The sequence below is a fragment of the Maribacter huludaoensis genome, assembly GCF_029350945.1.
Classification (GTDB): Bacteria; Bacteroidota; Bacteroidia; order Flavobacteriales; family Flavobacteriaceae; genus Maribacter; species Maribacter huludaoensis.
Window position 1 is genome coordinate 589,443 of the sequence record NZ_JARKMS010000002.1, and the last position, 111,833, is coordinate 701,275.

Below are 111,833 nucleotides of genomic sequence, written 5' to 3' on the forward strand. Positions count from 1 at the left end.
TAGCCCAATAACGGAAAATCCTTTTTCTTGTAAATACAGACTATGGCTACCGGCACCACAACCTATATCAAGTACTTCGCCTTTGCACAATTGTAATGCCTTTTGCTCCAATTCCGGCATTTCTTCAAATGTCCTGAACATATAGGGCAGTGGCAAAACATCTTCTTCTTGAAGCGATGAATGTGTGGTAATATCTTCGGTGTAGTTACCGTTTTGATAATCTAAAAGTGCCGTTCCTAAAATGTCCTTGTCCAAAATTCTAGTATTTCTGTCTGCAAAAGTCTCGATTTTTGGTACTACTTTCCTAGTTTTGAAGAATTAATTTGATACATGGAAGAGGTTTTACGTCAATTGCCCAAAAAGGCAAGGGAAAAACATAATGAAAATAAAAAGTTCTTTGCCAAACTAGGGAAAAAACCGCCAAAAGATTTGGACTATACCATGCAAGAACTGCATGAGGCGGAATTTGATCGTACCGATTGCCTAACCTGTGCCAATTGCTGTAAAACTACGGGGCCATTGTTTACCAATACGGATGTGGAACGAATTTCAAAATCTTTCCGAATGAAACCACAGAAGTTCATTGAAAGCTATTTGCGTATAGATGAGGAGAACGATTATGTGTTACAGCAATTACCCTGTACTTTTTTGGGAGCGGATAATTACTGTTCTATCTATGATGTACGTCCCAAGGCATGTCGAGAATTTCCGCATACGGATAGAAAGAAGTTTCAGCAAATTAGTAATCTTACCTTAAAAAATGTGGCTATTTGTCCTGCTGCTTATAATATTGTAGAGGAGATGAAGAAGTTGATGAAGTAAGTAGAATTTTCAAAATAAATTAAGATTGCTGGTTGATATAATTAATCCAAGAGTAAAATGTTACCAATGCATGAGACCTTCAAGTACCTGTATTTGTGAACATATTAGTGCCATAAAAACAAAAACACGTTTTATTATATTAATGCACCCTAAGGAGTATAAAAAGGAAAGGAACGGTACAGGCTACATGACGAATCTTCAACTTGAAAATTCTGAAATAATAGTGGGCGTAGATTTTAGTGATAATACTCGTGTAAATGAATTACTGGACAGTAATGAAAATTCATTTTTACTTTACCCGGGTAAAAACAGTTTTAACCTATCTCAAAGAAGTAGTGCTGAAATGCATAATTTTATCGGATATGGTGCAAATATCTTCATTCTTGATGGTACCTGGCCCTGTGCTAGAAAGATGCTTAAATTGAGTAAGAACCTGCATAAGTTAAATAGGGTTAGTTTTGATAATAGCATAGCATCAAAATTCATCATCAAACAACAACCAGAAGCACTTTGTCTTAGTACCATAGAATCGGTCTACACCGTTTTAAACTTGTTGAATAAAGGAACGATTGAACAATGTGATACGGCGGACTTCCTAGTCCCGTTTGAAAAAATGATCGAACATCAACTTGATTATATGCTAAACCCAAGTAATAAAAATTATCGCTACGGTGCTAGTTTAGAGATTGCTCCCAAAATCAGGTATAAGACAAATACCGAAAGAAATGTTGTTTTTGAATTAGATTAGCTAATAGTTTTTTATCTACCCCAGATATACTATTCAACCAAAACTTTATTGATGAAACGTACCCTTTATTTTTCTTTATTGATGATTTCCTTATTGGTAACCTATACTTCCGTTGCGCAAGAAGATTTTAGAAACACTGAGGTTGTAAATACTGTTTTTAATGCCCTGAAAACTCAGAGTGAAAAGGAATTTTTAAAAATTTTACCTACTAAAAACGAAGTGGAGTATTTGATTCCAATGGTCAAAAATGCTCAGCCTAATGAAAATATTCCGTCTGTAGATGTTATAATCTTAAACTTTGAAAATAAAGCTATTGAAAACTTTAGAAAAATAAGTGAAAGAGGTAGCTCTTTTGGGGTGTTGTGGAAAGATATCATTTTAGAAAAAGTAAGTTTTAAGAGTAATCCTGAAAATAATTTGCCTATTGAAAGGGGAAGTATAACCTTAGCGTGTTCAAATAAGGACAAGAACTTTCTGATTGTTTTGAAAAAAGTATATAAAATACAAGATACCTGGAGGGTGATGGATTCAATAAAATTTACCCTTTTGTAATATTTTATGCTTTTTGCGTAATTGACTGATTATTTCTTAAAATCAAATTTTACAATTTAAAATCAACAAAAGTTTATTATATTGGGTGGTTAGTTGCGAATTTATCATAATTCATATTTTTTATTGACGATACAATAATTGTGTGTTAGAAAGTTTATTTGTGGCTCATAACTTAAACGACTCACTCATTTCATGGAACAGATTATAACATATTTTGAATCAATCCCTGCAGCGCACAGATCACTTATTTTGGTTGGTGGAATTACATTTTTTTGGATACTAGAGGGCATAGTACCACTATTTAACGGTAGCTATAACAAATGGAAACACTCGGTTCCTAATTTCTTTTTTACACTTACTACGATAGTTATCAATTTCCCATTAGCGTTTTTGTTGCTAAAAACATCAGATTGGGCAGTTGCCAATGAATTCGGTATCATTAATTGGTTACCGGAAATGCCTTTATGGGCTTATGTATTTTTAGGTGTTGCCTTGCTTGACCTTATAGGGGCATATTTGGCGCACTTGGTAGAGCACCGTGTAAAACCGTTGTGGATGGTTCATTTGGTGCACCATACGGATCATAATGTTGATACTACCACAGCAAATAGACATCATCCTTTAGAGAGTTTAATTCGTTATATTTTTACTTTGGTGGGTGTATTTGTAGTTGGTGCTCCTGTAGGCATAATTATGTTGTACCAAAGTCTTTCGGTAGTATTATCACAGTTCAATCATGCCAATATTAAATTGCCAAAAAGTGTGGACAAAGCTATTAGTTGGGTGTTGATTTCTCCAGATATGCATAAAGTACATCATCACTACGTGTTACCATATACAGATTCTAATTACGGTAATATCTTTTCTTGGTGGGATCGTTTGTTCGGTACCTACATGCATTTAGATCGAGAGAAAATTATCTACGGCGTAGACACTTTCCCAGATGAGGTGGCCAACGGTCAAATTAGCTCATTGTTGAAATATCCATTTGTGGGGTATAGGAAACCTACTACAGATGGTAGTAACCTAGCGGATGTGGTTAATGAACAGCCTTTAGTAAAGTAGATACTTTGTCCTTATTTTTTTAAACTTTTCAATGTCTTTTTGCCAAGTTGCTTTAATTTCGGCATTAGTGGCACCAGCTTCAATTTGTTTTTGAAGTCTATTATTGCCTGCGTGTTTGGTAAATCCGCTCGTTAAAAAGAATTTACTTTTGTCCAAGGTATTGGTATAGGCGTCAATAATAAAATCCATTGTTACTTCGTTCATTCGTTCGGTTCTCGATAAATCTTTGCCGTAACAAAGTTTCCCCTCTTCCTTTGGGTATTTAGAACCAAAATTTGGTTTGGGAGTATAGGTGAAATCATACACTTTTGAATCTAAAAATGACGCTCCATAACGTTGAAACTGAAACTCCGTTCCACGCCCGGCATTGATATTGGTGCCTTCTAACATTCCTAAACTCGGGTATAGGGTAATTGAAGTATCGTTAGGCAAGTTTGGCGAAGGTCTAATGGGTAAACTGTAGAACATGTCATGCGTCCAGTTTTCTAGCGGAATTACTGTAAGATTTACTTTTTTATTTCCTTCAAGCCACATTTCTTCATTGATCATATTTGCATATTCACCAATGGTCATACCATACACTAAAGGTATTTGGGTCATGCCAAGAAAAGAAGTGTGTTCTGCCTCCATCGTTGGCCCATCTACATAATGTGCGTTCGGGTTTGGTCTATCCAATACCAAAACGGGAATACCTTTTTCTGCACAAGCCTCCATCACTAATTGCATGGTAGAAATATAGGTGTAAAAACGAACGCCCACATCTTGTATATCGAACAGTACTAAGTCTAATCCCTCTAATTGATCCTGGTTTGGTTTTCTGTTTTTACCGTGTAAGGATATCAGTTCTAGCCCTGTCTTTATGTCTTTGCTATTGTTTACGTGTTCGCCTGCATCAAAATTCCCCCTAAATCCGTGTTCTGGGGCAAAAACGTGTTTAATGTCCACACCTAAAGATAGTAGGCTATCAACCAAATGGGTGTGACCTTCTGGTTTAAAAATGACACTGGTCTGGTTGGCGACAACGGCTATTTTTTTTCCTTTTAAAATTGGTAGATAGGCTTCCGTACGGTTAGCGGATACAACTATTTCTTTTTTCTCTTGTACTATTTGTGGCTCGGTTTGGCTTTGCGTGCGCTCGGCTACATTTTCGGAATCGTTTCCGCAAGTAGCCAATACCAAAAACCATAATAAAACTGTACTTTTGAAATTGGATAAAAATAACATCATTTGAATCTAGAATATTTTATCGCCAAACGGCTTATAAAGGGTAAGGAGCATAAAATTAGTATATCCGCACCAATAATAAAAATAGCTATTGCCGCAATTGCTATTGGGGTGGTTATGATGTTGATCGCTATTGCTACGGGGTTGGGTTTAAAAGAAAAAATCCGTGAAAAAGTGACCGCTTTTAACGGTCACGTACAAATCTACAATTACGACAATAATAATTCTGAAGTATCTGTGGTACCTGTGAGTACGGAACAGGAGTTCTATCCGGATTTTAAAATGGTAGATGGGGTGCAACATATTCAGGCGGTGGCCACCAAGGCGGGTATTATAAGAACGGAAGATACTTTTGAAGGTATTATTGCCAAAGGTGTTGGTAAAGATTACAATTGGAAACCGTTTGAAGAGTTTTTGATTGAGGGTGTTCTACCTGATTATTCCGGAGAGTTAAATTCAGATGTGCTGATTTCCAGGATAATGGCAAACCGACTCAATTTTAAAGTGGGCGACTCGTTTTTCACCTTTTTTTTACGAGATGATGCAGCGGATAAAATACCCAATCAACGGAAGTTCACCATTACCGGTATTTTTGATAGCGGATTTGAAGAGATTGACGGACTCTATATTTTTACCGACATAAGGCATATTCAACGCATGAATAAGTGGGAAGATACCGAAGTTGGTAATTTTGAGATATTCTTGAACAGTTTTGATGATATTGATCAAAAAGCAAATGAGATTTACGGAAAAACGGTTGCTAGTTTAGATACCAAGACCATAAAAGATAAGTACTATAAAATCTTTGAATGGATCGGACTTTTTGATTTTAATATTGCCCTGATCATAGGCATTATGATCATAGTTGGCGGTATTAATATGATTACTGCATTGTTGGTACTTATTTTAGAACGAACGCCCATGATCGGTATATTAAAGGCATTAGGTACCACAAATTGGAGTATTAGAAAGGTCTTTTTATATAATGCAGCTTATTTGATTGCGGTAGGTTTGTTTTGGGGCAACCTTATTGGTTTGGGTATTATCTTTATTCAGGATCAGTTTAGGGTATTTAAATTTCCAAACCCAAAGGAGTATTATATTGAGTACATACCCGTAAGTATAGATCTGTGGACTATTCTTCTTTTAAATGCGGGTGTCTTGTTGTTATGTTTGTTGATGTTACTGATTCCATCATATATAATAACCAGAATTACGCCGGTAAAAGCGATCCGATTTGAGTAGTAGAAGTTTGAATTATAGATGTTCTACAAAGTTCATTCGTTTTCCTAGAACTCTTACCACAAAGATTTCGTTCTTGTTTTCAAATTGGTAAAATATAACATGAGCTTTGAAATTATAGAACTTTAATCCATTTGCAATTGGTGATGCATTTTTGGCTAAGCTAGGTCTGTCAGATAATTCCAATAGAAAATTTTCTAACTCCTGTAGGTAAATTGTTGCTGGCGATTGTCCAAAAAATTTAATACCATATTTATAAATAGCAATTAAATCTTGTTGTGCTTTTGTAGATAAATTATAGTTTGCCATTATCTACTTGCTCAATAATATCAGTGATTTTTAACGAGCTTCTTCCGCTCTGTAAACCTTCATCAATGGCATTTTTTAATTCTGCCAATTTCATATTTTCTTGTTGGTCTTTTCTAACCAAATCACGTATATATTCACTGTCATTAGTGTAATCGCCACTCTCTACTTTTAACTTTATCCAATTATCTTGCTGATCAGTAAAGGTTATAGATTTTCGTATTGTTGCCATAAAAAAGAGATTATGGTGCAATATAGTAATTATTTGCACCACATTATGCATGGGTCTAAACTTAACACAGTTAGTGGTTTATTCTAGCATTAACTTGAGCGTTTTTGGTAAATTTGGTGTAAAACAGACCACATGCATCAAAAGTTACTTTTTACACTAGTTACATTGTTGTTAGTGACCACTAGCAATGCGCAAAAGCTTTCTAAGAACGAAAAGAAGGTTGTAAAAACCATCGAAAAAAATAATGCCCAGGCAATTTCATTCTTGGAGAAAGTCGTCAATATCAATAGCGGAACTTTAAACCTTAAAGGGGTAGAAATGGTAGGAAAAGAGTTTGCTACTGCTTTTACTGAAATTGGTTTTGAAAGTAAGTGGATTCCTATGCCTAAAGAAATGAATAGAGCAGGACATTTATTTGCGGAGATCAAAGGGACCAAAGGAAAGAAATTATTATTAATAGGTCATTTAGATACGGTTTTTGAAGAAGATAGTCCGTTTCAAACATTTAAAATGGTGAACGATTCTATTGCCCATGCGCCGGGAGGTAATGATATGAAAGGTGGCGATGTCATTGTGCTTTATGCATTAAAAGCATTACGGGAAAACGGATTGCTAGATAATGCCCAGATTATAGTCGCTTTTACCGGAGATGAAGAAAGTACTGGTAATCCATTGGAAAAAAGTAGGCAAGATTTAATTGAAGCAGCAAAAAGAAGTGATATTGGTCTGGGTTTTGAAACTTCTACAGGGTTCAATTATGCTACCGTTGCCCGTAGAGGATCATCTGGTTGGAAAGTTGAAGTGGAGGGTAAAAGAGCGCATTCATCGGGTATTTTTAGTGAAGACACGGGTGCAGGTGCCATTTTTGAAATGTCAAGAATATTGAACGGTTTTTATACCGATGTTAAGGGAGAAGATTTATTGACCTTTAACCCTGGAACTTTAGTGGGAGGAACGTTTGTTGAATTTGATGAAATGACCAGTAAGGGTAGTGTGTTCGGTAAGACTAATGTAGTAGCCCAAAAAGCAGAGGTGCGTGGCGGATTGCGTTTTATATCCGAAGAACAAAAAGAACGTGCCCGTGACAATATGAGAGCGGTTGTTGCCAACAATTTACCACATACATCGGCAAAGGTGACTTTCAAAGATAGTTATCCGGCAATGCAACCTACAGAAGGAAATAAGGCTTTGTTGGCAAAGCTAAATCAAGTAAGCCTTGATTTGAAACAAGGTGAGGTAATTGCATATGATCCCGGTAAAAGAGGTGCGGCAGATACTTCTTTTGTAGCGGAATATGTAGATTGTTTGGACGGGTTGGGTACCATGGGAAATGCTGCCCATACTCCTGAGGAAACCGTGAACTTGAATACGATAGAAGCATTAACAAAAAGAACGGCATTATTAATTTATAGATTGATAAATGAGTAATATAACAACATTAAAAGTAGGAGAACATCAGGTTAAAATTGAAGCTGGAGAATTGGTAGGCTACCAAGTTTCTGGTCATGAGTTTATGCATCAAAAAGGGAACCCTGGTTGGCGAAGTGTAGATACTGAAATGTTTCCGTTGATCGGCCCTACCAATGAAGCGGACTTTAAGGTAAATACTCCAAAAGGATTTGCTACCCAAGATCAACATGGACTATTGCGTGAAATGGAATATGTACTTACGGATAGCACCGATAGTAAAGCCGTATTTTCTAAAAAATATAGCGCGAATACGGAGATTTTAAACTCTAAATATCCAGCAAAATCAACTGCAGAAAAGTTGAGTTGGCCTTATGATTTTGAGTTCGTAAAAACACTTGAATTGGTGAACAATACTTTAGAAGTTACGTTTTCTATTTCTGGAGAAGAAGGTATGCCTTTTATGTTGGGTTATCATCCGGCATTTATGCTACATTCAGAAAATGCCGTAATCTCAACGGGCAATCAAGATATTACTATTCCAGAAGTAATGGCGGTGGGTAGTAGGGCACTACAAGTGCCTAAAACGGATACCATTATCTTAAAAGATGAGAAATCCATTCAAATAACATCTGAAGGATTTAGCCATTTTATGCTTTGGACAGAGGTGCCAAATATGGTTTGTATAGAGCCGATTACCTTTTATCCGTATGCTGTGGCACAACAGAATTTAGCGGAAGGATTTATGGTGCTAAAAGATGAGCCTGCCATTTTTAAGGTAAGTTTAAAACCATTGTAGTCAAAAATTACCGTTAAGTACAGATGTATGTGTTATGATGTAAAAACCAGTTTGGAAGCGCAGCTAAAAAGGGCGAAACGTAATCAAGATTTAAAGGCAATTGAAGAAATTGTTGAAAAATTAGGGCCGTTGACCGATCTACCGCTTCATCATGCATCGGGGTTTTCACATCCAGAAGTATTGATTTACACTAATCAAGATCGTTTTTATCCCATAGTAGCTACTTGGGGTTTAATTCCGCACTGGGTAAATAACGTTGAACAACAAAAGAAAATTTGGAACAGCACCTTGAATGCTAGGGTAGAAACCATTTTTGATAAACCCGCCTTTAGGGATGCAGCCAATGAGAAACGTTGTATACTTTACGTGGACGGGTTTTATGAGCATCATCATTTTAAAAATAACACTTATCCATTTTTCATCCACCGAAAAAATAATGAACCATTAGCTTTGGCTGCATTATGGTCTGAATGGATACACCCTGAACATGGTGGTACTATCCATTCTTTTTCAATTGTAACCACTGTTGGTAATGACATAATGGCTAAAATTCATAATAACCCAAAATTAAAAGAACCCCGCATGCCATTAATACTATCCGATGATTTGGAAGAGCAATGGCTTTCCTCACATTCGGATTTTGAAAAGGAGTTGAAAGAATTATTGAACAGAAATGACAAGGTGGAATTAGAGGCGCATACCGTGGGTAAGCTTCGAGGTAAAAATTATGTAGGCAATACCGCTTCAATTGCCGATGAGGTAAAATACATGGAACTTGAAACTAACGGATTGGACTTTTAGAAAATGGCATACAGTGATTATTTGGCAGATAGGGTAAGACCAAGATTAAAGGGAAAAGGGTTTGTAGAGGAGAAGAAAATGATGGGCGTGCTCGTTTTTATGGTCATTGGGAAAATGTGCATTGGTATTATGTTAGATTAAAAAACCGAAGAAGACAAGTTAATGGTACGAGTGGGAAAACTCAATTATGAAGAATTGCTAAATAAACCGGGTAGTAGCCCAATGGATTTTACGGGTAAGCCTTCACGTGGTTTTTTGTTTGTTGGACCTGATGGGTTCGATAATGAAAGTGACCTGGATTTTTGGGTGGCGAAAGCTTTGGAGTTTAATACACTTTTAAATACATGATCTTGGCTGTCAAATAGGCTTTCATGCTCTATGAAATGATTAAATTTACAGAGTGAAAAACATATTCCCTTTTTTGGAATGGGTTTCAACCTATAAAAAAGCTTACTTCATAAAAGATTTGTTGGCTGGTCTTACCGTGGGTATCGTATTGGTGCCACAAGGTATGGCATATGCAATGATAGCTGGTTTGCCACCCGTACATGGTCTTTATGCTTCTTTATTTCCTGTCCTTGTTTATGCACTTTTAGGCACCTCAAGAAAAATAGCGGTTGGTCCTGTGGCCATGGATTCGCTTTTGGTGGCTGTAGGATTGGGTACCTTGGCTATAACCGGGGTAGAAAACTATATAAAAATGGTGGTGGTACTTGCTTTAATGGTAGGTGTTATTCAGTTTTTGTTGGGGGTTTTGCGCATGGGCTTCTTGGTCAATTTTCTTTCAAAACCGGTAATTAGTGGTTTTACATCTGCCGCGGCTATTATTATTGTTTTTAGCCAAATGAAACATTTGTTGGGTATTTCCGTAGTAGGCAGTAACAGAATCTACAAGACCGTAATCAATATTTTTTATAAGCTAGGAGAAATAAATTATGTGGATTTCTCAATCGGTCTGGTTGGTATAGCCTTATTGCTAGGGTTTAAAAAGTGGGCCAAAAATATTCCCGGTATATTAATTATCGTAGTGTTGGGGATTGTGGCGGTTTACCTTTTTCAGCTAGAAACTTACGGAATTAAATTGGTAGGAAACGTACCTAGTGGATTGCCATCTTTTATAATGCCTACATTGAATATTGAAGATATTAAGCAACTGGCGCCAATTGCTATAGCATTGGCATTGGTGGGCTATTTAGAAGCTATTTCTATAGGTAAGGCCATTGAAGATAAAACAGGGGAAGATACCATAAAGGCAAATCAAGAGTTAATTGCTTTAGGATCATCGAATATTGTGGGTTCTTTTTTTCAAGGGTATCCAGTGACAGCAAGTTTTTCTAGATCGGCAATTAGTTTTGATGCTGGTACTAAAACCAATTTAAGTGCTGTTTTCAGTGTTATTTTGGTGGTGTTGACCTTACTTTTTTTAACACCTTTGTTTAAGTTTTTGCCGAATGCTATTTTGGCAAGTATCATTATGGTATCCGTAGTAAAACTTATAGATATTAAGTACTTTAAATATTTATGGTCAAACAGAAAAGATGAATTTTTTGTGATGCTGGTGACTTTTTTGATCACTTTGTTCATCGGTATTACACAAGGTATATTAATAGGTGTTCTATGTTCTTTATTGCTAATGGTCTATAGGACTTCTAAACCCCATTTTGTAGAGATTGGTAATATTGGCAATTCCGACTATTATAAAAATGTTATTCGTTTTGCCGATGAAGTGGTGGTGCGTAATGATTTGTTAATCGTTAGGTTCGATTCTCAGTTGTATTTTGGTAATTCAGTTTATTTTAAAAAACAATTGCTTAAGCATATAAAGGCAAAAGGTCCGGCACTCAAAGGAATTATTTTGAATGCAGAATCCATAAATTACATTGATGCCACCGCTGCGGATATGTTGACTAAATTAATACATGATATTAGGGAACGTGAACTGCAATTTTACATTGCAGGCGCCATTGGACCAACAAGGGATATTATTTTTAGTACAGGTATTATCAAGGAATTACAGCGAGAATTTTTGTTCGTAAAAACAAAAGAAGCTGTCGATTTCTTTGATGATCCCAATGAGATTTCCTTATTGGCAGCGAAAGTAGCCTATGAAAATAGTAGAATGGCCAAGACCAAAAGAAATATAAATTAAAAAAATCTTGTACCTTAAAGGTGAAGTGATTGTTATAATATAAAGTAGTTTAGTATGAATATAGAACAGATATATACAGGTTGTTTGGCTCAAGGAGCATATTATATTGAGAGTGATGGGGAAGTTGCCATTATTGATCCGTTACGTGAGGTAACGCCTTATATTCAAAGGGCTGAAAATGACAATGCCAAGATCAAGTATATATTTGAAACCCATTTTCATGCAGATTTTGTCAGCGGGCACGTAACGCTTTCAAAAGAAACAGGAGCTCCAATTATTTACGGTCCCACCGCTAACCCTACTTTTGACGCTATCATTGCCGAAGACGGTCAAGAATTTAAGTTGGGCAAACTTACTTTTAAAGTGCTTCACACACCGGGGCATACTATGGAAAGTACTACTTATTTGTTGCGTGATGAAAATGGTAAAGATCATGCAATTTTCTCTGGTGACACCTTGTTCTTAGGTGATGTGGGTAGACCTGATCTAGCTCAGAAATCTGCTGATATGACCCAAGAACAATTGGCAGGCACCTTGTTTGATAGTTTGCGTACTAAAATAATACCTTTGGCTGATGATGTTACCGTATATCCTGCACATGGTGCCGGTTCTGCATGTGGTAAGAACATGATGAAAGAAACGGTAGATACCTTGGGTAATCAGAAAAAAATGAATTATGCTCTTAGAGCGGATATGACCAAGGAAGAATTCATTAAAGAAGTAACCGATGGTCTATTGCCTCCGCCTAAATATTTTCCTTTAAACGTAAAAATGAATAAGGAGGGGTATGAAGATATAGACGATGTGCTTGATCGTGGTAATGTTGAATTATCGCCGGATGCATTTGAAAAAGCAGCTAATGATACCGAGGCTTTGGTGTTAGATGTTAGACACCAAGATGAATTTGTAAAAGGTCATATACCAAGGTCCATATTTATAGGATTGAACGGTGATTTTGCTCCTTGGGTGGGCGATTTAATTGCCGATACCAAACAGCCTTTACTATTGGTAATTCCTGAAGGTAAAGAAGAAGAGGCTATTACTAGATTGTCCCGAGTAGGATTTGATGCTGCCATCGGATATTTAAAAGGTGGAATAGAAGCTTGGAAAGCGGCAGGGAAGGAAGTGGATCAAATAACTTCTATTACGGCACCTGAAGCAAAAGCTTTAGTAGATGAAGGTAATGCCGTTTTTGATGTGCGTAAAGATGGCGAGTATTTAAGCGAGCATTTGGTAGGTGCAGTTCATACTCCCTTAAGTGAATTGAATAAACATTTGTCCAAATTTCCTGAAAAGGGAGAATTTTTGGTGCATTGTGCAGGTGGTTACCGTTCTGTTATAGCATCTTCTATTTTAAAAAGTCGTGGTATTCATAATCTGATCGATGTTAAAGGAGGTTATGGAGCACTTAAAAATGAAGATTTAGAGAAGACAGATTACGTTTGTCCAACAACACTATAATCGCTTAGGTTATAATGCAAATACAGCTGTAGGATTTTTTCTTAGATAGCTTTCAACAATACGCTGGGTTTCTAGCGTATTTTTTTGTGGTGTAATGAACATCTCTAAGTCCGCCATATCTTCAATGGCTACTTCGGCAGGAGCAAATCCGTAACCGGCATAATTGTTCTCTCTAATAACCACAAATCCGTTTTCATCTAAAGTTCTGCCATTGGTTTTTATAATCATAGTAGTGGCAACGTCTTTTATACTTTGTAAAGCTTCTTGAACCCTTTGGTTGTATGCTGCTACCATTTCTAGGTCGGAACAAATACCAAGGCATTGTTTTATTTTGTAGTGAGAACATACGTCCACATTTTCTTGAAGATGGCAATACTTAGGGCAAAGCTCAAAAGTGCTGCACAGGGTTTCTAAGTATTGTCTGGCTTCTGTAGGGCTATAGCAAATAGCTATAGGATTTGGTGTCATTTTAATCTTGTTGAATGCAAGATGTATAATACCGTTTCGGTCTTCGTAAGTGAAGATGCCATATTGTTGAATAAATCTTTTTTGTGCACTATTGTATTTAGGGTAGTGATGTTTAATTTCAGCTGATTCTTTCAATAAAGCAATAAGTTCATTACCAGTTTCTTCAAAATCTAGAGATGCCGTTTCGGCACAAAGAGTGATTTCTTTGGTTTTTTTGTCGTAAAAGTGTCCAAGAACTCGTTTCTTAATATTCTTGGCTTTTCCCACGTAGATAATTTTTCCTTTCTGATCTTTAAAATAATAGACCCCAGCGGTGGTCGGTAGTTTTAGATATTCTTCTTTTGGTAATCCCGGAGGTAAAGTAGCTTCTTGTGATTTTGAATTTAAGAATTGCTTAAAAACAGTTTCTGCATTTTCAGCCCTTAATAATTTATGAAATAATAGAACGGTGGCATGAGCATCACCTCTTGCGCGGTGCCGATCCGTTAAGGGTATACCTAATGCAGCGGTCAATTTCCCAAGGCTATAGGAGTTATAGCCCGGTAATAATTTTCTTGATAAACGAACCGTACATAATTTCTTTCTAGAGAAATCATGACCTAATAATTTAAATTCATTTTTTATGACATTATAATCAAAATTTACGCTGTGCGCTACAAAAATGGTGTCTTTGGTGATGTCAATAATCTGTGGAATAATATCCTCTAACAGCGGAGCATTTCGTACCATGTCATTATCAATGCCTGTAAGACCGGTGATAAAAGCAGGTATTTCACATTCCGGATTCACTAAAGATGTAAACTCATCTATAACTTCATGACCGTCATATTTGAATACGGAAATTTCTGTAATGCGATTACCCTTTATACCGTTTCCGGTAGTTTCTATGTCAATTATCGTGTACAAAAAGAGAAGAATGTATTTAGTACTGCAAAGTTAGTAGAAAATGCAATAATAAAATGGTATTATTCTTAGGTTTAGAATTGAAACAGCGTACAATGTTATACAGACATTGCGTTCAAATAAATTTAATTAGTGGAAATGAGAGTTATTACTATTTTACTTCTTGAGTAAAAGAATTACTTGTTGTAGATGGATTTTGAAAATCGCTATAATACAATAGCGTTTAGCGATTTATAGAAATCGGCAAATATAATTTATTAAAAAAAATATAAAAGTTTTATTTCTTGTCAGAAAAACTTAGCTCATTACTAATGGTAACACTGTAATTAGGATTTTCAGTATTATTGCTTGTAATTACTTTTTCTGCATTATCTCTTACTACGTACTCTGAAACAAGATCATAGTCTTTCCCACAAGAGGATAAACTTAAAAGAAATACAATGGCTGCTACAGGGACGAAAAAGGCTTTGTTAGGGTAAAATTTCATGTAGTTGGTGGTAAAAATTATCTCGCTATTTTATTAACGCGTTTCGAAAATATTTAAACTTTATTCATTAACGACGAAAAGTTCATTTTATTCGATGAAATGCACGTAAATGTTATTAACACCCTATGTTAATAACAAATTTACGTGTATTTATTAATGAATTTGCTTATATATTATGGTAGCTTAGATGTTTTTTATTAGAAAAATAAAAAACCAAGCCCTTCATTTTCGTTGCTTTTCTAGTTCCCCCGATTTCGATAGGCAATTTCCATGAAGGGCTTGGTCTAAAATATATTCAAGGTTTTAGTAAAATCTAATTCTTTCCGATTTTTATATTTATAATGTAGTTTAATGATTGTTAAAAGCTCAGTTTCTGTTAATTCGTAGCTATTCTTTAACGATTTTATTTTTCGTTTTCCTATTCTGGCCAATATTTGAAGTTCTTCTTTTTGTCTTTGCATTTCACTTAGGTTAAATCCGTCCTCTTGTGGGGAGAACGGATTTTTACAACTAACAACTACCCTCTTTTAAATCTGATTGATTACTGGGTAAAACTATCGGAAGTTAGGTGCCTGAACAATACCCAGTTATAGGTATTTTTTTCATTTTTAAAGTTTTAATATTAAGAATTAAACTAAACAAGATGTACAAAATGATTAACGAAATATGAATTACCGTAGCGGTGTTGTGGTTTTGAGTTTATTTTAAAGAGGTTGGTTGTTCATTTATTTCCATTGTAGGTTACACCAGTGTAAAACGAATTTAAAGTTTACTTGATGTTTAGTTAAACTTATTCCTAATAAATGAATGCATCTTTGCAGCGAGTTTAGAATAAGTTTGAGTTAGTTGAAAAACCGATGCATCCTCATAGTGTATCGGTTTTTTTTGTTGAAAAAAGTTAAAGTAAGGATTCGCCAGTAAAGGGCTATAAGGTTACTTTTATGTCTTTGATTTTAAAAACCTGAACTCTTAACAAGTTCTGAAAAATAAGTACAATTTTTTCTTGATTTTTTTCAGGTATACGCCCTCCTATAATCCAGTTTTTCTTTACGAATTTGGTGCTTTCCAAATTAAACTCTGACTTTAATAATTGTAAAGCTTCTTCGCGGGTTTCGTCGTTCATTTTACTGAACATTTGTCTAATATTTTCGGTCATTGGTGGTTTGGTAGATTTCAAAAATAAATAAAAATGTGGATCAACCACCTTTTTTCTCAAAATAGATATGAGTGGGTTAATAACATCGATATTCACATTTGTTTACAATCAATAAAAAGTGACAACTTCAGGTATATTTATTTCTGATACAGATATTATATATAGACGTAAAGAACATCATTTGTTCAAATAGTGATATTCGCTAAATATTTGTCTTAGGTCTTAAATTGTTTTTAGTTTTTTAAAAATTATATAGTTTTTAATGATAAAATATGTCCTTTAGATAAAAAAGGTTTTGTATTAATTAATTATCTTAAACAGATTAGCTTTTTTTATTAAAATTTTGTAAGTTTTATCTTATTAAAATAAATGTAATTAAAGAATTAGAAAGTTTCCCTAAAAATAATTGCTATGAAAATAGACACCGTTTGTATTATAGATGACGACCCAATATGTGTATATGGCACCAAAATTCTTTTAAATCACAATAATTTTGTTAGTGAAAATATTATGGTTTTTGAAGATGGTTATGAAGCATTGACCAATTTAACATCCTATTTAAAAAATGGTCAACCAATGCCAGATATTATTTTATTGGATTTAAATATGCCTGTAATGAACGGATGGGAGTTTCTAGATAAGTTTCAAGAAATGATTTTTGAAAAAAAGCCTAAGGTATTTATCGTTAGTTCTCATTTTGATCAAGCAGAAATTGATAAAGGAAAAAGTTATGAATTAGTTTGTGACTTTATTTCCAAGCCATTAATTGCCAAAAACCTAACCGATATTATTGCTATGAGTAAGGTAAAGGTCTAATTTATACTGCCAAATATAAATAAGGCATATAGAAAATTATTTAGAGGCTACTTGTAATACAAAAAGGTTGTCTTACCATATATTGATATTTACCGTTCCGTAAATTCATTTGACACTCCTAAAACAACATCTAATAAATTTTAAAAAAAAAGCCCGATCAAGTAAACTTGTCGGACTAATTATGTGCTAAAGCGCAAACCTTTTGCGCTTAATTGTGGAGCCGGAGGGATTCGAACCCTCGTCCAAACAAGCAATTAAAATGCTTTCTACATGCTTAGAATCTGATTAATTTTCGATGTGCACCTGACCAGAAACCGCCCAATACACACTTATCTTCTTAAGATTTTGGTGGTGTCGCCAAAGCGAGCGAACACCCTTATGTTGACTTTTCTGGTGCTCCTATAAGAATCGCCATCAACAAGGGCTATTCAGGAACATCTCGCTTCCCTACCTTGTAGGGACGAGGCTAATCTTACTATAATTCAGATTAAGCGGCAAGAGCGTAATTATTTTCGCCAATTAAAAGTGTGAAAAATGAGATTAACGAGCTGTTTCCCAGCGCTCGACATGCTTACATTCCAACTGGTCTCGCTGTCAAAACCGGTCGGCCCCAATATGTAAATGAACTTTAGTATTAAATTGTAGCTTTACATTAAAAGCTAATAATTAACGGGCAGCAAAGCTAACAAAACTTTAGCAACCACTATAATTTTTATTTGGACACTAAGCCAAGTGTTACTAATTGCATAATTTAGTGCAATATTTATACCAAACCCATATGAAGTTCGGAATCATAAGAGAACGTAAGAATCCACCAGACAAGCGTGTTGTTCTATCGCCTAAAGCATGTCAAAAAGTCCTGTCTACCCATCCTAAAGCTGAAATTATAGTGGAGCCTTCTCCAATTAGGGCTTATATGGATGCAGATTATCAAGATTTAGGTATTACAGTTGCAGATAAAATGAATGATTGCGATGTGTTACTGGGTGTTAAAGAGGTGCCTATTGAGTCTTTGATACCAGGTAAAAAATATTTTTTCTTTTCTCATACCATAAAAAAGCAACCTTATAACAGAGAATTGCTTCGTGCTATCTTAGAGAAGAATATAGAAATGTATGATCATGAGGTCATAACTAACAAACAAGAACAGCGCGTTGTTGCCTTTGGTAGGTATGCCGGTATTGTTGGAGCCTATAACGGGTTTCGTACGTACGGTTTCAAATACGACATTTTTCAATTACCAAAAGCAAATGAGCTACCAGATCAACAAACTTTAATAGCCGAGCTTAAAAAACTTAAGCTACCTAATATTAAAGTATTGCTTACCGGTAGAGGTAGAGTTGGTAATGGTTCTAGAGAAATGTTGGACGGCATGGGTATGCGTAGGGTCAATGTTAGCGAATATTTAGAGCAAACATTTAATGAACCAGTATATTGCCAAATAGATGCGGGAGAATATAATAAGCGTAAGGACGGCGTACGTGGCAATAAAGCTAATTTTTTTGCCCATCCAGAAGAATACAAGTCCAACTTTTTTAGGTTTGCCAAAGTGACCGATTTCTATATTGCAGGTCATTTTTATGGTCAAGGTGCTCCTTATTTGTTTACCAGAGAAGATGCCAAGGATAAAGATTTTAAAATTAAAGTGGTTGCAGATATAAGCTGTGATATTGACGGACCGGTAGCTTCTACCATTAAACCATCAACTATTGCCGATCCCATTTATGGTTATGACCCTACAACGGAGTCTGAAACAGATTTTACCAATGCAGATGCCATTGCGGTAATGGCGGTAGATAATTTACCGTGCGAGTTGCCTAGAGATGCCAGCGAAGGTTTTGGTGAGGCTTTCATAAAAAATGTGATTCCTGCTTTCTTCAACGAAGATAAAGACGGCGTTTTAGAGCGTGCACGTATGACCCAAAATGGAAAGCTGACCAAACGTTATGCATACTTGCAGGATTATGTAGATGGTAAGGAATAGATGTTAATTTATTTTTAAAACTTGGTATTGGTTACTACGTGAAAAATGTATTTTAAAAGGATTGGAAAAATATATAATTTGCTATCTTTTTTGTTTAAATATTTATGTGTGAATTGATAAAATAAGCTATATTAAAAATACTTAGTTAATCAAGGAAACCCCAATACCAAAAGTAGTTTGCCTATGGTTATAATCAATTAGGGTTTCACCATAACCATCAAACAATTGAAAATGGCCGTTGAAATTCTCGAAAATAGGAAAAGACCAGTTCAGCTGTATACTACCGCGACTTTTATCTCCTAGATTTAAAGAATGTCTTGCAATGGCTCTAAAGCGTTGTCTGCCCCAGTCATAACTTATGTCAGCTTCACCACGACCAATAAAATCAGATATGTTTTCGTTATCATCGATTTTACTTCCAATGCGTATCCATGGCTTTAGCATTACCTGCCAGTTTCTTTTTTCAAAGGCGGCATGAAAAGCAATACGGTTCCAACTTCTGGAAATTGGATCTGATTGGCCGTTAGATTCATGAATAATGGCCGCGCCTATCATTTTTGTTTCAAAACCCAATATTGGAAACTTAACGGGAAAGTTGGCTATGATTTCTGGCTTATAATTTAATTCACGAAAAGGTCTTGAACGTTCAGAATTATATATCTGCCAGTATGCGGTCTGGGAATAGCCCATCCATAAATCCATACGCCCATCGAACATACCGTGAAAGATTTTGGTTTTAAGGCTGATCTGAAATTTTGATTCTACGGCATTAAGACTACTAGGTTCATCTAACACCTTATCTGAATTTTCTGCCTGAGGAAACTCATTAGGATTGGTAGAAAATTTAGCCGCGGTTATGTATATGGGTTTATATGAAGTTAGAATAAAAGTTCCTCGTTGATGCTCGTCATCTAATTCCCATAGTTCACTTAAACTTTTACTATTGTTAAAATACCAATTGTGATCATGATCGTCTTGAGCGCTAACCAGATTGGATGTTAGAAAAAAAGTTGTGTATAAAATTCCGAGAATGAATAATTGCCTGCCCATGTGATCTACTTTAAATAACAAAAATAGGCATTAAGCAATACAACTAATAAATTTATCCTCTACCTCTTAAGTATGGTTTCAGGACCCAAAAAGATATCCAGATGAAAGCTCCAAACCCAATAATCCATAGCCACGCGTTCCATAGTAAGAGCGATTTTAACATACATTGCATAAGTAGCTGAGGTCTGGCAACAATATCCCAGGAATTGAATCTTAGAAAACGACCTAGAAAAATTCCGAACCCACTTAAAAGGGAAACGCCCAGTAACATCATATTAGCAAGAAAAGGATGGTTGTGTTTGCGTAAATAAGAAAATACGTCCATCATAGATAAAACGCCTAACAATAAACCGCTAAGAGCAAAAATGAAAAGCATAAGCATATCTAACCAAATGGTAGCTGCCGAGTTGTCTAAGTGAATGAGGTCTGTGATGATATACGGACTATTTGGTAAAAACAATACCCAAAGAAAGAATAGGCAATATCGCAATATTTTAGATTGTCCCAAACGCACATTTGCCATTAACTGCCTAGATACAAAAAGGGGAATTGCTGCCAAGAATAAATTCCAGAACATAAAGAGAAAATCTGTGGTACCGGAAACGTAAATTCTATAGGCTAATAATACTGCGGCCAAAGACGTAAGCTGAATAATTCTATTTTGAAATATAGAACTTCTTGTTGCAATTAAATTCATGATAATGAGCGATTTGGGATCTATTCAATAACGATGTATAAATCTAGTTATTGTAGGAAAAAACCTATTTTTTTGTTAATGAAAGACCTTTTGGCAGTTTACGGTAAATGATGCTTTTATTTGTATTTTTAAGCTTATGAAACCAGCAGAAGATTATATATTCAATCAACCGGAACCATACAGGGCAATTTTAATGCATTTGCAAATGATGATTGAAACCACATTACCTGAGGTTGAGCTTAAATTTAAATGGAATATTCCCTGTTTTTATATTGGTAAATCACCAATTTGTTATTTGAATGCATCGCACAAAAAGAAGTTTGTAGATATCGCTTTTTGGAATTCTGCTCACCTTACCAAGCATTTGAACGTACTAGTTTCTGAAAATAGAAAAGTAGTACGTTCATTGCGATATAGTACCCTTGAAGATATTGATAACGATATTCTGGTAGATGTTTTACTGGATGCCTATGCTGTTCGTAAAAATGGATTTTATAAGCAAAAGGATATTTCGTAGCTAAAAAAAATAGCAGCTATGTTTTATTAATTAGATATAATCTTTTCTGAGCAAAGGTCAAATTTATATTTTCCGTCCAAAAATTTTATAACACAGTTCTTGTTGCTTAAAAATGTTTTGTTAGTGATTAAATTTTCAGTTTCCGATTTCCAAACAGTATCAATCCTTTTATTTAAAATTCCACCTAATTTTCTTTTATCTAAATTATATTTTGCTTCTTGAGCTGAGCCAGCCCAACACTCGGCGTAACCGTAAGAAATTTTGTACTCACCTATTTCCCAGGTCGTTGAAATTTTATCATCGCATTTGAAATAGGATAAAAATATTAGATTAAATCCAATGACTGTCGTTACAGCTAATAGTCCAACAATTACTAGAATTTTTTGCCAATTCTTTTTCGGTAATGTCCCAATTAATATTATAACAATTAGAGCAAAAAAGCCATTAAACCACGGAATAAGATTTTGATTAGTTAAGTCCCAATCCGACATATATATTCCAAGCGCAACTATAATTACGATTAATAATATGATTAAGATTATAGTTTTTAATTGTTTCAAAGTTAATCGCTACTATCTAAAACTCATTAACAACAGCTCTTAACGCAACTAAATCCGTCAATAACTTTTTCATTAATCCTAAGTCTAACATATTGGCACCATCACTCTTGGCATTGGCACAGTCAAAATGCGTTTCAATGAATAGTCCGTCTACGCCTGCAGCAACACCTGCACGTGCCATAGTGCCGATCAAAGCTGGTCTGCCACCAGTTACACCAGAAGATTGATTTGGTTGTTGTAAAGAATGGGTTACATCTAATACCACGGGAGCAAATTGCTTCATGGTTGGTACGCCCCTAAAATCTACGATCATATCTTGGTAACCGAACATGGTGCCACGATCAGTAATAATAGCTTGCTCGTTACCCGTTTCGGTAACTTTGTTTACGGCATGCTTCATACTTTCAGGACTCATAAATTGCCCCTTCTTTATGTTGACCGTTTTACCTGTTTTTGCGGCGGCAACTACTAAATCAGTCTGGCGGGCAAGAAATGCCGGTATCTGCAATACATCTACATATTCTGCAGCCATGGCAGCATCTTGTTCCGTATGTATATCAGTAACCGTAGGTACTTTGAATGTCTCAGAAACTTTACGTAGAATCTTCAATGCCTTTTCATCTCCAATACCCGTAAATGAATCTAATCTACTTCGGTTAGCTTTTTTGAAACTTCCTTTAAATACATAAGGAATTTTAAGCTCGTCGGTTATAGTAACAATATGCTCTGCAATACGCATTGCCATGTCTTCACCTTCAATGGCGCAGGGTCCAGATAGTAGAAAAAAGTTATTACTGTCCGTATGTTTTATTTGGGGTATAAGAGATAGGTTCATTCGTCGAATATTTTTGAACAAAGATACTATTTTAAGAAGCTTACTGTTCTATTAGGATAAGATTGTCGAAATCCCAAATCGAAATGAAAATCAAACAGTTTTTTATAGCAACAATATTTCTCGTTTTTGCTGCTAATGCACATGCTCAGTTCGGTAAAAATTGTGAGTTACGACAAGTTAAGATCAATCTACTTAACCCTGGTCTTGAATATGAAATGGCTTTGGGCACCAATACAACTTTTGATATTAAAGCGGGTATACAAGTAGCGTTAGATCCATTGTTGCCAGATGTATATAGTGAATTTGGCGTTTTTCCTGCAGTTGCCGCTCAATACCGCTATTACTATAATTTTGAAAAGCGTCAGCGTAAAAGAAAACAGATTTATGGTAATTCTGCCAATTATGTGGCTCCTGCGGTCGCCGTTTTCTTTCCGGGTTCAAGAACCATTGCCAATGAAAACGTAGAAGGCGCTTTTGGTTATGCCGGTTTGGTAACAGGTATACAACGTAGTTTTGATTCGGGTTTTAACTTTTCTGTAGATGTAGGTGCTGCATATTATGACGGGCAATTTGAGGGCGACATTTATCCGGTAGCAAACTTAAGCATTGGATTTATCATCAGTGAAAAGCGATGGTGTGTAGGTCGTTAATCTCGTAAGTGTTTTCTTAATATTTCTATAAATCAGGTGGTTACTTTTTTTTAATCATGTAGTTTTAGTTGCAACATCAATCTAATTACATGAAAAAAATTACACTGATTCTTCTATTCTTATCTATTACAACGGCACATTCCCAAATCAGGGATTTTTCTGAAAAAGGCAACGGACTCATAAATCTAGAGCGACACCAATTTACAATTAACTTATTGGGACCGGGAATTAGGTATGAGCTAGGTCTTTTTAAAAACGTAAGTGCATCTACCAGTTTTACACCGGCTTTTGCTAGGTATCAAGAGGGTTATGCTTTGGGTTTTGCTTGGCATACCAGAATTAGATATTACCATAATTTTCAAGAGCGTTTAGATGTAAATAAGAATATCATAGGTAACTCAGCCAACTACATTGGGCCTGCACGTAGCATTTTCTGGGAGCCATTACAGTTTACAGATAATATCTCTGACGGAAATAGTGATTATGCCTTTGCATTCTATGGTGGAGTATACGGTGTTCAGCGAACCAACAGAAAAGGTTTCAATATAAATGCAGAAGTGGGTTATGGCTATTTTGATTCAAAAACTTTAGATAGTGGTCATGGCTTTTTGCTTCATGTTACCTTTGGGTGGGTGGCTACAAAAAGAAAATCTAGGAAGCCCACTTTTGATTAATGTGGTCTGGTATTTGATGCATATCCGGAATAAAACCAAACCAGATTATAATATGAAAAAGATTATTTTTTTATCCGCTATGCTGTTAACCTCTTTTTACGTTAAGGCACAATCAGGGAAATTAGTGGAAGACAAACTCTTTAAAGTTAATGCCTTAGCACCAGGGATATCTTATGAACTGGGGGTCGCTGATAAAACTACCTTGAATTTAGAGGCGTTCTTAGGTTTAGCACTGAATGGAGGGTCAGATAGGTCAACTAATTTTGGACTGTATCCAGGTTTAGAGGCAGATGTAAGGCAATACGTAAATTTTAATAGAAGATTAAATAAAGGAAAGAATATATCTGGCAACTCTGGTAATTATGTTGCATTTTTAAATCAACTTCAATTGGGCAAGCCAATAATCGGTAATTTAGAATACGCCTCGGATTATTTTTATAACGGTGCTTTAGTATATGGTATTCAGCGTACTTATAAAAAAGGATTCTATTGGGGCTTGGCTTTTGGTCCGGGTATTTTTGTCGATGATTTTTATACAGATGCGGGTATTTTAATAGACCTTAGACTTGGTTGGGTTGTAAGTGGTAGGAAAAAGTAGGTAACCCATTAGGGAACTACCTCAAAATCAATAAGATAAAAATAACATAAGTTTAAGTGTAGCTATAAATATTTAAAGTATCTTTGCACGCTTAAATAAGACCTTTTATGTCCACTACAACAAAGAATATTGCGATCATTGCGCACGTTGACCACGGTAAAACGACCTTGGTAGACAAAATAATGTACCACTGTAGCCTTTTTCGTGAAAACGAGAATACAGGCGATTTAATTTTGGATAATAACGACTTGGAAAGAGAACGTGGTATTACCATTACTTCTAAGAACGTTTCCGTTATTTATAAGGATACTAAAATAAATATTATCGATACTCCCGGTCACGCCGATTTTGGTGGTGAAGTTGAGCGTGTATTGAATATGGCAGATGGTGTTTTGTTGTTGGTAGATGCTTTTGAGGGTCCTATGCCACAAACACGTTTTGTACTTCAAAAAGCGATCGACCTTGGTTTAAAGCCTTGTTTGGTAATCAACAAAGTAGACAAAGAAAACTGTACTCCAGAAGAAGTGCATGAAAAAGTTTTTGATTTGATGTTCGAGCTGGGTGCAGAAGAGTGGCAGTTAGATTTCCCTACTGTATATGGTTCTGCTAAGAACAACTGGATGAGTACCGATTGGCAAAATGAAACGGAAAACATTGAGCCTTTATTGGATATGGTAATTGAGCATATTCCTACTTTTGAGCCAAAAGAAGGAAATACTCAAATGTTGATCACTTCTTTAGATTTCTCTTCATTTACAGGTAGAATCGCTATCGGTAGATTACAAAGAGGAACTTTAAAGGAAAATCAGCAAATTTCTTTGGTAAAACGCGATGGTTCTATCGTAAAATCAAAAATCAAAGAATTGTACGTTTTTGAAGGTCTAGGTCGTAAGAAAGTAGAAGAGGTTGAAACTGGTGATATTTGTGCCTTGGTTGGTGTTGAAGGTTTTGAAATTGGTGATACCGTTGCCGATATTGAAAACCCAGAAGCTTTGAAGACCATTGCAATAGATGAACCTACCATGAGTATGTTGTTTACCATTAACGATAGTCCGTTCTTTGGTAAGGATGGTAAATTCGTTACTTCTCGTCATATTAATGATAGACTTCAAAAAGAATTGGAAAAGAACTTGGCGTTACGTGTAAACGAAACAGATAGTGCAGATAAATTCTTGGTATTCGGCCGTGGGGTATTGCACCTTTCAGTTTTAATTGAAACAATGCGTCGTGAAGGTTACGAATTACAAATTGGTCAGCCACAAGTTATCATCAAAGAGATCGATGGTGTTAAATGCGAGCCGGTTGAAGCATTGACTATAGATTTACCAGAAGCTGTTTCTGGAAAAGCTGTTGAGATGGTTTCTATGCGTAAAGGTGAAATGACCAGTATGGAAGCTAAAGGTGAGCGTATGATCTGTGAGTTTATAATTCCTTCTAGAGGTATTATAGGTCTACGTAACCAATTATTGACCGCTACCGCTGGTGAGGCTATAATGGCGCACCGTTTCTTGGAATACCAACCAATGAAAGGAGATATTCCACAAAGACAAAATGGTTCTTTGGTTTCTATGGAAACTGGAAAAGCAATTCCTTACTCCATTGATAAATTACAAGATCGTGGTAAGTTCTTTGTTGATCCGGGTGAAGATATTTATGAAGGTCAGGTAATTGGTGAAAACTCTCGTGGAGATGATATGACCGTGAACATTACAAAGACTAAAAAATTATCTAACGTTCGTTCTTCTGGAGCTGATGATAAAGCAAAAATTGTTCCTGCAATTAAGTTTTCTCTAGAAGAAGCATTGGAATATATTCAAAAAGATGAGTATGTTGAGGTTACTCCTAAGTTTTTACGTCTACGTAAAATCTACTTGACCGAAAATGAGCGTAAGCGAAATAAAATTGCATAAATAAAAAAGCTCCTTGATAAAGGAGCTTTTTTTAGCTCTTAATCTATAGAAACCACCTACTTAGGTGGTTTTTTGTTTATAGTGCACTTCATCTTGTTTTAAGATAAGCCTTATGGTGCATTTATTGGTTAGGTATAACCTCAATTAGTAGCGTTGTACTACGAAAAACGCAAAAAATTAAGATAGATTTTCCTACTTTCTTAATAATAAGTCCATCCTGCATTTTTCTTCGTTTCTGCATAGAATTTTATCTAATTTAAAGTGGTATTAAATTCAACTCAAACAATTAATAATATGCAACTAACAGGTAAAAATGTGCTCATTACCGGAGGAACCCGGGGTATTGGTAAATGTATGGTTCAACATTTAATTAAGAATGGTGTTACCAATATTGCGGTCATTGCCCGCGACAAACAGAACCTAAAGAATCTATCATTAGAATACCCAACGGTAAATTTCATTCGCATTGCCGGTGATATTGCCAATATTCAGATATTACGAGATGCTGCGGCACGTATAGAAGATAAATGGGGGCATCTTGATATATTGATCAATAATGCGGGTATAGTTGCTGCAGGTCCTTTAGAGGATATTCAAGATGAAGACTTGTACGATCAGGTTGCCGTTAACTTGACTGCGGTCATGTTGTTGACCAAATACTGTATTCCGTTATTGAAGTTTTCTGAAGATGCCTACATCTTGAATATTTCATCAGGATTAGGATTGATAGGTATGCCTTTCTATGCGGTCTACGGAAGTACCAAAGCTGCAATTCGCCAGTTTTCAGATTCTATGAGAAGAGAATTGGCGCCTTTTAAAGTGTCCGTAACCTGTGCTTTTCCTACCGCTACGGATACGGAAATGATGCAGAAGTTTAAAGGTAGAAAGATGGATGCACCGGAGTACGTTGCAGAGCGTTCGCTTGAAGGATTATTTAATAAAGAAATTCAAGTAATTTTTGGTGGGGAAGAACGACTCAAAGAAAATACCTTGAACTTTGAAGCACCTGAAGAATTGGATAAAAAGGTTGCCGAGAATTACGAGGAACGAAAAATGGCCAGTTTAGATCATAAAGCCGTATAATCTACACCGGGAAATCAACAAACGGCGAACAATTATGAAATTACTTTACAAACTATCCCTATTATTAGTACTTGCAGTTATCGTGTCCTGTAAAGAAACACCTAAAAATACAACTGAAACCGCTAAGGAAGTGGTTACTGAAAATGATGTCATTACTTACCCTGATACTTGGGTGGCTTCAAGGGTTTCTAAGGCTAAAGAAAGATTAAATGGCACGGAGGCAGGAAAAGTTATTTGGAATGCTATGGAGGCGCATGGTGGATTGGATACTTGGTTTGCCAATGGTCCACTTACATTTCGTTTTAATTACCAACCTTTAGATGGTAAAACGGCCAGAGACAGTTACCAAACAGTAGATACTTGGAGCAACCGGGCAGTACACACAAGTGCTACGGATAGTACGGCTAAATTTGGTTGGACAGGTAAAAAGGCATGGGTGATGGCAAAAGATAGTACTGCATTTGCCTATGATACTAAATTTTGGGCATTGACACCTTTATGGTTTGTTGGTCATCCGTTTGTATTAAGTGGCGAGGGCGTGAACTTAGAGCTATTGCAACCTACTACATTTAAGGATAAAGACTACAATGTTGTAAAAGTAACTTTTGATGCAGGCACGGGCGATGCACCGGATGACTACTATATTCTATATGTAAATAAAGAAAGTAACAAGATTGCGGTTATGAGATATATTGTTTCTTATCCGGAATATTTTAAGGACGGTGGCCACGCTCCAGAAAAATTCACGGAGTTTATTGGTGAGCAAACCGTAGACGGAATTACCATGCCAGGAGGATTTAAGACGTACTGGACTGTGAAGAACGATCAGCCGGGAGAATACATAACTAAAATTGATTTTACAGATGTGTCTTTTGAATCTGATTTGCCTAAAGACTTTTTTGATGCCCCGGAAGGTGCAAAAATTTTAGAGTAATATCTTTTAAAATTCAAGTTTTTTTCAACTAAAAAAAGCGTGTATCTAAAATACTTTTTAGATACACGCTTTATATTTACTATGCTTAAAATTTACTCGGAAGCGCAAGCATCATATGCTTGACTGTAAGCTAAAAGACCTTCTTTGGAGTTCTTGTATTCGTTGGCCATAATTTTAGCTTTAACGGCTTCACATTCCGTACTTAAAGCTGCTAGTTTCTTGTTGAAGCCAAAAACAAAATCTTTGCTCATTGTAGAGACACCTTTTTCAGTGTTGCTATATTTTAGAACATATTCTTTGCCCATATGTTCGTATAAGGATATTTTGTCTCCTTGGTAAATTGCTTTTGCAAATTTTGGAGCATTGGTTTTATCGCTCGCAACTGATGATGTAAAGTTTATCACCTCGTAAATATCGCCAGTAGTCAATACAATTTGTTTACTGTCCGTAGCGGCAACTTCTTTAGCTGTGTTATTTTCGTCTAGCATCTGTATGGCTGCGCTCGCCTTTGTCAATTCTTCCACAGCTACTGTTGTTTGTAAGGTGTCGTTGGTTGCTGTTATTAAAAACGCTACAGCTTTTTCAGATTCTTCCGCCGGATCATCGGCATATACAATTTCTACATCTGGCTCGTTGGAAAGGTCTTCGGTAACAACCTCAAAATGCCTTGTGGAAATTTCGTTTATAGTAAAGTCCTTTATTAATTCTTCTGCATTTCTATTCAATCGCTTACCATCTTTTTTGTCGTAATCGTTGGTAATAATTAGGTCTGCATATTTTTTAACCTTTTCAGGTAAATCTAAGTTTAAATAAATTTTTGCAATATTATAATAACTGGCATAACGTACTTTTTTATGCTGTTTGTCATCTTCATTATATCTAGTTGCTACATCATTGAAATAATCTATCCATGGTTGTGCTTCAGTATATAGTTCGTCAACAGGTAAATCATACTGCATTTTTGAAAATATCGCTTTTAAAGATTCAGAAGCCTCTTGGTGATTGGCAAATTCTGGATGTTTTTTGGTTGCAATTATCCAAAAGTGTTGTGCTTGGTTAGAGGTTACAGGAACATAACCGTATCTATAATTGATTTTGCTGTTTGTTTGGTTGATCATGCTATTGCGATGCTTATTACGATATTTATCTCTAATGCTGTAGCGATTATTATTGTAGAAAGCACTGGCCTTAGAATAGGTCTTATGGCCTGTGCTGGCATAATTGTCGTCTTCAGTTAGGGTAAAAGAAGAATTTTCTCCAGAATCTGAGTTGCTGATCGAAACTGTTGCCGAAGAAGAATAACTACAAATTACGTCATACGTATATGTAGTTTTAAGAACATTTCCTTCTTTGTCTTTATCCTCGTGTTTATTTTTTTTGATATCAACTTCGCCTATTTCGGTTCCATGAAAATTGAATCTAAAATCAAGCGTACCATTTTTTGCCACTCTAGAAAATCCTTCTAAAAAAATATTACGGCTACTAGAGGTAAATGTTCTTTTTGAATCATCTACGATAGGTATTTTAGGGAGGTCTACATAGGAAGTCTTAAAGTATTCGCGATCTAAATTTGCTCTCTGAGCCAAGATTTTGGTGGCGGTAAGGCAGCAGATAATTACAAGTAAACTAAGTGTTTTTTTCATTTTGGTTGTTTTGGTTGGTTTAAGTAATATATTGAACAACAAATAGTACACTTTGTTTTAAAGCGTACTAAAAGTGCAATCTATGAATGCGTAAATTCTATTTATGATCAAGTGATTTGTATTGCGTAGCCACTGCCGCGCCAATAATACCTGCGTGATTTTGAAGCTTTGCTGGTATTACTTTGGTATCGATCTTAATTTTGGATTTAAACTCATCAAAATCTTTTGAAGCGCCGCCACCAAGAATAATCAAGTCTGGTGAAACGATCAATTCTACATATTCTAAGAACGTATTGAATCTTTTCCCCCATTTTTTATAGGACAACTTTTCGCGGTCTTTTGCTGATCCCGCTGCCCATTTCTCAATTTTGCTATATTTTTTATAAGGAATTTGTCCTAACTCAAAATTAGGGATCAATCTTCCGTCCAAAAATGCGCCACTTCCTAAACCGGTACCTATGGTAATCATAACAACAAAACCTTTTTTCCCTTTACCGGTACCAAAGTTCATAGTAGCGTAACCAGCGGCATCTGCATCGTTGATTACGGTGAAATCCAATCCGGTTTTTTTCTCCAATAATTTTTCAACATTGACACCTAGCCAGCTTTTGTCCAAATTTCCTGTAGCTTTACAGACTCCGTTTTTAATAATGGTTGGGAAACCGCAGCCCACTTTGCCTTTGTAGTCAAAATGTGATACAATTTCGGCAATTACATCGGTCATTGCTTCTGGTGTTCTAGGTATGGGAGTGGGTATTCTAAAACGTTCAGAGATCATTTCTCCGGTTTCAGAATTAACTAACGCTCCTTTAATTCCAGAACCACCTACATCAATACCTAGTAAAGTCATTTTATATTTTGTTATGAATTACAAAGAAACGAAAAAGTTTCGGCTCTTTGAAGTGAGATTATTTGGGGCAATTTTAGTGTTATACAATTGAAAGATAATAACATAAAAAAAGGACCTTTTAAGAGGTCCTTTTAATTTTTTGTTATTCGGGCATAAGCAGTCCCGTAATTGTACTTACTTGAATTTCTTCGTCGTCTTCGTCTAATTCAGAATCTACCGTAAAGGTAATAGAGAACTGTTTGCCCACTAATTTTTGACTCTTTAAATCATACTTGGATGTTACTTCGTCTACTACGTTTGTAAACTCTGTACTGTAACCTTCGCCATCTGTAAATACATAAACGCCATCAATATAGCCTTCATAAGTACCGTTCATGGTACTGGTTTCTTGACCAAATGTCGTTAAAGAAGAAACTGCAACGAACAATACAATTAAAAGTGATTTCATTTTTCTTTTGTTAAGTTAATTATAGATTTTTTTTGTTCCGTTTTCAGCACTTTTTTAAGGTGATAAAAGTTGATACAAATGAAATCTAATTAGTTGAATAACGAATAATTTTATCATTTTATTATGATAGTTTTTTTTATTCCTAAAGAACTGTAGGTCAGTGGGCTATTTTTATAATCTGGAGTATTAAATAATTGTACTTTAGAGTATATAATAGAAAAATTACATACTACCTTTACTCTGTTAATCAATACTGCTACATTGAAGAATTATAACTTGCAAAAAATAGGTATACTTGTTGTTCTACTGTTTTTCACGACGTTGAATTTTGGCTTTTCACAAGAGAAAATAGCCTTTGAAGCTATTCAAAACAATATTGAAAAGTATAAAAATGATCTTCGTGGTCCTTATAAGGATATTCGTTGGTTCTGTACGGACGGTAGTGTTAGACAACCAAAAGATCCCTGCCTGGATAATATTGGTCCTGGGGTGCAACATGCCCGTTACAAAGATGAAGTGGTCTCCTTGGGTAAGACCAATCATATCTATTTAGGTCAAATTTTGGCATATACGGATATTGATGAGTTGTGGGATGCCGGTCATAACCACTCCCGCTTAAAACAATATCAATTGGATAAGTATTTGCGTTTGGTAGATAATGGCTGGATCAATCAAAAAGGACAGTACTATAGAGGATCGGTACAGGTAGAAGACGAAGAAGCCTGGGGAATCGATTTTTACAAAACTATTTTGGCAGATGATAAAGTTCTGCTCCATAACTTTTATCTCATACGCCAATCTTTAAAAGATATCCCCCATAACGGTGATGATAATATTGCACAATTAATGCGAAGCCAATCTAAGGTAATCTCGGATATGTACACACCGTTTATGGACCTTAGAACCAAGATCCATAGTCAGCCGGAAAAAGCCGATATTCAAAAAGTAACTGATTTTAAAACGAAACATCAAAAAACATTGACAACCGATCTAAATAAAAAATTAGACGGATTGTTAACTACAATGAATACGTTTTTTAAACCGGTTGATGTTCAGGCATTGCTAAACACTTCTAATCTGGTTAAAGGAACTTTATTGGGAGATAAAGTACAATCTTTTATAAATGCAAAGGCAGATAATGACAATCCACCGTATGTAGTAAATGAAACGGCTCAATTACTTTTAGATATCAGGGAAGATCTGTTAACCGAAAAACGGTCTTTGGCACGTTTGCAGTTATTGGATATTTCTTTGAAGTTAGAAGAGTTGCTATTTCAAAGCGCGCCTAATTGGGAGCCCGATACGGTTAGTGGTCAGTTAGAAAAAATATGTGCATTGACCACGGCATCTGTGGGTGCCGGCTATCTGGAATTGTGGGAGTGGGAGCAGATTTCTGGTACGCTCAGTAAATTTGGTGAAAGTAAATTGACATTGGCAGAATTGACACAAGTGCTAGAAACGGCAAGATCTGCCGTGGAGTGGAGCGCGGCGACAGTTAAAGCCAATTATCAAGAAGTAGTAAATACGTACACGGCTTTTGAGCCTAAATCATATGCATTTATAGATGATAGAATAAGGGGTTCCGTTGCTTTGCATTTAGGGCAAAGTGTGGGGCAGTTGGGCGATTTTATATCTAAAGAATCCGCTTTGACCAATAAGGTTATGGATATTTCCAATCAAAGTACCTTCAGGGGGTTGAACCCTGGTTATGCCTTTGGTGAATTGGTGGTAGTAGATGGTTCATCTGAAGATATTGAGGTATCGGCAGATAAAATTTATATTTTTCAGCGCTCTCCGTCAGACCTAAAACCTGTGGCAGGTATAGCCACTGTGGCTGAAGGTAATATGGTATCGCACGTACAATTATTGGCGCGTAATTTAGGTATACCCAATGCCGCCCTATCTGATCAGAATCTTCAGAGTTTAAAGAAGTATGATGGTGACCGTGTATTTTATGCGGTTTCAAATAAAGGAAACGTGATCTTAAAACCAGAAGCGCAAATGACAGATCAAGAACGCGGACTGTTCCTAAAGAAAGAACGAAATACGGATAAGATAGAAGTGCCAGTTGAGAAAATTCAATTAGGTACTACAGATGTGCTGAACATGCGAGATGTTGATGCAAGTGATTCTGGAGCCTTATGCGGACCAAAAGCTGCTAACCTTGGTCAGTTGAAAAAGATGTTTCCAGAGCAAGTGGTAGAAGGGTTGGTAATACCTTTCGGGATTTTTAAAGATCATATGGATCAAACCATGCCTGGCGAAAACACTTCGTATTGGGAGTTCTTAAATAGCATGTTTAAAGAGGCTGAACGCATGAGAGGTGCAGATGTGCCTGAACCCGAAGTTGAAAATTATCAATTACGACAATTGGAGACGCTAAGAACGGCAATAAAAAAAATGCCTTTAAAAGAAGATTTTAAAGATCAATTGGAGACTAAATTTAAATCGGTTCTTGGTGCTGAATTTGGTAAGGTTCCTGTATTCTTGCGTAGTGATACCAATATGGAAGATTTAAAGGAGTTCACCGGTGCCGGACTAAACTTGACTTTATTCAACGTGTTGGACAAAGAAAAGATTATTGAGGGTATTAAAGATGTTTGGGCATCGCCATATACAGAGCGAAGTTTTAAATGGCGCCAAGTGTATTTGTTGAATCCAGAGAATGTATTTCCTTCTATTTTGGTGATCCCAAGTGTAGATGTAGACTACTCGGGCGTATTGATTACAAAGGGGATTGATTCAGGTAATGAAAAAGACTTGACCGTTGCATTCAGTAGAGGTGCGGGCGGTGCTGTTGATGGGCAGTCAGCGGAAACATATACTATTTATAGTGATAACGGATATAGCTTATTGGCGCCTGCGCGTGAACCCCTATATAATACCCTTCCCGCCACAGGTGGTACGGGCAAAAAAATAGCCACTTTTGAGCACAGGGTTTTGAATGAAAAGAACATGGCAGATATTAAAAGCTTGGCAAAGACCATTAGAGAAACAATGCCAAAAGAAACAAATTCGGATTATGAGGGTGCTTATGATGTGGAATTAGGTTTTAAGGAAGACGAATTATGGTTGTTTCAAATAAGACCGTTTGTTGAAAATAAAAAAGCGTTGAGTTCTGGGTATCTGGAATCCATCACTCCAAAAATTAATACGGCAAAAGAAATTTTGCTGAGTACAAAAATATGATATGAACAGAAATTGGTTTTATTTGTTAGCCATGTGTTTTCTTGTTTTTATGGGTTGTAATTCAGATGTTACATACAACAGTTATTAAAAGTTGGTTTAAATATGAGTATGAAGAAAATTATAGTTTTATTAGTTGTTGTTTTAAGTGCATCCGCATTTACAACATACAAATATTACCCAATTGATGGTTACGAGCGCACAGGCATTAAACGCTTAAAACGGTTGGAGCTGATCAAGAGCGGAGAGATTAAAGATGCATCGGCTTTACCTGTTGGTGCCATGAAATCGTACAACGATATTCAATTGAACTTGCTGTCAAGAAAGAATGATAGCGCAATGGGTCTAATGCAGGTAGATGCAGATTTTCAAAATGAGATCAGTGCCTTGTTTCGTGGTTTGGATAAAAGTTATTCGTTATCGGTTTTGGATATATCGGACCCTGAAAATGTTCGCTACGCAGAACGAAATGAGACTGCAGGCTATCAGCCAGGTTCTGTAGGTAAGTTGGCTGTGTTATTGGGCTTATTCACACAGTTGGAAAAAATTTACCCAGATTCATTTGAAAAAAGAACGGAGCTACTAAAGAATAAATCTGTTAAAGCCGGAGTTTGGGGCTTAACGGATGAACATACCATTCCTATCTATAATATTGAAAAGAATACCTTGGTAAAACGTCAAGTAATTGCCAGCGATGTATTCTCTTTATATGAATGGGCAGATCACATGTTGTCTGTGAGCAACAACGGTGCGGCAAGTATAGTATGGAGAGAGGCGCTGTTAATGGCAGCATTTGGTGAAAAGTATCCTGAGCTGACACAAGAAGAGGCGGATACTTACTTTAAAGAAACTCCTAAAAAAGAGCTGACAGATTTGAGTAATGATGTGGTTAATTTGCCATTACGTGAACTGGGCATTACATCAGATGAATGGCGGTTGGGTAGTTTCTTCACTAGAGGTGCAAATACCTATGTGGGCGATAAAGGCGGTAGCATAGGTTCGCCACAGGGTCTAATGAAATTCTTGGTTCAACTGGAACAAGGTAAGGTGGTAGATGAAGCATCAAGCTTAGAAATGAAACGATTAATGTATATGACCGATCGTAGAATTCGCTACGCACAGTCACCGGCATTGAAAGAAGCCGCTGTATATTTTAAGTCGGGCTCTTTGTACAAATGCGATAGAAGTAATGGGGAGGCATGCGGAAAATACATGGGCAACGTTACCAATTTCATGAACTCGGTCATCATTGTTGAGCATCCGGATAATTGTAGGTATATGGTGGTGTTAATGACAAACGTACTTCGTAAAAACTCTGCCAGTGACCATATGTATTTAGCGGGTAATATTGATAAAATTATTAGAAAATAGATTTACGATCAATCAGTTTTCTAATACATATTAAGATTTAAACTTGGTATGTAGTTCCTCTACAATTGTGGCTACTTTTTTGTTTTTATCAATTCTATCTAGAACTATTGCAGAATTTTGACGCTCCTTACAGTTTTTAATGGCGCAGCGCTCACAAGTAACGCCAACTTGCTGCGTTTTAATACTTGGATCGCTTAAAAACTTCACTTTTTTAGCAAGTTGTTTGTTCATTAAAAGTCCAATGCTGATACTTCTGTATTGATTGTCCTTAAATGGATCTTTTGTTGCAGATGATAATACAATGTACTGGTTGCCCTCGCCTTGGTAATTAGATATTTGAATATCGAATTCATGCTTTTTTTGACTCGTTTTAATATCGTTCAAGACCTTTAACGATACCCAACGACGACAATAATGTTCATTGGTTTCATTTGCTCTGGGCGAATGTTGATGAGAAAGATGAAGTTCTTTTTTTAGATGGTATTTTTTGCTGCCCAATCTATGGGTAAACCTTAAAAAGAAGAGATTTTGTATCGCAAAAAAATTAGGTAGAATATTGGTTAATCGCTGGTAAAAAGATTCTGGCGATGCATTATAATTGTCAATTATAGACAAGAACTTATCCGCATTAAAATTTCCTTCTTTAAATACCTCTTCTAATTGTGGAGTCACCTGTGTTTTGGGTATTAATAGGGCGCCGGCAAAATAAGAAGCGTAAAAATTATTCAGTACTTGGTCAAAATTTTCAAATTTTATCCAAGGAAAAGAATAAAGTCTATCTGTATATGCTAAAAAGTTATAACCTATTTCTTTGGCATAAATAAAAGCACGTTGAGCTTCATTAATATCCGCAGAGAGCAGTAAAGTTTTAGTTTCCGGAACAAAAAGAGATCTTAGGTTTTCCAAAGCCTCGTATTTTTCTAATTCTCCATTGTTAATACTATATCCATATTCTTCTATTAGTATTTCTTCTAAGTCTTTTGAAGAAAGTTTTTTTGATAAATCTAAATGATACGCTTTTGCAAATTTGAGAACCTCTTGCTCTAAATTTTCGAAATAGTTGTTGTTCGCCTCTTGGTAAGAACGCAAAGATGCTAGGAAAAAACTCTCTCTACTAAAACTATAATGTTGTGCAATTTCTATTATGGTACTTATAAATGCATTGACTTTTGCCGGGGCGTTAGCAACAATATCAATTAAGTCACTTTCTTTAATGCCAAACAGGTCAAGTGGTATTTCTTTTAAAATTTTAGACTGTAATAAATCACCGATAGGGGCAAGATTTTTATCTAGCTTTAAAGAAACCATTTGATCGTAGGGTACCTCTAATTTTTCAGAAAGTAAGATGATCTTATCAGGTTTGGGATATTTTTTTCCTTTCTCGATCTCATTAAGATAAGATTTAGAAAGTCCGCAAATTTTAGATAAGCCAAATAATGACAAATCCTTTTCTGTTCGTATCTGCTTAAGTTTTAAGCCGAAAATGAGTTTTATATATTCTTGTTCCATATTGAGGTTTTAAAGATACTATATTTTGCGTACATCAGAAATACAGTGAATTTTATCTATTTAGCGAACGTTCGCTTGTTTTGTAAAATATTTTATTTTATCATTGTGTCAACAAAAACTTTTAATAATGGAAAACACGATTTTAAAACATCCAAAAATTCAGTTCGCGAATCAGGTTCAGCATTACTATCCTGAGATTTTAACAGACAACGCTTTGGCGTTTCTTACGGCACTCCATGAAAACTTTAATGAGAAGAGATTACAGTTGCTTAAAAAACGTGAAGTCCAGCAAAAAGTCTTTGATAGTGGTAAGTTTCCACAGTTTCCAAAAGAGACGAAAACTATTCGTGAGGGAGTTTGGACTGCAGGAAGTATACCAGAAGATTTACAGGATAGAAGAGTAGAAATTACCGGTCCTGTTGATCGTAAGATGATTATTAATGCTCTAAATTCCGGAGCTAAAACCTTTATGGCAGATTTGGAGGATAGTAATTCTCCTAGTTGGAAAAACAGTATTGAAGGGCAGCAGAATTTGATGGACGCCAATACAAAGACCATTAGTTTAACAGATACAAAGAGGGGGAAATCATACCGATTAAATGAGGAAACGGCTGTGCTTTTAGTGAGACCAAGAGGTTTGCACTTAAATGAAAGACACTTGTTGATTAATGAAGAAGAGGCTTCTGGTAGTTTGGTAGATTTTGGGTTGTACGTTTTTCATAACACCAAGACCATGATGGAAAAAGGAACGGCACCTTATTTCTACCTTCCAAAATTAGAGCACTATACAGAAGCTCGTTGGTGGAATGAGGTTTTTGAATATGCCCAAGAGTATCTAAACGTGCCAAAAGGAACATTTAAAGCAACTGTTTTGGTAGAGACCATTACTGCTAGTTTTCAATTGGACGAAATCATTTTTGAATTAAAAGATCATATCGTAGGGTTGAATTGTGGTCGTTGGGATTATATTTTCTCCTACATTAAAAAGTTTAGAAACCACGCTGGTTTTGTGGTGCCCAATAGAGATCAGGTTACTATGACTACCCCGTTTATGGATGCCTATGCAAAGTTGGTCGTTCAAAGATGTCATAAGCGTGGCATACTTGCTATTGGCGGTATGGCGGCTCAAATTCCTATCAAGAACAATGATAAAGCCAATGCGGAAGCTTTGGAGAAAGTGCGAAAAGATAAGGAGCGCGAAGTACAAAATGGTCATGATGGTACATGGGTAGCACACCCTGCACTGGTAGAGGTTGCTATGAGCGAATTTAATAAGCACATGCCTACACCAAACCAAATGCATGTTTTACGTGAAGATGTAAATGTGACGGAGGAGGATTTGGTTGAGATCCCAAGAGGCACTATTACGGAAGCCGGAATAAGGAAAAATATAAACGTAGGTATTTTGTATACCGAAGCTTGGTTAAGGGGGCATGGTGCAGTGGCACTATATAATTTAATGGAAGATGCCGCAACGGCAGAAATTTCTAGAACTCAAGTATGGCAATGGTTGAAGAATGAAGTTATTCTTGAAGATGGGCGCCAATTAAATACTGATTTATTTACAACGATATTCGATGATGAGGTTGAAAAGCTTGTTACCGAGGTTGGTGAAAATAATATGAAGAACACCAAATTTGAGTTGGCTATAGAATTATTTGATCAGCTGGTGGTTTCAGATGATTTCGAGGAATTCTTGACCTTACCTGCCTATAAATTCATTTAAAAAAAAACGATCCTGCCATTGCGGCAACAATGTACAGGATCTCATTATTAATAATAACGTAATTCAAAATTATGAAAAATTTAGAACAAAGCATGTACAGTTCGGCATTGGAGACTGTAAGAAACCTAAAGCAAAAGTACGGGGATACTTGGAATGACATTAACCCTGAAAATGCCGCTAGAATGGTCGCTCAAAACCGTTTTAAAACCGGTTTGGATATTGCAAAATATACAGCTGGTATTATGAGAAAAGACATGGCGGATTATGATGCAGATTCATCTAACTATACACAATCTTTAGGTTGCTGGCATGGTTTTGTGGCTCAGCAAAAAATGATTGCCGTAAAGAAACATCATAAAACAACGAGTAAAAGATACTTATACCTTTCTGGATGGATGGTGGCGGCCTTGCGTTCAGAATTTGGTCCATTACCAGATCAATCTATGCACGAGAAGACTGCAGTTTCTGGTCTAATTGCGGAAATCTATGATTTTTTACGTCAGGCAGATGCTATTGAATTGAACGATTTGTTTAGAAGATTGGAGAATGGGGAAGACGTTCAAGATGAAATCGATAATTATGAAACCCATATCGTACCGATCATTGCAGATATAGATGCCGGTTTTGGTAATGAAGAGGCTACTTATTTATTGGCTAAAAAAATGATACAAGCGGGTGCATGTGCCATTCAAATAGAAAATCAGGTGTCAGATGCCAAACAATGTGGGCATCAAGATGGTAAGGTAACCGTTCCTCATGAAGATTTCGTAGCAAAACTAAATGCAGTACGATATGCTTTTATTGAATTGGGAATTGACGATGGGGTGATCGTAGCAAGAACGGATTCTGAAGGTGCGGGACTTACCCAGAAATTGCCGGTAAGCCAAGAGCCTGGGGATTTAGCTTCAAAATATTTAGCTTTTGTAGAGGCAGAGGAAATTGCGATTTCAGAGGCTCGTGAAGATGATGTGCTATTAAAAAGAGACGGCAAATTGGTAAGACCGGTTCGCTTACCAAACGGATTATATAAATTTAGAGATGATACTAATATAGATAGGGTAGTTTTAGATTGTATTACCAGTTTGCAAAATGGTGCAGATTTACTGTGGATAGAGACACCAACACCTAATGTAAAACAGATTGCCCATATGGTAAACAGGATTAGAGCTGTAGTACCTAATGCAAAATTGGTTTACAATAATTCTCCATCATTCAACTGGACATTGAATTTCCGTAATCAAGCGTATGATGAAATGCTTGCCGAAGGTAAGAACATGACCGAATATGAAAGAAATAATTTAATGGCAGAGGAGTATGATGATACAGAGCTGTCTTACAGGGCAGATCGTAAAATTAAAAGCTTTCAGGTAGATGGGGCTAGAGATGCCGGTATTTTTCACCACCTAATTACACTACCAACATATCATACTACGGCTTTACATATGAGTGATCTTACCAAGGGTTATTTTGGTGAAGAAAGTATGCTGGCATATGTGAAGGGAGTGCAAAGGCAAGAAATTCGTAAAGGTGTTTCTTGTGTAAAACATCAAAGAATGGCTGGGTCTGATCTTGGTGACGATCACAAATCTTTCTTTGCGGGCGATAAAGCTTTGAAAGCAGGTGGCGAAAAGAATACGTCTAACCAGTTCGATGCCGGTGCCAAAAGTAAAAAGAGAGAAAAAGAAGTAGGCGTTTTGTCTTAATATATGTGGTTTTGCTTACTTTCCTTAAATGGGTCAACCTACGGGTTGGCTCATTTTTTTTTTTTTTTTTAAATTATCAAAGTACTAAAACCAAGTTAAATATTTTTTTATAACAAAGCACTTGCTTAGCTTTGTAATGTAATTAGAATTAATGGCACGTAAAAAACAATATAACGAAGCTGAGGTCATAGAAAAGGCTATGCGTCTGTTCTGGCGTAATGGCTATGAAAGCACTTCCGTTCGTATGTTGGAGAAAGAAATGGGAATTAATCAGTTTTCCATTTATGCCAGTTTTAAGAATAAAGAGGGTGTTTTTTTAGAGAGCATTAAACTGTATAATGCAAAAATCAAGTCCATAACAAATATCTTGGAAAACTCTACTAATGGGGTAGAGGGTATTAAAGATTATTTTTTGGATTTTCTAGATTTCTCAAGGGAAGGAGCCATTTTTAAAGGTTGCTTGGTAACCAATACGGTAAATGAGATCAAAGAAGATACTAATCCGGTAATCATGGCCGCATTAAAACGGTTTTCATTAAATATTAGAAAATTGTTTGTAAGGAATCTAAAACAAGACGACCAAAGGGATGTAAAAGAAATAGAAGCGCAAGCAGACTATTTAATGAATGCTCTTTTAGGTTTGTCAATTTCATCTAAAGTATTTAGTGAGGAGGAATTAAAGGGCATTATTAATATTACGTTTTTACACTTGTAGCATTTTTTTTTGAACAATAACTAAGCGGTTGCTTAGATTTAACATAACTATAATAAATATTAAAATTAGAAAGAGTATGACAACTTTAAAAGTACACAACATTGAATCTGCACCAGAAGGTAGTAAGTCATTATTGGAGAATTCACAAAAGGCTTATGGAATGATTCCTGGTTTGCATGGAGTATTGGCGGCTTCACCAAAAATTTTGGAAGCATACCAAACGCTACACCAATTATTTACTGAAACTTCTTTCAATGAAGAAGAATTGACCGTGGTTTGGCAAACGATAAACGTAGAGCATGCATGTCACTACTGTGTACCGGCACATACTGGTATTGCCAAAATGATGAAAGTTGATGATGCCATTACAGAAGCATTACGTAACGAAACACCTTTGGCCGATGCAAAATTAGAGGCCTTAAGAACAATGACTTTGACCATTGTACGCAACCGTGGTAATGTAACACAAGAGGATTTAGATACTTTTTACGCAGCAGGTTATGGTGAGCAACAAGTGTTGGAAATTATCTTGGGACTATCACAAAAGGTAATCAGTAATTACACAAACCACATTGCACATACTCCGGTAGACGATGCTTTCAAGAAATTTGAATGGTCTAAATAATTTGGTTTCAAGTTCCCCGAAACCATTTGTTGATTGATTGTGGATAGCCTTCTGTCTTAAGGCAGAGGGCTATTTAATTTTAATAAACTAAATACATGAAAATGAAAAAAATAGCAATAAACGGAATGGGGCGTATAGGTCGCGCTTCTTTAAAAGTAATTTTGGATACTCCAGAGTTAGACTTGGTAGCGGTAAATGACATCGTATCCATAGAAAACATAGCTTATTTATTAAAGTATGATTCGGTTTATGGAATTTATGAAAAAGAGGTTTCGCATGATGAGAGCAACTTGATCATTGATGGAAAAAAAATTCAATATAATTCACAACGCAATCCTGAAGATTTGCCTTGGGCAGAACACGAAATTGATGTTGTAATAGAAAGTACCGGTTTCTTTACCAAGAGTGAAGATGCCAAAAAACATATTAAAGCTGGTGCTAAATCCGTAATTATATCTGCACCAACTAAAAGTGAAGATATACCAACGGTTGTACACGGTGTAAATACAGATGCAGGTGAAACCAATATTTTCTCTTGTGCCAGTTGTACCACCAATAACATTAGCCCGGTTGTAGAAATCTTGGGGCGTAGAGTGGGTATTAAAAAAGCCATAATGACTACCGTGCATGCCTATACTGCCTCTCAAGGTATTGTAGATGCACCTTCACAGAAGAATTTGAGAATGGGGCGTGCAGGTGCAGCTAATATTGTACCTACATCTACAGGTGCGGCAATTGCAACGACAAAGGCATTACCGGAATTTGCTGGTAAGTTTGATGGTGTTGCCCTACGTGTGCCAATTCCTGTTGGGTCAATGTCAGACTTAACTTTTGTTACCGAACGTGAAGTAACCCCTGAAGAAGTAAATGCTATTTTTAAGGAAGAAGCGGCTACCGATAGGTATAAGGATATTTTGGATACTACAGATCGGCCTTTGGTTTCTTCTGATATTGTAAAGAATCCGCATGCATCTACCGTAGATTTGGGGATGACCAGAGTAGTAGATGGCGATTTGTTGAAAGTGATGACCTGGTACGATAACGAATGGGGATTCACCAATCAAATGACACGTCAAATTTTGGCAGAAAACTGAATTAATTAGGTAGCTAATCTTGACATAAAAGATTGGCTATCTTTAGTTATTAACTTAAATAACAAACAACATGATAAAAGTATCCGTTATGTATCCAAATAGCGAAGGCGTAAAGTTTGATACGGAATATTATAAGAACACACACTTGCCAATGGTTCAAAAATTAGTGGGCAGTGCATTGAAAGAATTGGAATTGGATTTGGGTGTTGGTGGTAGAGCACCAGGTAAAGCTGCGCCGTATGTAGCCATTGCACATTTAAGTTTGACGATGTGGCTTCTTTTCAAGCAGCCTTTGGTCCGCATGCGGCAACATTTGCAGCGGATGTCAAGAACTATAGTAATGTGCAAGGTGAAATTCAAATTAGTAATTTGATTACATTTTAAGTGATGAAAGAGAAATTGAAAATAGATATTGTATCTGATGTAGTTTGCCCTTGGTGTGCCATTGGGTATAAACGTTTAGAGAAAGCAATTGAAGAACTGGGAATTGAAGACCAAGTAAAAATTGAATGGCAACCGTTTGAACTGAATCCGGGTATGCCGCCAGAAGGTCAAGATCTGACCGAACATATTACCGAAAAGTATGGTTCTACCTTAGAACAGCAACAGCAATCGCGTGAAAACATGACCGATATAGGAGAAGAACTAGGATTTAAATTCGACTATTTTGAAGGTATGCGTATGGCAAACACTTTTGATGCTCATGTGCTATTGGAATATGCCAAAGAGTTTGACAAACAGACCGAACTGAAATTGCGATTAATGAATTCGTTTTTTGGTGAGCGAAAAGATGTATCTGATAAAGATGTTTTAAAGCAAGCGTTACTAGATGTTGGTTTAAATGCAGATGAAGCATTGGCCAGGTTAGGTAATGAAGAAGCTAGATACGAGGTAAGAAATAAACAAGGGCAATGGAAGAATATGGGTGTAAATTCTGTACCTACAATAGTCTTTAATATGAAAAGTGCCGTAATGGGTGCGCAACCTGTCGCTACTTTTAAGCAAATACTTGGAGAACTTATTTCCGAATAAACCAAATAAACTTTTAAATTATGAACAGGTCAAATAAAATTATTTATTACGTTGCCACAGGTATATTTACATTGGTAATGTTATTTTCCGCAGGTATGTATTTTTTTAATCATGAATATGTAAAAGCGGCTTTTACCAGTTTGGGCTACCCAACCTATTTAATATATCCGTACGCTACGGCTAAGCTGTTAGGGTTGTTCGCTATTTGGAATCCTAAATTTTATCTAATAAAAGAATGGGCATATTCCGCATTTTTCTTTGCGGTTACCTTGGCATTTTTTGCGCACATAATGGTAGGTGATGGTGAACAGATGGCAGCTGTTATTGCCTGGGTGTCATTGGTAGTTTCTTATGTCTTTAGCAAAAAGATTAAAACAGAATAACGAGCATTTTAATATGGGTACTTCTATTGTAAACAAAAATATACGACCAAAAGTATTGTTCTTTGATGTCAACGAAACGCTTTTAAATCTTACAAAAGTTCAAAAGAAAGTAGGGGAGGTTTTAGGTGGAAGAGAAGATTTGGTTACTCTTTGGTTTACGACCATGTTACAGTATTCATTAGTGACTTCTGCAAGTGGTCAATACAAACCCTTTGGACATATTGGTGCCGCTGCATTACAAATGGTGGCGGCAAATGTTGATATTCCCCTACCGGAAGAAGAGGCACGCAAAACTATTTCTGAGGAGATGGGTAGTTTACCTGCCCATCCAGAAGTTAAAGAAGCACTTACACAATTGAAAACTGCCGGATACAAATTGGTAGCCTTCACCAATTCATCTAAAGACGGATTAAAAAAGCAATTTGAATATGCCGGTTTGACCGAGTATTTTGATGACATGCTAAGCGTTGAACCAACAGGAAAGTTCAAGCCTTTTACCGATACCTATGCGTGGGGAGCAAAACAAATGTGTGTAGAATTAAAGGAGTGTATGCTTGTAGCGGCCCACGGATGGGATGTTGCCGGTGCACTTTGGGCAGGGTGGCGCGCAGCGTTTATCAGTAGACCTGGGCAACAAGAATATCCGTTAGCTCCAAAAACAGAAATTATAGCGTCAGATTTAAAAAAGGCAGCAGATATTTTAGTGACCTACAGCTAGATAATTTGACTATTTCATTTTCAAATAAAATGCATCTTAGAATATGTATCTTTGCAGTACCATTAACTAAAGAAAGTATTACATGTTTAAAAGAACACTATTTGTTGCCCTAATTGCCCTTACCTTAACTTCTTGTTGGAAAGATAAAAGTCCGGAAGACCTTATTCGTTTAAAGGATAAATTTAAGTCTCAGGTAGACGATTTTGAAAGTAAAAAGGAAACCGCCAATAAAAATGTGAACAAAGGTCTAGAATCTTTAAATGCATTAAAAAGTGCGTTAGAAGATACCAAGAATGAAGATAAGGAATTTGCCAAGGTATATGGAGATTGGGAGAAAGTGGATCGTCGTGTCAATAACTTGAATAAGGAGTACGAAGATTTAAAGGAAAAGGCTTCCAATCTATTTACGGCGATGGAAACACAGACCAATAGTCTTAGTGATGAAAGGAGTAAGAAAACGCTTTTGGGAGCTATTGAAAAAGCTAGGACCAAGTATAACGCTACATTGGCAAACACTTCGCAAGCGATCGACAAATTAAGATTGTTACATGGAGATGCCGTTGAGGTCGTAAAAGCCTTAGAAGTAGCTGCTGCCCTAAATTCTTTCGATAATATCAATGATCAAATGAAAAGTATAGAAGGTCGTGTAGACGGTATTATGCAAGAATTGAACGTTGCCGTTGTAGAAAGTAAAAAACTGTACGAAAAGAAAATTACCGAGTTAGGGGAAGAGTAGCATTACACTTCTTTTAAAATAAAAAAGCCAGTATTTTTAAAATACTGGCTTTTTTTATTGGTTAGGTACCGAACAACTAACTTTTTAATAATGCTGCTTAATTAACAATTTTATTTGTTGTATTCTATACAATATTTCTGCTATGATTAATTTGATAAACGAAACCATGTTTTTCTTTTTGTAATTATAATATTACAAATTTTGATTGCTTTTCGTATATTTCTCGGAATGATTCGATATCATTCTTTTAATGAAATAATTCTATTAAATAAAAAAGGAATAATAGTTATGAAAAAACTTCAACTTTTAAGCATTCTAACTCTTTCGTTGATTTCAAGTGCATTTGGTCAATTAGATAGCAAAGAATTAGTATCTGAAAACCAGAAACTCAAAGCAGATATAACTCTTCAGAATAAAACTATCTCTAAGCTTAAAGGTGAAGTAGATTATTTGAAAGAAACTTTGAGTTTAATCCATTCAAAAATATCTAAAGATGAAAAGGATGTTTCCTTTAAAATTAATCATGTAGAAGGTGATTTAGATACAGGGAAAATTATTATTGAGGGGATTTTGATAAATAATGGAGTTTTGAGGTCGATTCAAGGTCAAAAAGCTAATGCTTTTGACCCAAAAGGAAATGGTATTAATTCTTATAAAGTTATGTTCGGTAATGTTGTAAGAATTTCTAAATTACTTAAAGATGTTCCAGTAAAGTTCAATATTGAACTCGAGCCAATATCTGATGCACCTCCAGTCCTTAAAGCTCTAACAGTGAATTTTTATTCAAATGTTGGCTACAAAAAAGACCCGATAAATGTTGTGTTTAAAAACTTAAATATAATTTGGAATTAAATTAATTATTAGTGTAATAAAATAAATGTATGAAAAAGATTACTACCATCTTATTGTTGGCTTTTATTTTGACTTCTTGCAAATCGGAAAATAGAAAAAACGAAATAGCACCTGACAAAACTATAACTGAAAAAATGGCTGATGAGGCAGGAAAAATCATTTCAGAAGATGTGTATGAAATTAATAAAGGAGAAAAAGGTGGGAAGATCTTTATTATTGAGGGAACTAAACTTTACGCTGTTGGAAAAAATGATTCTAAAGATTTGTTTTTAGAAAAAAGAGGAGATAAAGTATACGATTTTAGCAAAGGAGAAAATGGCTCTAATGCTGTTTTTATTTATGAGGGTGATAAATATTGGGAGATTAATAAAAAAACCGGTGAAAAAGGAAATCTTGTTTTTGAGAGGAAGGGAGATTTTATTTATCAAAAAGGAAAAAATGGTATGGAAAAAGTGTTTATAGTAGATTGAAAAATCACGGAGGACCATTTACATGTAGCATTGTTAACATAGGTTTTTCTGCAGATTTGAACCCATTCGTAAATACTGACATATTTTTATATTTAGATATTGGTAAAACAAAGAAATTTTAAAAATTTGGTTCTGTGTTAATCCGTAAAGTTAGTGTCTTTTTACACGCTATATTTCATACACAAGTCCGTTGTGTTTAATTATAAAAAAGTTTGATAGAACAAGAAATATTTCGAGAAAAACGAGAACAAAGGAGAATTGGACTCCAAATCTTTTTTACGAATCTTCAAAATAATCACTACGATTTTGTTTCTAATAACTTAATCAAAGAACTCGAAAAAAAGGTAGTTGAGCTAAAATCTCAAATTGAGATTGACATAAAAGTACCTGGCTACATGAAACACATGAAGGTTTACTTTCTGGACAAAGAACTTTATGCGGTTTCAGAAATGAAAATACTTTATGGTTACAAACATTTTGAAACTCATTTGAAGTGGTTGTTGAAGGCTTCCTACTCATCCGAAATCAATGAAAGGCAATTATTTCGTTGGGAAAATGTTGAAGATTTTTTAACATCTAAAAAAATAAGTCCAAAGGAATTATCAAATTATTTAGAACTGCGGGACCTAAGAAATCTCAACAATGCGATAAAACATTCAATGAATATTCTGGATAATAAAACGAAAAATATAAAAGAGTTTCAAAACAAAAAGAACTTGAATTACAGAGATCTCTTAAGTTTCTATTCTAGAGTTGAGGATAGCTCTATGAAATTTATACAATCATTATCTGAGCGAATTGAAAAGGACTTGTATGAATTTGACAACGAACGGATAGAAAATATTAGCGATAAAATCGTAACGCGAATGGACACTAAAACCGTTGACAAATTGATTAAAAAATTGGAGGCGAAGAAAAATAACTAAACACAACACAACCTATAAATAATATGGGCTTCGGGCTTTGCCAGTGGGTTTGTGTATTTTGCGACGACCGCTAAATCTTATGGATTTAGCTTTAGATAAGAAAAAATATTTTAAAATAATAAGTTTTAACTACGTCAGAAATCGGAAACAAAAAGTTTCTTTGCCTCACTACACGTAGCCGTACCACAAAAAACAAATTTTCAAATAATATAATCTTTAAGCTTAAAAGAGGTTAATATATACTAATAAAACCACTACAAATCATTTCATCAAAAATTGAATCAGTTTAAAAATTAGAAGCTCCATTTACGGAAGAAGACTTGAAAATTATTCCCTCTAAGAGCAAAAAATCTAATGTGGCATGGTTTATTGCTAATATAATTTTAGGTGTTATTGCTATAGGGTTATTAAAACAACCAGGCTTTGGATTTATTGAATTTTTAGCTTGTTTCTTTTTTGCTATTTCATTTATTCCATACTTACGTTTCTTTTATAAAAGCCCAACTGAGAAAGATTTAGATGCGAAAATTAAATTTCCTACCGAGCTAAAAGTAAAATACAAAAGAAGAGATTTGGATAACTTCTATCATTATGAAATAGAATTTGAACAGAACCCGGATATTGATAAATATGGTCTGTTGAAAAAAGATTTTGAAAAAGTAAATGTGGGTGATGTAATTTATATAGAGTTCTCTAAATATGGTCGTTGGATTTTAAAAATTGAATGTAATGACGAAGACATTGAAAATCCTAATAATGTGTAATTGGGCGGTGTTTAAATTCAGGAAAAAACAACTAACAATCTTATGTTAAATTAATAGCAAAAGTTCTTTGCCAACTCTGGCTATTAATACCTTTACTGTTCATATCAAGTAAACTTAAATCATGAAAAGCTTAAAAGAACAAACCGATGCTAAAATTGCTTCTGGCAGATTGGCAAAACCTGAATTCATGAAGGGTGTAGATGAAGTAATAGCGGAAGCAAAATCCTTTGAAAAAGGCGCTAATGCGGTAAAGATTGGGCAAAAAGCCCCTGATTTTGAGCTGCCCAATGCTGTGGGAGAAACAATATCTTTGAGCGATTTAAGAAAACAAGGCGCGGTAGTGGTTACATTTTATCGCGGAGATTGGTGTCCATATTGCAATTTGCAATTGAGGGCGCTACAGGCTAGATTGACCGAAATACAAGCTTTAAGTGCTACGTTGGTAGCTATAAGTCCGCAAGTACCAGATGGCTCCTTGACAAAAAGTGAAATCAATGAAATGGATTTTATAGTATTGTCCGATCAAAATGCAAAAGTAGCTGCCGAATACGGGGTAGCTTGGGATGTACCTGAGTTTTTGTTGGATCATATGCGGATAGATCGTAGGTTAGATCTAGAAACCATAAATAATGGTAATGGAAATATTCTGCCCATACCGGCTACATTTATTTTAGGAAAAGATGGTCTTGTTAAATGGAGTTATGTTAATGTGGATTATAGAACACGTTCAGAGCCAGAAGAGATTATAGCGGAATTAAAGAAGCTGTCTTAGGTAGTGAAAAGGTAATAGGATCATTTTGTATGCATTAAATACAAATGCAATCTACAATATTTGCTGATGTTCAGTATTTCAAATACTTAAGAACCTAGAGGTAATTTACTTCAATGGATGAAACGCCTAAATACGAAAAGCGCCTGCATACACTTTCATACATACTTGAATGCTAGATGTTGAATCAGCGGTATTTTCCACTTACTACAGGATATACGTTTACATTTTAAAAAAAATGGTAAGACCGCTGCTAGCTTGGTACTTAAAGGCGAATTACTAAATTTTAATAGTCTAAATGATAACCGGTACTATCTTTCACTGAGTTTAAAACGAACGAACTGTGTATAGTTGAAATTCCGTCGATGATTGATAGTTTTTCATTAATAAATTCATGGAACGCCGCTATATCATCTAACGCAATTTTCAATAAGTAATCAAAGTTACCTGATACTTGATGACATTCCATTATATCGGGGAGCAGCAATATTTGTTCTTTAAAGCTGTCCGCTAATTTCTTCTGTTGTTTGGACAAGGTTACTTGGCAGTAGGCTATTAATTTCTTTTCTATTTTGGTTCTATCCAATAGCGCAACATAGGCCTTAATAATTTGTTGCTGTTCCAGTTTTCTTATTCTTTCATAAGTAGGGGTAACACTTAACCCTACTTTAGAAGCAATTTCTTTGGTGTTTTGCTTTGCATTTTCTTGAAGCTGCATTAATATTTTACCATCTATAGTATCCATGCCAGTTTATTTTTCTAGTATTCAAATTCTTTTTGGTGAATTTAGTTATTTTAAACTGTTATTTTAATAAAAATAGTTTCATATTCCGCATTTGTTTTATATGTAGTAATATTTTATTAGTAATTGTAATTTTACAGTATTATAATACGAATAGAAATTTAACGACCATGAATAACGAACAACAGATAGATGAGCTGTTAACCAAATTAATTCAAGAGAAAGATAGAGTTATAGGTTACCCGGTAGCAAAGGATTTTGATTATTCAAGATTGTACGAATTTTTAAAACACCCCATTAATAATGTAGGTGATCCTTATGAGGATAATACCTATAAGGTTCAAACTCATGAAATGGAACGGGAAGTGGTTGATTTCTTTGCAAAATTGTATAGAGCGGATCCAAACGATTTTTGGGGCTATGTAACCAATGGTGGTTCTGAAAGTAATCTATACGGTCTTTATTTGGCCAGGGAATCCCATCCAAAGGCAATGGTCTATTTTTCAGAATCTACGCACTACAGTGTTAAAAAGAACATTCATTTGTTGAACTTGCCCAGTATTACCATTAGAGCGCAAGAGAATGGAGAGTTAGATTATGAGGATTTGGAGAATACCCTTCAATTAAATAGAGATAAGCCAGCTATTATATTGACCACCTTTGGAACTACAATGACAGAGGCAAAGGATGATGTTTCTGAGGTAAAAAGAATATTGAAGAAGTTGGCGATTCAAAATCACTACATACATTGCGATGCCGCTTTAGCCGGGTCTTATGGTCAATTTATTGAGCCGCGTATTCCTTTTGATTTTCAAGATGGCGCCGATAGTATCTCCATCAGTGGCCACAAGTTTATAGGTTCGCCATTCCCATCTGGTGTCATTATAGCCAAGCGATCGTTAAGGGACCGTATAGCTCGGGGAATATCTTATATTGGTTCATTGGATACAACGATTACCGGATCAAGAAATGGCCACAGTCCTCTGTTTTTATGGTATGCCATCAAGAAAATGGGAGTTAAAGGCTTAGAGGCCCGTTACCGTCATAGTTTGGAGACCGCAAAGTATTGCAAGCAAGAATTGATAAAAATAGGAATCAACGCTTGGATGAACGAAGGGGCGATTACCGTAGTATTACCAAAAGTATCAGATGCTATTAAAAAGAAGTGGCAATTGGCTACGGATGATATTACGCATGTGATCTGTATGCCCAATGTTACCAAAGAGCAAATAGATGAGTTTATAAAAGATATTGTAAGTGAACAGCAAAAGTCGAAGATCAATGATGGCCATTATTTGGCACTACATGACTAGTAGAAATTTTTAAGTAAAAGTTAGGTTCCATTTCGTTACAATTCGAGGTGGGACCTTTTTTTTGATACGTCGGATTTGGACATTAAAAAAATTGGAACTTAAATTTCTGCAAATGTTAACTTTAAAAAGTATTCTGGAATATTTCTTTACTTTAAACAATATGTTGAACATAAAATGAGGTATATTCAATCCTTGAAATTTTAAGGATCGGTAAAACTTATTTAACCTGTTGCTGTAAATGAAAAGTCTTTTTTTTAGTCGGATCATGATCAAGATAAAATTGCTTATAGGTTCTGCAAAAACCTATGTAATTCTTTTGATTCTGGCTATGGCCTTATTACTTTATACCGTTAGTGTGGGTTACAAGCAGGTAAATAGACTCCATAAAACGGGTGACCTGGTTTCGCATACACTTGAAGTTCAGCGTGCTATTGTAGAGGTTTCCGCCAAATTTTTAGAGGTAGAAACTATTCAGCTTAAAAAACTTTTTGAACAGGAAGAAAGTAATCTTTCTGCCATTACCGTTACGGAAATGGGGCAGTCATTGCTTAGGTTAAAAAATCTTACCCAAGATAATGATGCTCAGCAAGAACGTGTAAAGGCTTTACAATTGTTGCATGATAAAATAAAGATTGAAATAGATACAACAATTAGCGTTGATAGTATTGGTGCAATAGATAGCTTGGTGCCAAAGGATAGTGTTGTAATCAATTTTTCAAAACAGCCCTACAAACGAAACCAGCGTATTTCTAGAATAGTGGCAGAATCTCAAGTAATAAAGGATAGGATGCTGGCCGAAGAGAATTATTTAATGGTGGCCCGTAAAGAAGAGTATACCTCACAATCATTTTTAACACCAATGTCATCATTATTGGTAGCGCTAACGGCCTTTGGTATATTCTTGATCGGTTTTGTAAGTATCTACAAGCAAAAAGGTGAAATTCAGGAAGTAAATAACCAGGTTCATCTTCAGAACAAGAAATTACAAGAAACAGAAGAGTTTTTAAAGGGTGTGTATAAAAGCTCTAATAATGTCATCAGTCATTTTGAACCGGTTAAAGATGTCAATAATAATATAATCGATTTTCAATTTAGATATACTTCAAATGCCATTGAAAAAGTAACGGGTTCAGAGCAAGATGATATCATAGGGGGCTCACTTTTAGAGATGTACCCAATGGTTTTGGATAACGGACTTTTTGCTTTAATGAAAAAGTGTTACATAAGCGGTGATAACCAAGAACATGAGAGCATCTATACTTTTGAAGGGCAAAAAAAATACATATACAACACCATAGTTAAATCTGCTAACGGTATAACGAACACAGCTTGGGATACTACCAAGGTTAAAGAAGCAGAAAAGAACCTTCAAAAACTCAATGAAGATCTAAGCCTTCAGAATACAATTTTCAAGGAAGCTGAAAATGTAGCGGGTGTAGGTAGTTTTATTTGGTATTTAGATGACGGTAGCGCTACCGTTTCCGATAATTTCTATAGAATATTAGGGGTTGAGCCCAACAGTTTTGACGTTACCTTTAATGCGTATAAAAAATACGTACATCCAGATGATGAGGCCATATTTGAATCTTTAAGCATTAATGATATAGAAAAAGGTGCGTCTACGGTTTTTACCTATCGGGTATTTACTACAACCAATGCGGTAAAGTATTTAGATTTAAAAGGGAAGTATGTTGAAATTGATAATAGGCCCGTATCTGTAGGTATTGTTCAGGATATTACCGGCCGTGTAGAAAAGGATCGGGCGTTAATTGAAAGTTACGAAAAATTAAAGTTGAGCAACGAGGAGCTGGAATCCTTTAATAGGGTCGCTAGTCACGATCTGCAAGAGCCTTTGCGTAAAATTCAAATGTTTATATCACGTATAGAAGATGAAGCCGAGGCCGAAAATACTTTGCCAAATGGTGTTCATGGATATTTCAATAAAATTAAGGCTGCCACTTTTAGAATGCGTGAATTAATACAAAACTTACTTTCGTATTCAAGAATTGATAAGGTCAATTCAAAATTCGAAAAAATTTCTTTGGGCGATGCTATTGCTAAAGTTGAAGAAGAATTGTCTCAACTTATTAAAGATACCAATACCGAAATTGTTTATGAAAATCTACCCGTAATATTGGGTATACCTTTTAAGATAGAGCAGTTATGTACTAATCTTATAAGTAATTCCATAAAATATAGAAAAGCGGATACTGCACCCAAAATTCATATTGTTTCTAAAACAATGCGTGGTGCCGAGATCAAAGAAAACTTTAGTAAAACTTCAGAGTATTATTCTAAAATATCATTCACGGATAATGGTATCGGATTTGATCCGGAGTTTGCAAGTAATATATTTGAAGTTTTTCAAAGACTACATTCAAAAAATGAATATTCTGGTACGGGTATCGGTCTGTCCATTTGTAAAAAGATAGTTGAAAAACACAACGGGTATATTTATGCTATTGGTAAAAAAGACCAAGGGTCTACATTTGTAATTTATTTACCTGTCAACTAAGCCTTTATATTTTTACTGTTCTTCTGTATACATTTAGTAATCATAAGTTTTAAAAATTGGTTTAGGCACTTTTTTGGGTCATTGGTAATTTTTAAGTCTACGAAAGTATGCCTTGATCTTAATCTTCTTCAATCAAGAAATTAATGAAGTATTGCACAAAGCGAGGTCATTTTAATTTGAAAAATTCTATTATTGCAACTATGTTGCATTAGTGTAGAATTTGTCAATTCATTTTTTACATGAAAATGCAGATCAAAGATAATTTTCATATTAAATCATTTTTAATACAGGAATATGCATAAAGCGAACAATTTTGATGTAATTATATTGGGTGGCAGCTACGCCGGTTTGGCAGCGGCTATGTCCTTGGGTAGATCTTTAAGAAGCGTTTTAATAATTGATAGCGGTAAACCTTGCAATAGGCAAACCCCACATTCACATAACTTTTTAACACAAGATGGTAAAACGCCTAAAGAAATCAGCGAAATAGCAAAGTCTCAGGTTTTAGCATATAAGACCGTAACTTTTGTGGATGAGAAAGCAATTAGCGGATTTAAAAAGGAAGGTATTTTTTCAATTGGTACCCAAATGGGGGCAACATATACCTCCGGGAAATTGGTTTTTGCAACCGGTATAAAAGATTTAATGCCCTCCATTAAGGGTTTTGCTGAATGCTGGGGTATTTCTGTTGTTCATTGTCCATATTGTCACGGGTATGAGATTAGAAATGAGAAAACTGGCATTATTGCGAATGGCGAACGTGCTTACCATTTAGCGCCAATGGTAAATAACCTTACCAAGGATATTCGTATTCTGAGCAATGGCCCTGCTTCGTTTTCAACGGAACAATCAAGTAAATTAAAAACGCATAATATCGATATTTTAGAAAAGAAAATTGTTGAGGTAGTACATGACAACGGACATGTAAAAAATGTTGTTTTTGATGACGGAAGCAAAGAGAATTATACTGCCCTTTACGCTGCTTTGCCTTTTGATCAACATAGCGATATACCGGTTTTATTAGGTTGCGAATTAAGTGATGAAGGTTATATTCAGGTAGATAGTATGTACAAGACTACAATTGAAGGAGTGTACGCCTGTGGCGATAATTGTATAAAAATGCGTTCATTGGCAAACTCGGTAGCATCCGGTACTATGGTCGGTGCCGTTATTAATATGGAATTGGTCAAGGAGAAATTTTAATGCCTTAGGTATTAAAGGATAATTTTATCTTGCAGTCATGAACTTAAATCAAATTACGGTTCCTTCTTTAGATGTGGAGAAAGCTATAGCTTTTTATGAAACCTTAGGGTTTAGGTTAATTGTACGATCATTGCCTTACTATGCAAGATTTGAGTGCCCCAATGGTATGTCTACTTTTTCCATACACCTGGTAGAGAAATTACCGGAAGGTGATGGTATCTATGTTTATTTTGAATGTGAAGATTTAGATGCGCAAGTAGCGGCATTGCAGAATAAAGGCGTGCAATTTGATCAAGAACCTAGAGACGAAAGATGGCTTTGGAGAGAGGTAAGATTAAAGGATCTTGACGGTAATCAACTTATTTTATATTATGCAGGCGAAAATAGGTTGAATCCGCCTTGGCGAATTTAAAAATTATAAGATTTTTAATTAATTCGTAATCGGCATATTTTATTCTTTCATTTTATTGTGTAGTCATATCGTGTACACATGATTTCATAATTCTAAATTACGATGTTGCTAGTTTAACTACGTTAAATTTAGAAAGTTAACAGTCATATTGTTTTAATTGTATCAATTAGGTAATACTATTCAATTGATGTCAACGTTAATCATTCTTATACTATTACAAATAGTATTTTTAACATGATATTCAAGTTGAATATTACATTTGTAAAACTTTTTAGATTGCCCTTGGGTACTTGAAGTTGAATAAAAATGAATAATTGAAAAAGACTTTATGATCCATAAAAATGCAGAGGAAGAAAGATTAGCCGTTGAGGATAATTATAAAAACTGGAAAAGATGGGGTCCTTATTTGGCTGAGCGTCAATGGGGAACGGTAAGGGAAGATTACAGCCCAGAGGGTCATGCCTGGAGCTTTGTAGGTCATGACAAAGCCAGAAGTAATGCGTATAGATGGGGAGAAGAAGGTATTGGTGGCTTTTGTGATTCTAGAGAAATCCTATGTTTGGCACCTGCCTTTTGGAACGGTAAAGATGCCATTCTAAAAGAACGTTTATTTGGTCTTACCAATGATGAAGGTAACCATGGTGAAGATGTTAAGGAGCTATATTTTCATCAGGTTTCTACACCCACGCACTCATATGCCAAATATTTATATAAGTATCCGCATAAAAAGTTTCCCTATTCAGAACTGGTAAAAAAGAATAAGAGTAGAAATCGTAAGGAAGCGGAATTTGAAATTTTAGACACCAAGGCTTTTGCGAACAATACATATTTTGACTGTTTTATTGAATATGCCAAAGAAGATGTTGGCGATATTTTAATGAAGGTTACGGTCATTAATAGAGGACCAAGAGCTGCAAATATTCATGTTTTACCACATTTATGGTTCCGTAATTTCTGGAAACATAATAATAGGTTTGAGCGTCCTGAAATGAAAACAATTTCAGATGGTGCCGTACTATCCCGTAGCACACGAAATGGGCGTTACTATTTCTATCATGAGGATGGTGAGCAACTTTTCTGTGAGAACGAAACCAACAACCAACGTATCTATGGGGTGCCCAATGAGGTAGAATATGTAAAGGACGGTATCAATAATTACGTAGTAGACGGGCAGCCAACAATAAATCCGGATAAGAAAGGATCTAAATTTGCCGTTTGGCATAAATTAAGATTGAAATCCGGGGAGGAAAAAACAATCAAGGTACGCCTTAGTAAGAAAAAACTTGACGACCCTTGGGGCGGCTACGATGCTATTTTTGAAAAGAGAATTCAAGAATGCGAAGAGTTCTATGGTAATATATTAAATAAAGAATTACCTGCGCAGCAACAGGAAATTGCAAAAAAGGCTTTTTCAGGATTACTTTGGACAAAGCAGTTTTATTACTACGATGTATATAAGTGGCTCTTTGGTGGGCCAGAAGAATCTAAGCCATATAGAATTGATTCTCGTAATAAGCAATGGGAACATTTGACGAATAGGCACGTTATTTCAATGCCGGATAAATGGGAATATCCTTGGTATGCTGCATGGGACCTTGCTTTTCACATGGCGTCATTTGTTGAAATAGACCCCTATTTTGCAAAGGAACAACTGCTTTTGGTGCTAAAAGAAAGTTACATGCACCCTAACGGACAAATTCCCGCTTATGAATGGAATTTTAGCGATGTAAACCCACCGGTGCATTCTTGGGCCGTCTGGACGGTGTATGAAAAGGATAAAAAACGAACCGGTAAGGGTGATTTTAATTTTCTGGAAAAGGCATATCAAAAGCTATTGGTCAATTTTACGTGGTGGGTCAACCAAAAAGATAAAAGCGGAACCAACCTTTTTGAAGGTGGTTTCTTAGGGCTGGATAATATTGGTGTTTTTGATCGTAACCACATGCCGGAAGGTATTACACGTATGCAACAGGCAGATGCTACCAGCTGGATGGCGATGTTTACCTTGAACATGTTGCGTATGTCATTGGAGATGGCGACCATAAACCCAAATTATGAGGACAGTGTCGCTAAATTCTTTAGACACTTTTTGAATATTGCTTGGGCAATGCACCACATTGGTCAAAAAGATATTTCACTATGGGATGACGAGGATAATTTCTATTATGATGTTGTAGAAATGGCCAACGGAAAAACGGATCGCCTAAAAGTAAGATCTTTGGTTGGGATCATACCAATGTTTGCGGTAGAGATCATTCATAAAGATTTGTTCGATGAGCTTAAGCATTTTAAAGTTAGGGCGGCAGAAATAGTTAGGACAAGACCTGATCTAGCTTCCTTAATTTCTAATATTGAAGAGTTCAACTCTGATGGTAATTATCTGTTCTCCATTATGCGTGGGTTTAGATTAGAGAAGTTATTGTTTCGTTTATTGGATGAGAATGAATTCTTATCTGATTACGGTATACGATCACTTTCAAAATATCATGAAGAGCATCCCTACGTTTTCCAACACAACGGACATCATCAAATTTCATACGAATCTGGGGAAAGTCAATCTAACATGTTCGGTGGTAATTCTAATTGGCGTGGGCCAATTTGGTTGCCTTTGAATTACATGATCATTCAATCGCTTCGTAAATATTATTCTTATTACGGTAAACAATATCTATACGAATTTCCAACGGGTTCTGGAGTAAAACTGAACTTGAACGAGATTGCCAATGAGATTTCTAAAAGGCTTATTAAATTATTTGAGCCCAATGAGAACGGAAAATTTGTCTACCACTCAGAAGATGAACAGCAATTATTCTCCAAGAATGAGCATTTTAAGAACGAGCATTTCTTTTATGAGTTCTTTGATGGCGACTCTGGCAAAGGTCTTGGAGCATCGCACCAAACAGGTTGGACAGCATTAATTGCCAACTTAATTATGGAGCTGGAGCAAAATAGTTGATTTTCAGTATAGTTAAATTCACAAAAGGGGCATTTAAATGCCCCTTTTGTGTTGTTAAAGGTCAACCGACCGAAGTAATAGATTGATGTGCGCCTTGCGCAAAACTCTTAATTTTAGGGTCCGGGTCATCAAGATAGTGAGCTACTATATGTAGATATCTTGGTTCTTTTTGTTGTGCAATAAGATACAATACGGCAAGTTTGATCTTAAGGTCATTGCCCTGTAAAAGAAGTTTAAAACATTCTAATTCCGTTGGTATTTTATGTTTGATTTTTTGAAGCTCCTCTTCAGAAGAAATATCCAGGGCAGATTCCTCAATGATGGGTAGCAATCTACGTTTTAGCTCACCGGTTAAAAGATTGTCCAAAAACTCTATGGCATTATGTTGCGCTTCTTGTTTCTGACTCAGTAAACCTTCATAGGCAATAGCTACATCTTTTTGTTGATAACGTAATCCCAAAAGTTTAAAAATCCGTTCTAATCCAGAATCCAGTCTGCGTTCCAATAGCTCTAAAAGACTAGTGCGCGCATCTCTTTCTGCATCACCAATTTCCTTTTTGGATTTATTTCTATTTCGATATGAAATAATGATTTGCGTGTGCATGGCGGATAAGGTTTGGTGATGCAGTTTGCATTCATCAAAAATGACCGATACCACCTTGTACTTATTAAATTTTAATTGCGGGTGCGTTGCCCGTATAGCACTTAATGCCCTCACTACTTCTAAACGAACCGTAAGGTCTTCATGGTTTAAAATGCCTAATAATTGATGTACGGCCTCCTTGGAATGGAAAGATTGCATTGCGGCCGGTATAAATCGTAATACCGATAAAGGTTGCCGGCGCTCGGCAACATGGTTCTTCAGTATAGGCAAAATTTGCTGACCATATACATTAAAGGCTTCCAGAACTGTTGGTCTAAATGCCTTTTCTGCCAAAAAGGGAATAATGTGCTGTACCATTTCTGGATCGGTTGCCGTACCTATAGCCTTTATGGTGGTTTTCACGATTTCTTCATTTTCATGCTGTAAAAATGCAACCAACCTGTTGTGGAAAATGGGCAGGTTGGCTACTCCCAATATTTCAATTACAGATGCCACGTATGACAGGTCTTTTTGGTCAGATGCTATGGTTTTCAGTGCCAAAGAAATACGGTCCAATAGTGAGTAGCGCTGTTTTAAGGAATAGTTGTTTTTTGCCGCTCTAGCCAAGCAATATAGAGCAGCGGTCGCAATACGCTCGTTTGAGTGTTCTAGATACGCATCAAATATGAAAGATTTGTCTTTATGGGCAAAACTTAGAATATAGGCCAAAGTGGCAATGGTCAATTCACGGTCCTCTATTTTCAATAATTCGGACACCTCTGCCGTCATACTTTTAGAATTTAAAAAGTATAGATTCTGTATAGCCGATAACTTCACTTTATTACTTGGGTGCTCTAACAGCAACTCTACATCATCTGCGAATCTCTTGTCATTGATTTCCATCAATTTATCCAACATAAATAGAATTTGCTCTTCTGTACCTTTCTTAAAAACGGTGCGCATGCCTGCAACTACAGATACTTTGGTGTCCGTGACCTTCTTGGTTTTCTTATAAGAGTCGGTCAGTACTTCTAAATTGTTTCTAAACGTTTTGTAATATTCAATACGTACTTTATAAATAAAATAGAGCCAAAGACATACCAAGGCAATAATAAGGATGCCAATGTAAAAAGAGGGTAGGTCAAGCCCACGTACAACGAATATTAAAAGGCATCCGGCAATTCCTGTAGCCAAACTATCCACTACCACATCAATAAATGATTTGGTCTTGTTTTTTAGCTCAAAAGGTAAGGGCAAGGTCAACAGTTCAGAGGCACTTTTGTGTATGGATTGTTTCAATACGCCATCCATCGCTTTAATGACTACAACGGCAGAAAGTTCAGGAAGCATTAAAAACAAAATACTACCACCAAATATACCAATGGGTAATAATAAGAGTGAAAACCCTACACCCCAAATGCCCACAATTCTATGGGTGAAAAATAGCTGAATTATTAGTGAAAGTAGATTAAACGTAGAAAACCAAAAAGCAAAAAATGCGGTAAGCTCATCGGCATCCGTAAAAGACGACGACGCAAAATCACTGAACAAATAATCTACCAATTTAGCGACTACGACACTCACGGCTACAATGCTGGCAATATAGGTGAGATGTTTGGATTTTAGTATGAGTTTTAAAGGCGGTTCACTAAGGTTGGTCGCAGATTTATGTTTTTTTACACTACCATTTTTTTTAACGCGGATGTTCCAAATATTTCGCAGAAGGGGAATGCAAAAAAATAGAAGCAGGGCGGCTACGAACATTAAGTTTTCATTGCCGATTATAGGGGCTAGAATAGAAGTTAAGTATCCACCAAAAATTCCACCAATAATGGCTCCCGATCCTATAAAGCCAAACAGTCTTTTAGCCTCACGAATATTGAACACCAAATTTGCCAATACCCAAAACTGAGAGGCGGATAAAACGGCATAAATGGCTACCCAGATGTAGAAGAAATACAACAGAACGCCACTCACTACCTCAAATGACAATAGAATGCCTAAACCGATCATGATAATAATGGAACTGATCAGGGTAATCTCAATTACTTTTTTAAGCGGGTATTTTGATACCGCCTTTGAGTAAAAATAGGAGGTGGCTACCGCCGTAACGGCAACCAATAAAAAGGCAAAAGGCAATTGTTCAACACCTAGTTCAGAAAGAAAAAGAGCGTTTACCGTAGGTTTTATGATCAGTAATACGGCTATGACCAAAAAAATGTAGGCGAGCATCCAAAGAGATACTTTAAACTCGCCTTCACGTACATCGAATATTTTTTTAATCAGTCTTTCTACCATCAAGAAATGGGCATCTGTATTCCAAGACCTAAAGTACTGGCTTTTTTAACACCTTTTCAATTGGTTTTACTAAATCTCTGATTATTTGTTCTCCATTGGCATCATCTATCAACGCAACCAGAATGTATCTTCTATTGCTGTCTTCGCCCCAAACCAATATGGAATCGGAATGATAGGTACGCCAAGAGCCCGATTTTCTGAACAACCTGGCATTGGGAGCGATCTTATCCAGCGTATTTACAAACTTATGGTGCAGTTCCGGGTCTTCCATAATATCTAGCATTTGCTTGGATCGTTTTTCATTGACCAACTTACCGTTCGCCAATAGATAGTAATATCTACATACTTGGGTTACAGATGCGGCGTGACTCAGATTTTTTAAGGGCTCTCTGTTAGTTTCACCACCACTGCCGTAACGTTTGCCTACCCAAAGACCGCCTCCTTTTTGTTCATCATAAAAGGCATACTTGGGATCACACATCACCGATTCTAATTTTTCATACCCCACACGATCGATCATTCTGGTAGATGCGGCATTGTCAGATTTACTGATCATTAAACGCATATCTTTCTTTACTTCTGCAGTTTCCTTTAGTTCGCCTTTTTCAATAGCAACCATGGCCGCCAATAGAATGGCAATTTTAGGCAGGCTGGCAGCATACATCATATGGTTGCCGTTGACCCTTGCAAATCTCACCTTTTCCGGATTGCTCAAATCAACTAGTCCAACTGCCATTTTCTTTTGCACGATTAGATCGTTCCATTCTTGGTGAGAAGCCAGTTCATCCCTTAAATTGGTTTGCAGAGAACTATCCAACAATTTTTGCAGGGGTTTGATCTTCGAATTGTCCATACGAAGTGGTAGCTCATTTTGTGCTTGTACTGCGGCACAGCATAGAAGGAAAAAAAGAAAAATTACAGGGGTTGATCTCATTGACGTTCGCTTATTTGAAAATGTAGTCAAAATTAGGTAAAGCACTCATTGGCCATATGTTAATTTTTTTGGTTAGTGCATTTTTTAAAATCACCGTAAAATCAATATAAAGACATATATCGCATAAAATAGGGTGTTAATTTTTAAAATAATTTCGGATTAAATAGTACCTATGCGTCCCTTTTTTTGAAGGGCAAATGGGTTAAAAATTTATATCTAATTTCAATAAAATAACTGTATCTTAAAAAATGGAATTTATACAGACTTATGAATCTTAAAGATGGCGTAAAAACGGCTGAGAACAAGGTGTCTACAGAGGCACGAAGGCTTAGTGATTTGGTCAAGGATAAGGGTAAATCTTTGGTGGATCGCTTAGAGTGCTTTGAAGATATTATAAGTTTGGAAGTAGGCGATACCGGTCTGCACCGTGCCAAGACTTTAGAACGTGAGTTCGATGTTCGTCAGCTTTATTTAAAATACGAAGGTGATAACCCTACCGGAACCCAAAAAGACCGTATTGCTTTTGCACAATTGTATGATGCGCTACGTCGCGAGTTTAGCGTGGTAAGCTTGGCTACCTGCGGTAACTACGGTGTGGCAATGGCGTTGGCATCAGATTTGGCGGGTGTAGCTTGTAAGATTTATATACCGGAAAGTTACCATACCGATCGAGTGATTGAAATGGAAAGCCTAGGCGCAGAGATTATTCGTATACCCGGTAGTTATGAAGATGTGGTTACGGAAAGCTCAAGGTTGGCGGCAGAACATGGCTGGTATGACGCAAACCCGGGCGGTGCCAATACGCCGCTACAGATTTCTGCCTATGCGCAGATCGCACAAGAGATTTTTGAAGATTTGGGCGACGCCCCAAAATACTGTGCGGTACCCGTTTCTAACGGAACGTTGTTCGCAGGTATTTATAGGGGCTTTGTAAATCTTTACAAAAGAGGGAAGACCTCGCGTATTCCTAAAATGATCGCGGCTTCTTCTTCGCATAAGAACCCTATTGTAGAATCCTATTTGCAAGGTTTGGATCATTGTAAGGATCTTAATCCTGCCGCAATAAAAGAAACCAAATACAATGAGCCATTGATCAACTGGCACAGTTTTGATGGGGAAGAGGCATTGTATGCACTTAAGGAATCTGAAGGGCATGCCTTTAATATAAGCGACAAAAAACTAAAGGAGATGACTTCTCTTTTACATAAAAAGGAAGGGTTCCGAATTTTACCTGCATCGACAGCGGGTTTGATCGGACTCTTAGAATTAGACGAAAAAATGAATTTTGAGCCTGACCGATTTGTGGCGGTGCTCACTGCAAAAAATTAAATATAAAAATGAAAAAAGTTATTGACGGTAAGGCACTGGTATATTGTGAGGGAGCATTTAATACGCCTAACGGTAAAACGGCACATGGGCTGGTTCGTTTTACCGAACGTTATGAAGTGGTTGGTGTGCTAGATGCTAAATATGCCGGTAGAGATGCCGGTGATGTTTTAGATGGCAGACCAAACGGAATACCGGTTTTTAAAGATCTGGAAGCTGCTATTATAGCATTAACGGCCAGCAACAACTTGCCAAGTTATTTGGTAATAGGGCTTGCGCCAGATGGTGGTAGGTTGCCACAAGTTGCAAAAGCCACTATAAAAGCTGCGTTGCAACAAGGCTGGAACGTTGACAGTGGCTTGCATGATTTTTTAACGAACGATGCAGCATTGGTGGCATTGGCCAAAGAAAAGAATGTAAAGATCAGGGATATAAGAAAAACACCAGATCGTGATCAATTGCACTTTTTTACGGGAGATATCGAAAAAGTAGACTGTTTAAAATTAGCGGTTTTAGGAACGGATTCTGCCCTAGGTAAACGTACAACTGCTTGGATTTTGGTACATGCATTTAGGAATGCCGGTAAAAAGGCGGAAATGATAGGTACCGGACAAACCGGATGGATGCAAGGCGCTAAATATAGTATGGTGATGGATAGTTGTATCAATGATTTTGTATCGGGTGAAATTGAACATGCCGTGGTCAGTGCCTACAAGAATGAAGATCCAGATGTTATTGTCATAGAAGGGCAGGGGAGCTTAATGAATCCTGCTTACCCGGGCGGATTTGAAATTCTTGCTGCAGGTAGACCGGACTATGTTATTCTGCAACATGCACCAAAACGTTTGGAGTATGATGGGTTTCCGGGATATAAAATGCATTCATTGGAAGAGCAGATCAAAGCCATACAAGTGATTTCGGGTAAAGAAGTAATAGCCATTACCGTAAATCATGAAGGCATGGAGAAAAGTGAAATTCTAGATATTTGCAAAGCAATTACCCTTGAAACTAAATTACCGGCTTTTGATGTGTTGGAGTACGGTGCAGAAGATTTAATAGCCATTTTGATGTCAAAATTGAAATGAGAATAACGAACATTTCTTTTGAGCGCTTAGATTTAAAACTCTCCGATCCTTACACGATCGCTTATGAGACTATAGATCGTACCAGTAACTTTATATTAAAAGTAGAGACCGATGGTAAAATTATAGGTTATGGTTGCGCAGCGCCAGATCCTGTAGTTACCAATGAAACTCCTGATGATGTTGCACATGCCATAGATAGCATTATTATACCCTATTTAAAAGGCAAAGATCCATTTACCTACGCGTTATTGCTTTTAGAACTTAAACAAGTATTGGGCAAAAGGTCTTCTGCTTTGGCTATGGTAGATTTGGCATTATTTGATATCATGTCTAAAAAAGCCGAGGTGCCTTTATACAAGTTTTTAGGGGGCTATCGCAATCAAATTGCTACCAGTATTACCATTGGTATTATGGGTGTAGACGAGACCTTGGCTCAAGCTAGTGAATTTGTAAAGCAAGGATTTGGCATTTTAAAGGTTAAAGGCGGTTCTGACCTTGAAGAGGATATTGCTAAAATGCGAATGATCCACGAAAAGTACCCTAATATTGAATTACGGTTTGATGGTAACCAGGGCTATTCTGTAAAAGAATCGGTTGCATTTGTGAAGGCTACTGCAGCAATTGGGGTAGAAATTTTTGAGCAACCCACCAAAGTGGAGGCTGAAGAACGCTTGGGCGAAGTAATGGATCAGGTAAATGTGCCTATTATGGCAGATGAAAGTCTAAAAACATTGACCGATGCATTTCGTTTGGCACAAAATGAACGGGTAGATATGGTGAATATCAAGCTACAGAAAGTCGGCGGTATTTGGGTGGGTATGCATATTAATTCCGTAGCCAAGGCAGCTAAATTGGATGCTATGGTGGGTTGTATAGATGAGTGCGGACTGGGTATTGCCGCAGGTTTGCACTTTGCCCTATCTAGACCTAATATTAAGTATGCCGATTTAGATGGTCATTTAGATATAATCGATGATCCCTATCATTCCATTTTTAAATTGGAAAAGGGAATTTTATATCCGACCGAAAAACACGGTTTGGGTTTCTCTGAGTCGGATATGTAATAGGATCTTGTTATTCTTCCAATTGCTCAATAAGGTTGGCAACTAAGGCTGTCCAACCTGTTTGATGAGATGCTCCCAGACCACGACCGTTTTCTCCGTGAAAATATTCGTAGAATAATATTAAGTCCTTAAAATGAGGGTCTTGGTAGTATTTTTCGTAGTTCTTGTTGATTGCCCTATTGCCTTTTTCATCTTTCTCGAACATGTGGATCAGGCGTTTGCTCAACTCATCGCTCACTTGTTTAAGGTTCAGGAGTTTGTTGCTTCCGGTTGGATATTCAAAAAGGAAGTCATTACCGTCATACCACTGGTATTCCCGTAGTGCTTGAATGAACAGATAGTTCATGGGCATCCAAATAGGTCCGCGCCAGTTAGAATTTCCACCGAACAAGGGTACGGTAGATTCCGCCGGCTCATAATCAATGGAATATTCTATGCCGTCAATATGAATTTGATAGGCTTTTTCATGTACTTTAGATAATGATCGTATACCATATTCACTTAAAAATTCTTTCTCATCTAAAAGTGCGGTGACCAGTTTTTGCATTCTATCCTTAGGTACCAATGAAAGCAGTAGGTCACCATCTGCTTCGTATTGCTGTATTACTTCATATTTTAAGTTTTCTGCGCGGTACTTTTTAAACCAAAGAACACTGGCCTTAAACTTAGGGAATTTATCCAACACACTTTTCTTAATGGTAAGTACTGCCGCTAAGGACAACATACCTGCAATGGAGCGTACTTTAATGGTGGTAGATTGCCCATTGGGCAAGGTCAACCTATCATAGAAGAAACCTTCTACATCATCCCAAACATTAGCCTTATCGGTATCCATTTTGTTCAGGGCTTCTGCTATGAATACAAAATGCCCAAAATATTTTGTCGCCATGTCTTCATAGGTATCGTCATGTTCCGCAATACGAAGACTTATTTCTAGCATGTTTAAACTATATAGGGCCATCCAAGCGGTGCCGTCAACTTGATCCAAGAATCCACCGCCGGGCACACCATGGCTACGATCAAAGACCCCAATATTATCCAAACCTAAAAATCCGCCTTGAAAGACATTATTGTCATTTCTGTCTTGACGATTAACCCACCAATTGAAGTTCAACGAAAGTTTGTTGAACATGCGTTTTAGGAACTTAATATCGGGTACACCTGTAATGGACTTATCGGTGCCGTAAATCTGTAATGTTGCCCATGCCTGTACTGGCGGATTTACATCACTGAAATTCCATTCGTATGCGGGAATTTGACCATTAGGAGCCATATACCATTCTTTGGTGAACAGTAATAATTGATCCTTGGCAAATTCAGGATCTATAGAGGCAAAAGAGGCACAGTGAAAGGCAGAGTCCCACGCTGCGTACCACGGATATTCCCAAGCATCGGGCATAGAAAGTACATCGTGGTTTCTCAATGTTTTCCAATTGCTATTTCTTCCATTTTTACGCTGCTCCGGCGGTGGGGTGGTTTTGTAATCGCCTTCAAGCCATTTTTCAACCTCGTAATTGTAGTATTGCTTTGTCCATAGTAAACCAGCAAAGGCTTGTTTTAAAATCGCCTTTCGGTCTTCGGTTGCTTTAGGAGCTATTTCTTCATAAAATTGGGCACATTCTTCTTGTCGTGCTTTAAAAATGGCATCAAAATCTGAAAAAGGTGTATCCAGAGTTTCTTCTGTTAAACGAAGTTGAAAGGTTTTAGATTCGCCACCACCTATAATTTCTTGGTATAGCGGTGCAAATTTGGTCCCGGAGCTATTTTTTGTGGCCAATTCAAAATCATTGTTGCAAACGGCATCATTAAATAAATCTTTTTTAAATGGATGGTCGTTTGTATCGCTATATACTTTTTTTCTGTTGGTTTCATTTTCGGTAAAGAACAACTGTGCCGCTTTTTGAAAATACAGATTGTAGCTGCCCACATAAGGGTGGTCTATGTGTACGAAAGGATTTGTTTTGGTCCCTTTTTTAGTGATAACAGGCTTTCTGGACATTTCTTTAAATGTCCAATGATTACGCATAACCATTTGTGGTAATAATGTTATGGGCGCTGCTTGGTTTCCTCTGTTGGTAATGGTGATTTTTATGAGGATATCGGTTTCGTCTCCCTTTGCATATTCGGTACTGACATCAAAATAGGTGTTGTCGTCAAAAATACCAGTATCCAATAGTTCGTATTCCAATTCTTTTCGATTCCGTTTTTGGTTCTCGGTTATGAGTTGGTTGTATGGATACGCCTTCTGCGAATACTTGTACAAGTACTTCATATACGAGTGAGACGGTGTATTCTCTAAATAATAGTACAGCTCTTTTACATCTTCGCCATGATTACCTTGCGGACCCGTTAACCCAAATAGGCGTTCTTTTATAATGGGATCTTTACCGTTCCATAAACCTATGCTAAAACACATGTTGCAATAGCGGTCGCTAATACCTGCAATACCATCTTCTCCCCAACGAAAAGCGCGACTTCTGGCATGGTCATGCGGAAAATAGTTCCAGGCATCGCCACCGGCACTATAATCTTCACGTACCGTTCCCCATTGGCGTTCACTTAAATACGGTCCCCATTTTAACCAGTCTTTTTCTTCTTTTTGTTGTTGGGCTAAGCGGATTTTTTCAGGGTTTTTCATGGAAGTTTACTCTGTAAGGTCAATTATAAATATTTTGAACTTTTAGTCTTAAAATTAGTTTAAGTAACATTGTAAAAACGACAAAGTTAGATTTACCTATTAGATGTTGAATACAATTAGTGTAAAAGCAATATTGCAAAAAGTTATATTGAAATATCAATAAAAACTCTTTGCAATATTTCTTTCTTTTCAATATGATGAACCTTAATCTGAATCTTATATTTTGCTTTATAAAACAATCTGGAATGTATTAATTTAACATAACCTACAAATAAATTTTCTTTATAAAGTTTAACCGCATAATCGTCATATGCATTTCCATAGTCTAATTGAAAATCTAATACATCACCAATTCTTATTGATGTTTCGGGGATTTTAATTTTAGTAAGACCTGCTATTTCAGAAATAAAATTTAGTCCTTTAATTGGATTAAAATCAGCTAGAAATTCAAAATTATCGGTAGGGAGAAGACCTTGAGTTTGTACTAGCATATAGAAAGGATCAAATCTTTTGTTTAAATCAACTTTCCAAAAAGAATAAAAATCCGATAAGTCATTTCTTTCAAATTTCACTAATCTTTGTGATAATATGTCTAGGACATTTTCTGAATATTCCTTGTCTGTTTCAGGAAACCCTGTAAATGGCAAGAATCCGTATTCAGAAGCTTTAATTAAATTTTTTTGTAAGTATTTAAAACGAGTACCCTCAGTGACATTAGTTTTAATGACTCCCACAGGGATTCTTCTGGACCCTCGACCTTTACGCCATACTAGATATATGTTTCCAGTCCTACTCATATTATTTGTAATAGTTTTTCAGTTCGTAAAGTTACCAATTTGTGCATTAATAATTTGCGGTGTTCAGGTAAAGAAAAATGAGATAGTTCAGTTGGTAACTTTTGGTCTATATCTAATATTAGTGTTTTTATATTCTCTTTATAGAAATTGGTTTTAATAGTTTTAATTATATCTTTAAATACATTTGGATATTCCTTTTGTAATTCTTGGATAAATTCAAAATGCTTTGGCTTACCACCTTGAAGATAACGAACTTCTGAACGTCCGCGATCGATGTAAGCTGATATCATTTGTGGATTTTTAAGCATTTGTTTTATTCTGTCATCTTCTAATTCTCTACCCAGGCAGCATCCACTGTCGTAAATTGGAGAAAAAACTGTTTCTACAATTTTACTTTGAGTTTTTAAGAGAATCTTAGAGGGGCTAACATTTTTTTGTCTCATTAATTCTCTTTGTTCTAGAGTACCCTTAGCTAATAATTTAATAAACTTTAAATTGATTTTACTTAAAAACCCTTTGGTTGTAACGATTTCATCATCAATTTGTTGAATAGCCTCCTTAAACTTTGAAATAAACCCCCAATTTTCTTGATGTCTATCAGAGTTGCCTATTATCAAATCAAATACCAACATTTGAACGAATTGTGGCTCGAATTCTGATAATTCAAAAAAATTCAATGTTTTTTTTATAAAATCTAAAGTATATCTATCTTCATTAATTTTGGGATTGTATTTTGAATCAAAGCCTCTTAAGAACTCGACTCCTTCTGATAATTTATTTTCTGAATGTTCCACCATTGATTTAGATAGACATCCAATTTGTTGTTCATCGTTTATATCAAAACCAATATTATAGTCAAGTAAATTAAAACCAAGCATTTGTCCAATTTTGGATGATACTATTTCACTCCAAAATTCAGTTCTATATTTGAAACTACCATCTTTTAATTTTTTTGACCCTTTAAAGAAATATTCTTTACCATCTTTTGGAAAAACATAAATATTTTTAGCTCTTGTTCCACCAGTACTAGAGTAAGGAATTTTATTCCATTCAGAAATGTCAATATAGTCAGGAATTAGTTTTTGCATTGTTATTATTAAAATCTGGAGGCATCAAAAGAATACATTATCTTATAATACTAATGCTTTTAGCTTACACTGCCCTTTGCACCACCTCAAAAACCTTATTGGCATCGCACTTGATAGTTTTAGAAGGGAATTTTAATATTAAGGCGTAATCATGAGTGGCCATTAGAATGGTTCTCCCGGATTTATTGATTTCCTGTAGAACCTTCATCACCTCCACACTGGTTTGTGGATCAAGGTTTCCGGTTGGCTCATCGGCAATGATCAGCTCTGGGTCGTTCAATAAAGCACGTGCAATGGCAATACGTTGTTGTTCTCCACCAGAAAGCTCGTGCGGAAATTTAAAGCCCTTGGTTTTCATACCTACTTTTTCTAGTACGTTTGCTACCCTTGCATCCATCTCGGCTTTATCCTTCCATCCGGTCGCTTTCAGAACAAAGAACATGTTCTGGTTAATATTGCGGTCTGGCAATAGTTTAAAATCTTGAAAAACAATACCCAATTTTCTACGTAAAAATGGAATGTCCTTTTCCTTTAGCGTCTTAAGATTGAACTCCACCACGTGCCCTTCGCCTTTTTGCAAAGGTAAATCGCCGTACAGGGTCTTCATAAAGCTACTTTTACCGCTACCGGTCTTACCAATGAGGTATACAAACTCTCCTTTTGCAATCTTTAAATTAACCTCACTTAGTACCAAGCTCTCTTTTTGAAAGATAGCCGCATCTTTAAGTTCTAAAACAATCTCTTCCATAACACAAATGTTGTCATAAAAGTAATAAGTTCCATTTGATATTAGAGAACCCTTTTTTAAAATCTTTTATTTTGAGAGGGTATTGCACATACTTAGGTACAATTTTTGACGTTATCACATGTGATAACGGTACTACTAAATAGTAACAGAACACTATGCTTAAAAAAATCACCGCTTTTATTCCATTGGTATTCGGGTTGGTCACTTTGGCCAATGCACAAGAGACTAAGATCTATACCCACGAACAGAAAGCTTTTCAAGATGCGCTAGCGCTATACAATAATGAACAATACCAAGCGGCACAGACCATTTTTGATAAGGTAAAAGTGTCTACAAAAGATGAGGAGACCGCTGCCAATAGCGCCTATTATTCTGCCAACGCGGCAGTGCGCTTAAACCAGATGGGTGCCGATAGGTTGATGGAAGATTTTGTAGAAAAATATCCTACATCTACCAAACGTAATTCTGCCTTTGCCGATGTGGCGGAGTACTATTTTCAAACAGGAAAATATCCGTACGCTTTAAAATGGTACAATAAGGTTGACCAAAGTTCTCTTTCTCGTGGAGAGATGGATAAGTTCAATTTTAATTATGGCTACTCTTTGTTTTCATCACGTAAAACTAAAGAGGCTGAAAAATACTTGGAGAAGGTAGCCAATTCACCGGTATACGGTTCTCAGGCAAAATATTACTTGGGGTATATTTCTTATCAACAAGATGACTATGAAACCGCAAACCAGCGTTTTGATCAAATTACGGATCAAGATGTATTAGAAGAAAAACTTAGTTATTACCAGGCGGACATGAACTTTAAGCTGGGCAAGTTTGACGAGGCCATTGCATTGGCAAAAAAGCAACTGCCAAAAGCAGACAGACGAGAAGTGTCCGAATTGAACAAGATCATAGGGGAGAGTTATTTTAACCTTAAGCAATACGAGAATGCCATACCTTATTTAACGGAATACAACGGTAAAGGTGGTAAATGGAACAATACGGATTATTACTATTTGGGCTATGCTTATTATAAAGGTGGTGATTATGCCAATGCCATTGCCCAATTCAACAAAATTATAGGTGGTACTAATAGTGTTTCGCAAAATGCATATTACCATTTGGCAGAATGTTATTTAAAGTTGGATAAAAAGCAGGAAGCTCTGAACGCCTTTCGTAATGCATCGCAAATGGACTACAGTGCCGAGATTCAGAAAGATGCATTCTTAAATTATGCACGTTTAAGTTATGAAGTCGGTAATGCCTATGAACCGGTTCCGCAGGTGATTACAAATTACTTGAAGACCTACCCTAAAGATGAGCATCAAGAAGAGATGCAGACCCTATTGGTGGATTCATACATTACCTCAAAGAACTTTGAAGGTGCCATGCAATTGTTGGAGGAGAATAAAAACTACGCCAGCAAATCGGTATACCAAAAAGTAGCTTATTATAGAGGTATTGAGCTTTTTATGGAAGGCGATTATAATGCGGCTTCTGAGAATTTTTCCAAATCATTGGGTAGTGCGGAAGATATGCTGTTCAAGTCCCGTGCCGATTATTGGAAAGCGGAGTCCGATTATTTGTCCAACCGTTTTGATGATGCGGTAAAAGGGTATACGGCATTTAAGAACAACCCGTCTGCACAAAGTACAGAAATGTATACCGATGTTGATTATAATTTGGCCTACGGATATTTTAAGCAGAAAAATTATAATGATGCCATTACCTATTTCAACGCATTTACGTCTAACGGAAATGCAGATGTAGAAAAATTAAATGATGGTTACCTACGTTTGGGAGATAGCTATTATGCGACCAGTAAATATTGGCCTGCCATAGAAACCTACAATAAAGCTTTGGCATTGACAGGACCTGAAAAGGATTATGCCTTCTACCAAAAAGCAATGAGCTACGGATACGTGGATAGGGGAGAAAGCAAAATTGAAAATTTAGAGGAGTTTGTAAGTCAATACCCAAGGTCAAGTTTTAAAGATGATGCTTTGTTTGAATTGGGGAATACCTATGTTGCCCAAGGTCAAGAAAGCAAAGGTCTTGCCGCCTATGATCGTTTGATCAGTGAATATAGAGGAAGTTCGTTGGTGCCACAGGCGTTGATGAGACAGGGACTGGTCAATTATAATGCCGCAAAAAACGAAGCTGCTTTGGCGAAATTTAAAACGGTTGTTCGCGATTTTCCAAAAACACAAGAGGCTATTCAAGCGGTAGCCACGGCAAAATTGGTGTATGTGGATATGGGGCGAGTGAACGAATATGCCGAGTGGGTTCGTGGCCTTGATTTTATTGAGGTTACCGATGCGGAATTGGACAATACTACTTTTGACGCTGCCCAAAAACAGAACTTGGAGGGTAATGTTGATGCCGCTATTAAAGGGTATAAGAATTACATTCAGCAGTTCCCAACAGGTTTACATGCCGTAGATGCCAACTTTAGTTTAGCTCAATTATACTTTGGAAAAGGAGATAAGGAAGCTGCTTTGCCTTACTATAAATATGTGGCGGATAGAAGCACGAGCGAGTATGCAGAACAGGCATTAACACGTGTTTGCGAGGTCTATATCTCTAAAAATGATTACCAGATTGCATTGCCATATTTGTTAAAATTGGAGAGTCAGGCGAATATTCAGCAGAACAGAACATTTGCACGTTCCAATTTAATGAAAGGTTATTACAAGCAAAAGAACTACCCAAAGACATTGGAATATGCGGATAAGGTATTGTCGACTTCAAATATTGACGACAGAATAAAGAGCGATGCGCATGTTATGATCGCTAGATCGGCCATTGCCACAAATGATGAGGTAAAAGCAAAATCCGCTTATGAAGAGGTGTTAAAAATAGCCTCAGGCGCAACAGCTGCAGAAGCTTTGTATTACAATGCCTACTTTGAGAATTTAGATGGTTCATATGAGAATTCTAATATTGCTGTCCAAAAATTGGCTAAAGACTATGCCGCATACAAGGAATGGGGCGGTAAAGGTTTGGTGTTAATGGCTAAAAACTATTATGCCTTAAACGATGCCTACCAAGCAACCTATATTTTAGAGAGCGTAATAACCAACTTTACGCAATACCCGGAAATTGTTGCCGAGGCTAGAGCGGAGCTGGCTATCATAAAGTCAAAAGAGGCCAAGAGCAATTCATCTGTAGATCCTAATTAAAAAATTCACGTACACCAGTAAAAGAACACCTATGTACAACAAACATATATTTACGCTTATATTTTTAACGCTTGGCTTTCAAGTTACTTTTGCTCAAGAAGAGGAAGAGAAAGATTTGGGTACGGAAACCGTAACGGTGACCAAAGCCTACACGCCAACCGTTTCAGATGCTTTTAAAATTAAATCGGTACCAAACATGAACGATTCTATTGTTCTGCAGAAAAAACCCATCAATTACAGCATATTTTCTGTTCCCGTAGCATCTACATTTACCCCCAACAAGGGAACGGCTTCAAAAGTAGAAAAGTTGCCACCGCCTATATTGTATAATTCATATGCTTCTTTGGGCGCCGGATTGTATGGTAATGTTCTTGGCGAATTTTACACCAGTAGAAAAATAAATAGAGATGAAAATTTTGATATTGGTTTCAACCATTTGTCTTCTCGTGGTGGAATCAACGGTGTAGAGCTGAACGATACCTTTTATGATACCAGGTTAGATGCATCGTATGCAAAAAGAGATAGGGATTTAGATTGGGGTGCGGCCATTGGGTTGCAACATCAACTATATAATTGGTACGGTATTGAGCCTGGTGTGTTCAGTGAAACCGTCCTTAACGGTATAGATGAACGTCAAAACTATTATATGGGCGAAGTAAGTGGTCACATAAACGTGGAAGATGCTTATTTTAAAAGGGCAGATTTAAAGTATAGAAGATTTTTTGATGCCGTAAGTTCTGGTGAGAATAGGGCTATTTTCAATTCTTCGTTCGTATTTCCCGTAAATGACGAGACCTTTAACGCCAAGATTAATGTAGATTATGTTGGTGGTACTTTTGAGAACGCGGATGTAAATAGCAGCACTAATGATAGCGGAATTTCCTATGGTAATTTGCAAGCAGGTATTAATCCGTCATTAACCATGTTGCGTGATGATCTTTCCTTGAATTTGGGAGTGAATTTGGTGTACGGAATGGATTTGGAGAACAGTGAAAGTAATTTCTATATCTATCCGGCTGTAACGGCTTCGTATAGGTTGTTAGATGAAACCGTAATTGCTTATGGTGGTGTAACTGGTGAGTTGAAGCAAAACTCGTATTATGATTTTGTAGAGGGTAACCCTTTTGTTTCGCCAACGTTAAATATTGCGCCAACAGATAGCCAGTACAATGCTTATGTAGGTTTTAAAGGTCAGTTATTGCCCAATTTAAGTTATAATGTAAAAGGCTCTTATTCAGCGGAGAATAACAGACCATTGTATACATTGAACCCTAGAAACGATTTCAGGTCAGATGATAAAGGGTATTATTATGGTAATTCGTTCGGTGTGTTCTATGACGATATAAAGACCTTGGGAATTTTTGGGGAGTTGAATGTAGATGTGAACCGTAATTTTACCGCAGGTGCAAATGTTGAGGTCTATGATTACAGTACGGAAACCGGCAACCCGGCTTGGAACTTACCAAATTTGCAAGCCTCTTTGTTCATGGATTACCAAATTGGAGAGAAGTGGTACGCTGGTGCTAACTTGTTCTATGTTGGTGAGCGTGATGATTTTTCTTCCACGGTCGTTCAAAATACACAACCAAATGATTTTCCTGCTACACTAATTACCTTAGATGGCTATTTTGATGCCAATGCACACGTAGGGTATCGTTATACAGATCAATGGTCGTTTTTTATAAAGGGTGCAAACCTGTCTAATAATACTTACCAAAGATGGGCTAATTTTCAAGTTCAAGGAATACAGATTTTAGGTGGGGCAACCTATAAGTTCGATTTTTAATACATAGCATTAGTACAATATGTAATACTATAAGAACCCTTCTCATCATAGAGAAGGGTTTTTTAGGTATAAAAATTTGGCAAAACGGCCATATTTTATCTTTTCTGTATTTTAGGGAAACTATTTAATGCGCATGTCAACTATAAGACCATATCTAAATCTTCTGCTTTTGCTTGTGCTGTGCATACCATTTCTTTTAGCGAGTCAGAATTTGGTGGTGAACCCTAGTTTTGAAGATTATAGGCAATGTCCCGTTGCATTGGGCAATTTGGAAAAAGATGTAATGGATTGGAGTATGCCCAGTCTAGGTTCTACTGATTACTTTAATGGGTGTAGCATTGCCATGGGTACCCCTGAGAATTTTAATGGAAAACAGCCTGCAAATTTTGGAACAGGCTATGTGGGGTTTTACATGTATGCCCCTAATGATTATAGAGAATATATTCAAGCAAAGTTGAGCACGACCTTGACGAAAGGTGAACATTACACGGTTTCTTTTTATGTGAGTTTGGCAGAACGGTCAGATTTTGCGGTCAAGGAATTTGGTATCCGTTTTACCGAGCTTCCTGTTAACGTGGCTACGAGCAAGGTATTATCTGGATTACACTTTTCTAAATTAAAGGGAGAAATATCACCGGCTATGGAAATATCATATTCCAAATATTATTCCGATGAAATAAAATGGGTGCAATTGACAACCGAATATTTAGCCACTGGCAAGGAAAACTACATGATTATCGGTAATTTTAAAAACAATAAACGTACCCAAAAATACCAGACCAAAAGAAAAATTACCAAAGGCTCATATTATTATGTAGATATGGTAACCGTAAGTAATGTAAAGTCAAAATCTGGTGTTGCCTTAGGTAAAGAATATGAATTGGATAGGGTACATATTTTTAAAGACGTTCATTTCAATTCTAATAAAGCTAAAATTAGAGGAGACCATAAACAAGAAATGGAATCTTTACTTTCCTTTTTAACCGCTCATCCAGCTATTACTATTCAAATTTTTGGGCATACAGATGATGTTGGTTCTGATGCTTTCAATCAAAAATTGTCTGTACAACGAGCAGAAGAAGTAGTAGATTACTTGATAAAAGGCGGTATTCAGAAAAGTAGAATTTCACTGAACGGTTATGGAAGTTTAAAACCTATAGCTTCAAATCATACGGAGAAGGGTAGGTTTTTAAACCGGCGTGTAGAGTTTGTGTTAAGCGAGCTAGAATAGTTATTGTCTTAGCTTCCCATTTTTGGCAGGGTGGATAAGTTTGTATAATAACATGCATTATTAAAATCATTATTAACATTATTGATGAACTTGTTGCCGTTCAAGTAGAAATCAATCTATCTTTACATAAAACACTACAAATGGATTTAAATTTAGCGGTACTGATAGATGGGGACAATATACCTTCTGCATATGTAAAAGAAATGATGGAAGAAATTGCCAAATATGGTAACCCTACTATTAAGCGTATTTATGGCGATTGGACCAATCCCCGATTGGGAAAATGGAAAAATGTACTGCTGGAAAATGCCATTACGCCTATTCAACAATATGGTTATACACAAGGTAAAAATGCCACAGATTCCGCTATGATCATAGACGCTATGGATGTTCTGTATTCTGGTAAGGTAAATGGCTTTTGTATTGTTAGTAGTGATAGTGATTTTACACGTTTGGCAACCAGGTTAAGGGAAGCCGGTATGCAGGTGTTCGGTATTGGTGAACGTAAAACCCCTAACCCGTTTATAGTAGCTTGTGACAAATTTATATATATTGAAATTTTAAAAAGTAGATCAGAGGAAGAAACTACAGATGCTACCAATAAGACCCCTACAGAAAAAAATACGGTAGACAAGATTACTCCAAAAGCGTTACGTTTTATTTCAACGACTATTGACGATGTTGCTGATGATGACGGATGGGCGTTTTTAGGAGATGTAGGCAGTTTATTGCAAAAAAAACAACCAAATTTTGATTCTCGTAACTACGGGTTTCAAAAATTGACTCCGCTTATAAATTCCATTCCTCATTTTGAAATTGAACGAAGAGAAGATTCCAAAGGGCGTAAAAAATTGATTTACGTTAAAATAAAGGAGAAGGCAAATTCCAAATCAAAGAAGTAGTTCTTTTAAATATTCCGTTAAACAGAAATTGACCGATCATAATAGTTTTGTATTTTCCCTTACAAATTCTACTATTATGATCCGCACACTGTGGCTACTTTTATTTGTTGTTGTCATTAGTTCTTGTAAAGAAACGGCAAAAAATGACCAGCTTAACAATACCAGAACAATTGCCGAAGTTTTTACCGAATTTTATGATTTTAAAAAAAGCATAAATCCAATTGAAGCTACCAAAGCGGGGTATATGGTTTATAATGATACCATAGCCAACTATATTTCTGATGACTACATTCTACACTTAAAAGACCGTTACACCTATTTTTTAGAGGAGTTGGGCAAGTATGATTCTACCCAAGTAAGCGCAACGGATTATATGAGTATGCGCGTTATGGAATGGGATTGTAACGTTAAGTTAGAGGGGCTAATGAATCCTTTGGTTACGGTTGCATCACCAATTTATGACTTGCCAAGTTTTGAGCTTATGCCGCTTTTTCAAATACAATCTTTGCATTTGTACATTGCGCAGTTGGGCGGTGGTACTAGTGTACAGCCTTTTAATTCTATTGAAGATTATAATAATTGGTTAAACAGGTTAGAAGATTACTTGACTTTTTTAGATACCGCTATAGAAAAGATGAAAATTGGCGCGGATAGCGGTATAGTACTGCCAAAAGAGCTTACGCTTAAAATGCTACCACAAGTACGATCGTTTATAGATGTTCCCTTAGATGAGAACCTTTTCTATAAGCCCATTTTAAATTTTCCAGAAGGCTTGTCTGATGTGGATATGGATATCTTAAAAAGTAACTATGAAGATTTTATAGAAGAGAGATTGATTCCTAAATACGTGGAATTAGATCGGTTTTTAACTGACGAGTACTTGCTGGTTTCTAGGGATACTGATGGATTATTAGACTTGCCAAATGGTAAAGAGACGTATCAGTATTTAATAAAATTGCATACCACCACCAACATGACGGCAGATGAAATTCATGAATTGGGATTGTCTGAAGTGGCTCGTATTTCAAAGGAAATGGAAATTGTTAAAAATGAAATAGGGTTTGAAGGCGATTTAAGATCATTTTTTAAATTTCTGCGTAATAAAAAAGAATTGACACCTTTTTCAAAACCTGAAGAAGTAATTAAAAATTTTAATAACATTAATGATCGTATAGCTCTTAAAATTGATTCTCTTTTTGCATTAACGCCCAAAGCCGGTTTTCATGTACGAAGAACCGAGGCGTTTAGAGAAGCATCTGCAAGTGCGGAATATGTTCCCGGGTCAAAAGATGGTTCCAGAAGTGGTATTTTCTATGTGCCGATACCCAATGTAAAATCATATAATACTATTCATGATGAAGCTTTGTTCTTGCATGAAGCCATACCTGGCCATCATTTTCAATTAAGTCTACAGCAAGAGAATAAAAATCTTCCAGAATTCTTGCATCCTGAAAGTATGGGTGTATTTGTAGAAGGTTGGGCATTATATGCAGAATCTTTGGGGAAAGAATTGGGTGTCTATACAGACCCTTATCAATATTTTGGCATGCTGAGCATGGAAATGCATAGGGCGATCAGGCTAGTTGTAGATACGGGTTTACATGCAAAAGGATGGAGTAGGGAAAAGGCTATACAGTATTCATTGGATAACGAAGCTGAGTCAGAAGAAGGTATTATCGCTGAAATTGAAAGGTACATGGCCACCCCGGGGCAAGCGCTGTCCTATAAAATTGGTCAGTTAAAGATAAGGGAACTACGGACTAGGGCAGAAACTAGCTTGGGCGAAAGATTCGATATAAGAAAATTTCATAGTCAAATCCTAAATTCCGGTAGTTTGCCTCTAGTATTATTGGAAGAAAAAATAGCGCATTGGATTGCCGAACAAAATAATAAATTGTAGTAAATGACCTACATTTGTTAAAATATTATGAATTTAATATCGTTACTATTTAATATAAAACAATACTTTATAATATGAACACTAACCATGTTTTAATAAAAGTTGTCTTATTTGTAAATGTTTTATGCATTAATTCATTTGTTGAAAACCGAAAGGTAAATTCATCTTACGAGGAATTAAAACATGAGCAAATAATTGATAATAGCCCTGTTGTGGGTGTTTGGAATTTTTTAATGCCCAATGCCGATGCTCCTTATAAAAAGGGGCGTATTTTTATTTCGGAAAAAAACGGAATTTATGATGTTGTAATCAGTTTAAAGACCGGCTCACTTAATGGGCAGGATATTAAGGTTGAAGAAAATAGGATCAATTTTAATATCAATATGGAAGGTATAGAGCGTACTTCTTTTGTACTTGAGGTAGAAGGCGATAAAATGATCGGCGAGTGTTATTCTGAGAATAGATCAAGTGAAGTTTTAGCTAAGCGCACATTACCTGTAGAATAAAGATTTAAATCTTTCCGAAAAAATACTTAGTTTTCAATATTATTTGAAGTAGGTCAACCCTGCTTACTTTTGCTATTCTGATAACTAACTATTTTATTGTGAAAAAATTACTTCCCATTTTACTTGTATTATTATCTGGTTGCGAACTCATGAAAGAGAAAGTTGACCTGGTAATTTTTAACGCCAAGGTTTATACCGTTGACGACTCTTTTTCAGAAGCACAGGCATTTGCCGTACAAGACGGTAAATTCATAGCTGTTGGTACCACCGAAGAAATTAGGGATGTATATACCTCTGATCAATTGATAGATGCCGATGGTAGGGCCATTACCCCTGGTCTAATAGATGCACACTGCCATTTTTATGGTTTAGGTCTTAATCAACAATTAGTAGATTTAGTTGGCACTAAAAGTTTTGAAGAGGTTTTGGAACGTGTTAAAGCATTTCATGCGGCCAATCCAAAATCGTTTTTAAGAGGTAGAGGTTGGGACCAGAACGATTGGGAAATTAAGGAATTCCCCACCAAGGCAGAGTTAGATACCATATTCCCTGACATACCTGTTGCTTTGGAACGTGTAGACGGTCATGCATATTTGGTGAACCAAAAAGCGCTAGATATGGCCGGTATTGATTGGAGCACTAAAGTTGAAGGTGGTGAAATAGTAAGAAAGTGGGAAAACGGATATTCTGGTATCACCGGTGTTTTAGTGGATAACCCTATGTCACTTATAGATAGTATAATGCCGCTGCCAAGTTTGGAAGATAAAATTACGGCGTTGAAAGATGCGGAAAGAATTAGCTTTAACCACGGTCTAACAACCGTAAATGATGCCGGACTGGATAGAAGTACCATTGAACTTATAGACAGTTTACAACAGGCGGGCGAGTTGTCTATAAGAATCTATGCCATGGTTAGCAATAATAAGGACGATGTTGATTATTTTATAGAAAAAGGGCCAATTAAGACAGATCGATTAAATGTAAGGTCCGTAAAAGTATATGGTGACGGAGCTTTAGGTTCTAGAGGGGCTGCCTTGAAAGAGGAGTATAGTGATTTACCCAAACATTTTGGTGCAATGATTACTCCTGTTGCGGATATTGAGGCGCTTGCAGAGAAACTTGCAAATTCGGAATATCAAATGAATACGCACGCTATAGGAGATTCGGCCAATATAGCTGTATTAAGGGCGTACAAGAATGTATTGAAAGGTAAGGATGATAGACGTTGGAAAATTGAACATGCACAAGTTCTTACGGAAGGAGATTTCGATTATTTTGAGGACGGTATAATTCCTTCAGTACAACCTACGCACGCTACTAGTGATATGTATTGGGCAGAAGAACGTTTGGGAGAAAGAGTAAAAGGTGCTTATGCATACAAAACGTTGTTGAACAAAGCAGGTACTATAGCATTAGGAACAGATTTCCCTGTAGAAGATGTAAGTCCGTTTTTAACGTTTTACGCTGCTGTGGCAAGACAGGATACCAGTGGATATCCAGAAGGAGGATTTCAAATGGAGGAAGCTTTGTCTAGGGAAGAAACATTAAAGGGTATGACCATTTGGGCGGCATATTCAAATTTTGAAGAAGATGAAAAGGGCAGTATAGAGCCGGGCAAGTTTGCGGATTTTGTTATTTATGATAAGGATATGATGACGGTACCTGTTGCTGAAATACCAACAATTCGTGCAGAACAGACATTTGTAAACGGTATAGTTAAATAAAATAATATAGGTCAAAGAAAAAGCCTCGGTCAATGACCGAGGCTTTTTTAATAAATTAAGTTTTTAATTACATTGTAATTGGAACTGCAACTCTTGTTTTGTCCCATCCCATAACCAATTCGGCGCCATCATTGGCATCTTTAAATGCAATTGAAAATTCTTCTAATGATGCGGCATCAGAACCGTTTGGTACGGTTACGCGGGCAACATCGGCGGCTTCATCATAAAAATATGAACCCCATTGGTTTAGGTTTTTGTTTAATATAACCGTCCACTCGTCTCCACCTGGTATGGTGAATAAAGAGTATGTACCAGCTTTAACAGCTTTACCACCAAAAGTAACATCCTTGTAGAAAGTAATTTCTGGAGCTTCGTTTGCACCGGTTCTCCAAACTTTTCCGGTAGGCGCCAATTCTTCCATTGAACGGCCTTTTAATTGTGGTCTTCCGTAAATGATACGAACGGCCTTTTCAGAAACTTTGTAATCTGTAGGGTAGGCGGCAATGTCCATAGGACTTTTATCTATTCCGGAAAATTCTTGGGCTGTTGCAGAAGCGGTAAAAACTAAGGCAAAAATAAGTGTAGCTAGTGTAAATACGTTTTTCATAATAATTGTTTAGGTTTCTAGGCCATAAAACTAAGCAGTTCCTTACAGTCCGATTAATAAAAAGAAGTTAAATTTTATGTTAGTTACATTATGTCATGTTTTAAACTATGTAAATGTTAAATAGATGTCAAATTAAATTAATAAATCATTTTATTGTTACAATATGTAACCATAATTAATATATGTGTTTGTTAATTGAAACTATAAGTTGATATTTGAATTCGAAATGATATAATAATTAGATTATGTGTGGAATAGTATGTGCATTTGATGTTAAGGAAAGTACTGAGGTACTTAGGCCTCAACTTTTAGAAATGTCAAAAAAGATTAGACATAGAGGTCCGGATTGGAGTGGTATCTATGCTGATGATAAAGCCATTTTAGCTCACGAGCGTTTGGCTATAGTTGATCCAGCTTCTGGAAAACAACCATTATTGAGTCCTAATGGTAAATTGATATTGGCTGCCAATGGCGAAATATATAATCATAGAGAATTACGTAAGCAGTTTGAGGGTACATATGATTTTCAGACCGAGTCTGACTGTGAAGTAATATTGGCTTTATACCAGGAAAAAGGGGTTAAGTTTTTAGATGAATTGAACGGTATTTTTGGTTTTACCATTTACGATGCCGATAAAGATGAATATTTTGTTGCTCGTGACCATATGGGCATTATTCCTCTATACATGGGTTGGGATAAAAACGGTACTTTCTATGTAGCATCAGAGTTAAAGGCTTTGGAAGGTACATGTACCAAGATAGAATTATTTCCTCCAGGACATTATTTACATAGTGCTGACGGCGAATTGAAAAGATGGTACTCTAGAGATTGGATGGAGTATGATGCCGTAAAGGATAACGAAACTAGTATACAAGAAGTAAAAGAGGCTTTAGAGGCAGCAGTTCATAGACAATTGATGTCAGATGTGCCTTATGGCGTATTGTTGTCCGGTGGTTTGGATTCATCTGTTACTTCTGCCGTTGCTAAAAAGTATGCACAGAAAAGAATTGAGAGTGGTGATACGGCAGATGCTTGGTACCCACAGTTACACTCTTTTTCCGTTGGTCTGGAGGGGTCTCCAGATTTGGCGGCCGCACAAAAAGTAGCGGACCACATTGGTACGGTACATCATGAAATTAAATTTACCATTCAAGAAGGTTTAGATGCAATTAAAGATGTTATCTATAATATTGAAACATATGATATTACTACCATTCGTTCATCTACACCAATGTATTTAATGGCTCGTGTTATTAAGTCCATGGGTATAAAAATGGTATTGTCCGGTGAAGGTGCAGATGAGATTTTTGGAGGTTATCTATACTTTCATAAAGCACCAAATGCTAGGGAGTTTCATGAAGAGACCGTTCGTAAATTAGATAAGTTGCACATGTACGATTGCTTAAGGGCAAACAAAAGTTTGGCCGCTTGGGGTATTGAAGGTCGTGTGCCATTTTTGGATAAAGAGTTTATGGATGTAGCTATGCGTATTAACCCAGAAGATAAAATGATCAACGGAGAACGTATGGAGAAGTGGGTAGTTCGTAAAGCTTTTGAGGATATGATACCTGAAAGCGTAGCTTGGAGACAAAAAGAGCAATTTAGCGATGGTGTTGGTTATAGCTGGATAGATACCTTAAAAGAACTGGTAGATAAGGAAATAACAGATGAGCAAATTGAAAATGCGGCGTTCCGCTTTCCGATCAACACGCCATTGAACAAAGAAGAGTATTACTATAGAACTATTTTTGAAGGGCATTTTCCTAGTGATGCCGCAGCCTTAAGTGTACCACAAGAAGCAAGTGTAGCTTGTAGTACCGCAACGGCATTGGAGTGGGACGAGGCGTTCAAAAATATGAACGATCCTTCAGGTAGGGCTATAGCTAACGTACATGACGAAGCTTATGTTAAACAATAGGGTTTGAATTAGTCATTATATCTATTGTAAAAACCCCGTCTACTTTGTAGGCGGGGTTTGCTTTTTTATAATAAGTATAATTTTAACTTTTAGAAGCTATCGATCATCTCTTTTAGTTTCTCCTTTGACTCTCCGGTCTTTTCTTGAATACGTCCCAATAGCTCATCAGATTTACCTTCGGCATAAGTAAGGTCGTCATCTGTTAGGTCTCCATACTTTTGTTTAAGTTTTCCTTTTGCTATATTCCACTTACCTTTAAATTGTTCTTCGTTCATAATAGATTGTTTTAAGATTATACCTCTAAGTTAACATCCATATGTAAAGTAAATCTTAATATTTTGGGTAGGAATTGGATAACGCAAACAATCAAATGTATACCGTTAATTTCTACTGTAATTGTTAACATTGGTCAAAGGTTCATTAAGATGTTGATTCATGTTTTAGGTTTTTCCATGAATTTTAAACGTTGTTTTTTTATGAAATTGAACTTCTTGGTAGCGGTAGAAGGTTGAATTTGGAAATTTAGCGTCATTTAAGCGTAAGGGGGTAATTTTCCACAATTATTGTTGATAACTTGCTTTTGTCCAATAGCTAGAAAGGCTATATTTCATGGGGTATTGCGTATATTTGTAAGATTGCAAAATTTGAAGTAAAACAACCTTAATTTTATGAGCGAAGAAGCAAATAAGAAAAATTATTCGGCAGATAGTATTCAGGCCTTGGAGGGAATGGAGCACGTACGTATGCGTCCGTCCATGTATATAGGTGATGTTGGGGTCCGTGGTTTGCACCATTTGGTATATGAAGTAGTGGATAACTCTATTGATGAAGCTATGGGTGGTCATTGTGACAGCATAAGCGTAATCATAAACGAGGACAATTCTATAACAACAAGAGATAATGGTAGGGGTATCCCGGTAGACCTTCATAAAAAAGAAGGTGTTTCTGCACTAGAGGTGGTTATGACCAAAATTGGTGCCGGTGGTAAATTCGATAAAGATTCTTATAAAGTTTCTGGTGGTCTGCACGGTGTTGGTGTTTCTTGTGTAAACGCATTATCCGATCATTTGACGGCAACGGTATTCAGGGACGGTGTAATTTGGCAACAAGAGTATGAGCGTGGTAAAGCATTATATCCTGTAAAAAGAATAGGGGAGACGGAAGAGAGAGGTACCGAGGTTACTTTTCACCCAGATAACACCATTTTTACCCAAACTATAGAATATAGCTATGAAACTTTGGCCAATAGAATGCGAGAGCTTTCTTTCTTGAACAAAGGAGTAACTATAAGTATTACGGACAAGCGCCAAAAAGATGAAAAAGGAGAATTTGTTAGTGAAACGTTTTTCTCTAACGAAGGTCTTAAGGAATTTGTAAAGTTTTTAGATGGTAACCGTGAGTCTTTAATACAAGGGGTTATTGCTATGGAAGGGGAAAAAAATGATATTCCCGTAGAAGTGGCCATGATCTATAATACAAGTTATACGGAGAACCTTCATTCTTATGTAAACAATATTAATACACACGAAGGTGGTACGCATTTATCAGGGTTTAGAAGAGGTTTGACCTCTACGCTTAAGAAATATGCGGATGCCTCTGGAATGTTGGATAAATTAAAGTTTGAAATTCAAGGTGATGATTTCCGTGAGGGTCTTACGGCAATTGTGTCCGTAAAAGTTTCTGAGCCTCAATTTGAAGGCCAGACAAAGACAAAATTAGGGAACAGAGAGGTTTCTGCAGCTGTTAGTCAGGCGGTTTCCGAAATGCTGACCAATTATCTTGAAGAGCATCCAGATGATGCAAAGACCATTGTTCAAAAAGTTATCCTTGCGGCACAGGCTAGACATGCAGCTTCTAAGGCTCGTGAAATGGTACAGCGTAAGAATGTTATGAGCGGTGGTGGACTACCTGGTAAACTATCGGATTGTTCTGAACAAGATCCTGAAAAATGCGAAATATTCCTTGTTGAGGGAGATTCGGCGGGTGGTACTGCCAAAATGGGACGTGATCGTAATTTCCAGGCGATCCTACCGTTACGAGGTAAGATTTTGAACGTTGAAAAAGCTATGCAACATAAAGTTTTTGAAAACGAAGAAATTAAAAATATGTATACTGCTTTGGGTGTTACCATAGGTACCGAAGAGGATAGTAAGGCATTAAACCTTGAGAAACTGAGATATCATAAGGTAGTCATCATGTGTGATGCCGATGTTGATGGTAGTCATATTGAAACATTGATTTTAACGTTCTTCTTCCGTTATATGAGAGAATTGGTAGAGCAAGGTCATATTTACATTGCTACACCGCCTTTATACTTGGTTAAGAAGGGTCAGAAAAAGCAATACGCCTGGAGTGATAAAGAACGTGATGAAATTGCAGATAGTTATAGCGGTGGTGTTAGTATACAACGTTACAAAGGTCTTGGTGAAATGAACGCTGAACAATTATGGGATACCACTATGAACCCAGAGTTTAGGACCTTACGTCAAATACAAATAGACAACGCCACGGAAACCGATCGTGTTTTCTCAATGCTAATGGGTGACGAAGTGCCGCCACGAAGAGAGTTTATTGAGAAAAATGCCGTTTATGCAAACATTGACACATAGAATCTAATACTTACACAACAAAAACCTGCGTCTACAGCGCAGGTTTTTTAGTTTTAATAAAATTTTAATTATGAAAAATCTACTTACATGTATTATTGTTGGAACATGCTTGACTGCTTCAGCTCAGGCAGATTTTAATAATGTTCTTTCGGCAGGAGTTGAAGATGCAGAACGATTTACGACGGATTATATGTCGCCTCTTTCAGAAAGTGTGGTGTATAGCATGTCTACCGGGTGGTACAATACTGCCGATGCAAAACCGTTGGGCGGTTTTGAAATCTCGATCATAGGTAACATTACCGGCTTTAAGAATAAAGAGGATAAAAAGACCTTCATCTTGGATCCTAGTGATTATCAGAATTTAGATTTTGTGGACAACCCGGGAGTTGCAAGAGAAGTGTCTACCGCATTAGGGGATATTTCAGGTACAGAAGTGTTTGTAGAAGGTGAAGTTTTGGGTGTAACGGTTCGTGAGACTTTTGAACTACCTTCGGGCTTGGCAGGAGAAGATATTGATTTTGTTCCTTCAGGATATTTGCAGGGTAGTGTAGGGTTGATAAAAGGAACGGAGCTAAAAGCAAGATTTCTTCCTAAAATAGAATACGAAGATGCATCTATTGGATTGTTCGGTGTTGGACTTCAGCATGATTTCACAAAACTATTACCGGCAGATAAGATACTACCTGTAGCAATTTCCGCCGTTGTAGGTTATACCAACATTAGTGGTGACTATGATTTGGCAAATGCAGATTTAATAGATGGTGAAAATCAACGTATAGAAGCTCAAATTAGTAGTTGGGCGTTTGGAGCGGTCGTTTCTACCAAACTGCCGATCATTAATTTTTATGGAGGGGTAAATTATATTACAGGTAAATCTGTAACTGATGTGTTGGGAACGTATAGGGTTACCAGAGGCCCTTTTGCTTCTGAAACGTATGAGGATCCATTTTCTATTACAAAGAAGGTAGATGGTGTAACCGGTACTTTAGGTACCAAACTTAAATTAGGTTTCTTTAGGCTGAATGCTGAATATAATCTAGGAGAGTTCAATACGGCAACGGTTGGGGTCAACTTTGGTTTTAGATAAATAAAGGTTTTAAATTTAAAAGGTCCGATAGGAATTATCTCTAATTCCGTCGGACCTTTTTTTTGTACTTTAAAAAGTGTAGGTAATACTTTTAAAAAGCTGATCTAGAACAACTATGGGTATAAAAAAGACTGCCCAGATCCCTCCGGACAGCCTTTTTCCCATGGCCCTGTTAAAATCGTTTATTCCCTTATGGCCAATGTTGCACCATCCTTCTTTTGAAGGTAAGAGCCCTCATCCGTTGCTTTGATAGTGATAACATTATTGGGTTTATCTTTAAGACCTTTATACTCTACAGTATATACATCGTCTTTTTTGGACCAGTTGAAATCTGTTTTTAGGATAATCGTAGAACCGTCTATCTCTTGATATCTTCCTAGGTAGACATCGTTAAAAATCCATTCTTTACGAATTGTTTGTTTTGAAGAGCTCTCTGTCACGATTAGCTCAGATTGAGACCATAATCCTATTATAGGATCGTTGTTCTCTTCTATACGAGAACAGTTTGCAAGAAATACTATGGCACATATGGCCAACAAAGAGAGGAACTTCTTAGTCATAAGTAGGTTAATTTAATTTTGGATTTGGGATCCACAGTAATTAACGTGAGTAATTTTGTGTTATTATTTTAATTCGATGTATGGTCGCTTTTTGACGATTTCTTCGTTAAAGCGCAAAAAAAATTAACAAAATGTGCATTTTATCGATGTTTTTAATGTCTTGTAAGGGTAATAAAATCAATAGGTCAGTACGATAATTCATCAATAAATACCTATTTTTGGAAAGGAAATTCAATAATCATAAAATGGACATTCCATTTTATATATAATAATTCATAAAATAAAAATAAATGAAAGTTACAGTTGTAGGTGCTGGTGCGGTAGGTGCTAGTTGTGCAGAGTACATTGCCATTAAGGATTTTGCATCGGAAGTGGTTATTTTGGACATTAAAGAAGGTTATGCTGAAGGAAAGGCGATGGATTTAATGCAAACGGCCTCTTTAAACGGATTTGATACAAAGATAACGGGCAGTACTAACGATTACGCTAAGACAGCTGATAGTCATGTTGCCGTAATTACTTCTGGTATACCAAGAAAACCTGGTATGACTAGGGAAGAATTGATCGGTATCAATGCCGGTATCGTTAAAACGGTTTCAAGTAATCTTTTAGAGCACTCACCTAATGTTATTATCATAGTGGTAAGTAACCCTATGGATACCATGACTTATTTGGTCCATAAAACTACTGGTTTACCTAAAAATAGAATTATTGGTATGGGCGGTGCTTTGGATAGCGCACGTTTTAAGTATCGTTTGGCAGAAGCAATGGAAGCTCCTATTTCTGATATTGACGGTATGGTAATTGGTGGCCATAGTGACACCGGTATGGTTCCTTTAACTTCTCACGCAACTAGAAATAGTATTCGTGTATCTGAATTCTTGTCTGATGAAAGATTGGAGCAAGTTGCTGCTGATACTAAGGTTGGTGGTGCTACATTGACCAAATTATTAGGAACTAGTGCTTGGTATGCCCCTGGTGCGGCAGTTTCTTCAATGGTTCAGGCAATTGCTTGTGATCAAAAGAAAATGTTCCCTTGTTCTACAATGTTAGATGGAGAATACGGTTTAAAGGATATCTGTATAGGTGTTCCTGTAATCTTGGGTAAAGATGGTATCGAGAAAATAGTGGATATTCCATTAAGTGATGCAGAGAAAGCAAAAATGCAAGAAAGTGCTGCCGGTGTAACAAAGACCAATGGCCTTTTAGAGTTATAGTTTAACTACGCTTAACAATAGAACAGAGTCCTTATAGTCTAACTATAAGGACTTTGTTTATTTTATTAGGGATACCTTGGTGGTATATATGTAAAAAATATACTACTTAGAATAATCTTTCTTTTTATATTTGCCGCATGAATGCAAAATGGTGCGTAAGTACTTTATTTATTATTCTAGCCTTATTGGGGCTAAGTCAAGAGCAAACTAAAGCTTCTAATCAACAAATTGTACTGCAATTTGAAGATGTAGAATTAGCTTCGGAATCCGCCCATGATGATATTTTGGAGGCAATTACCACCAAGCTTGAGATTCTAGGGGTTAATAGCGTTGAAATTATAGAGAATAACGGTGCTCAGTTAAGTATACGTTACTATAGTGATGTTGATGCAATTAGTGTAAAAAAGTTCTTGTCCGAAGAAAATGAACGGGCACTTTCCCACGAAGAAGGGTTTCCTTCGGATTATCCATCAGAGGAACTTCCTGAAACGTATAACCTAGTTGTATCCGATCTTCATCAGCAAGCTGAACATGGAGTGACTTTAAATGCAACTATCGTTGCTGTTCAAAAGCAGAGTACCAAAACAATAACCGATCCGGTATTATTACCGTTTTGTAATGCTGTAGCATTAGAACAAGATGTTCTTGTAAGTACGGCTTTTAAGATTAATAGAACTATTGCAATAGCAATAGATAATACTTCACAAATAATTCCAGAAGTAAGGGCAGGGCCTTGCACATGTGGAAATAGTTAATTTCCGATAACATATACGAACACTAAGGAGCGTAATAACTTTTAACGTAAAAGTCTGTTGCCTTGGTTTTTAACATACACAAAATCTTAATCAACATAAATTAAATAAACTATTAAAATGCAAAACAAAGGACTTATAAAGCTGTTTGCTTTATTATTTGGGTTAGTCAGTATTTACCAGCTATCCTATACTTTCGTAACTAGTAAAGTAGAAAAAGAAGCGAACACTTTCGCTGCTAGCCGTATTTCTGAATCTGAAGAAGGCTATATAGCAAAAAGAGAGGCTGCAGCTGCTAGCTATCTTGATTCTATTGGTAACAACCCTGTTTTTGGGTATACCAACTATAATGAAGCTAAAAAGAAAGAACTAAATAAAGGTCTTGACCTTAAAGGTGGTATTAACGTTACCTTACAGATTTCTATTAAGGATATCCTTAAAGGGTTGGCTAATAATACCAAGAGCCCAATATTCAATAAAGCACTAGCTGATGCAGATGCTGCTGCTAGTAATAGTGATGACACGTATATCGATTTGTTTTTTGAAGCTTTCGATAATATTAAAGGTGATACTAAATTAGCTTCACCAGATATCTTCGCCAATAAAGGTCTTAGTGATGAGATCAACTTTCAAATGTCCGATGATGAGGTTAAGCCTATCATCCGTAGAAAAATAGATGAGTCCATCGTTTCTGCCTTTGAGGTACTAAGAGAACGTATAGATGGTTTTGGTGTTACACAACCAAACATTCAAAGAGAAGGTAACTCTGGTCGTATTTTGGTAGAATTGCCAGGTGCTAGAGATATCGCTAGAGCACAAGATCTTTTATCAAGTACTGCTCAATTAGAATTTTGGGAAACGTACAAGCAAAGTAATACCAGCTTCAGTACGTTCCTTATTCAAGCGAACGAGAAATTAAAAACAATTGTTGACGTTAAGCAGCCAGAACAGGTTAAAGAGGAGTCTGAATTAGATTCATTATTATCTGATGTTTCCGCTGATTCTTTAGATTTAGCGACACAGGTAAATCCTTTATACGAATTATTGATTCCTGCTAATCCAGGATCAAATGCAATGTTCCGTGCCGCAATAAAAGATACGGCAACTATTGGTTCTTATTTAAGAATGCCGGAAATCAGAAGATTATTGCCTGCTGATATACAGTTTACAAAATTTGTTTGGGAAAGACCTTCATCAGAAGATACTGAGGTTATTGATTTATACGCATTGAAGTCTAACCGCGAGGGTACACCAAGAATTAGTGGTGATGTTGTTAGTGATGCTAGAGCAGATTTTGATCAGTTCAGTAAGCCTGCCGTTTCTATGACCATGAATACGAAAGGAGCCAAGGAATGGGAAAAATTAACCGGTGATGCTTACACCAACCAGACCGGTATTGCAATTGTTCTGGATAACAAGGTATATACTGCTCCTGGTGTTTCTTCTGGTCCAATCTCCGGTGGTCGTTCAGAGATTACGGGCGACTTTACCGTAAACGAGACTAAAGATATTTCTAATGTGCTTAGAGCTGGTAAACTTCCTGCTTCTGCAGAAATCATTCAATCGGAAATTGTTGGTCCTTCATTAGGTCAAGAAGCTATTGATAGTGGTTTTATGTCATTCTTGATCGCTTTTATAATCGTTCTTTTATGGATGATCGGTTATTACGGTAAAGCAGGTGTATTTGCGGATATCGCTTTAATGTTGAACATCTTATTAATATTTGGTGTCTTAACTAGTTTAAATGCGGTATTGACTTTACCTGGTATTGCCGGTATTGTTTTAACGCTTGGTATGTCTGTTGATGCTAACGTACTGATCTTTGAACGTATTAAGGAAGAGTTGGCAAAAGGTAAAGGTAAGAGCCAAGCTGTTGCAGATGGTTTTGGTAATGCATTGTCTTCAATTTTAGATGCGAACATTACTACAGGTTTAACTGCGGTTATCTTATTTATTTTTGGATCAGGTCCAATTAAAGGTTTCGCAACTACCTTACTTATTGGTATTATTACATCTTTATTTACTGCAATATTCATCACTCGTTTGTTAATCGACTGGTATATTAGTGGAAAAGGTAGAAGTTTGGATTTCTCCACTGGCATCACTAAAAACCTTTTCAAAGGAATTAATGTTGATTTCTTGAAGAAAAGAAAGATTGCTTACATAATATCAGGAATTTTAATAGCAGTTGGTTTATTCTCATTGTTAGCAGGACCGGGATTACAAAAGGGTGTAGATTTTATAGGAGGACGTTCATATACTGTTCGTTTTGAGAATCCTGTAAATCCTTCTGAAATAACATCAGAATTGAATACCGTATTTGGTAGCGGAACAAATGTGAAAACATATGGCGAGTCTAACCAAGTGAAAATTACCACGCCTTATAAAGTAGATGTAGAGGGTATAGAAGTGGATACTGAAATTCAGGATAAACTTTACACTTCCCTTCAGAAGTATTTGCCGGACGGGTTTAGTAAAGAAGCCTTCGTATTGGGCGGTGTTGATGATGAAGCAGTTGGTATTTTGGCATCTGTAAAGGTTGGTCCTACAATTGCAGATGATATTCAGAAAAACGCATTCTTGGCTATTTTAGGGTCATTACTTGTAGTGTTCCTATATATCTTAATAAGATTTAGAAGATGGCAATTCTCATTGGGTGCTGTAACTGCAGTATTCCATGATGTATTGATTGTACTTGGTGTATTCTCAATTTTTGGTAAACTAATGCCATTTAACATGGAAATTGACCAAGCGTTCATTGCGGCGATCCTGACCGTAATTGGTTACTCGCTGAATGATACCGTGGTAGTATTTGACCGTATTCGTGAAACTTTGGCCGAACGTGGCTGGAAAGGTGGTTCTAACATTAACTATGCTATTAATACCACGTTAAGTAGAACATTGAATACATCTTTGACTACATTGGTAGTATTATTGGCAATCTTTATTTTTGGAGGTGAGTCATTAAGAGGATTTATGTTCGCAATGATCGTAGGTGTTCTTGTAGGTACATATTCATCTGTATTTATTGCAACTCCGGTAATGTTCGATGCATTGAGCAAGAAAATTACTTCGGGCAATGCTAAGCCTTCTACTGAAGTAGAATAATAGTCTAACTAACTCAAATAGAAAAAGCCGTTCAGAAATGAACGGCTTTTTTTATTTCATAAGGCTTCTTTTGCTAGTGAATTATACCTGCTGAGCCATGGTCACCGGGTATAAGTTTTAAAATCTTTTTAGGATGTAGTCCTTTTTCTTGTCTATGGGAAACAAAAATGATTGCGGTATCTGTTTCATTGGCAAATTTATTGACCAACGCAACCAATAACCTAGCGGATTTATCGTCCATATCTGCCGTTGGTTCATCCAAAATTAAAATTGGAGGTCTTTTGACCATGGCACGCGCCGTCATTACCAACCGTTGTTGACCCATGGATAAAGCGTTAAAATATTTATTTTTTACATCTTGTAAACCTAAAAGGTTCAGCCATTGATCAATGATTTTTTTTTGAACATCTGTAGGTACGGTATATAGCCCTACGGAGTCTGTTAAACCAGAAATGAGCATGTGCTGTACAGATTGCCTACCATGAAATTTAAGAGTCATTGCAGGTGCGTAGTAGCCTATTTTCTCTTTAATGTCCCAAACACTTTCTCCACTTCCTTTTTTGTTTCCGAACAAATAGATTTCCTGACCGTATGCTTTTGGGTTGTCACCGAATATCATGGAAAGCATAGTAGATTTACCACTACCGTTTGCACCAGAAAGCTGCCAGAAATCACCCTTATTTACTGTCCAATTAATGTTGTTCAATATAGGCTTCTCACCATAGGAGACACTTACGTCCTTGAAGTCTATTAAGGTATCCTTTAAATTGGTAAAAGATGTGGTAGATGCGGGAATGTTGATGAAGTTGAAAGTTTCTGGGATGTCACTTTCATCAAGGACCGAATCTTCAATTATTAAAAAATCATTTTTTTCTAAATAGCCAAAGTTGTTAATAAAGGGAAGTGTATCTTCTTTTCTACTTGCCAATTGAATGAAGGTAATGTCTTTTGCATGTTTTTTCAATATCGATTTTAATTCTTCTTGAAAAGCAAAGTCTAAATTTTCAAATGGATTGTCAAGAATTATATAATCAGGTTTTTCTAACAGTAAATAATGAAGTAGTGCTCTTTTCTGCTCCCCACTAGACATAGTTTCTAATTTTTGGTGCTCAGAGCTAAGAATTTTCTTGTCATACCTATCTTCATCTTCTATAAGCTTGTCTAAAGTTAAGGCGGAAAATAGCCGTCCATTTTTAGGTTTAAACTCTTCTAAGGCCAAAGGTATTCTTCTGTGTTGAAAATCATTGATGAAGCCTTTTTTGTCAGAATTATTATCTAAATATATTACCCAATGATTCATTTATGCATTTATTCTAAAAATATGAACTTTGTTGTTATGGTAGGTGGTTGTAAAGTCTAAAAACATTCCGTTTTTTAAAGCAGTTTTTTGTGAGGGTATATTATCAATCTGTATAATTGAAATTAAACTTTTGGTCCATTCTTTTTGAAAGGTAATTTTCTTACACTTCTCAGCGGCTTCAAATGCAAAGCCTTGCCGCCAGTATTCTGGCAGTATGGAATAGCCTATTTCAAATTCCTTTTTATCATCTACTTCTTGTATGAGTACTCCACAAAGACCCACTAACGTATTGGAACCTTTTAAAAATAGCGCGTTCATACCACCTAAGTTGTCATTATAGCGCTCAAATATTCTGTCAAATTGTTGTTGGCAAGCTGCAATTGGATCTTTTGGTAATCCTGCCCAATATTGGCTACTTAAAGGTTCTTCGTGAAAGGGTAGCCAATTTTCAAAATCCAATGGTGTTACTTCTTTAAAAAGTAAGCGTTCAGATTCTTCATTGAATAATACGTACTTTGGCATTAAACGATATTAAATAAGAAAGTCGAAATTACTTTCTGCTAAAACTGATGCTGTCACCAATAGAAAGCCCCAATTCTTGTGCTAGGCCACCATTTATTTCCAGAACATATTTGATAGGAACCTGTGATGATAGACCGGTTTCGTTAAGTGGCTGTGCATTTTCTTGGAAACTAGCAATTTTTAAATCATCCTTTATGTAAATAATATCTAGAGGAAACTCTGTATTTTTCATATAAAAGGAATGCATTCTCTGGTCTGGGAATATAAATAACATCCCTTGATCTTTATCCATTCCTTTGCGGTACATGAGTCCCGTCTGTGTTTCGTAATCTGTTTCTGCAAACTCTATATTAAACTGACCCTTAATGGTATCGGTCGTATTTAAAAAGATGGTTAAATCTCCTTCATGTGTAAAATCTATACTCTCTGTAGCAATCGTTTTTTTTGGTTCTTCTTTACAGGAGCAGACCAGTAATATTGTTGCCATTATGATAACTGTACTTTTGTAGATAGTTTTCAACATTATGCAGTTTTAGTTTTTTTGAACATGAAATAAAAACCAATGAAAATAAATGGTATGCTCAACCATTGACCGGTTGACAATAGCCCTAAAGATTCTTCAAACCCACCTTGACTTTTCTTTACAAATTCAGCTAAGAAACGAACAGTCCATAACAACACAAAAAATAGACCGAACAGGTAACCGGGTTTATTCTTTTTATCAGTTTTCCAGTAGAGAAAATATAGCAGTACGAAGATTAAAAGATAGCCTATACCTTCGTATAACTGTGCCGGATGACGGTAGGGTATCTCAGCTAAATATTGAGAAAATTGCGGGTTGTTCTCTATAGCTGCATAAGCGGCATTTACAGTTTTTTCCTGTGTAATACCCAGTGCCTTTGATGGATGTAAATCGTCTGAATCGCGAATAAATTTAGTAGCGAATATGAAATTTTCATCTACCACTTTACCATTTATTTCAGAGTTGAAAAAGTTACCTAAACGTACGCAGAAACAGCCTATTGCTACAGGTATTGTCATTCTGTCGAATATCCAAAGCATATTAAACTCAGGGAATTTTCTGGTGTAAAGGTATGTACCAATTATAATACCTATGGTTGCCCCATGGCTTGCCAAACCGGCAAAACCTGTAAATTCATAACCATTAATTAAACCAAAAAGTAAACTACCTGTATCACTTTCGCGAACAGGGACCAAAATTTCTATAAGGTGATTGGAGTAATATGCCCAGTCATAAAAAAATACATGCCCTAATCTAGCCCCTAACATGGTACTTAAAACCGTATAAATGAAAAGCGAGTCTAGTTGCTCTACAGATTTTTTTTCGTTGAGGAATATCTTTTTCATAATAAACCAACCTAAAGCAAAGGCGGTTATCCAAAGTAGGTTGTAATACTTAATTTGTATGAACCCTATGTTGAAAAGTGTCTCGTTCGGATTCCAAGTAATTCCTAAGAAATGCATGTGTTGAATTTTGAAAGGCTAAGATAATAAAATAGAAATCTACCTAGGCTTTAGAATTGGGAAATCGGTTTTGCTTTTGGTTAAAAATAGAATATAGAAAAGAGATAATAGAATATAGAATAGATGCTAGAAAAGAGAAAAACTTGGTTATTTGACTATGTCAATGTTATTATCAACTGAACTTTTAAATTTAATTAGCTTTTTGTTTGAGTTTGCGATTGATTTTTGAACTTGAACTTGAACTTGAATTTTGTGTTTGAGTTTGTGTTTGAACTTGAATTAGGGAACAGGATCATAACCTTTACCTCCCCAAGGATTGCAGCTAAAAATTCGTTTGGTAGCCATCCATCCACCTTTAAATAGCCCATGTTTTTTTAGTGCCTCAACCGTATAATGCGAGCAAGTAGGAGAGTATCTACAGGTAGCCGGCGTATACGGGGAAATTGCCGTTTGATAAAACCGGATTAAAAATATGAAGGGAGCAATAAGAATTTTTTTCAACGTGATCTTATTATTAAAATATTGATTCTTACAAATTTACTATAAAACGGCGAACTGCATAAATTAAGAAGTCCGGATGCATTGCATCCGGACTTCCAACAAAAATGGTTTCTGTTTAGGCACCTATTCTTATGGGTTCTAGCTGTTCGGCCTCTTCTTCGGAGTATATTCTGGATTTTATTAAAAACCGAAGTCCTAAAGGAATTTCCAAGGAAAAGCTTGATCCAATTCCCGGAACGACATCTACAGTCAATTGGGTATGTTTCCAATATTCAAACTGATCTCTGGACATATGAAAATCGCAACCTTCAATAGTGCCTAGCCAAACATCGTTATCATCGAGCATTAAATCACCCTTTTCAAAACACATGGGCGAGGAGCCATCACAACAACCACCACTTTGGTGAAACATAAGTTCGCCATGCTTATCTTTCAATTGAGCAATAATTTTAGCCGCTTTTTCGGTTACCAATACTCTCTTTGTTTTCATCGTAATTCGTTTTTAAAAGAATCCCATTTTTTTCTTATCGTAAGAAATAAGCATGTTTTTGGTTTGACGGTAATGTGCCAACATCATTTTATGGTTTTCTCTACCGATACCAGATTTTTTATAACCGCCAAAAGGTGCATGGGCAGGATATAAGTGGTAGCAATTTACCCAAACCCTTCCTGCCTTGATAGCTCTTGAAATCTTGTAGGCTTGGTGGGTGTCACGGGTCCAAACGCCTGCGCCAAGACCATACAGCGTATCATTCGCAATTTCTATAGCTTCGGCTTCATCTTTAAAGGTGGTAACACAAAGAACGGGACCAAAAATTTCTTCTTGAAAGACCCTCATTTTATTATTTCCTTTTAATATGGTCGGCTCTACGTAATAACCGCCTTCCAAACCTTCATTATATGCCTGAGAACCACCAGTAAGCACTTCGCAACCCTCTTCTTTGCCTATTTTAATATAACTAAGAATTTTTTCGAACTGATCGTTAGATGCTTGAGCGCCCATCATGGTGTTTGGGTCTAACGGGTGTCCCATTTTAATAGCCTTGGTTCTCTCTATTACGCGTTCTATAAATTTATCATATATGCTTTCTTGAACCAGCATCCTAGAGGGGCAGGTACAAACCTCGCCTTGGTTCAAGGCGAACATATTTGCGCCTTCCAGACATTTGTCAAAGAATTCATCATCGGCATCCATGATACTTTCAAAGAATATGTTGGGAGATTTACCACCTAGCTCAAGCGTAACGGGTGTAATGTTTTTAGAGGCATATTGCATTATCAATTGCCCGGTGGTTGTTTCACCGGTAAAGGCTATTTTGTCTATTCTAGGGCTAGATGCCAATGGTTTACCAGCTTCTGCACCAAAACCGTTTACAATATTTAGCACTCCGTCAGGTAAAATTCCTTCAATGATTTCCATTAAAATTAATATTCCTACCGGCGTCTGTTCTGCTGGTTTTAATACTACACAATTACCTGCGGCCAAAGCAGGAGCTAGTTTCCAGGTTGCCATTAGTAAAGGGAAGTTCCAAGGAATTATTTGACCAACGACGCCTAATGGCTCCGTAACGTTCAATGCCACGGTATTAGAATCCAATTCACTGACCGAGCCTTCTTCTGCCCTGATAACACCTGCAAAATATCTAAAATGGTCTACTGCCAAAGGTAAATCTGCGGCACGTGTTTCGCGTATGGCCTTACCGTTGTCCCAAGTTTTAGCCCTGGCAAGAACTTCTAGATTTTGCTCTATTTTGTCGGCAATTTTTAAAAGCATATTGCTTCTTTCTGTTGCTGAGGAAGAATTCCATGATGGTGCCGCTTCCCAAGCCGCATCAATAGCCTTTTCTATATCTTCAGCTGTTGATCTTGGTATTTTTGTAAAAGATTTACCGTCTACGGGAGAGATATTTTCAAAATATTCACCCTTGCTTGGTGCAACCCATTTACCTCCAATAAAATTTTCATACTGGTTTTTAAACTTGGGTTTTTGAAGTACATCTTTTTCTACAGTTGCTGTTGTGCTCATAATATAGGATTTAAGTTAATAATAGAAGTCTAATCGCTTTTGGTTTGTAAATACGATATTCTAAATGTACTTCTCATCATTTCAAATCATCTGACGGATACTACGAATAATGTGAACTATTCTATCAATAATTGATTTTATGATTTTTTTAAGCATATAATTTTGTAAATTCCTTAAAATTAAAGGCATAGTATTGTGATTCGGTTAACTGATAATTTTTTTAATGGAAGGCGACTGGAGACTATGGTGGAGAACCAGACCTCTTATACGTTGAACAATGCCGCTATGCACGTTTTTGAAACACATGAGAAAGCGGCAAGTGTATTATTACAATTTGAGCAACCTGTTTTGGCAAGTATGATACAGGGAAAGAAAATTATGCACCTAAGGGATTATGAATCTTTCGATTTTTTACCTGGTGAGTCTTTGGTTTTGCCCGCAAATGAAGGAATGTGTATAGATTTTCCTGAAGCTATGGCAAAGAATCCTACCAGATGTCTGGCAATGGCTATTTCTGAAGATAAGATCAACAAGGTGCTACAGTTCATGAATGAAAATATGCCAAAAAGTACGAGAGAGGCGTGGGGATTAATGGACTATAATTTTCACTTTGTAAACGACAGGGGTATCTATCAAATTATACAACGTCTTTTGTTTCTTTTTTCTGAAGACCATCCATCCAAAGATCTATTTGTGGATAATATGTTGCGCGAGCTAATTATTCGCATTTTACAGACAAACGAGCGTAAAATTTATAGTAACGCAACATTAACTATAAAGAAGGAAAGTAGGCTTACCGAGGTTATCCGTTTTATTAGGGATAATTTACATAAATCCTTAAGTGTAGATAGTCTTAGTAAAATAGCCTGTATGAGTCCGTCGCATTTTTATAGAACCTTTAAGCTGGAACTTGGTATATCTCCGGTAGAATTTATAAATAATGAACGTATAAAATTAGCGGTAGGCTTATTGCAAGATCCTAAACGTAGTATTAAAGATGTATATCTAGATTGCGGGTTTGAAAGTAGGTCTTACTTCAATAGAGTATTTAAAACTAGACAACATCTAGCACCTGGTGAATACCAGTCTAAAATTCACAAATCTAAATTTTTGGATTAAAGGCTATATGTAGTCCCTTCTTTACCGTCTTTTAATTGAATACCCAGCGCTGCCAATTGATCACGTATTTGATCGGATGTAGCAAAATCTCTATTCTCTCTTGCTGCTTTGCGCAACTCGATTAACAATTCAACAACTCCACCTAGCTTTTCGGTATCGGCATCAGAACTACTTTTGTTTTCTAGACCTAAAACGTCAAAAACGAAACCATGTAATGTGTTTTCTAACTCTAGTTTGTCTTCTGCGGTAATAGATTCACTACCTTCTTTGATAAGATTAATGTGTTTAACGGCATCAAATAATTTCGCAATTAAAATAGGCGAATTAAAATCATCGTTCATGGCAATATAACACGAAGCTTTCCAAGCTGCAACATCAAAATCGGTAGTTTTGCCGGTGCTCAAAGATTTAAGGGAGTTGATGGCTTCCATCAATTTGTTGAAACCTTTTTCAGATGCCAATAAGGCATCATTACTCATATCTAATATACTGGTGTAATGTGCCTGCATCATAAAGAAACGAACCATTGAAGGAGAGAAGGGCTTACTTAATATTTCGTTTTCACCAGAAAATATTTCTCCTGGAAGAATACTGTTTCCGGTAGATTTAGCCATTTTTCTTCCGTTCAATGTTAGCATATTGGCATGTAGCCAATAATTTACAGGACTTTGACCATTGCAAGCCTCCGCCTGTGCAATTTCACATTCATGGTGGGGAAATTTAAGGTCCATTCCGCCTCCGTGAATATCAAATGTTTCGCCTAAATATTTTGTGCTCATGGCAGTACACTCTAAGTGCCACCCAGGAAATCCATCGCCCCAAGGTGATGGCCAACGCATAATATGCTGTGGTTCCGCTTTCTTCCACAAAGCAAAATCTTGCGGATTATGTTTGTCATCTTGCGCGGTAAGATCACGTGTATTGGCGATCATATCTTCAAGCTTTCGCCCGCTTAATTTACCGTACTCATGTTCTTGGTTAAACTTTGCAACATCAAAATATACAGAGCCATTGGTTTCATAGGCAAATCCTTTCTCAAGAATATCCTTAATAATTTCAATCTGTTCTATAATATGACCGGTTGCCGTAGGCTCAATACTTGGAGGTAAGAAATTAAATTTCTCCAAGATATTATGGAAATCTACAGTATAACGCTGTACCACCTCCATAGGCTCCAATTTTTCTAAACGTGCCTTTTTTGCAATTTTATCCTCACCATCTTCGGCGTCATCTACTAAATGACCTGCGTCTGTAATGTTACGTACGTATCTTACTTTATAACCAAGATGTCTAAAGTATCTGAAAATCATATCAAAAGACATGAAAGTTCGGCAGTTTCCTAAATGTACATTGCTATACACGGTTGGTCCACAAACATACATGCCTATATGGCCCTCGTTTATGGGTTTAAAAACTTCTTTCTTTCCGGTTAGGGAATTATATACTTTTATTTCTTGACTTTCGTACAATTGCATGAAGCTATATGCTATTAAAAATGGGTATCTAAATTAAGGTAGTTCAAAAACTCGCGACGTACCAATTCTTCTTTGAATTTCCCGCCATATTCTGCGGTTACGGTGCTACTGTCAATATCGCGAATTCCTCTAGAATTTACACAAAGATGTTTTGCATCTATAACACAGGCAACATCTTCTGTACCTAAAGCTTTTTGTAATTCTCTTACGATTTGAATGTTCAATCTTTCTTGAACCTGAGGACGTTTAGCGTAATAATCAACTATACGGTTCATTTTGGACAAGCCTACTACGGTACCGTTAGATATATATGCAACATGGGCGCGACCTACAATTGGTAGTAAATGATGTTCGCAAGTAGAATATAATGTGATGTTCTTCTCAACCAACATTTCACCGTACTTGTACTTGTTGTCAAATGTAGAAGCTTTGGGCTTCCTTGCAGGGTTTAAGCCACCGAATATTTCGTTGACATACATTTTAGCAACTCTGTTAGGAGTTCCTTTTAGGCTGTCATCGGTTAAATCCAAACCTAGCGTAAGCATGATATCGCGTACATTTTCGCGAATGCGTTCAATCTTTTCGGCATCATCCAGATCAAAAGCATCTGAACGTAATGGAGTGTCTTCTGATGTAGAAATATGATCATTTCCCAATTCATCAAATTGATCTTCCAGTGTATCCTCAATTTTCATTTTATCAATCTTTTAGAAGCTGCAAAGATATACAATATGTGCCACTTTATAACTCATTACGGGCATTACACAACATAAATTAGCCATAACGTGATGGTCTGGTTAATTTTATTTTTTCAAATCAGAAGTTCCCTATGGCCAAGTACGGTATATCTTTCTTGTTTATATGTTTTTTTGGCATATTCACTTGCTTTGCCCAAGTAGCGGCAGACTGTGCCAATGCCGTACCTATTTGTTACAACACTCCGGTAAATGGAGGTACAAATGGGTACGGAATAGATGATTTTAACGGTGCTACTATTTCTGGCTGTATAACCCAAGGTAGCGGCACTATTGAAACAAATTCTGCTTGGTATAAATTTAAAGTTGGTGAAATAGGTCAACTTGGCTTCAATATAGGTTTTGATTCTAGTGAAGATTGGGATTTTGCCTTATACAGAACAAGTGACTGTACTTCATTAGGTGAGCCTATTAGATGTAATTATTTTGATAATTCTGATGATAGTCGTTTTATAGGGGTAGGTGAGGACCCTACAGGTATTGCCAATATACAATATGATGATTGGTTAGATGTAGGGCCAGGAGAGGAATACCTCTTAATGATCAATAACTTTAGTAACAATAACTCAGGATTTTCAATTCAGTTTTCAGGTAACATATTTGTTGAATTCCCTAATACTGCCTTAGATTGTAATATAATAGATAATCTATTGGGACCTCCTGTTATTGCTTGTGATAATGAAACTGTAGTCTTAGATGCTACAACTGTTGATGCAGAAGACTATGAATGGTATTTAGATGCTGGCACAGGCTATCAACTTATACCAGGTGAAACTAATGCGCAACTTTCTACAGCAGTTTCTGGGATGTACCGTGTTTTGGTAGTTAGACCATTGGAAAATAATTTAATTAGCGAAACCCAAGTGGCCTATGCGCCTTCTCCAGAAACCTTTCCTTTAGAAGATGAAACTGCTTGTTTAGATGGTACGGCTATAGATTTTAATGCAAAAGATGCAGAGGCCTTAGGTGCTCAGAGTTCGCTAGATTTTAGGGTATCTTATCATGAAAGTTTTGAAGATGCTTTTGATGGTGCCAATGCACTTTCAAAAGAATTTATACCTACAGAAGTTGCCCAAACAATATATGTAAGAACTACATCAATAGAAAACTCTATGTGTTTTGATGCTTCTGAAACTTTTGTGGTAAATGGAATTGAATTGCCTGTTTTAGATTTTGAAACAGAAGTGTTCATATGTGGTAATGAGCCAATTGTAACTATTGGGCAGCGAATTCCAGATAATGATTTTATGTATGAATGGAGCTCCGGCCACACATCTTCATTGATTACGGTTTCAGAGCCCGGTGTTTACACTTTATCGGTAACGAACAAAGAAGGGTTAATTCAGTGTATTACCGTACGTTCCGTTACTGTTGTATTTTCTAGTCCGCCTGTAATTTCAGATATTACTGTAGAGTACGAAGATGATGCCTCTAACGTAGTTAATGTCAGTTTAGAGGAAAACGGTGATTTTGAGTTTCAAGTTGATAATGGAATACCTCAGTACAGCGGGGTTTTTAATAATCTGTTCCCTGGGGAGCATACCGTTACCGTACGTGATGTAAATGGTTGTGGTTCTGATACTAGAGATTTTGTAGTTGTTGGTTTTCCTAAGTTTTTTACGCCCAACGGTGATAATGTAAATGATACCTGGGAAGTAGACGGATTATCGGTTTTAGATAATCCTGTAATTACTATTTTTGATCGATATGGCAAGTTGCTTTATAGAATAGTCGAAAATTCCCCTGGTTGGGACGGTACTTTTAATGGCACATTATTGCCCGAGTCTGACTATTGGTTCAAGCTTACCTATACCAATTCTCTTGGAGAGGATACCAGTGCTTCGTTCATAAATAATCATTTTACATTAAAGCGCTAACCCTGCTTTTTAGGTTTGAAGAGTGCATTTTATCGATTAAACGCAAGAATATCCGTTGTAAGATACTAAAGCAAGTCATGTGTAGTTATAATATACATCACGTATACTAACTTAGTTACACTTTTATGAGAACACTTTTTTGTTCTATATGCTGTTTATTTCTTTTCTATTGGAATGTAACCGCGCAGAATTCGGCCGATTGTAGAACGGCAATTCCCGTTTGTGCCGATCAACCTATAATGGGTCTGGCGGGTGGAACTGGTGATGTAGATGATTTTGACCCAGAGGTAATACTACAAACCGGGTGTCTTGAAAAGGGTAGTCTTTCTTCCGCGAATATTGAATTTAATACTTCTTGGTTTGTCTTTAGGGCAGGTACGGGTGGTCAGGTCGGTTTTGATATTGAAGCTTTGCCTTCATCAGGATCTACACCAACTGCTGAATGGGATTTTGCCGTTTATGGACCAGATGTTGATTGTGTGGATATCAGCAACGGTACGGCACAGCCAATACGTTGTAATTATGAAGTAAACGATACAAATTTTACAGGGCTTGGCGTAAACCCGCAAAATGGGGAAGAGGGGCGTGCACCGTTAACGGGTAGTCAAAATACATATGATGCGTATTTGGATGTTCAACCCGGAGAGATTTATTACATCTTAATAAATAATTTTGCAGATAACTTTACGGGTGATCCTGAGCCTTTTATGCTGACCTTTACAGGTAGTTCTGTAAATGATGATCAAGATACAGCTTTGGATTGTACTTTAAGAGATGAATTTTTAGGTTTGGATATTGTAGCTTGTGAAGGTGATGATCCTATTACTATTAGTGCGTTGAATTCACCTGCTGGAGCAGATATTGCAAGTGTGGAATGGACTGTGGATTATGAAGATGACGGCATAGTTGACGATACGCTTACGGGTACCGGTGATTTTGGTGCGGAATTGGTAGTTGAAAGCCCAAATACAGGTCGCTATTTTGCTTCCATTACCACAACAAGTGGTTCGCCTCCAACTGTGGCAGATGAAAGCGGAGTTTTAATAACATTTTTTGGAATACCAATTCTAGAACGCGTAGAAACATTGGATACCAATCTTTCTATTGATCCAGATCAAAATAATATTGAGTTTTTTGTACAGGGAGACGGTGATTATGAATATGCTATAAATAACGGTGAGTTTCAAGATAGTTCCGTTTTTAGAAATGTACCTCCGGGATTGAATACGGTAATCATAAATGATAAGAACGGATGTGGAATAACGGAACCAATTGAATTTTTGGTAGTAGGGTATCCAAAGTTTTTTACCCCTAACGGTGATAATATAAACGATACATGGAATATTCTAGGTATAGAGACTTTGATTGATCCTGTTGTATTTATTTTTGATAGATACGGTAAACTTTTAAAGCAATTAGGACCTACGGATACGTGGGACGGTAATTTTAACGGACAGCAAATGCCATCTACAGATTATTGGTTCAGGTTTGAGTATGGTGAAAGGGAGGATGATATGGTAGTGGCTAAAACGCGAAAAACACATTTTTCATTAAAAAGATAAACGAAAAAAGGGAGCTTCATGCTCCCTTTTTTTTATGTAATTTTTTTATTTCTTAAAAATTGATCGTATAGCTTAAAGTGGCGTTGGTGATTGTTCTATCGATCATAGTAGGTGTTGTGATACCTGCGTTAAAAAATCTTTCGCTGAAATCTTGTTCAGAACGACTAAGAGAAAAATCTAATTTACTACCACCAAAATTATAACCAATTCCACCAGAAATAGCATCTAAATCACCAATCGTGTTGTCATTAGCATAAGGGCTCTGTTCAAAACGATAGCCCGCTCTTAAACTTACTTGCTGAATTCTGTACTCGCCACCAATTCTAAAAGTAGATACGGCGCCAAGGCTACTGGCAATTTCTGAGTTTACAGTTTGAAAGCTAGGATCATTTGTTGGGCGTAATTCCGATTGTGAAAAATCTTGATACCCATAATCGAAACTTAATAAACCGTCTTTCGCAAAAATTACGGCTAAGCTACCTGTCAATTTACTTGGTGTTTTAACAGTGTACTCTTCAAAAAGATTTATTATGTTGAAGTTTATGAAGTTAATATCTTCATCTGCCAAATCAGAATTAATACGTTGAGAAGTGTTGTCCTCTAATCTGTACCATGTGGGTGATTGGTAGCTACCGCCTAAACGTACATTGTCATTAAGTTTTGCAATTGCTCCTAATGAAAATGAGAAGCCGTTTCCTTCTGTTTCTAGGTAATTATCAAACGTTGTTCTTTTTATTTCAGATTCATTCTCATAGCCATATTCAGTAAACTGATCAAACTGGCTATAGAATATACTATGAAAATTTAAAGAAGCACCTATATATAGATTGTCCCTATATTGAGAGGCAGCGTTAATTGTAAATTTACTGTTATAACCAGTAGTTCTTTTTGAAAAATCTTGATTAACAAAATCATAAATGGAATTACTGATATAGCTGGTGTTATTATCATCTTCGGTCTCAGGGTCTAGAATACCTCCATAATAACCTAAGAATGCTTGCTGGTCTCCAAATCCTTGAACTGCTCCAATATCACGATATGCTTCTTCTAAAAATTCACCATCTTGTAATAAAATAGACCCAAATGGTGTGCCGCCTGCATATTCTAGAAAATAGGTATCAATACCTTCTGTTGCACTTCCTGAAACATAATATTCGTTATCGAAATTGTTCAACAAATCATAATTGAAAGCTAAAGTAAATTTCTTCCAGTCAGAATTACTATCGGTGTTTTTAAAAACAAATGCACCACCTATTTGATTTAGCTCAATGTCATTATTCTTGGTTATTAAGGCATCGCCAAAGTACCGGGCATCATTATATGTATGGTAATTTGATCCTGAAATGGTGAAAAGACTATTATTGAATACCGCTGAACCAGCAGGGTTAATGTTTAAGGACGATAGGTCTCCGCCAAGGGCGCCAAACGCTCCGCCCATTGCTTGAAATCGGGCCGTACCTTGAAGGTTTTCTGTACCGTAACGTAAAACTTCATTTATGTTCTGTGCGCTACCAATGGTACATACTATTAAGGCTACGAAAGTTATATAGTTTTTCATATCAATATTTCAATTACAATAAATGTTCAATTTTAGTTTCTTCTACCGCCACTTCTTGAGGATCCAGAAGATCTAGATGAAGACCCGCTACTTGAACTTCTTGAGCTGCCTCCCGAACTTCTATATGAACTACTACCAGAGCTACTTCTGCCAGAGCTATAGCTGCTGCTTCTAGAACTACTTCTGCCAGAGCTGTAATTGCTACTTCTAGAACTACTACCTGAACTACGGTAAGACCTACCGCTTGAACCGGTTGAGCTTCTGCCAGAAGAATAACTCCTAGAGCTGCTGCCAGAGTTTCTGTAAGTTGAGGTTCTTGGTACCGCGACCCTACTGCTAGAACTTGATGTTCTAGGGCTGGTACTATATCTGCTACTATAATTTCTTGAAGAACTACTGCTGTACCTAGGGGTAGCTCTAGTACTTCTACTGGTTCTATATGCTCTATTTTGGTCAACACCAACAGTTCTTCTGCTTGTAGAATTGCCGGAATACGTTCTTGAGCTACGTGTATTGGCAGAACTTCTGGCTGTTGTTGATCTGCCGGTCGTAGTTCTATACCTAGACGAATTACCTCTTGTGTTTATATTGGAACGGCCTCTTGCCGCTGTAGAAGAAAGTCCGGTATTGTTAACGGTCTGTCTTGTGTAATTGCCTCTTCTGGAATTGTTAACGGCATACCGTCTATTGGAATATCTATTGTTATTGCGAAAATATCTGTTACCATAACCATACGCATATCCGAAGTTGTTACCATAAAAAGGCCTGTTCCAACCGTATCCCCAGTTGTTCCATCCAAAACCACCATAGCCCCAGTTGTTCCATCCAAAACCGAATCCGCCATAACCCCAGTTGTTCCATCTGTTCCAGCCCCAAGGTTGTCCCCATCCTGCTCCATAAAATCCGGGATAACCTACATTGTTCCAGCCCCATCCATAAAGATTGCCATAACCCCAATTGTTCCAACCATTATTATGAATGTAAATACTCACGTCAGAATTGTTACTGCCCCAGCTACCATAGCCTTCATAGTCATTTGCATTGGCATAATAGTCTGTCAATTGGTCTTCTTGAACTTCGGCATCAAGATTGTTGCTGGAATAAGAATCTACATCGGTAAATATTTCATCATCTAAAATTTCACCATACTGACTGGCTTTTTCGCCAAAATAATTGGTATAGGTGTCAGATTCAGAACTTACTTCTGTATTCTTTCTTTGTTCTGGTCTTCTTTCTACGGTAGCTGGTACTTCATCAGAATAAATACCATCATTGTCATAATAAGAAGATTGCTGGTATGATCCACAGGAAGTTATGAAAACGGCCAGGGTCACCAACATTGAAATGTTGCGAAGTTTGTTGTGGGGTAGCGAATATATCATCGGATTAAAATTATATTGTTGAACATATTAAAAATAACTAGTTTTACTCAATTATTATATAGTAATATTCACAATATTTGTGCCAAAGTCCAGATAATGAGTAAAAATTTGACGAAGAGAAGCGAGGATTATTCCAAATGGTATAATGAATTAGTAGTTAAGGCAGACTTAGCCGAAAACTCTGGTGTAAGGGGTTGTATGGTTATTAAGCCGTATGGCTACGGAATTTGGGAGAAAATGCAAGCTGGTTTAGATAAAATGTTTAAAGAGACTGGTCATGAAAATGCCTACTTTCCATTATTTATACCAAAATCATATTTAAGTAAAGAGGCAAGCCATGTTGAAGGATTTGCCAAAGAATGTGCGGTTGTAACGCACTATAGATTGAAAAACGCGGAAGACGGAAGCGGAATTATAGTAGATCCAGAAGCAAAATTGGAGGAGGAGCTAATTGTTAGGCCAACTTCTGAAACTATTATTTGGGATACTTATAAAAAGTGGATACAGTCTTACAGGGATTTACCGTTACTTATTAATCAATGGGCAAATGTTGTGCGCTGGGAAATGCGTACTAGATTGTTTTTAAGAACTGCAGAGTTTTTATGGCAAGAAGGGCATACGGCACATGCCACGGAAAAAGAGGCAATTGCAGAGGCCGAACAAATGATGAACGTTTATGCGGATTTTGCCGAAAACCATATGGCGGTACCTGTCATAAAAGGTACCAAGACAGAAAGTGAACGTTTTGCGGGTGCAATTGAAACGTATTGTATTGAGGCTTTAATGCAAGATGGTAAGGCTTTACAAGCTGGTACTTCTCACTTTTTGGGCCAAAATTTTGCAAAAGCCTTTGATGTGAAATTTGCGACAAAAGAAGGGGGTAAAGAACATGTTTGGGCAACTTCTTGGGGAGTATCAACAAGATTGATGGGGGCGTTGATCATGACGCATAGTGATGATAATGGATTAGTGATTCCACCAAAATTGGCACCCATTCAAGTGGTCATCGTACCTATTTATAAAGGATTGGATCAATTGGACAAAATTTCAGAAACGGTTAATCCTCTTGTAAAAGAATTGCGTACTAAAGGTATATCCGTAAAATTTGATAATAGAGATACGCACAAGCCCGGTTTTAAGTTCAATGAATACGAATTGCGTGGAGTGCCGGTAAGGTTGGCCATAGGACCAAGAGATCTTGAAAATGGCACGTATGAATTGGCGAGAAGAGATACGTTGCAAAAAGAGACCGTAGCCGCCACTGATGTTGTTGCCAAAATTGAATTTTTAATGGACGATATTCAAAAGAATATGTACCAGAAAGCACTTGATTATAGAAATAGCCATATTACTGAAGTGGATTCTTATGAAGAATTTAAAAAAGTTTTAAAAGAAAAAGGCGGATTTATTTCTGCACATTGGGACGGTAGTAAGGAAACAGAAGAACGAGTTAAAAACGAGACAAAGGCAACAATACGTTGTATTCCCATTGATGCAAAACAGGAAGAAGGTACTTGTATGGTAACCGGTAAACCTTCTAATAAAAGAGTATTATTTGCTAAAGCGTATTAATTTTTTCAAAAAAATATAAAGAGGTGTTGCGATAGTGAAAAATATTTGTATTTTTGCATCCGCAATTGCGCAAAGTATGGTCCGTTCGTCTAGGGGTTAGGACGCCAGGTTTTCATCCTGGTAACAGGGGTTCGATTCCCCTACGGACTACAAAATAACAATTTGGATGTATTTCCAAGTATTGACATAATGGTCCGTTCGTCTAGGGGTTAGGACGCCAGGTTTTCATCCTGGTAACAGGGGTTCGATTCCCCTACGGACTACAA

Annotated in this window: 99 protein-coding genes, 2 tRNA genes and 1 other RNA gene (1 of these 102 only partly in view); 65 read left to right on the forward strand and 37 right to left on the reverse strand. The window is 36.5% G+C overall.

Annotated features, from left to right (window positions below):
* A protein-coding gene (locus PXC01_RS07645) for a class I SAM-dependent methyltransferase (RefSeq protein WP_276471698.1) crosses the window boundary here: on the reverse strand, positions 1 to 255 show its 5' portion. 459 nt of this gene lie to the left of the window's left edge; the window shows 255 of its 714 coding nt (coding positions 1-255); the start codon lies at positions 253 to 255; its stop codon lies beyond the left edge, outside the window.
* A 75-nt stretch (positions 256 to 330) separates the two neighbouring features.
* Between PXC01_RS07645 and PXC01_RS07650 the strand changes: the two genes are divergently transcribed.
* From PXC01_RS07650 to PXC01_RS07665, 4 genes are all read left to right on the forward strand, one after another.
* Entirely contained in the window at positions 331 to 822 is a 492-nt protein-coding gene (locus PXC01_RS07650; RefSeq protein ID WP_276471699.1) for a YkgJ family cysteine cluster protein, read from the forward strand.
* Between the two features lie 25 nt (positions 823 to 847).
* Entirely contained in the window at positions 848 to 1,570 is a 723-nt protein-coding gene (locus tag PXC01_RS07655; RefSeq protein WP_276471700.1) for a tRNA-uridine aminocarboxypropyltransferase, read from the forward strand.
* 51 nt (positions 1,571 to 1,621) lie between these two features.
* Positions 1,622 to 2,122 carry a hypothetical protein gene (locus PXC01_RS07660; RefSeq protein WP_276471701.1) on the forward strand — a complete coding sequence of 167 codons (501 nt, stop codon included), beginning with the start codon at positions 1,622 to 1,624 and terminating at the stop codon, positions 2,120 to 2,122.
* Between the two features lie 192 nt (positions 2,123 to 2,314).
* Positions 2,315 to 3,187: a sterol desaturase family protein gene (locus PXC01_RS07665; protein WP_276471702.1), complete on the forward strand. Its 873-nt coding sequence runs from the start codon at positions 2,315 to 2,317 to the stop codon at positions 3,185 to 3,187.
* Here PXC01_RS07665 and PXC01_RS07670 read toward each other — a convergent pair.
* On the reverse strand, positions 3,176 to 4,411 hold the full coding sequence (locus PXC01_RS07670) for an exo-beta-N-acetylmuramidase NamZ family protein (RefSeq protein ID WP_276472124.1): 1,236 nt from the start codon (positions 4,409 to 4,411) through the stop codon (positions 3,176 to 3,178). The genes PXC01_RS07665 and PXC01_RS07670 overlap by 12 nt on opposite strands.
* A gap of 3 nt (positions 4,412 to 4,414) precedes the next feature.
* Between PXC01_RS07670 and PXC01_RS07675 the strand changes: the two genes are divergently transcribed.
* The gene (locus tag PXC01_RS07675) at positions 4,415 to 5,656 is read left to right on the forward strand and encodes an ABC transporter permease (RefSeq protein ID WP_276471703.1); all 1,242 of its coding nucleotides are present in this window, start codon (positions 4,415 to 4,417) and stop codon (positions 5,654 to 5,656) included.
* A gap of 12 nt (positions 5,657 to 5,668) precedes the next feature.
* Here PXC01_RS07675 and PXC01_RS07680 read toward each other — a convergent pair whose 3' ends face one another.
* Together PXC01_RS07680 and PXC01_RS07685 are read right to left on the reverse strand one after the other, a co-directional pair.
* Positions 5,669 to 5,962 (reverse strand): type II toxin-antitoxin system RelE/ParE family toxin, encoded by a 294-nt coding sequence (locus PXC01_RS07680; protein ID WP_276471704.1) that lies wholly within the window; start codon positions 5,960 to 5,962, stop codon positions 5,669 to 5,671.
* Positions 5,949 to 6,191, reverse strand: a complete 243-nt coding sequence (locus PXC01_RS07685) for a type II toxin-antitoxin system ParD family antitoxin (protein ID WP_071341398.1) — start codon at positions 6,189 to 6,191, stop codon at positions 5,949 to 5,951. The genes PXC01_RS07680 and PXC01_RS07685 overlap by 14 nt, the downstream gene beginning before the upstream one ends.
* A gap of 132 nt (positions 6,192 to 6,323) precedes the next feature.
* Here PXC01_RS07685 and PXC01_RS07690 point away from each other — a divergent pair, with 132 nt between their 5' ends.
* Genes PXC01_RS07690 through PXC01_RS07720 form a run of 7 tightly spaced genes read left to right on the forward strand, consistent with a single transcriptional unit; the run spans position 6,324 to position 12,808 of the window.
* Complete coding sequence (locus tag PXC01_RS07690) at positions 6,324 to 7,619, forward strand: M20/M25/M40 family metallo-hydrolase (RefSeq protein ID WP_276471705.1); 1,296 nt, start codon at positions 6,324 to 6,326, stop codon at positions 7,617 to 7,619.
* The gene (locus PXC01_RS07695) at positions 7,612 to 8,397 is read left to right on the forward strand and encodes an aldose epimerase family protein (RefSeq protein ID WP_276471706.1); all 786 of its coding nucleotides are present in this window, start codon (positions 7,612 to 7,614) and stop codon (positions 8,395 to 8,397) included. Before PXC01_RS07690 ends, PXC01_RS07695 begins: the two co-directional genes overlap by 8 nt.
* 27 nt (positions 8,398 to 8,424) lie before the next feature.
* Positions 8,425 to 9,198, forward strand: coding sequence for an SOS response-associated peptidase (locus PXC01_RS07700; protein WP_276471707.1), 774 nt, complete (start codon positions 8,425 to 8,427; stop codon positions 9,196 to 9,198).
* Between the two features lie 3 nt (positions 9,199 to 9,201).
* Positions 9,202 to 9,339, forward strand: coding sequence for a hypothetical protein (locus PXC01_RS07705; protein WP_276471708.1), 138 nt, complete (start codon positions 9,202 to 9,204; stop codon positions 9,337 to 9,339).
* 30 nt (positions 9,340 to 9,369) lie between these two features.
* Positions 9,370 to 9,546 carry a hypothetical protein gene (locus PXC01_RS07710; RefSeq protein ID WP_276471709.1) on the forward strand — a complete coding sequence of 59 codons (177 nt, stop codon included), beginning with the start codon at positions 9,370 to 9,372 and terminating at the stop codon, positions 9,544 to 9,546.
* A 52-nt stretch (positions 9,547 to 9,598) separates the two neighbouring features.
* On the forward strand, positions 9,599 to 11,347 hold the full coding sequence (locus PXC01_RS07715) for a SulP family inorganic anion transporter (protein WP_276471710.1): 1,749 nt from the start codon (positions 9,599 to 9,601) through the stop codon (positions 11,345 to 11,347).
* A gap of 54 nt (positions 11,348 to 11,401) precedes the next feature.
* Complete coding sequence (locus PXC01_RS07720) at positions 11,402 to 12,808, forward strand: MBL fold metallo-hydrolase (RefSeq protein ID WP_276471711.1); 1,407 nt, start codon at positions 11,402 to 11,404, stop codon at positions 12,806 to 12,808.
* 9 nt (positions 12,809 to 12,817) lie between these two features.
* Here PXC01_RS07720 and PXC01_RS07725 read toward each other — a convergent pair whose 3' ends face one another.
* From PXC01_RS07725 to PXC01_RS07735, 3 genes are all read right to left on the reverse strand, one after another.
* Positions 12,818 to 14,182 (reverse strand): exonuclease domain-containing protein, encoded by a 1,365-nt coding sequence (locus tag PXC01_RS07725; protein WP_276471712.1) that lies wholly within the window; start codon positions 14,180 to 14,182, stop codon positions 12,818 to 12,820.
* A 274-nt stretch (positions 14,183 to 14,456) separates the two neighbouring features.
* Positions 14,457 to 14,666 carry a hypothetical protein gene (locus tag PXC01_RS07730; protein WP_276471713.1) on the reverse strand — a complete coding sequence of 70 codons (210 nt, stop codon included), beginning with the start codon at positions 14,664 to 14,666 and terminating at the stop codon, positions 14,457 to 14,459.
* 925 nt (positions 14,667 to 15,591) lie between these two features.
* On the reverse strand, positions 15,592 to 15,822 hold the full coding sequence (locus PXC01_RS07735) for a hypothetical protein (protein ID WP_276471714.1): 231 nt from the start codon (positions 15,820 to 15,822) through the stop codon (positions 15,592 to 15,594).
* A gap of 411 nt (positions 15,823 to 16,233) precedes the next feature.
* On the opposite strand from PXC01_RS07735, the gene PXC01_RS07740 reads away from it, so the two are divergent.
* Positions 16,234 to 16,638 carry a response regulator gene (locus PXC01_RS07740; protein WP_276471715.1) on the forward strand — a complete coding sequence of 135 codons (405 nt, stop codon included), beginning with the start codon at positions 16,234 to 16,236 and terminating at the stop codon, positions 16,636 to 16,638.
* A gap of 212 nt (positions 16,639 to 16,850) precedes the next feature.
* Here the strand turns inward: PXC01_RS07740 and ssrA are convergent.
* Positions 16,851 to 17,250, reverse strand: a transfer-messenger RNA (tmRNA) gene (gene ssrA / locus PXC01_RS07745).
* Between the two features lie 166 nt (positions 17,251 to 17,416).
* Here ssrA and PXC01_RS07750 point away from each other — a divergent pair.
* Entirely contained in the window at positions 17,417 to 18,622 is a 1,206-nt protein-coding gene (locus PXC01_RS07750; protein WP_276471716.1) for an NAD(P)-dependent oxidoreductase, read from the forward strand.
* A gap of 141 nt (positions 18,623 to 18,763) precedes the next feature.
* On the opposite strand, the gene PXC01_RS07755 is transcribed toward PXC01_RS07750, so the two are convergent.
* Complete coding sequence (locus PXC01_RS07755; protein WP_276471717.1) at positions 18,764 to 19,672, reverse strand: phospholipase A; 909 nt, start codon at positions 19,670 to 19,672, stop codon at positions 18,764 to 18,766.
* A 52-nt stretch (positions 19,673 to 19,724) separates the two neighbouring features.
* Positions 19,725 to 20,369 (reverse strand): DUF1361 domain-containing protein, encoded by a 645-nt coding sequence (locus PXC01_RS07760; protein WP_276471718.1) that lies wholly within the window; start codon positions 20,367 to 20,369, stop codon positions 19,725 to 19,727.
* 136 nt (positions 20,370 to 20,505) lie between these two features.
* Between PXC01_RS07760 and PXC01_RS07765 the strand changes: the two genes are divergently transcribed.
* Positions 20,506 to 20,886, forward strand: a complete 381-nt coding sequence (locus tag PXC01_RS07765; protein WP_276471719.1) for a DUF1801 domain-containing protein — start codon at positions 20,506 to 20,508, stop codon at positions 20,884 to 20,886.
* Positions 20,887 to 20,912: 26 nt separating this feature from the next.
* Here PXC01_RS07765 and PXC01_RS07770 read toward each other — a convergent pair whose 3' ends face one another.
* Complete coding sequence (locus tag PXC01_RS07770) at positions 20,913 to 21,446, reverse strand: hypothetical protein (RefSeq protein ID WP_276471720.1); 534 nt, start codon at positions 21,444 to 21,446, stop codon at positions 20,913 to 20,915.
* Between the two features lie 16 nt (positions 21,447 to 21,462).
* On the reverse strand, positions 21,463 to 22,281 hold the full coding sequence (gene kdsA / locus PXC01_RS07775; RefSeq protein WP_276471721.1) for a 3-deoxy-8-phosphooctulonate synthase: 819 nt from the start codon (positions 22,279 to 22,281) through the stop codon (positions 21,463 to 21,465).
* An 83-nt stretch (positions 22,282 to 22,364) separates the two neighbouring features.
* Here kdsA and PXC01_RS07780 point away from each other — a divergent pair, with 83 nt between their 5' ends.
* The 6 genes from PXC01_RS07780 to PXC01_RS07805 all read left to right on the forward strand — a co-directional run bounded on the left by PXC01_RS07780 (position 22,365) and on the right by PXC01_RS07805 (position 28,130).
* Positions 22,365 to 22,931 carry a hypothetical protein gene (locus PXC01_RS07780; protein ID WP_276471722.1) on the forward strand — a complete coding sequence of 189 codons (567 nt, stop codon included), beginning with the start codon at positions 22,365 to 22,367 and terminating at the stop codon, positions 22,929 to 22,931.
* Between the two features lie 89 nt (positions 22,932 to 23,020).
* On the forward strand, positions 23,021 to 23,605 hold the full coding sequence (locus PXC01_RS07785) for a hypothetical protein (protein ID WP_276471723.1): 585 nt from the start codon (positions 23,021 to 23,023) through the stop codon (positions 23,603 to 23,605).
* A gap of 52 nt (positions 23,606 to 23,657) precedes the next feature.
* Positions 23,658 to 24,203 (forward strand): hypothetical protein, encoded by a 546-nt coding sequence (locus PXC01_RS07790; RefSeq protein WP_276471724.1) that lies wholly within the window; start codon positions 23,658 to 23,660, stop codon positions 24,201 to 24,203.
* Between the two features lie 107 nt (positions 24,204 to 24,310).
* Positions 24,311 to 26,113 carry a translational GTPase TypA gene (gene typA / locus PXC01_RS07795; RefSeq protein WP_276471725.1) on the forward strand — a complete coding sequence of 601 codons (1,803 nt, stop codon included), beginning with the start codon at positions 24,311 to 24,313 and terminating at the stop codon, positions 26,111 to 26,113.
* A gap of 294 nt (positions 26,114 to 26,407) precedes the next feature.
* Entirely contained in the window at positions 26,408 to 27,196 is a 789-nt protein-coding gene (locus PXC01_RS07800) for an SDR family NAD(P)-dependent oxidoreductase (protein ID WP_276471726.1), read from the forward strand.
* Positions 27,197 to 27,230: 34 nt separating this feature from the next.
* Positions 27,231 to 28,130 (forward strand): DUF6503 family protein, encoded by a 900-nt coding sequence (locus tag PXC01_RS07805; protein ID WP_276471727.1) that lies wholly within the window; start codon positions 27,231 to 27,233, stop codon positions 28,128 to 28,130.
* Between the two features lie 92 nt (positions 28,131 to 28,222).
* Here the strand turns inward: PXC01_RS07805 and PXC01_RS07810 are convergent, their stop codons facing one another.
* The 3 genes from PXC01_RS07810 to PXC01_RS07820 all read right to left on the reverse strand — a co-directional run bounded on the left by PXC01_RS07810 (position 28,223) and on the right by PXC01_RS07820 (position 31,071).
* Complete coding sequence (locus tag PXC01_RS07810; RefSeq protein ID WP_276471728.1) at positions 28,223 to 29,773, reverse strand: hypothetical protein; 1,551 nt, start codon at positions 29,771 to 29,773, stop codon at positions 28,223 to 28,225.
* Between the two features lie 97 nt (positions 29,774 to 29,870).
* Positions 29,871 to 30,623, reverse strand: coding sequence for a polyphosphate--glucose phosphotransferase (gene ppgK, locus PXC01_RS07815; protein ID WP_276471729.1), 753 nt, complete (start codon positions 30,621 to 30,623; stop codon positions 29,871 to 29,873).
* Positions 30,624 to 30,765: 142 nt separating this feature from the next.
* Positions 30,766 to 31,071, reverse strand: coding sequence for a hypothetical protein (locus tag PXC01_RS07820; protein ID WP_276471730.1), 306 nt, complete (start codon positions 31,069 to 31,071; stop codon positions 30,766 to 30,768).
* A 1,023-nt stretch (positions 31,072 to 32,094) separates the two neighbouring features.
* Here PXC01_RS07820 and PXC01_RS07825 point away from each other — a divergent pair.
* Entirely contained in the window at positions 32,095 to 34,260 is a 2,166-nt protein-coding gene (locus PXC01_RS07825; protein WP_276472125.1) for a PEP/pyruvate-binding domain-containing protein, read from the forward strand.
* A 108-nt stretch (positions 34,261 to 34,368) separates the two neighbouring features.
* Positions 34,369 to 35,628, forward strand: a complete 1,260-nt coding sequence (locus tag PXC01_RS07830; RefSeq protein ID WP_276471731.1) for a serine hydrolase — start codon at positions 34,369 to 34,371, stop codon at positions 35,626 to 35,628.
* 30 nt (positions 35,629 to 35,658) lie between these two features.
* On the opposite strand, the gene PXC01_RS07835 is transcribed toward PXC01_RS07830, so the two are convergent.
* Positions 35,659 to 37,137, reverse strand: a complete 1,479-nt coding sequence (locus PXC01_RS07835; protein WP_276471732.1) for a helix-turn-helix domain-containing protein — start codon at positions 37,135 to 37,137, stop codon at positions 35,659 to 35,661.
* Positions 37,138 to 37,264: 127 nt separating this feature from the next.
* Here PXC01_RS07835 and aceB point away from each other — a divergent pair, with 127 nt between their 5' ends.
* The 15 genes from aceB (at position 37,265) to PXC01_RS07910 (ending at position 49,653) form a co-directional block, all read left to right on the forward strand.
* Positions 37,265 to 38,863 (forward strand): malate synthase A, encoded by a 1,599-nt coding sequence (gene aceB / locus PXC01_RS07840; protein ID WP_276471733.1) that lies wholly within the window; start codon positions 37,265 to 37,267, stop codon positions 38,861 to 38,863.
* 71 nt (positions 38,864 to 38,934) lie between these two features.
* Positions 38,935 to 40,566, forward strand: coding sequence for an isocitrate lyase (locus PXC01_RS07845; protein ID WP_276471734.1), 1,632 nt, complete (start codon positions 38,935 to 38,937; stop codon positions 40,564 to 40,566).
* Positions 40,567 to 40,717: 151 nt separating this feature from the next.
* On the forward strand, positions 40,718 to 41,281 hold the full coding sequence (locus tag PXC01_RS07850; RefSeq protein WP_276471735.1) for a TetR/AcrR family transcriptional regulator: 564 nt from the start codon (positions 40,718 to 40,720) through the stop codon (positions 41,279 to 41,281).
* 76 nt (positions 41,282 to 41,357) lie between these two features.
* Complete coding sequence (locus tag PXC01_RS07855) at positions 41,358 to 41,906, forward strand: carboxymuconolactone decarboxylase family protein (RefSeq protein ID WP_276471736.1); 549 nt, start codon at positions 41,358 to 41,360, stop codon at positions 41,904 to 41,906.
* Between the two features lie 101 nt (positions 41,907 to 42,007).
* The gene (gene gap / locus PXC01_RS07860; RefSeq protein ID WP_276471737.1) at positions 42,008 to 43,000 is read left to right on the forward strand and encodes a type I glyceraldehyde-3-phosphate dehydrogenase; all 993 of its coding nucleotides are present in this window, start codon (positions 42,008 to 42,010) and stop codon (positions 42,998 to 43,000) included.
* A 70-nt stretch (positions 43,001 to 43,070) separates the two neighbouring features.
* Positions 43,071 to 43,373, forward strand: coding sequence for an EthD family reductase (locus tag PXC01_RS07865; protein WP_338089458.1), 303 nt, complete (start codon positions 43,071 to 43,073; stop codon positions 43,371 to 43,373).
* A 14-nt stretch (positions 43,374 to 43,387) separates the two neighbouring features.
* On the forward strand, positions 43,388 to 44,032 hold the full coding sequence (locus PXC01_RS07870) for a DsbA family oxidoreductase (protein WP_276471738.1): 645 nt from the start codon (positions 43,388 to 43,390) through the stop codon (positions 44,030 to 44,032).
* A gap of 20 nt (positions 44,033 to 44,052) precedes the next feature.
* Complete coding sequence (locus tag PXC01_RS07875) at positions 44,053 to 44,415, forward strand: DoxX family protein (protein WP_276471739.1); 363 nt, start codon at positions 44,053 to 44,055, stop codon at positions 44,413 to 44,415.
* Positions 44,384 to 45,133, forward strand: a complete 750-nt coding sequence (locus PXC01_RS07880) for a haloacid dehalogenase type II (RefSeq protein WP_276471740.1) — start codon at positions 44,384 to 44,386, stop codon at positions 45,131 to 45,133. Before PXC01_RS07875 ends, PXC01_RS07880 begins: the two co-directional genes overlap by 32 nt.
* Positions 45,134 to 45,215: 82 nt before the next feature.
* Positions 45,216 to 45,869, forward strand: coding sequence for a hypothetical protein (locus tag PXC01_RS07885; protein ID WP_276471741.1), 654 nt, complete (start codon positions 45,216 to 45,218; stop codon positions 45,867 to 45,869).
* A 288-nt stretch (positions 45,870 to 46,157) separates the two neighbouring features.
* On the forward strand, positions 46,158 to 46,721 hold the full coding sequence (locus tag PXC01_RS07890; RefSeq protein WP_276471742.1) for a hypothetical protein: 564 nt from the start codon (positions 46,158 to 46,160) through the stop codon (positions 46,719 to 46,721).
* A gap of 29 nt (positions 46,722 to 46,750) precedes the next feature.
* Positions 46,751 to 47,191 (forward strand): hypothetical protein, encoded by a 441-nt coding sequence (locus PXC01_RS07895; RefSeq protein WP_276471743.1) that lies wholly within the window; start codon positions 46,751 to 46,753, stop codon positions 47,189 to 47,191.
* Between the two features lie 212 nt (positions 47,192 to 47,403).
* Complete coding sequence (locus PXC01_RS07900; RefSeq protein WP_276471744.1) at positions 47,404 to 48,117, forward strand: hypothetical protein; 714 nt, start codon at positions 47,404 to 47,406, stop codon at positions 48,115 to 48,117.
* 320 nt (positions 48,118 to 48,437) lie between these two features.
* Positions 48,438 to 48,881 (forward strand): hypothetical protein, encoded by a 444-nt coding sequence (locus tag PXC01_RS07905; RefSeq protein WP_276471745.1) that lies wholly within the window; start codon positions 48,438 to 48,440, stop codon positions 48,879 to 48,881.
* 121 nt (positions 48,882 to 49,002) lie between these two features.
* Complete coding sequence (locus PXC01_RS07910) at positions 49,003 to 49,653, forward strand: peroxiredoxin-like family protein (protein WP_276471746.1); 651 nt, start codon at positions 49,003 to 49,005, stop codon at positions 49,651 to 49,653.
* 283 nt (positions 49,654 to 49,936) lie between these two features.
* Here PXC01_RS07910 and PXC01_RS07915 read toward each other — a convergent pair whose 3' ends face one another.
* Positions 49,937 to 50,395 (reverse strand): Lrp/AsnC family transcriptional regulator, encoded by a 459-nt coding sequence (locus PXC01_RS07915; protein ID WP_276471747.1) that lies wholly within the window; start codon positions 50,393 to 50,395, stop codon positions 49,937 to 49,939.
* A gap of 167 nt (positions 50,396 to 50,562) precedes the next feature.
* On the opposite strand from PXC01_RS07915, the gene PXC01_RS07920 reads away from it, so the two are divergent.
* From PXC01_RS07920 to PXC01_RS07940, 5 genes are all read left to right on the forward strand, one after another.
* Positions 50,563 to 51,705, forward strand: coding sequence for a histidine decarboxylase (locus PXC01_RS07920; RefSeq protein WP_276471748.1), 1,143 nt, complete (start codon positions 50,563 to 50,565; stop codon positions 51,703 to 51,705).
* A 265-nt stretch (positions 51,706 to 51,970) separates the two neighbouring features.
* Positions 51,971 to 54,220: an ATP-binding protein gene (locus tag PXC01_RS07925; RefSeq protein ID WP_276471749.1), complete on the forward strand. Its 2,250-nt coding sequence runs from the start codon at positions 51,971 to 51,973 to the stop codon at positions 54,218 to 54,220.
* Positions 54,221 to 54,514: 294 nt separating this feature from the next.
* Positions 54,515 to 55,423, forward strand: coding sequence for an NAD(P)/FAD-dependent oxidoreductase (locus PXC01_RS07930; RefSeq protein ID WP_276471750.1), 909 nt, complete (start codon positions 54,515 to 54,517; stop codon positions 55,421 to 55,423).
* Between the two features lie 37 nt (positions 55,424 to 55,460).
* Positions 55,461 to 55,835: a VOC family protein gene (locus tag PXC01_RS07935; RefSeq protein WP_276471751.1), complete on the forward strand. Its 375-nt coding sequence runs from the start codon at positions 55,461 to 55,463 to the stop codon at positions 55,833 to 55,835.
* A 328-nt stretch (positions 55,836 to 56,163) separates the two neighbouring features.
* Positions 56,164 to 58,791, forward strand: coding sequence for an MGH1-like glycoside hydrolase domain-containing protein (locus PXC01_RS07940; RefSeq protein WP_276471752.1), 2,628 nt, complete (start codon positions 56,164 to 56,166; stop codon positions 58,789 to 58,791).
* Between the two features lie 61 nt (positions 58,792 to 58,852).
* Here PXC01_RS07940 and PXC01_RS07945 read toward each other — a convergent pair whose 3' ends face one another.
* Positions 58,853 to 61,672, reverse strand: a complete 2,820-nt coding sequence (locus PXC01_RS07945) for an Npt1/Npt2 family nucleotide transporter (RefSeq protein ID WP_276471753.1) — start codon at positions 61,670 to 61,672, stop codon at positions 58,853 to 58,855.
* Positions 61,673 to 61,700: 28 nt separating this feature from the next.
* Positions 61,701 to 62,606 (reverse strand): serine hydrolase, encoded by a 906-nt coding sequence (locus PXC01_RS07950; protein WP_276471754.1) that lies wholly within the window; start codon positions 62,604 to 62,606, stop codon positions 61,701 to 61,703.
* A gap of 267 nt (positions 62,607 to 62,873) precedes the next feature.
* Between PXC01_RS07950 and PXC01_RS07955 the strand changes: the two genes are divergently transcribed.
* Genes PXC01_RS07955 through PXC01_RS07965 form a run of 3 tightly spaced genes read left to right on the forward strand, consistent with a single transcriptional unit; the run spans position 62,874 to position 66,081 of the window.
* The gene (locus PXC01_RS07955; RefSeq protein WP_276471755.1) at positions 62,874 to 63,935 is read left to right on the forward strand and encodes a pyridoxal-phosphate dependent enzyme; all 1,062 of its coding nucleotides are present in this window, start codon (positions 62,874 to 62,876) and stop codon (positions 63,933 to 63,935) included.
* 8 nt (positions 63,936 to 63,943) lie between these two features.
* Positions 63,944 to 65,017: an N-acetyltransferase DgcN family protein gene (locus PXC01_RS07960; protein WP_276471756.1), complete on the forward strand. Its 1,074-nt coding sequence runs from the start codon at positions 63,944 to 63,946 to the stop codon at positions 65,015 to 65,017.
* Positions 65,014 to 66,081, forward strand: coding sequence for a mandelate racemase/muconate lactonizing enzyme family protein (locus tag PXC01_RS07965; RefSeq protein ID WP_276471757.1), 1,068 nt, complete (start codon positions 65,014 to 65,016; stop codon positions 66,079 to 66,081). Before PXC01_RS07960 ends, PXC01_RS07965 begins: the two co-directional genes overlap by 4 nt.
* 10 nt (positions 66,082 to 66,091) lie before the next feature.
* Here PXC01_RS07965 and PXC01_RS07970 read toward each other — a convergent pair whose 3' ends face one another.
* From PXC01_RS07970 to PXC01_RS07985, 4 genes are all read right to left on the reverse strand, one after another.
* Positions 66,092 to 68,719 carry an MGH1-like glycoside hydrolase domain-containing protein gene (locus PXC01_RS07970; protein ID WP_276471758.1) on the reverse strand — a complete coding sequence of 876 codons (2,628 nt, stop codon included), beginning with the start codon at positions 68,717 to 68,719 and terminating at the stop codon, positions 66,092 to 66,094.
* 143 nt (positions 68,720 to 68,862) lie between these two features.
* Positions 68,863 to 69,516 carry a hypothetical protein gene (locus tag PXC01_RS07975; RefSeq protein WP_276471759.1) on the reverse strand — a complete coding sequence of 218 codons (654 nt, stop codon included), beginning with the start codon at positions 69,514 to 69,516 and terminating at the stop codon, positions 68,863 to 68,865.
* The gene (locus PXC01_RS07980) at positions 69,513 to 70,604 is read right to left on the reverse strand and encodes a HipA domain-containing protein (RefSeq protein WP_276471760.1); all 1,092 of its coding nucleotides are present in this window, start codon (positions 70,602 to 70,604) and stop codon (positions 69,513 to 69,515) included. Before PXC01_RS07980 ends, PXC01_RS07975 begins: the two co-directional genes overlap by 4 nt.
* Before the next feature lie 64 nt (positions 70,605 to 70,668).
* Entirely contained in the window at positions 70,669 to 71,352 is a 684-nt protein-coding gene (locus PXC01_RS07985) for a cell division ATP-binding protein FtsE (protein WP_276471761.1), read from the reverse strand.
* A 155-nt stretch (positions 71,353 to 71,507) separates the two neighbouring features.
* Between PXC01_RS07985 and PXC01_RS07990 the strand changes: the two genes are divergently transcribed.
* From PXC01_RS07990 to PXC01_RS08020, 7 genes are all read left to right on the forward strand, one after another.
* Positions 71,508 to 74,525, forward strand: coding sequence for a tetratricopeptide repeat protein (locus PXC01_RS07990; protein WP_276471762.1), 3,018 nt, complete (start codon positions 71,508 to 71,510; stop codon positions 74,523 to 74,525).
* Between the two features lie 31 nt (positions 74,526 to 74,556).
* A complete protein-coding gene (locus PXC01_RS07995) occupies positions 74,557 to 76,311 on the forward strand; it encodes a TonB-dependent receptor (RefSeq protein ID WP_276471763.1) in 1,755 nt (584 codons plus the stop codon).
* A 133-nt stretch (positions 76,312 to 76,444) separates the two neighbouring features.
* Entirely contained in the window at positions 76,445 to 77,542 is a 1,098-nt protein-coding gene (locus tag PXC01_RS08000; protein ID WP_276471764.1) for an OmpA family protein, read from the forward strand.
* A gap of 140 nt (positions 77,543 to 77,682) precedes the next feature.
* Positions 77,683 to 78,444 carry an NYN domain-containing protein gene (locus PXC01_RS08005; RefSeq protein ID WP_276471765.1) on the forward strand — a complete coding sequence of 254 codons (762 nt, stop codon included), beginning with the start codon at positions 77,683 to 77,685 and terminating at the stop codon, positions 78,442 to 78,444.
* A 76-nt stretch (positions 78,445 to 78,520) separates the two neighbouring features.
* Complete coding sequence (locus PXC01_RS08010; protein WP_276471766.1) at positions 78,521 to 80,344, forward strand: DUF885 domain-containing protein; 1,824 nt, start codon at positions 78,521 to 78,523, stop codon at positions 80,342 to 80,344.
* A 74-nt stretch (positions 80,345 to 80,418) separates the two neighbouring features.
* Positions 80,419 to 80,850, forward strand: coding sequence for a hypothetical protein (locus PXC01_RS08015; protein ID WP_276471767.1), 432 nt, complete (start codon positions 80,419 to 80,421; stop codon positions 80,848 to 80,850).
* Between the two features lie 98 nt (positions 80,851 to 80,948).
* The gene (locus PXC01_RS08020; RefSeq protein ID WP_420828581.1) at positions 80,949 to 82,574 is read left to right on the forward strand and encodes an amidohydrolase; all 1,626 of its coding nucleotides are present in this window, start codon (positions 80,949 to 80,951) and stop codon (positions 82,572 to 82,574) included.
* A gap of 67 nt (positions 82,575 to 82,641) precedes the next feature.
* On the opposite strand, the gene PXC01_RS08025 is transcribed toward PXC01_RS08020, so the two are convergent.
* Entirely contained in the window at positions 82,642 to 83,181 is a 540-nt protein-coding gene (locus PXC01_RS08025) for a DUF2911 domain-containing protein (RefSeq protein ID WP_276471768.1), read from the reverse strand.
* Between the two features lie 245 nt (positions 83,182 to 83,426).
* On the opposite strand from PXC01_RS08025, the gene asnB reads away from it, so the two are divergent.
* Entirely contained in the window at positions 83,427 to 85,100 is a 1,674-nt protein-coding gene (gene asnB / locus PXC01_RS08030) for an asparagine synthase B (protein WP_276471769.1), read from the forward strand.
* 89 nt (positions 85,101 to 85,189) lie between these two features.
* Here the strand turns inward: asnB and PXC01_RS08035 are convergent, their stop codons facing one another.
* On the reverse strand, positions 85,190 to 85,375 hold the full coding sequence (locus PXC01_RS08035) for a CsbD family protein (protein WP_276471770.1): 186 nt from the start codon (positions 85,373 to 85,375) through the stop codon (positions 85,190 to 85,192).
* 393 nt (positions 85,376 to 85,768) lie between these two features.
* On the opposite strand from PXC01_RS08035, the gene gyrB reads away from it, so the two are divergent.
* Together gyrB and PXC01_RS08045 are read left to right on the forward strand one after the other, a co-directional pair.
* On the forward strand, positions 85,769 to 87,709 hold the full coding sequence (gene gyrB / locus PXC01_RS08040) for a DNA topoisomerase (ATP-hydrolyzing) subunit B (RefSeq protein WP_276471771.1): 1,941 nt from the start codon (positions 85,769 to 85,771) through the stop codon (positions 87,707 to 87,709).
* Between the two features lie 70 nt (positions 87,710 to 87,779).
* Positions 87,780 to 88,796: a DUF6588 family protein gene (locus PXC01_RS08045; protein WP_276471772.1), complete on the forward strand. Its 1,017-nt coding sequence runs from the start codon at positions 87,780 to 87,782 to the stop codon at positions 88,794 to 88,796.
* Between the two features lie 182 nt (positions 88,797 to 88,978).
* Here the strand turns inward: PXC01_RS08045 and PXC01_RS08050 are convergent, their stop codons facing one another.
* Entirely contained in the window at positions 88,979 to 89,356 is a 378-nt protein-coding gene (locus PXC01_RS08050; protein ID WP_276471773.1) for a hypothetical protein, read from the reverse strand.
* Positions 89,357 to 89,646: 290 nt separating this feature from the next.
* Here PXC01_RS08050 and PXC01_RS08055 point away from each other — a divergent pair, with 290 nt between their 5' ends.
* The 3 genes from PXC01_RS08055 to secDF all read left to right on the forward strand — a co-directional run bounded on the left by PXC01_RS08055 (position 89,647) and on the right by secDF (position 94,433).
* On the forward strand, positions 89,647 to 90,573 hold the full coding sequence (locus PXC01_RS08055) for a malate dehydrogenase (RefSeq protein ID WP_276471774.1): 927 nt from the start codon (positions 89,647 to 89,649) through the stop codon (positions 90,571 to 90,573).
* Between the two features lie 137 nt (positions 90,574 to 90,710).
* Positions 90,711 to 91,328: a hypothetical protein gene (locus tag PXC01_RS08060; protein ID WP_276471775.1), complete on the forward strand. Its 618-nt coding sequence runs from the start codon at positions 90,711 to 90,713 to the stop codon at positions 91,326 to 91,328.
* Positions 91,329 to 91,445: 117 nt separating this feature from the next.
* Positions 91,446 to 94,433: a protein translocase subunit SecDF gene (gene secDF, locus PXC01_RS08065; protein ID WP_276471776.1), complete on the forward strand. Its 2,988-nt coding sequence runs from the start codon at positions 91,446 to 91,448 to the stop codon at positions 94,431 to 94,433.
* A gap of 73 nt (positions 94,434 to 94,506) precedes the next feature.
* Here secDF and PXC01_RS08070 read toward each other — a convergent pair whose 3' ends face one another.
* From PXC01_RS08070 to exaC, 7 genes are all read right to left on the reverse strand, one after another.
* Positions 94,507 to 95,733: an ATP-binding cassette domain-containing protein gene (locus PXC01_RS08070; protein ID WP_276471777.1), complete on the reverse strand. Its 1,227-nt coding sequence runs from the start codon at positions 95,731 to 95,733 to the stop codon at positions 94,507 to 94,509.
* Positions 95,734 to 96,255 carry a GNAT family N-acetyltransferase gene (locus PXC01_RS08075; protein ID WP_276471778.1) on the reverse strand — a complete coding sequence of 174 codons (522 nt, stop codon included), beginning with the start codon at positions 96,253 to 96,255 and terminating at the stop codon, positions 95,734 to 95,736.
* A 28-nt stretch (positions 96,256 to 96,283) separates the two neighbouring features.
* Positions 96,284 to 96,742, reverse strand: a complete 459-nt coding sequence (locus PXC01_RS08080; protein ID WP_276471779.1) for a DUF192 domain-containing protein — start codon at positions 96,740 to 96,742, stop codon at positions 96,284 to 96,286.
* A 35-nt stretch (positions 96,743 to 96,777) separates the two neighbouring features.
* Positions 96,778 to 97,740, reverse strand: a complete 963-nt coding sequence (gene lgt / locus PXC01_RS08085) for a prolipoprotein diacylglyceryl transferase (RefSeq protein ID WP_276471780.1) — start codon at positions 97,738 to 97,740, stop codon at positions 96,778 to 96,780.
* A 279-nt stretch (positions 97,741 to 98,019) separates the two neighbouring features.
* Positions 98,020 to 98,241, reverse strand: coding sequence for a membrane protein insertion efficiency factor YidD (gene yidD / locus PXC01_RS08090; protein ID WP_276471781.1), 222 nt, complete (start codon positions 98,239 to 98,241; stop codon positions 98,020 to 98,022).
* Positions 98,242 to 98,356: 115 nt separating this feature from the next.
* Entirely contained in the window at positions 98,357 to 98,731 is a 375-nt protein-coding gene (locus PXC01_RS08095; protein ID WP_276471782.1) for a DUF779 domain-containing protein, read from the reverse strand.
* A gap of 12 nt (positions 98,732 to 98,743) precedes the next feature.
* Positions 98,744 to 100,267: an acetaldehyde dehydrogenase ExaC gene (exaC, locus tag PXC01_RS08100; protein ID WP_276471783.1), complete on the reverse strand. Its 1,524-nt coding sequence runs from the start codon at positions 100,265 to 100,267 to the stop codon at positions 98,744 to 98,746.
* A gap of 195 nt (positions 100,268 to 100,462) precedes the next feature.
* Here exaC and PXC01_RS08105 point away from each other — a divergent pair, with 195 nt between their 5' ends.
* Positions 100,463 to 101,386 (forward strand): AraC family transcriptional regulator, encoded by a 924-nt coding sequence (locus PXC01_RS08105; protein WP_276471784.1) that lies wholly within the window; start codon positions 100,463 to 100,465, stop codon positions 101,384 to 101,386.
* Here the strand turns inward: PXC01_RS08105 and cysS are convergent.
* Positions 101,383 to 102,861 (reverse strand): cysteine--tRNA ligase, encoded by a 1,479-nt coding sequence (gene cysS / locus PXC01_RS08110; protein WP_276471785.1) that lies wholly within the window; start codon positions 102,859 to 102,861, stop codon positions 101,383 to 101,385. The genes PXC01_RS08105 and cysS overlap by 4 nt on opposite strands.
* A gap of 14 nt (positions 102,862 to 102,875) precedes the next feature.
* The gene (folE, locus tag PXC01_RS08115) at positions 102,876 to 103,556 is read right to left on the reverse strand and encodes a GTP cyclohydrolase I FolE (protein ID WP_276471786.1); all 681 of its coding nucleotides are present in this window, start codon (positions 103,554 to 103,556) and stop codon (positions 102,876 to 102,878) included.
* 134 nt (positions 103,557 to 103,690) lie between these two features.
* On the opposite strand from folE, the gene PXC01_RS08120 reads away from it, so the two are divergent.
* Both PXC01_RS08120 and PXC01_RS08125 read left to right on the forward strand, forming a co-directional pair.
* A complete protein-coding gene (locus PXC01_RS08120) occupies positions 103,691 to 105,493 on the forward strand; it encodes a T9SS type B sorting domain-containing protein (RefSeq protein WP_276471787.1) in 1,803 nt (600 codons plus the stop codon).
* A 125-nt stretch (positions 105,494 to 105,618) separates the two neighbouring features.
* Positions 105,619 to 107,055 (forward strand): T9SS type B sorting domain-containing protein, encoded by a 1,437-nt coding sequence (locus PXC01_RS08125; protein WP_276471788.1) that lies wholly within the window; start codon positions 105,619 to 105,621, stop codon positions 107,053 to 107,055.
* Positions 107,056 to 107,107: 52 nt separating this feature from the next.
* Here the strand turns inward: PXC01_RS08125 and PXC01_RS08130 are convergent, their stop codons facing one another.
* Together PXC01_RS08130 and PXC01_RS08135 are read right to left on the reverse strand one after the other, a co-directional pair.
* Positions 107,108 to 108,613: an OmpP1/FadL family transporter gene (locus PXC01_RS08130; RefSeq protein WP_276471789.1), complete on the reverse strand. Its 1,506-nt coding sequence runs from the start codon at positions 108,611 to 108,613 to the stop codon at positions 107,108 to 107,110.
* A 32-nt stretch (positions 108,614 to 108,645) separates the two neighbouring features.
* Positions 108,646 to 109,995 carry a hypothetical protein gene (locus PXC01_RS08135; RefSeq protein WP_276471790.1) on the reverse strand — a complete coding sequence of 450 codons (1,350 nt, stop codon included), beginning with the start codon at positions 109,993 to 109,995 and terminating at the stop codon, positions 108,646 to 108,648.
* A gap of 96 nt (positions 109,996 to 110,091) precedes the next feature.
* Between PXC01_RS08135 and proS the strand changes: the two genes are divergently transcribed.
* The 3 genes from proS to PXC01_RS08150 all read left to right on the forward strand — a co-directional run bounded on the left by proS (position 110,092) and on the right by PXC01_RS08150 (position 111,830).
* Positions 110,092 to 111,567 (forward strand): proline--tRNA ligase, encoded by a 1,476-nt coding sequence (gene proS / locus PXC01_RS08140; protein ID WP_276471791.1) that lies wholly within the window; start codon positions 110,092 to 110,094, stop codon positions 111,565 to 111,567.
* Between the two features lie 78 nt (positions 111,568 to 111,645).
* Positions 111,646 to 111,717 (forward strand) — tRNA-Glu (locus tag PXC01_RS08145).
* A gap of 41 nt (positions 111,718 to 111,758) precedes the next feature.
* Positions 111,759 to 111,830, forward strand: a tRNA-Glu gene (locus PXC01_RS08150).
* Positions 111,831 to 111,833: the final 3 nt, after the last annotated feature.

What these genes read in the sequence shown, in the direction of transcription:
- aceB (WP_276471733.1), top strand. Translation starts at nt 37,265, where the DNA reads ATGGAAAACACGATTTTAAAACATCCAAAAATTCAGTTCGCGAATCAG.
- PXC01_RS07845 (WP_276471734.1), top strand. Translation starts at nt 38,935, where the DNA reads ATGAAAAATTTAGAACAAAGCATGTACAGTTCGGCATTGGAGACTGTA.
- PXC01_RS07785 (WP_276471723.1), top strand. Translation starts at nt 23,021, where the DNA reads ATGAAAAAAATTACACTGATTCTTCTATTCTTATCTATTACAACGGCA.
- PXC01_RS08095 (WP_276471782.1), bottom strand. Translation starts at nt 98,731, where the DNA reads ATGAAAACAAAGAGAGTATTGGTAACCGAAAAAGCGGCTAAAATTATT.
- PXC01_RS08125 (WP_276471788.1), top strand. Translation starts at nt 105,619, where the DNA reads ATGAGAACACTTTTTTGTTCTATATGCTGTTTATTTCTTTTCTATTGG.
- PXC01_RS07670 (WP_276472124.1), bottom strand. Translation starts at nt 4,411, where the DNA reads ATGTTATTTTTATCCAATTTCAAAAGTACAGTTTTATTATGGTTTTTG.
- PXC01_RS08135 (WP_276471790.1), bottom strand. Translation starts at nt 109,995, where the DNA reads ATGATATATTCGCTACCCCACAACAAACTTCGCAACATTTCAATGTTG.
- PXC01_RS07985 (WP_276471761.1), bottom strand. Translation starts at nt 71,352, where the DNA reads ATGGAAGAGATTGTTTTAGAACTTAAAGATGCGGCTATCTTTCAAAAA.
- PXC01_RS07870 (WP_276471738.1), top strand. Translation starts at nt 43,388, where the DNA reads ATGAAAGAGAAATTGAAAATAGATATTGTATCTGATGTAGTTTGCCCT.
- PXC01_RS08080 (WP_276471779.1), bottom strand. Translation starts at nt 96,742, where the DNA reads ATGGCAACAATATTACTGGTCTGCTCCTGTAAAGAAGAACCAAAAAAA.
- PXC01_RS07755 (WP_276471717.1), bottom strand. Translation starts at nt 19,672, where the DNA reads ATGGGCAGGCAATTATTCATTCTCGGAATTTTATACACAACTTTTTTT.
- PXC01_RS07830 (WP_276471731.1), top strand. Translation starts at nt 34,369, where the DNA reads ATGAAGAAAATTATAGTTTTATTAGTTGTTGTTTTAAGTGCATCCGCA.
- proS (WP_276471791.1), top strand. Translation starts at nt 110,092, where the DNA reads ATGAGTAAAAATTTGACGAAGAGAAGCGAGGATTATTCCAAATGGTAT.
- gyrB (WP_276471771.1), top strand. Translation starts at nt 85,769, where the DNA reads ATGAGCGAAGAAGCAAATAAGAAAAATTATTCGGCAGATAGTATTCAG.
- PXC01_RS07935 (WP_276471751.1), top strand. Translation starts at nt 55,461, where the DNA reads ATGAACTTAAATCAAATTACGGTTCCTTCTTTAGATGTGGAGAAAGCT.
- PXC01_RS07850 (WP_276471735.1), top strand. Translation starts at nt 40,718, where the DNA reads ATGGCACGTAAAAAACAATATAACGAAGCTGAGGTCATAGAAAAGGCT.
- PXC01_RS07735 (WP_276471714.1), bottom strand. Translation starts at nt 15,822, where the DNA reads ATGACCGAAAATATTAGACAAATGTTCAGTAAAATGAACGACGAAACC.
- PXC01_RS07750 (WP_276471716.1), top strand. Translation starts at nt 17,417, where the DNA reads ATGAAGTTCGGAATCATAAGAGAACGTAAGAATCCACCAGACAAGCGT.
- PXC01_RS07805 (WP_276471727.1), top strand. Translation starts at nt 27,231, where the DNA reads ATGAAATTACTTTACAAACTATCCCTATTATTAGTACTTGCAGTTATC.
- secDF (WP_276471776.1), top strand. Translation starts at nt 91,446, where the DNA reads ATGCAAAACAAAGGACTTATAAAGCTGTTTGCTTTATTATTTGGGTTA.
- asnB (WP_276471769.1), top strand. Translation starts at nt 83,427, where the DNA reads ATGTGTGGAATAGTATGTGCATTTGATGTTAAGGAAAGTACTGAGGTA.
- PXC01_RS08015 (WP_276471767.1), top strand. Translation starts at nt 80,419, where the DNA reads ATGAACACTAACCATGTTTTAATAAAAGTTGTCTTATTTGTAAATGTT.
- lgt (WP_276471780.1), bottom strand. Translation starts at nt 97,740, where the DNA reads ATGCATTTCTTAGGAATTACTTGGAATCCGAACGAGACACTTTTCAAC.
- PXC01_RS07915 (WP_276471747.1), bottom strand. Translation starts at nt 50,395, where the DNA reads ATGGATACTATAGATGGTAAAATATTAATGCAGCTTCAAGAAAATGCA.
- PXC01_RS07885 (WP_276471741.1), top strand. Translation starts at nt 45,216, where the DNA reads ATGTTTAAAAGAACACTATTTGTTGCCCTAATTGCCCTTACCTTAACT.
- PXC01_RS08130 (WP_276471789.1), bottom strand. Translation starts at nt 108,613, where the DNA reads ATGAAAAACTATATAACTTTCGTAGCCTTAATAGTATGTACCATTGGT.
- PXC01_RS07695 (WP_276471706.1), top strand. Translation starts at nt 7,612, where the DNA reads ATGAGTAATATAACAACATTAAAAGTAGGAGAACATCAGGTTAAAATT.
- PXC01_RS07880 (WP_276471740.1), top strand. Translation starts at nt 44,384, where the DNA reads ATGTCTTTAGCAAAAAGATTAAAACAGAATAACGAGCATTTTAATATG.
- PXC01_RS07995 (WP_276471763.1), top strand. Translation starts at nt 74,557, where the DNA reads ATGTACAACAAACATATATTTACGCTTATATTTTTAACGCTTGGCTTT.
- PXC01_RS07950 (WP_276471754.1), bottom strand. Translation starts at nt 62,606, where the DNA reads ATGAGATCAACCCCTGTAATTTTTCTTTTTTTCCTTCTATGCTGTGCC.
- PXC01_RS07960 (WP_276471756.1), top strand. Translation starts at nt 63,944, where the DNA reads ATGAAAAAAGTTATTGACGGTAAGGCACTGGTATATTGTGAGGGAGCA.
- PXC01_RS07720 (WP_276471711.1), top strand. Translation starts at nt 11,402, where the DNA reads ATGAATATAGAACAGATATATACAGGTTGTTTGGCTCAAGGAGCATAT.
- PXC01_RS08035 (WP_276471770.1), bottom strand. Translation starts at nt 85,375, where the DNA reads ATGAACGAAGAACAATTTAAAGGTAAGTGGAATATAGCAAAAGGAAAA.
- gap (WP_276471737.1), top strand. Translation starts at nt 42,008, where the DNA reads ATGAAAAAAATAGCAATAAACGGAATGGGGCGTATAGGTCGCGCTTCT.
- PXC01_RS08045 (WP_276471772.1), top strand. Translation starts at nt 87,780, where the DNA reads ATGAAAAATCTACTTACATGTATTATTGTTGGAACATGCTTGACTGCT.
- PXC01_RS07970 (WP_276471758.1), bottom strand. Translation starts at nt 68,719, where the DNA reads ATGAAAAACCCTGAAAAAATCCGCTTAGCCCAACAACAAAAAGAAGAA.
- PXC01_RS07930 (WP_276471750.1), top strand. Translation starts at nt 54,515, where the DNA reads ATGCATAAAGCGAACAATTTTGATGTAATTATATTGGGTGGCAGCTAC.
- PXC01_RS07660 (WP_276471701.1), top strand. Translation starts at nt 1,622, where the DNA reads ATGAAACGTACCCTTTATTTTTCTTTATTGATGATTTCCTTATTGGTA.
- PXC01_RS07855 (WP_276471736.1), top strand. Translation starts at nt 41,358, where the DNA reads ATGACAACTTTAAAAGTACACAACATTGAATCTGCACCAGAAGGTAGT.
- PXC01_RS08060 (WP_276471775.1), top strand. Translation starts at nt 90,711, where the DNA reads ATGAATGCAAAATGGTGCGTAAGTACTTTATTTATTATTCTAGCCTTA.
- PXC01_RS07690 (WP_276471705.1), top strand. Translation starts at nt 6,324, where the DNA reads ATGCATCAAAAGTTACTTTTTACACTAGTTACATTGTTGTTAGTGACC.
- exaC (WP_276471783.1), bottom strand. Translation starts at nt 100,267, where the DNA reads ATGAGCACAACAGCAACTGTAGAAAAAGATGTACTTCAAAAACCCAAG.
- PXC01_RS07955 (WP_276471755.1), top strand. Translation starts at nt 62,874, where the DNA reads ATGAATCTTAAAGATGGCGTAAAAACGGCTGAGAACAAGGTGTCTACA.
- PXC01_RS07680 (WP_276471704.1), bottom strand. Translation starts at nt 5,962, where the DNA reads ATGGCAAACTATAATTTATCTACAAAAGCACAACAAGATTTAATTGCT.
- PXC01_RS07940 (WP_276471752.1), top strand. Translation starts at nt 56,164, where the DNA reads ATGATCCATAAAAATGCAGAGGAAGAAAGATTAGCCGTTGAGGATAAT.
- PXC01_RS07825 (WP_276472125.1), top strand. Translation starts at nt 32,095, where the DNA reads ATGAATACGTTTTTTAAACCGGTTGATGTTCAGGCATTGCTAAACACT.
- folE (WP_276471786.1), bottom strand. Translation starts at nt 103,556, where the DNA reads ATGAAAATTGAGGATACACTGGAAGATCAATTTGATGAATTGGGAAAT.
- PXC01_RS07890 (WP_276471742.1), top strand. Translation starts at nt 46,158, where the DNA reads ATGAAAAAACTTCAACTTTTAAGCATTCTAACTCTTTCGTTGATTTCA.
- PXC01_RS07925 (WP_276471749.1), top strand. Translation starts at nt 51,971, where the DNA reads ATGATCAAGATAAAATTGCTTATAGGTTCTGCAAAAACCTATGTAATT.
- PXC01_RS07945 (WP_276471753.1), bottom strand. Translation starts at nt 61,672, where the DNA reads ATGGTAGAAAGACTGATTAAAAAAATATTCGATGTACGTGAAGGCGAG.
- PXC01_RS08005 (WP_276471765.1), top strand. Translation starts at nt 77,683, where the DNA reads ATGGATTTAAATTTAGCGGTACTGATAGATGGGGACAATATACCTTCT.
- PXC01_RS07765 (WP_276471719.1), top strand. Translation starts at nt 20,506, where the DNA reads ATGAAACCAGCAGAAGATTATATATTCAATCAACCGGAACCATACAGG.
- PXC01_RS07790 (WP_276471724.1), top strand. Translation starts at nt 23,658, where the DNA reads ATGAAAAAGATTATTTTTTTATCCGCTATGCTGTTAACCTCTTTTTAC.
- PXC01_RS08075 (WP_276471778.1), bottom strand. Translation starts at nt 96,255, where the DNA reads ATGCCAAAGTACGTATTATTCAATGAAGAATCTGAACGCTTACTTTTT.
- PXC01_RS07865 (WP_338089458.1), top strand. Translation starts at nt 43,071, where the DNA reads ATGATAAAAGTATCCGTTATGTATCCAAATAGCGAAGGCGTAAAGTTT.
- PXC01_RS07800 (WP_276471726.1), top strand. Translation starts at nt 26,408, where the DNA reads ATGCAACTAACAGGTAAAAATGTGCTCATTACCGGAGGAACCCGGGGT.
- PXC01_RS07980 (WP_276471760.1), bottom strand. Translation starts at nt 70,604, where the DNA reads ATGCAAAAACTAATTCCTGACTATATTGACATTTCTGAATGGAATAAA.
- PXC01_RS08000 (WP_276471764.1), top strand. Translation starts at nt 76,445, where the DNA reads ATGTCAACTATAAGACCATATCTAAATCTTCTGCTTTTGCTTGTGCTG.
- PXC01_RS07990 (WP_276471762.1), top strand. Translation starts at nt 71,508, where the DNA reads ATGCTTAAAAAAATCACCGCTTTTATTCCATTGGTATTCGGGTTGGTC.
- PXC01_RS07920 (WP_276471748.1), top strand. Translation starts at nt 50,563, where the DNA reads ATGAATAACGAACAACAGATAGATGAGCTGTTAACCAAATTAATTCAA.
- PXC01_RS07820 (WP_276471730.1), bottom strand. Translation starts at nt 31,071, where the DNA reads ATGAAATCACTTTTAATTGTATTGTTCGTTGCAGTTTCTTCTTTAACG.
- PXC01_RS08050 (WP_276471773.1), bottom strand. Translation starts at nt 89,356, where the DNA reads ATGACTAAGAAGTTCCTCTCTTTGTTGGCCATATGTGCCATAGTATTT.
- PXC01_RS07700 (WP_276471707.1), top strand. Translation starts at nt 8,425, where the DNA reads ATGTGTTATGATGTAAAAACCAGTTTGGAAGCGCAGCTAAAAAGGGCG.
- PXC01_RS07705 (WP_276471708.1), top strand. Translation starts at nt 9,202, where the DNA reads ATGGCATACAGTGATTATTTGGCAGATAGGGTAAGACCAAGATTAAAG.
- PXC01_RS07810 (WP_276471728.1), bottom strand. Translation starts at nt 29,773, where the DNA reads ATGAAAAAAACACTTAGTTTACTTGTAATTATCTGCTGCCTTACCGCC.
- kdsA (WP_276471721.1), bottom strand. Translation starts at nt 22,281, where the DNA reads ATGAACCTATCTCTTATACCCCAAATAAAACATACGGACAGTAATAAC.
- PXC01_RS08025 (WP_276471768.1), bottom strand. Translation starts at nt 83,181, where the DNA reads ATGAAAAACGTATTTACACTAGCTACACTTATTTTTGCCTTAGTTTTT.
- PXC01_RS07875 (WP_276471739.1), top strand. Translation starts at nt 44,053, where the DNA reads ATGAACAGGTCAAATAAAATTATTTATTACGTTGCCACAGGTATATTT.
- PXC01_RS08070 (WP_276471777.1), bottom strand. Translation starts at nt 95,733, where the DNA reads ATGAATCATTGGGTAATATATTTAGATAATAATTCTGACAAAAAAGGC.
- PXC01_RS07740 (WP_276471715.1), top strand. Translation starts at nt 16,234, where the DNA reads ATGAAAATAGACACCGTTTGTATTATAGATGACGACCCAATATGTGTA.
- PXC01_RS07780 (WP_276471722.1), top strand. Translation starts at nt 22,365, where the DNA reads ATGAAAATCAAACAGTTTTTTATAGCAACAATATTTCTCGTTTTTGCT.
- PXC01_RS07730 (WP_276471713.1), bottom strand. Translation starts at nt 14,666, where the DNA reads ATGAAATTTTACCCTAACAAAGCCTTTTTCGTCCCTGTAGCAGCCATT.
- PXC01_RS08120 (WP_276471787.1), top strand. Translation starts at nt 103,691, where the DNA reads ATGGCCAAGTACGGTATATCTTTCTTGTTTATATGTTTTTTTGGCATA.
- PXC01_RS07685 (WP_071341398.1), bottom strand. Translation starts at nt 6,191, where the DNA reads ATGGCAACAATACGAAAATCTATAACCTTTACTGATCAGCAAGATAAT.
- PXC01_RS07910 (WP_276471746.1), top strand. Translation starts at nt 49,003, where the DNA reads ATGAAAAGCTTAAAAGAACAAACCGATGCTAAAATTGCTTCTGGCAGA.
- ppgK (WP_276471729.1), bottom strand. Translation starts at nt 30,623, where the DNA reads ATGACTTTACTAGGTATTGATGTAGGTGGTTCTGGAATTAAAGGAGCG.
- PXC01_RS07650 (WP_276471699.1), top strand. Translation starts at nt 331, where the DNA reads ATGGAAGAGGTTTTACGTCAATTGCCCAAAAAGGCAAGGGAAAAACAT.
- PXC01_RS07760 (WP_276471718.1), bottom strand. Translation starts at nt 20,369, where the DNA reads ATGAATTTAATTGCAACAAGAAGTTCTATATTTCAAAATAGAATTATT.
- PXC01_RS07835 (WP_276471732.1), bottom strand. Translation starts at nt 37,137, where the DNA reads ATGGAACAAGAATATATAAAACTCATTTTCGGCTTAAAACTTAAGCAG.
- PXC01_RS07975 (WP_276471759.1), bottom strand. Translation starts at nt 69,516, where the DNA reads ATGAGTAGGACTGGAAACATATATCTAGTATGGCGTAAAGGTCGAGGG.
- typA (WP_276471725.1), top strand. Translation starts at nt 24,311, where the DNA reads ATGTCCACTACAACAAAGAATATTGCGATCATTGCGCACGTTGACCAC.
- PXC01_RS08010 (WP_276471766.1), top strand. Translation starts at nt 78,521, where the DNA reads ATGATCCGCACACTGTGGCTACTTTTATTTGTTGTTGTCATTAGTTCT.
- PXC01_RS08055 (WP_276471774.1), top strand. Translation starts at nt 89,647, where the DNA reads ATGAAAGTTACAGTTGTAGGTGCTGGTGCGGTAGGTGCTAGTTGTGCA.
- PXC01_RS07965 (WP_276471757.1), top strand. Translation starts at nt 65,014, where the DNA reads ATGAGAATAACGAACATTTCTTTTGAGCGCTTAGATTTAAAACTCTCC.
- cysS (WP_276471785.1), bottom strand. Translation starts at nt 102,861, where the DNA reads ATGCAATTGTACGAAAGTCAAGAAATAAAAGTATATAATTCCCTAACC.
- PXC01_RS07665 (WP_276471702.1), top strand. Translation starts at nt 2,315, where the DNA reads ATGGAACAGATTATAACATATTTTGAATCAATCCCTGCAGCGCACAGA.
- PXC01_RS07895 (WP_276471743.1), top strand. Translation starts at nt 46,751, where the DNA reads ATGAAAAAGATTACTACCATCTTATTGTTGGCTTTTATTTTGACTTCT.